Annotated in this window: 96 protein-coding genes, 1 tRNA gene and 2 pseudogenes (2 of these 99 cut by a window edge); 50 read left to right on the top strand and 49 right to left on the bottom strand. The window is 68.0% G+C overall.

All coding sequences use genetic code 11. From position 1 onward, the window contains the following. Positions 1-320 carry the end of a hypothetical protein gene (locus F0U63_RS35285; RefSeq protein WP_395836947.1) on the top strand. 811 nt of this gene lie to the left of the window's left edge, so only the last 320 of its 1,131 coding nucleotides appear in the window; its start codon lies off the left edge, out of view; its stop codon occupies positions 318-320. Further along, positions 317-985, top strand: coding sequence for a class I SAM-dependent methyltransferase (locus F0U63_RS35280; protein WP_395836945.1), 669 nt, complete (start codon positions 317-319; stop codon positions 983-985). The genes F0U63_RS35285 and F0U63_RS35280 overlap by 4 nt, the downstream gene beginning before the upstream one ends. On the opposite strand, the gene F0U63_RS35275 is transcribed toward F0U63_RS35280, so the two are convergent. Beyond that, the gene (locus F0U63_RS35275) at positions 958-1,806 is read right to left on the bottom strand and encodes a carbohydrate deacetylase (protein ID WP_395836943.1); all 849 of its coding nucleotides are present in this window, start codon (positions 1,804-1,806) and stop codon (positions 958-960) included. The two genes, F0U63_RS35280 and F0U63_RS35275, sit on opposite strands and share 28 nt — an antisense overlap. Before the next feature lie 6 nt (positions 1,807-1,812). Further along, on the bottom strand, positions 1,813-2,607 hold the full coding sequence (locus tag F0U63_RS35270; protein ID WP_395836941.1) for a glycosyltransferase family 2 protein: 795 nt from the start codon (positions 2,605-2,607) through the stop codon (positions 1,813-1,815). Positions 2,608-2,782: 175 nt separating this feature from the next. Here F0U63_RS35270 and F0U63_RS35265 point away from each other — a divergent pair, with 175 nt between their 5' ends. The 3 genes from F0U63_RS35265 to F0U63_RS35255 all read left to right on the top strand — a co-directional run bounded on the left by F0U63_RS35265 (position 2,783) and on the right by F0U63_RS35255 (position 6,941). Continuing rightward, the gene (locus F0U63_RS35265; RefSeq protein ID WP_395848476.1) at positions 2,783-3,700 is read left to right on the top strand and encodes a diguanylate cyclase; all 918 of its coding nucleotides are present in this window, start codon (positions 2,783-2,785) and stop codon (positions 3,698-3,700) included. 194 nt (positions 3,701-3,894) lie between these two features. Further along, positions 3,895-5,472: an ATP-binding protein gene (locus tag F0U63_RS35260; RefSeq protein ID WP_395848475.1), complete on the top strand. Its 1,578-nt coding sequence runs from the start codon at positions 3,895-3,897 to the stop codon at positions 5,470-5,472. Continuing rightward, positions 5,469-6,941, top strand: coding sequence for a sigma-54-dependent transcriptional regulator (locus F0U63_RS35255; RefSeq protein ID WP_395836939.1), 1,473 nt, complete (start codon positions 5,469-5,471; stop codon positions 6,939-6,941). The genes F0U63_RS35260 and F0U63_RS35255 overlap by 4 nt, the downstream gene beginning before the upstream one ends. A gap of 19 nt (positions 6,942-6,960) precedes the next feature. On the opposite strand, the gene F0U63_RS35250 is transcribed toward F0U63_RS35255, so the two are convergent. Further along, a complete protein-coding gene (locus tag F0U63_RS35250) occupies positions 6,961-8,292 on the bottom strand; it encodes a replication-associated recombination protein A (RefSeq protein ID WP_395836937.1) in 1,332 nt (443 codons plus the stop codon). Positions 8,293-8,525: 233 nt separating this feature from the next. Here F0U63_RS35250 and F0U63_RS35245 point away from each other — a divergent pair, with 233 nt between their 5' ends. The 9 genes from F0U63_RS35245 (at position 8,526) to F0U63_RS35205 (ending at position 18,681) form a co-directional block, all read left to right on the top strand. Further along, entirely contained in the window at positions 8,526-9,728 is a 1,203-nt protein-coding gene (locus F0U63_RS35245) for an ROK family transcriptional regulator (protein ID WP_395836935.1), read from the top strand. Beyond that, on the top strand, positions 9,725-11,212 hold the full coding sequence (locus F0U63_RS35240; protein ID WP_395836933.1) for a sugar ABC transporter ATP-binding protein: 1,488 nt from the start codon (positions 9,725-9,727) through the stop codon (positions 11,210-11,212). Before F0U63_RS35245 ends, F0U63_RS35240 begins: the two co-directional genes overlap by 4 nt. Further along, the gene (locus tag F0U63_RS35235; RefSeq protein ID WP_395836931.1) at positions 11,193-12,230 is read left to right on the top strand and encodes an ABC transporter permease; all 1,038 of its coding nucleotides are present in this window, start codon (positions 11,193-11,195) and stop codon (positions 12,228-12,230) included. The genes F0U63_RS35240 and F0U63_RS35235 overlap by 20 nt, the downstream gene beginning before the upstream one ends. Positions 12,231-12,305: 75 nt before the next feature. Then, on the top strand, positions 12,306-13,274 hold the full coding sequence (locus F0U63_RS35230) for a substrate-binding domain-containing protein (RefSeq protein ID WP_395836929.1): 969 nt from the start codon (positions 12,306-12,308) through the stop codon (positions 13,272-13,274). 71 nt (positions 13,275-13,345) lie between these two features. After that, the gene (locus F0U63_RS35225; RefSeq protein ID WP_395836927.1) at positions 13,346-14,368 is read left to right on the top strand and encodes a sugar phosphate isomerase/epimerase family protein; all 1,023 of its coding nucleotides are present in this window, start codon (positions 13,346-13,348) and stop codon (positions 14,366-14,368) included. Beyond that, on the top strand, positions 14,365-15,531 hold the full coding sequence (locus F0U63_RS35220) for a Gfo/Idh/MocA family protein (RefSeq protein WP_395836925.1): 1,167 nt from the start codon (positions 14,365-14,367) through the stop codon (positions 15,529-15,531). Before F0U63_RS35225 ends, F0U63_RS35220 begins: the two co-directional genes overlap by 4 nt. A 97-nt stretch (positions 15,532-15,628) precedes the next feature. Beyond that, positions 15,629-16,927: a lyase gene (locus F0U63_RS35215; RefSeq protein WP_395836923.1), complete on the top strand. Its 1,299-nt coding sequence runs from the start codon at positions 15,629-15,631 to the stop codon at positions 16,925-16,927. 129 nt (positions 16,928-17,056) lie between these two features. Beyond that, complete coding sequence (locus tag F0U63_RS35210; protein ID WP_395836921.1) at positions 17,057-17,902, top strand: NAD(+)/NADH kinase; 846 nt, start codon at positions 17,057-17,059, stop codon at positions 17,900-17,902. 8 nt (positions 17,903-17,910) lie between these two features. Then, positions 17,911-18,681: a YdcF family protein gene (locus F0U63_RS35205; protein ID WP_395836919.1), complete on the top strand. Its 771-nt coding sequence runs from the start codon at positions 17,911-17,913 to the stop codon at positions 18,679-18,681. 3 nt (positions 18,682-18,684) lie between these two features. Here F0U63_RS35205 and F0U63_RS35200 read toward each other — a convergent pair whose 3' ends face one another. From F0U63_RS35200 to F0U63_RS35185, 4 genes are all read right to left on the bottom strand, one after another. Continuing rightward, entirely contained in the window at positions 18,685-20,403 is a 1,719-nt protein-coding gene (locus tag F0U63_RS35200) for a bifunctional metallophosphatase/5'-nucleotidase (protein ID WP_395836917.1), read from the bottom strand. Positions 20,404-20,452: 49 nt separating this feature from the next. After that, entirely contained in the window at positions 20,453-21,199 is a 747-nt protein-coding gene (locus F0U63_RS35195) for an MBL fold metallo-hydrolase (protein ID WP_395836915.1), read from the bottom strand. A gap of 67 nt (positions 21,200-21,266) precedes the next feature. Next, positions 21,267-21,872, bottom strand: coding sequence for a TetR family transcriptional regulator (locus F0U63_RS35190; protein WP_395836913.1), 606 nt, complete (start codon positions 21,870-21,872; stop codon positions 21,267-21,269). A gap of 77 nt (positions 21,873-21,949) precedes the next feature. Continuing rightward, a complete protein-coding gene (locus F0U63_RS35185) occupies positions 21,950-22,882 on the bottom strand; it encodes a catalase family peroxidase (protein WP_395836911.1) in 933 nt (310 codons plus the stop codon). A gap of 122 nt (positions 22,883-23,004) precedes the next feature. Between F0U63_RS35185 and F0U63_RS35180 the strand changes: the two genes are divergently transcribed. Next, positions 23,005-23,646, top strand: a complete 642-nt coding sequence (locus tag F0U63_RS35180; RefSeq protein WP_395836909.1) for an NADPH-dependent F420 reductase — start codon at positions 23,005-23,007, stop codon at positions 23,644-23,646. A gap of 3 nt (positions 23,647-23,649) precedes the next feature. On the opposite strand, the gene F0U63_RS35175 is transcribed toward F0U63_RS35180, so the two are convergent. After that, positions 23,650-24,219 (bottom strand): adenine phosphoribosyltransferase, encoded by a 570-nt coding sequence (locus F0U63_RS35175; protein WP_395836907.1) that lies wholly within the window; start codon positions 24,217-24,219, stop codon positions 23,650-23,652. Continuing rightward, positions 24,216-25,205, bottom strand: coding sequence for a 2-hydroxyacid dehydrogenase (locus F0U63_RS35170; protein ID WP_395836905.1), 990 nt, complete (start codon positions 25,203-25,205; stop codon positions 24,216-24,218). The genes F0U63_RS35175 and F0U63_RS35170 overlap by 4 nt, the downstream gene beginning before the upstream one ends. 159 nt (positions 25,206-25,364) lie before the next feature. On the opposite strand from F0U63_RS35170, the gene F0U63_RS35165 reads away from it, so the two are divergent. The 4 genes from F0U63_RS35165 (at position 25,365) to F0U63_RS35150 (ending at position 32,593) form a co-directional block, all read left to right on the top strand. After that, complete coding sequence (locus tag F0U63_RS35165) at positions 25,365-28,664, top strand: SNF2-related protein (protein WP_395836903.1); 3,300 nt, start codon at positions 25,365-25,367, stop codon at positions 28,662-28,664. Positions 28,665-28,815: 151 nt separating this feature from the next. Beyond that, on the top strand, positions 28,816-30,555 hold the full coding sequence (recN, locus tag F0U63_RS35160) for a DNA repair protein RecN (protein WP_395836901.1): 1,740 nt from the start codon (positions 28,816-28,818) through the stop codon (positions 30,553-30,555). A 94-nt stretch (positions 30,556-30,649) separates the two neighbouring features. Next, on the top strand, positions 30,650-31,411 hold the full coding sequence (locus tag F0U63_RS35155) for a Stp1/IreP family PP2C-type Ser/Thr phosphatase (RefSeq protein WP_198316972.1): 762 nt from the start codon (positions 30,650-30,652) through the stop codon (positions 31,409-31,411). A 288-nt stretch (positions 31,412-31,699) separates the two neighbouring features. Beyond that, the gene (locus F0U63_RS35150; RefSeq protein ID WP_395848474.1) at positions 31,700-32,593 is read left to right on the top strand and encodes a M23 family metallopeptidase; all 894 of its coding nucleotides are present in this window, start codon (positions 31,700-31,702) and stop codon (positions 32,591-32,593) included. A 93-nt stretch (positions 32,594-32,686) separates the two neighbouring features. Here F0U63_RS35150 and F0U63_RS35145 read toward each other — a convergent pair whose 3' ends face one another. Together F0U63_RS35145 and rlmM are read right to left on the bottom strand one after the other, a co-directional pair. Further along, positions 32,687-33,376, bottom strand: coding sequence for a diguanylate cyclase domain-containing protein (locus F0U63_RS35145; protein WP_395836899.1), 690 nt, complete (start codon positions 33,374-33,376; stop codon positions 32,687-32,689). 33 nt (positions 33,377-33,409) lie between these two features. Continuing rightward, entirely contained in the window at positions 33,410-34,570 is a 1,161-nt protein-coding gene (gene rlmM / locus F0U63_RS35140; protein WP_395836897.1) for a 23S rRNA (cytidine(2498)-2'-O)-methyltransferase RlmM, read from the bottom strand. A gap of 173 nt (positions 34,571-34,743) precedes the next feature. Here rlmM and secA point away from each other — a divergent pair, with 173 nt between their 5' ends. The 6 genes from secA to F0U63_RS35110 all read left to right on the top strand — a co-directional run bounded on the left by secA (position 34,744) and on the right by F0U63_RS35110 (position 42,115). After that, positions 34,744-37,578, top strand: coding sequence for a preprotein translocase subunit SecA (secA, locus tag F0U63_RS35135; protein ID WP_395836895.1), 2,835 nt, complete (start codon positions 34,744-34,746; stop codon positions 37,576-37,578). A gap of 250 nt (positions 37,579-37,828) precedes the next feature. Continuing rightward, complete coding sequence (gene rpsB / locus F0U63_RS35130; protein WP_395836893.1) at positions 37,829-38,803, top strand: 30S ribosomal protein S2; 975 nt, start codon at positions 37,829-37,831, stop codon at positions 38,801-38,803. A gap of 152 nt (positions 38,804-38,955) precedes the next feature. Beyond that, positions 38,956-39,609, top strand: a complete 654-nt coding sequence (tsf, locus tag F0U63_RS35125; RefSeq protein WP_395836891.1) for a translation elongation factor Ts — start codon at positions 38,956-38,958, stop codon at positions 39,607-39,609. Positions 39,610-39,776: 167 nt separating this feature from the next. Beyond that, complete coding sequence (pyrH, locus tag F0U63_RS35120) at positions 39,777-40,529, top strand: UMP kinase (RefSeq protein WP_395836889.1); 753 nt, start codon at positions 39,777-39,779, stop codon at positions 40,527-40,529. A 34-nt stretch (positions 40,530-40,563) separates the two neighbouring features. Next, on the top strand, positions 40,564-41,118 hold the full coding sequence (gene frr, locus F0U63_RS35115; protein ID WP_002621582.1) for a ribosome recycling factor: 555 nt from the start codon (positions 40,564-40,566) through the stop codon (positions 41,116-41,118). 1 nt (position 41,119) lies between these two features. After that, positions 41,120-42,115, top strand: a complete 996-nt coding sequence (locus F0U63_RS35110) for a diguanylate cyclase domain-containing protein (protein WP_395836887.1) — start codon at positions 41,120-41,122, stop codon at positions 42,113-42,115. A 53-nt stretch (positions 42,116-42,168) separates the two neighbouring features. Here F0U63_RS35110 and cyaY read toward each other — a convergent pair whose 3' ends face one another. Together cyaY and F0U63_RS35100 are read right to left on the bottom strand one after the other, a co-directional pair. Then, a complete protein-coding gene (cyaY, locus tag F0U63_RS35105) occupies positions 42,169-42,501 on the bottom strand; it encodes an iron donor protein CyaY (protein ID WP_395836885.1) in 333 nt (110 codons plus the stop codon). A 5-nt stretch (positions 42,502-42,506) separates the two neighbouring features. Next, positions 42,507-43,016 (bottom strand): SixA phosphatase family protein, encoded by a 510-nt coding sequence (locus F0U63_RS35100; RefSeq protein WP_395836883.1) that lies wholly within the window; start codon positions 43,014-43,016, stop codon positions 42,507-42,509. Positions 43,017-43,240: 224 nt separating this feature from the next. Here F0U63_RS35100 and F0U63_RS35095 point away from each other — a divergent pair, with 224 nt between their 5' ends. Continuing rightward, positions 43,241-43,930, top strand: coding sequence for a hypothetical protein (locus F0U63_RS35095; RefSeq protein WP_395836881.1), 690 nt, complete (start codon positions 43,241-43,243; stop codon positions 43,928-43,930). A 33-nt stretch (positions 43,931-43,963) separates the two neighbouring features. On the opposite strand, the gene F0U63_RS35090 is transcribed toward F0U63_RS35095, so the two are convergent. The 4 genes from F0U63_RS35090 to F0U63_RS35075 form a co-directional block, all read right to left on the bottom strand. Next, complete coding sequence (locus F0U63_RS35090) at positions 43,964-47,752, bottom strand: FAD-dependent oxidoreductase (protein WP_395836879.1); 3,789 nt, start codon at positions 47,750-47,752, stop codon at positions 43,964-43,966. 243 nt (positions 47,753-47,995) lie between these two features. After that, positions 47,996-49,399 (bottom strand): hypothetical protein, encoded by a 1,404-nt coding sequence (locus F0U63_RS35085; RefSeq protein WP_395836877.1) that lies wholly within the window; start codon positions 49,397-49,399, stop codon positions 47,996-47,998. After that, a complete protein-coding gene (locus F0U63_RS35080) occupies positions 49,396-49,869 on the bottom strand; it encodes a hypothetical protein (RefSeq protein ID WP_395836875.1) in 474 nt (157 codons plus the stop codon). Before F0U63_RS35080 ends, F0U63_RS35085 begins: the two co-directional genes overlap by 4 nt. Beyond that, a complete protein-coding gene (locus tag F0U63_RS35075) occupies positions 49,866-52,106 on the bottom strand; it encodes a glycosyltransferase family 4 protein (protein ID WP_395836873.1) in 2,241 nt (746 codons plus the stop codon). The genes F0U63_RS35080 and F0U63_RS35075 overlap by 4 nt, the downstream gene beginning before the upstream one ends. Before the next feature lie 43 nt (positions 52,107-52,149). Between F0U63_RS35075 and F0U63_RS35070 the strand changes: the two genes are divergently transcribed. The 6 genes from F0U63_RS35070 to F0U63_RS35045 all read left to right on the top strand — a co-directional run bounded on the left by F0U63_RS35070 (position 52,150) and on the right by F0U63_RS35045 (position 59,286). Further along, the gene (locus F0U63_RS35070) at positions 52,150-53,241 is read left to right on the top strand and encodes a glycosyltransferase family 4 protein (RefSeq protein WP_395836871.1); all 1,092 of its coding nucleotides are present in this window, start codon (positions 52,150-52,152) and stop codon (positions 53,239-53,241) included. A 68-nt stretch (positions 53,242-53,309) separates the two neighbouring features. Then, entirely contained in the window at positions 53,310-55,136 is a 1,827-nt protein-coding gene (locus F0U63_RS35065; RefSeq protein ID WP_395836869.1) for a bifunctional metallophosphatase/5'-nucleotidase, read from the top strand. Between the two features lie 233 nt (positions 55,137-55,369). Then, positions 55,370-55,759: a hypothetical protein gene (locus F0U63_RS35060; protein WP_395836867.1), complete on the top strand. Its 390-nt coding sequence runs from the start codon at positions 55,370-55,372 to the stop codon at positions 55,757-55,759. Between the two features lie 65 nt (positions 55,760-55,824). Beyond that, entirely contained in the window at positions 55,825-57,030 is a 1,206-nt protein-coding gene (locus tag F0U63_RS35055) for a hypothetical protein (RefSeq protein WP_395836865.1), read from the top strand. A 715-nt stretch (positions 57,031-57,745) separates the two neighbouring features. Then, entirely contained in the window at positions 57,746-58,816 is a 1,071-nt protein-coding gene (locus tag F0U63_RS35050) for a hypothetical protein (RefSeq protein ID WP_395836863.1), read from the top strand. After that, positions 58,792-59,286, top strand: coding sequence for a restriction endonuclease (locus tag F0U63_RS35045; protein WP_395836861.1), 495 nt, complete (start codon positions 58,792-58,794; stop codon positions 59,284-59,286). Before F0U63_RS35050 ends, F0U63_RS35045 begins: the two co-directional genes overlap by 25 nt. A 470-nt stretch (positions 59,287-59,756) precedes the next feature. Here F0U63_RS35045 and F0U63_RS35040 read toward each other — a convergent pair. Continuing rightward, a pseudogene (locus F0U63_RS35040) lies at positions 59,757-60,155 on the bottom strand (DUF3362 domain-containing protein); the annotation flags it as partial. Positions 60,156-60,241: 86 nt separating this feature from the next. On the opposite strand from F0U63_RS35040, the gene F0U63_RS35035 reads away from it, so the two are divergent. Both F0U63_RS35035 and F0U63_RS35030 read left to right on the top strand, forming a co-directional pair. Further along, on the top strand, positions 60,242-61,381 hold the full coding sequence (locus tag F0U63_RS35035; RefSeq protein ID WP_395836859.1) for a hypothetical protein: 1,140 nt from the start codon (positions 60,242-60,244) through the stop codon (positions 61,379-61,381). 3 nt (positions 61,382-61,384) lie between these two features. Continuing rightward, positions 61,385-61,855, top strand: a complete 471-nt coding sequence (locus tag F0U63_RS35030; protein ID WP_395836857.1) for an Imm26 family immunity protein — start codon at positions 61,385-61,387, stop codon at positions 61,853-61,855. Positions 61,856-62,570: 715 nt separating this feature from the next. Here F0U63_RS35030 and F0U63_RS35025 read toward each other — a convergent pair. The 8 genes from F0U63_RS35025 to F0U63_RS34990 all read right to left on the bottom strand — a co-directional run bounded on the left by F0U63_RS35025 (position 62,571) and on the right by F0U63_RS34990 (position 71,451). Continuing rightward, a complete protein-coding gene (locus F0U63_RS35025) occupies positions 62,571-63,032 on the bottom strand; it encodes a hypothetical protein (RefSeq protein WP_395836855.1) in 462 nt (153 codons plus the stop codon). Positions 63,033-63,213: 181 nt separating this feature from the next. Beyond that, positions 63,214-64,749, bottom strand: coding sequence for an HNH endonuclease family protein (locus F0U63_RS35020; protein WP_395836853.1), 1,536 nt, complete (start codon positions 64,747-64,749; stop codon positions 63,214-63,216). Positions 64,750-65,391: 642 nt separating this feature from the next. Further along, on the bottom strand, positions 65,392-66,348 hold the full coding sequence (locus F0U63_RS35015; RefSeq protein ID WP_395836852.1) for a DUF2381 family protein: 957 nt from the start codon (positions 66,346-66,348) through the stop codon (positions 65,392-65,394). Positions 66,349-66,467: 119 nt separating this feature from the next. Next, positions 66,468-68,645 (bottom strand): serine/threonine protein kinase, encoded by a 2,178-nt coding sequence (locus tag F0U63_RS35010; protein WP_395836850.1) that lies wholly within the window; start codon positions 68,643-68,645, stop codon positions 66,468-66,470. 176 nt (positions 68,646-68,821) lie between these two features. Continuing rightward, a complete protein-coding gene (locus tag F0U63_RS35005; protein ID WP_395836848.1) occupies positions 68,822-69,214 on the bottom strand; it encodes a helix-turn-helix domain-containing protein in 393 nt (130 codons plus the stop codon). 43 nt (positions 69,215-69,257) lie between these two features. Continuing rightward, a complete protein-coding gene (locus tag F0U63_RS35000; RefSeq protein ID WP_395836846.1) occupies positions 69,258-69,677 on the bottom strand; it encodes a helix-turn-helix transcriptional regulator in 420 nt (139 codons plus the stop codon). A gap of 10 nt (positions 69,678-69,687) precedes the next feature. Beyond that, positions 69,688-70,890 (bottom strand): serine/threonine-protein kinase, encoded by a 1,203-nt coding sequence (locus F0U63_RS34995; protein ID WP_395836844.1) that lies wholly within the window; start codon positions 70,888-70,890, stop codon positions 69,688-69,690. A 153-nt stretch (positions 70,891-71,043) separates the two neighbouring features. Next, positions 71,044-71,451 carry a hypothetical protein gene (locus F0U63_RS34990; RefSeq protein ID WP_395836842.1) on the bottom strand — a complete coding sequence of 136 codons (408 nt, stop codon included), beginning with the start codon at positions 71,449-71,451 and terminating at the stop codon, positions 71,044-71,046. 908 nt (positions 71,452-72,359) lie between these two features. Between F0U63_RS34990 and F0U63_RS34985 the strand changes: the two genes are divergently transcribed. The 4 genes from F0U63_RS34985 to F0U63_RS34970 all read left to right on the top strand — a co-directional run bounded on the left by F0U63_RS34985 (position 72,360) and on the right by F0U63_RS34970 (position 78,017). Continuing rightward, the gene (locus F0U63_RS34985) at positions 72,360-72,533 is read left to right on the top strand and encodes a hypothetical protein (RefSeq protein ID WP_395836840.1); all 174 of its coding nucleotides are present in this window, start codon (positions 72,360-72,362) and stop codon (positions 72,531-72,533) included. A 1,501-nt stretch (positions 72,534-74,034) separates the two neighbouring features. Next, positions 74,035-75,981 carry a hypothetical protein gene (locus F0U63_RS34980; RefSeq protein ID WP_395836838.1) on the top strand — a complete coding sequence of 649 codons (1,947 nt, stop codon included), beginning with the start codon at positions 74,035-74,037 and terminating at the stop codon, positions 75,979-75,981. Further along, positions 75,978-76,823, top strand: a complete 846-nt coding sequence (locus tag F0U63_RS34975; protein WP_395836836.1) for a hypothetical protein — start codon at positions 75,978-75,980, stop codon at positions 76,821-76,823. The genes F0U63_RS34980 and F0U63_RS34975 overlap by 4 nt, the downstream gene beginning before the upstream one ends. 741 nt (positions 76,824-77,564) lie before the next feature. Then, a complete protein-coding gene (locus F0U63_RS34970; protein WP_395836834.1) occupies positions 77,565-78,017 on the top strand; it encodes a hypothetical protein in 453 nt (150 codons plus the stop codon). Here the strand turns inward: F0U63_RS34970 and F0U63_RS34965 are convergent. Beyond that, positions 77,995-79,104, bottom strand: a complete 1,110-nt coding sequence (locus F0U63_RS34965; protein ID WP_395836832.1) for a site-specific integrase — start codon at positions 79,102-79,104, stop codon at positions 77,995-77,997. The genes F0U63_RS34970 and F0U63_RS34965 overlap by 23 nt on opposite strands. 226 nt (positions 79,105-79,330) lie before the next feature. Between F0U63_RS34965 and F0U63_RS34960 the strand changes: the two are divergent. After that, positions 79,331-80,183: pseudogene (locus F0U63_RS34960) on the top strand (IS3 family transposase); the annotation flags it as partial. 157 nt (positions 80,184-80,340) lie between these two features. Here F0U63_RS34960 and F0U63_RS34955 read toward each other — a convergent pair. From F0U63_RS34955 to F0U63_RS34895, 13 genes are all read right to left on the bottom strand, one after another. Continuing rightward, the gene (locus tag F0U63_RS34955) at positions 80,341-80,919 is read right to left on the bottom strand and encodes a DUF4209 domain-containing protein (protein WP_395836830.1); all 579 of its coding nucleotides are present in this window, start codon (positions 80,917-80,919) and stop codon (positions 80,341-80,343) included. Positions 80,920-80,972: 53 nt separating this feature from the next. Next, complete coding sequence (locus F0U63_RS34950; protein WP_395836828.1) at positions 80,973-81,803, bottom strand: CCA tRNA nucleotidyltransferase; 831 nt, start codon at positions 81,801-81,803, stop codon at positions 80,973-80,975. A 20-nt stretch (positions 81,804-81,823) separates the two neighbouring features. Next, positions 81,824-82,522 carry a GrpB family protein gene (locus tag F0U63_RS34945; RefSeq protein ID WP_395836826.1) on the bottom strand — a complete coding sequence of 233 codons (699 nt, stop codon included), beginning with the start codon at positions 82,520-82,522 and terminating at the stop codon, positions 81,824-81,826. Continuing rightward, positions 82,519-83,397 carry a sulfotransferase family protein gene (locus F0U63_RS34940; protein ID WP_395836824.1) on the bottom strand — a complete coding sequence of 293 codons (879 nt, stop codon included), beginning with the start codon at positions 83,395-83,397 and terminating at the stop codon, positions 82,519-82,521. The genes F0U63_RS34945 and F0U63_RS34940 overlap by 4 nt, the downstream gene beginning before the upstream one ends. A 6-nt stretch (positions 83,398-83,403) precedes the next feature. Next, on the bottom strand, positions 83,404-84,108 hold the full coding sequence (locus F0U63_RS34935; RefSeq protein ID WP_395836822.1) for an SDR family oxidoreductase: 705 nt from the start codon (positions 84,106-84,108) through the stop codon (positions 83,404-83,406). 16 nt (positions 84,109-84,124) lie between these two features. Further along, positions 84,125-84,892 (bottom strand): hypothetical protein, encoded by a 768-nt coding sequence (locus F0U63_RS34930; RefSeq protein WP_395836820.1) that lies wholly within the window; start codon positions 84,890-84,892, stop codon positions 84,125-84,127. Positions 84,893-84,896: 4 nt separating this feature from the next. Further along, positions 84,897-86,171 (bottom strand): coproporphyrinogen-III oxidase family protein, encoded by a 1,275-nt coding sequence (locus tag F0U63_RS34925; RefSeq protein WP_395836818.1) that lies wholly within the window; start codon positions 86,169-86,171, stop codon positions 84,897-84,899. Between the two features lie 23 nt (positions 86,172-86,194). Further along, complete coding sequence (locus F0U63_RS34920) at positions 86,195-86,542, bottom strand: phosphopantetheine-binding protein (protein WP_395836816.1); 348 nt, start codon at positions 86,540-86,542, stop codon at positions 86,195-86,197. Continuing rightward, entirely contained in the window at positions 86,539-87,975 is a 1,437-nt protein-coding gene (locus F0U63_RS34915) for a class I adenylate-forming enzyme family protein (RefSeq protein ID WP_395836814.1), read from the bottom strand. Before F0U63_RS34915 ends, F0U63_RS34920 begins: the two co-directional genes overlap by 4 nt. 175 nt (positions 87,976-88,150) lie before the next feature. Continuing rightward, the gene (locus tag F0U63_RS34910) at positions 88,151-90,940 is read right to left on the bottom strand and encodes an Hsp70 family protein (RefSeq protein WP_395836812.1); all 2,790 of its coding nucleotides are present in this window, start codon (positions 90,938-90,940) and stop codon (positions 88,151-88,153) included. A gap of 19 nt (positions 90,941-90,959) precedes the next feature. After that, complete coding sequence (locus F0U63_RS34905; RefSeq protein WP_395836809.1) at positions 90,960-92,813, bottom strand: Hsp70 family protein; 1,854 nt, start codon at positions 92,811-92,813, stop codon at positions 90,960-90,962. 24 nt (positions 92,814-92,837) lie between these two features. Next, the gene (locus F0U63_RS34900; RefSeq protein WP_395836807.1) at positions 92,838-93,428 is read right to left on the bottom strand and encodes a DUF2760 domain-containing protein; all 591 of its coding nucleotides are present in this window, start codon (positions 93,426-93,428) and stop codon (positions 92,838-92,840) included. Between the two features lie 95 nt (positions 93,429-93,523). After that, positions 93,524-93,599, bottom strand: a tRNA-Ala gene (locus tag F0U63_RS34895). Positions 93,600-93,777: 178 nt separating this feature from the next. Here F0U63_RS34895 and F0U63_RS34890 point away from each other — a divergent pair. The 5 genes from F0U63_RS34890 to F0U63_RS34870 all read left to right on the top strand — a co-directional run bounded on the left by F0U63_RS34890 (position 93,778) and on the right by F0U63_RS34870 (position 100,052). Continuing rightward, complete coding sequence (locus F0U63_RS34890) at positions 93,778-96,117, top strand: tetratricopeptide repeat protein (protein ID WP_395836805.1); 2,340 nt, start codon at positions 93,778-93,780, stop codon at positions 96,115-96,117. Between the two features lie 206 nt (positions 96,118-96,323). Then, on the top strand, positions 96,324-97,208 hold the full coding sequence (gene cyoE / locus F0U63_RS34885) for a heme o synthase (RefSeq protein WP_395836802.1): 885 nt from the start codon (positions 96,324-96,326) through the stop codon (positions 97,206-97,208). Positions 97,209-97,215: 7 nt separating this feature from the next. Next, positions 97,216-98,223, top strand: coding sequence for an ABC transporter ATP-binding protein (locus F0U63_RS34880; RefSeq protein ID WP_395836799.1), 1,008 nt, complete (start codon positions 97,216-97,218; stop codon positions 98,221-98,223). Continuing rightward, the gene (locus F0U63_RS34875; RefSeq protein WP_395836797.1) at positions 98,220-99,110 is read left to right on the top strand and encodes an ABC transporter permease; all 891 of its coding nucleotides are present in this window, start codon (positions 98,220-98,222) and stop codon (positions 99,108-99,110) included. Before F0U63_RS34880 ends, F0U63_RS34875 begins: the two co-directional genes overlap by 4 nt. A gap of 114 nt (positions 99,111-99,224) precedes the next feature. Then, positions 99,225-100,052, top strand: coding sequence for a carboxypeptidase regulatory-like domain-containing protein (locus tag F0U63_RS34870; RefSeq protein WP_395836795.1), 828 nt, complete (start codon positions 99,225-99,227; stop codon positions 100,050-100,052). A 1-nt stretch (position 100,053) separates the two neighbouring features. Here F0U63_RS34870 and F0U63_RS34865 read toward each other — a convergent pair whose 3' ends face one another. From F0U63_RS34865 to F0U63_RS34855, 3 genes are read right to left on the bottom strand one after another with little or no spacing between them, the layout of a single operon-like run. Beyond that, a complete protein-coding gene (locus F0U63_RS34865; RefSeq protein ID WP_395836792.1) occupies positions 100,054-101,394 on the bottom strand; it encodes an ATP-binding protein in 1,341 nt (446 codons plus the stop codon). After that, on the bottom strand, positions 101,391-102,071 hold the full coding sequence (locus F0U63_RS34860) for a response regulator transcription factor (RefSeq protein ID WP_002621544.1): 681 nt from the start codon (positions 102,069-102,071) through the stop codon (positions 101,391-101,393). Before F0U63_RS34860 ends, F0U63_RS34865 begins: the two co-directional genes overlap by 4 nt. Before the next feature lie 25 nt (positions 102,072-102,096). Then, a complete protein-coding gene (locus F0U63_RS34855) occupies positions 102,097-102,600 on the bottom strand; it encodes a periplasmic heavy metal sensor (protein ID WP_395836790.1) in 504 nt (167 codons plus the stop codon). Between the two features lie 223 nt (positions 102,601-102,823). Here F0U63_RS34855 and F0U63_RS34850 point away from each other — a divergent pair, with 223 nt between their 5' ends. Together F0U63_RS34850 and F0U63_RS34845 are read left to right on the top strand one after the other, a co-directional pair. After that, a complete protein-coding gene (locus tag F0U63_RS34850) occupies positions 102,824-103,030 on the top strand; it encodes a cold-shock protein (RefSeq protein ID WP_395836787.1) in 207 nt (68 codons plus the stop codon). A gap of 137 nt (positions 103,031-103,167) precedes the next feature. Continuing rightward, positions 103,168-103,530 carry a cupin domain-containing protein gene (locus F0U63_RS34845; protein ID WP_395836785.1) on the top strand — a complete coding sequence of 121 codons (363 nt, stop codon included), beginning with the start codon at positions 103,168-103,170 and terminating at the stop codon, positions 103,528-103,530. A gap of 51 nt (positions 103,531-103,581) precedes the next feature. Here F0U63_RS34845 and F0U63_RS34840 read toward each other — a convergent pair whose 3' ends face one another. Continuing rightward, complete coding sequence (locus F0U63_RS34840; protein WP_395836783.1) at positions 103,582-104,535, bottom strand: LysR family transcriptional regulator; 954 nt, start codon at positions 104,533-104,535, stop codon at positions 103,582-103,584. Positions 104,536-104,608: 73 nt separating this feature from the next. On the opposite strand from F0U63_RS34840, the gene F0U63_RS34835 reads away from it, so the two are divergent. Continuing rightward, positions 104,609-105,610: an aldo/keto reductase gene (locus tag F0U63_RS34835; protein ID WP_395836781.1), complete on the top strand. Its 1,002-nt coding sequence runs from the start codon at positions 104,609-104,611 to the stop codon at positions 105,608-105,610. 363 nt (positions 105,611-105,973) lie between these two features. On the opposite strand, the gene F0U63_RS34830 is transcribed toward F0U63_RS34835, so the two are convergent. Then, entirely contained in the window at positions 105,974-106,204 is a 231-nt protein-coding gene (locus F0U63_RS34830) for a hypothetical protein (RefSeq protein WP_395836779.1), read from the bottom strand. Between the two features lie 348 nt (positions 106,205-106,552). Then, positions 106,553-107,353: a hypothetical protein gene (locus F0U63_RS34825; RefSeq protein ID WP_395836777.1), complete on the bottom strand. Its 801-nt coding sequence runs from the start codon at positions 107,351-107,353 to the stop codon at positions 106,553-106,555. Between the two features lie 683 nt (positions 107,354-108,036). Here F0U63_RS34825 and F0U63_RS34820 point away from each other — a divergent pair. Together F0U63_RS34820 and F0U63_RS34815 are read left to right on the top strand one after the other, a co-directional pair. Beyond that, on the top strand, positions 108,037-108,600 hold the full coding sequence (locus tag F0U63_RS34820; RefSeq protein ID WP_395836776.1) for a hypothetical protein: 564 nt from the start codon (positions 108,037-108,039) through the stop codon (positions 108,598-108,600). A 529-nt stretch (positions 108,601-109,129) separates the two neighbouring features. After that, positions 109,130-109,936, top strand: coding sequence for a hypothetical protein (locus tag F0U63_RS34815; protein ID WP_395836774.1), 807 nt, complete (start codon positions 109,130-109,132; stop codon positions 109,934-109,936). A 354-nt stretch (positions 109,937-110,290) separates the two neighbouring features. Here F0U63_RS34815 and F0U63_RS34810 read toward each other — a convergent pair whose 3' ends face one another. Next, positions 110,291-110,905 (bottom strand): hypothetical protein, encoded by a 615-nt coding sequence (locus tag F0U63_RS34810; RefSeq protein ID WP_395836772.1) that lies wholly within the window; start codon positions 110,903-110,905, stop codon positions 110,291-110,293. Between the two features lie 331 nt (positions 110,906-111,236). After that, positions 111,237-112,181, bottom strand: coding sequence for an NAD-dependent epimerase/dehydratase family protein (locus F0U63_RS34805; protein ID WP_395836770.1), 945 nt, complete (start codon positions 112,179-112,181; stop codon positions 111,237-111,239). 105 nt (positions 112,182-112,286) lie between these two features. Here F0U63_RS34805 and F0U63_RS34800 point away from each other — a divergent pair, with 105 nt between their 5' ends. Beyond that, positions 112,287-113,198, top strand: a complete 912-nt coding sequence (locus F0U63_RS34800) for an AraC family transcriptional regulator (RefSeq protein ID WP_395836768.1) — start codon at positions 112,287-112,289, stop codon at positions 113,196-113,198. Positions 113,199-113,337: 139 nt separating this feature from the next. Here the strand turns inward: F0U63_RS34800 and F0U63_RS34795 are convergent, their stop codons facing one another. Next, positions 113,338-114,922 carry the 3' portion of a xanthine dehydrogenase family protein molybdopterin-binding subunit gene (locus tag F0U63_RS34795; protein ID WP_395836766.1) on the bottom strand. It continues 563 nt past the right edge of the window, so the window shows 1,585 of its 2,148 coding nt (coding positions 564-2,148); its start codon lies off the right edge, out of view — the gene reads right to left on this strand; the stop codon is at positions 113,338-113,340.

Below are 114,922 nucleotides of genomic sequence, written 5' to 3'. Positions count from 1 at the left end.
AGTCCACCCCGGACTTCGTCCTGTGGATCTGCCTCCACGCGGCGCTGAGTCTGGGAGCGCTCGCCCTGGTGTGGCCCACCTTCAAGCGCCTGGGCTGGGGCTATGGCGCGTTCTGCGCCGTCATGGTCGGCATTCCCGTCGTGTCCACCAAGGATTTCATGGGCATGGGGCGCTACCTCCTGTCCGCCTTTCCCCTCTTCCTCACCGCCGCGGTGCTGCTGCGCGAGCGCCCCCGGCTGCGTCGGGGCATTCTCGTCGTGAGCTCGGTGTCGCTCCTGCTGCTCTCCACCGCCTTCGGCCTGAACTACTACTTCTCGTGAACGCCCCACTCACTCCCACCCTGTCCCTCTTCTCCCACCTGCCCCCGGGCGAGCGCTTCCACGTGCACGCCCGGGCCTTCTCGGCTCCCCTGGAGGCGGTGGCCGCCCGGGTCCCCCCCGGGGGCCGCGTCGCCGAGGTGGGCTGTGGCCATGGTCTGCTCTCCGGCCTGCTCGCCCTGGGCGATTCCCGGCGCCACGTGCATGGGGTCGATCCCGACCCACGGAAGATCGCCTGGGCGCGGAAGGGGCCGGGGACGCTGCCGAACGCGGTGTTCGAGGTCGGGAGCGTGGAGTCCCTGGCCGCCGGACAGGCGGGCGGGTTCGACGCGGTGGTGGTGTGTGACGTGCTGTACCTGCTGCCCCTGGAGCGCTGGCCGGACTTCCTTCGCGACGCGGCGCGGCTGCTGCGCCCGGGGGGGCGGCTGCTGGTGAAGGAAGCCGAGGGCGATGGCTCCTGGAAGCACCGCAAGTGCCTCGCGCAGGAGTGGGTGATGGTGAAGGTGCTCGGCCGCACGAAGGCGGGCGGCGCGCTGGTGCTCCAGCCGCGGCACGCGATGGATGCGCTGCTGCGCGACGTGGGCCTGCACCTGCTCGAGACGGTGGAGCTGGGCGCGGGCTACACGACGCCCCACATCCTCTACGTGGCGGAAGCCAGGGCGCCGTAGGTGGTCAGCTCCACCCCGGCGCGCTGGAGCCGGGCGCGCACGCGGGGGCTGGTGAGCGCGTCCAGCTCGGACTGCCAGCCATAGGTCCACTGAGGATCCTCCGGCACATGCGGGCGGCCCTCGCCTGGGTGGCAGCCCAGCTCGAAGTCCCCGGGTGGCAGGGCGTCGAGCAGCGACAGGAGCGCGGCCTCGTCGAGCTGGCCCGCCTCGAAGACGCCGCCCGCGCTCACCCGCCGCACGCCCGGTGGCGGCCTGGGCGCGCTCCGGGCCAGCAACGTGAGCAGCGACGTCTTCACCGCGGCTCCGGGCGCCCGTCTCCAGGCGAGCCGGGGCAGCCGGTCCGGCCAGCGCAGGGGCAGGCGCTCACGCCGCGCCAGCGCCTCCACGACGGGGCGCACGCCGGGCAGCAGGTGCAGGTGCTGGTGCATGTCGAGGTGATCCACCTCGGCGCCCAGCTCCCGGGCCCGGGCGAGCTGCGCGGCCAGCTCGCGCTCCAGCTCCTCGCGGCGCACCCGTCCGGTGAGCCACGCGCGCGCGAAGTCCGCCCAGCCCGAGCGCAGACGCCCGCCGGGCGCGAGCGTGGGGACGCAGGCGGGAGGCGAGACGGGGGCGAGCCGGGTGCACACGGCGAGGTGGACCCCCAGGGCGAGTCCCTGGGCTCGCGCCTGACGCACCGCCTCGGGGGCACTGGGGCCCATGACGAGCACGGTGGCGCTGGTGACGATGCCCTCGCGGTGGGCGCGCAGGATGCCCGCGTCCAGGGACGGGTGCAGCCCGAGGTCGTCCGCGTTGACGACGAGGCGTGTGGGCGCGTGCTTCACCGGGGCCTATCCGTGGCCGCGCGCCTTCTCGCGCGCCGGGCCGTGCAGGGGGGCCACCGTGGGGGGCAGCCGCACCGGACGCTGGGCCGCCTTGGGCCAGCGCGTCTCCGGGTAGAGCCGCGACAGCTCCCGCACCATCTTCAGGATGACCGCGGGCGAGGACAGCGTGGAGATGCCGCGCGTGCGCGGGAAATAATCCACGCCCATCTGGAATACCCGGAACCCTTGATGGATTGCCTTTACCACCAGCTCCGCGTCGATGAAGGAGCCCAGACTGTTGAGCTCCACCGACTCCAGGACCTTGCGATGCATCACCTTGAAGCTGAAGTTGATGTCCTTCACATGGACACCGAAGAGCGTGCGGATGAGCAGGTTGTAGGCGAACGAGTAGATGATGCGCTTGGGGCCCTCGCTCGTGCGATCGAAGCGGAAGGCGCAGATCATGTCCGCCTCGAGGTACTTCATCAGGTGCAGCGCCCGCTCCAGCTCCTTGAGATCGAAGGGCAGGTCGATGTCCGAGTACACCACGATGTCCTTGGTGGACGCGGACAGGCCGGTGCGCATGGCGCCGCCGAGCTTGAGGTTGACCGGGTGCGTGATGAAGCGGAACTGGGGAATGCGCGCGGCGAGCTGCTCGCAAATCTCCTGGGTCCTGTCCGTGGACGCGTCGTTGACGACGATGATTTCGAAATCATCGGTCAGCTGTGGAAGCACTTCCAGGGCGCGCATGACCGAGCGCTCGACGTAATCCTCCTCGTTCCAGGCGGGAAAGAAGAGGCTGATGCTGGGAGAAGGAGCCACGATGGAAGACCTCGACGGTGCACCCCGGTGAACGGCTCACGGGGGAGGCGGCTGCTATCAAACATCCCCGGCCGAGCGCAATCCAACGGTCGCGGAGTGACTGACGGACGTGCTAGCGTCACGGCTTTGGTTGGTTTCGAGGGGTGATGTGGGAGACAGGCGCCTCATACTGTTGGTGGACGAACAGCCCGCTCGGCAAGCACAACTCGCGGGTGCGCTGGAGCAGGACGGTTTCTCCATCCGGTTGGTCTCCGCTGGCGCGGAGGCCCAACGCCTCATCGACGAGGCTCGTCTGGTGCTGCTCGTGCTCGGGCCGGCCGGTGGGCCCGCGCGCGCTCTCCTGCAGCACCTGATGGGCCGGGACGATGACGGGCAGCGTCCGTCCATCATCGCGCTCATTCCCGCCGAGGAGAACGCGGCCGTGGTGGCCGTGCTGCGCCTGGGCGCCGAGGTGGTGCGCACGCCCGTGGATCCCGAGGAGTTGTCGGTCCGGGTGGAGCGCTGCCTCCAGGAGCGGCAGCGCATGGACGCGCTGCTCACGCGCGTGAACGCGCTCGAGCGCCTGTCCATCACCGACGGGCTCACCCAGGTGCACAACCACCGCTACTTCCAGGACCGCCTGCGCGAGGAGTTCCGGCGCGCCCAGCGCTACGACGATCCGCTCTCGCTCATCCTCATCGACCTGGATCACTTCAAGCGCTTCAACGACGACCACGGCCACCAGGTGGGCGACCTCGTGCTGCGCGACGTGGCGGCCTCGCTCCAGCGCAGCGTGCGCGAGACGGACCTGCTGGCGCGCTACGGCGGCGAGGAGTTCGCCATCCTCCTGCCGCGCACGCCCCTGGCCGGCGCGCTCACCGTGGCCGAGCGCGTCTGGCGGGAGCTGGGCGTGCTGCACACCGGCCCGGAGCGCACCCTGCGCGTCACCGCCTCCGTGGGCGTCGCCTCCTTCCCCCACCACGCCGTGGGCAACGCCGAGCAGCTGGTGCGCTCCGCCGACGAGTCCCTCTACCGCGCCAAACACGAGGGCCGTAACCGCATCTGCGTCCACTCGGCCCTCGCGTCCTCCCCCGAACGGCCCGCCTCCCCCTAGTCCCCTTGTCTGCTGGATGGGTCAAAAGGGGTGGGTCCCCATTGACCCGATTTTTCAGTCGGGGTATGATTATACCCAGGGTGTTCAGGAGCCCCGGGTGTTGAAGCACCCGGTATCAGGGCGGTTTGCGAGATAATGGATGTTGGCAGCGTCATTGCAAACGCTCGGGGTTCGGATTCGGGACGAGGTTGCCACTGGAACTGGCGCAGACACAGGGAGCGGTGCCACGCGGTCGGCTGTTGCTGGTGGACGACGAGGAATACATCCTGAAGTCCATCCGGCGTGTTCTCCGGCGCGGTGACTGGCAGATCGAGACGGCGTCGGACGCGGAAGAGGGTCTCAAGGCCCTCGAGCGTTTCACGCCCGAAGTGGTCATTTCTGACTTCCGCATGCCGGGCATGAATGGCGTGGAGTTCCTCAGCCGCGTGAAGGCGCAGGTCCCCCGCGCCCAGCGCATCATGCTCACGGGGCAGGCGGATCAACAGGCCATCGAGGAGGCCATCAACCGTTCGGAGATCTTCCGCTTCATCTCCAAGCCGTGGAACGACAGCCACCTGGTCCTCACGGTCAAGAGCGCCTTCGAGCAGTACGCGCTGCAGGCGGAGAACGAGCGGCTGTTGCGCGTGACGCAGCAGCAGAACGAGGAGCTGCGGCGGCTCAACGCGGAGCTGGAGACGCGCGTGACGCTGCGCACGCACCTGCTCAGCCAGGCCAAGCGGGAGTGGGAGCTGGCGTTCGACTCCATGGACACGCCGCTCGCCGTGGTGCGCGCGGACTATGGGGTGCGCCGCGCCAACCGCGCCTACACGGAGCTGGCGGGCGACCGGCTCAAGGAGCCGCTGAGCGAGGAAGGCTCCGAGCAGCTGTGCCACAAGCTGCTGTTCGATCGCGACTCGCCCTGCCCGGGCTGTCCCCTGCACGAGGCGCTGGAGAGCAATCGCGGCACGCGCGCGGAGATCCGCCCCCGTGGCCGCATCTACGCCATGGCCGCCTACCCGCTCACGGGCGAGGGGCGCGCGGTGTGTTCCTACCGGGACATCACCGACGAGCGCGAGATGACGCGCCGGTTCATCGAGACGGAGAAGATGGCGGCGGTGGGGCAGCTCGCCGGCGGCGTGGCGCACGAAATCAACAACCCGCTGGGTGGCATCCTCGCCTTCGCGCAGTTGATGAAGCGCGACGAGGGCCGCAGCAAGGAGGACCTCGAGTCGCTGGGCCTCATCGAGGAGAGCGCGCTGCGCTGCAAGCGCATCGTGGAGAGCCTCTTGAAGTTCAGCCGCCACAGCCGCACGGATGATCGGCGCACGTTCCAGCTCAACAAGTGCGCGGAGGACTCGGCGGTGCTCTTCGGGGCCCAGCTCAAGTCCTACCCCAAGGTGCGGTTGGACCTGCGCCTGGAGCCGCAGCTGCCCGAGCTGTTCGGAGACCCGGGCCAGCTGTCGCAGGTGATGCTCAACCTGCTGCAGAACGGCCTGCACGCGCTGCCCTCCACCGGCGGCAACCTGACGCTGGAGACGGGCAGGGAAGAGGATCGCTGCTTCTTCCGCGTCGCCGACACGGGCTGTGGCATCGAGGAGCGCTACCTCGCGCGCATCTTCGAGCCCTCCTTCACCACGAAGCCTCCGGGTCAGGGAACGGGCCTGGGCTTGTCGATCGCCTACCGTATCGTCGAGGACCACGGCGGCGTCTTCAAGGTCGATACCCAGATGGGCGAGGGTTCTCGCTTCACCGTCTACATCCCCATTCCGTTGCAGCTCGAGAGGTCGCCGTGAGCCCTCCCCCGTCCTCCCCCGCCCCCAAACGCGCCAAGATCCTGGTCGTGGACGACGATCCCATCGTCCTCAAGGCCGTCACCTCCATCCTCGTGCGCGAGGGCTACCAGGTCGTCTCCATCGACGACGCCGTCGAGGGATTGACGGCCGCGAAGGACCCCTCCATCGACGTGGCCGTGCTGGACATCAAGATGCCCAACCTGTCCGGCATGGACCTGTTGCGCGGCATCAAGGCGGTGCGGCCCGACGTGGAGGTCATCATGATGACCGCCTTCGCCACGGTGGAGACGGCCGTGGAGGCGGTGAAGGCCGGCGCCTACGACTACCTGACCAAGCCCTTCGAGAACATCGACGAAGTGAGCATGACGGTGGCCAAGGCGGCCGAGCGCAAGTCACTGCGCGACAGGGCCCGCGCGCTCGAGGAGGCGCTCAGCGCGCGCAACCAGTTCGAGGAGCTCATCGGCCAGTCCGCGCAGATGCGCGCCGTGTTCAAGCTGGTGGAGACGGTGAGCCACTCCACCGCCACGGTGCTCATCCAGGGTGAGAGCGGCACGGGCAAGGAGCTCGTGGCGCGCGCCATCCACTACCGCAGCGCGCGCAAGGACAAGCCCTTCGTGGCGGTCAACTGCTCGGCCCTCACGGACACGCTCCTGGAGAGCGAGCTGTTCGGCCACGTGAAGGGCAGCTTCACCGGTGCCACCTCCAACAAGAAGGGTCTGTTCGAGGCGGCCGACGGCGGCACCATCTTCCTCGACGAGATTGGCGACGTGCCCCCCGCCACCCAGGTGCGCCTGTTGCGCGTGCTGCAGGAGGGCGAGGTCAAGCGCGTGGGCGCCAACGAGCCGGTGAAGGTGGACGTGCGCGTCATCGCCGCCACGCACGTGGACCTCAGCCGCGCCAAGGAGCAGGGCAAGTTCCGCGAGGACCTGTTCTACCGGCTCAACGTCATCACCATCGACTTGCCGCCCCTGCGCGATCGTCCCGAGGACGTGCCGCTGCTCACCCACCACTTCCTCAAGGTGTACACCGCCAAGGTGGGCAAGCGCGTCACGGGCTTCACGCCCCGCGCCCTCGAGGCCCTCACCTGCAACCGGTGGACGGGCAACGTGCGCGAGCTGGAGAACGTCATCGAGCGCGCCGTGGTGCTCACCTCCAAGGAGGTGCTGGACACGGATGATCTGCCGCCGGGCTTCCAGGAGGCTCCCCAGGCCGGCGCCCAGGTGGAGGTGTTCAGCCTCGCGCACCTGCCCTACGCCCAGGCCAAGCGCCTGGCCATGCGCGCCTTCGAGCGGCGCTACCTCACCGCGCTCCTGGAGAAGCACACCCACAACGTCTCCAGCGCCGCGCGCGCCGCCGGGGTGGATCGCTCCAACTTCCGCCGCCTGCTCAAGCAGTACGAGGTGGCCGGCCGCACCATGAAGCGCTCCAAGGACGACGACGACGACGATACCCTCGACGCCGCGTCCTGAGTCCTGACGGGGGGGCCGCTCAGCCCTCCTCGCCCGGATCGCGCGAGCGGCTCGCCAGCAGACGTTGGATCTCCTCGTAGCGCTCGGCCATCTCCCGCTCGAAACCGTTGCGCGTGGGCGTGTAGAAGCGCCGGCCCTTGAGCGCCGAGGGCAGGTAGTCCTCCGGGACGTAGTTGCCCTCGAAGTTGTGCGGGTACTTGTAGCCCGCGCCGTAGCCCAGTGACTTCATCAGTTTGGTGGGCGCGTTGCGCAGGTGCGCGGGCACCGGCAGCGCGCCTCCTTCCGTGACGGCGGCGCGCACCGCGGCGTACGCGGAGATGACCGCGTTGGATTTGGGCGCGAGCGCCAGGTACGTCACCGCCTGGGTGAGGGGCAGGGTGCCCTCGGGCAGGCCCATCAGCTCGAAGGCGCGCAGCGCGTCCACCGCCACTCCGAGCGCACGCGGATCCGCGTTGCCCACGTCCTCCGAGGCGAAGATGACCATGCGCCGGAAGATGAAGACCGGATCCTCCCCCGCCTCCAGCATGCGCGTCATCCAGTAGAGCGCGGCGTCCACGTCCGAGCCCCGCATGGATTTGATGAAGGCGCTCACGACGTTGTAGTGCTCCTCGCCCGCCTTGTCGTAGAGCAGCGCCTTGTGTTGCAGGGCCTCCTCGGCGATGGCCTTGTCCACGCGGGTGCCCCCATGCGCGGCGGCGGCCTCCAGCGCCGTGAGCGCCTTGCGCGCATCTCCTCCCGACGCCTGCACGAGGAAGGTGAGCGCCTCATCGTCCACCTGCACCTTGCCCGCCAGGCCCTTGGGGGACTCCACCGCCCGGCGCAAGAGCGCCACGAGCTCCTCCTCCTCCAGCCCTCTCAGGGTGACGACGCGCGCGCGCGACAGGAGCGCCGCGTTCAGCTCGAAGGAGGGGTTCTCCGTGGTGGCCCCGATGAGGGTGACGGTCCCCTTCTCCACGTGCGGCAGCAGCGCGTCCTGCTGCCCCTTGTTGAAGCGGTGGATTTCATCCACGAAGAGCAGGGTGCGCTGGCGGCGCATCTTCCAGCGCTCCTGCGCTCGCGCCACCGTCTCGCGGATCTCCTTCACTCCGGAGAGCACCGCGGAGAGCGACTCGAAGGCGGCGCCGGTGGAGTGGGCAATGAGGTGGGCGAGCGTCGTCTTGCCCGTCCCAGGAGGGCCCCAGAGGATGATCGATGGCACCTGATCCTGCTGGATGGCCCGGCGCAGGAAGCGGCCTTCTCCCGTCAGGTGCTCCTGGCCGACGAACTCCTCCAGACGGGTGGGGCGCATCCGCTCGGCGAGGGGCGCCAGGGTGGCCTCGTCCTTGCGGCTGGCGTGCTCGAAGAGATCCATGGGGAAATACTGTTGTCCCCCTCCGACCCTGTCACGGAGCCGTTGTGCCGCCGCGACCGCCAGGCCGTCCTTCGAGAGGTGGTCTTTCTTCCGTTCAGTGAATCGATTCCGCACGAGGTGAATGGGTATAGACCCATTTCGGGTCGAAGTTTTGCGTTGTCGGGCCGAAGTTCTCCCCAGTAGTTTGCACTTCGGCTTTCGCGCAACGCCCTTCACCCCCGCTGAGACCCGACTTGAACCGCTGGAACGGCCTATCTCCTGGAGAGCTCGCCCTGCTGGACACGGTGTTCTGGTCCGGTGGCCTGTCTCGCGACGCGCTCGCCCGGCGCTCGGCCTTCTCCAAGACGCGAGCCAACGCGGTGGTGGCGGGTCTTCTGGAGCGGGGGCTGCTGGAGGAGAACGGCTTGCAGGCCTCGTCCGGTGGCCGCCGGGCCGAGACGCTGCGGCTGCATCGGGGGCTGGGCGTGCTGCTGGCGGCGGATCTCGGCGCGACCGGCCTGCGCGTGGGCGTGCTGACGCCGGACCTGGAGGTGCTGGCGCGGCACGTGGAATCCGCGGACGTGCGCAAGGGCCCCGAGGTCGTCCTCGCGCGCGTGCGGGCGCTGCTGCGTCAGTTGCTGGAGCAGGCCGGTCGCTCGGCCCACGACGTCATCGGCATCGGCATGGGCGTGCCGGGCCCCGTCAACTTCGAGTCCGGCCAGCTCGTCAACCCGCCGCTCATGCCCGAGTGGGATGGCTTCTCCCTCCGCGACGACATGAAGGCCGACTTCGCCGCGCCCCTCTTCGTGGACAACGACGTCAACATCATGGCGCTCGGGGAGCTGTGGCGGCTGCAGCGCTCGCTGCACAACTTCCTGGTCATCAAGGTGGGCACCGGCATCGGCTGCGGCATCGTGTGCCAGGGCCAGGTGTACCGGGGCTCCACCGGCTCGGCGGGAGATGTCGGCCACATCTGCGTGGACCCGTCCGGTCCGCGCTGCCACTGCGGCAACCTGGGTTGCGTGGAGGCGATGGCGGCGGGACCGGCGATCGCCCGCATGGCACGCGCGGCGGTGGAGGCGGGCGAGAGCGCGCTGCTCGCGGAGACCCTGGCGGCCACTGGCACCATCCGCCCCGAGGACGTGGCCCGCGCCAGCCGCGCGGGGGACGCGGCGGCCAACGCCATCGTGCAACGCGCGGGCGGGCTCATCGGCCAGATGCTCGCGTCGGCCGTGAACTTCTTCAACCCGTCGCACATCTTCTTCGGCGGTTCGATGATGCGCATCGGCCCGCTGTTCCTCGCGTCGCTGCGGCAGAGCATCTACCAGCGCTCGCTGGCGCTCTCCACGCGCCAGCTCGAGATCCAGCTCTCCCCCCTCGGGGAGCAGTCGGGACTCATCGGCGCCGCGGTGCTGGCCATGCAGGAGACCCTGCGCATGAAGGGAGCGGCGCGATGAGTCTCGCCATCGAGTTCCGTGATGTGGTGAAGGCGTTCGGCCCGGTGCGGGTGCTGCACGGGGTCAGCTTCGCGCTGCCACCGGGCCAGGTCGTCGGCCTGCTGGGCGAGAACGGCGCGGGCAAGTCCACGCTGATGAAGATCCTCTCCGGCTACGAGCGGGCCACCTCGGGCGAGGTGCTCGTCAATGGCGAGGCGGTCCACTTCACCGGCTCCCGCGAGGCCGAGGCCCGGGGCATCGTGTTGATCCACCAGGAGTTCAACCTCGCCGAGGATCTGACAATCGCGCAGAACATCTTCCTCGGTCACGAGAAGAAGCGCGGCTGGTTGTTGGACGACGCGGCGATGAACCGCGAGTCCGCGCGCGTGCTGGAGCAGGTGGGGCTGAGGGCCTCTCCCGAGACGCCGGTGCGCCAGTTGATCGTCGCGGAGAAGCAACTGGTGGAGATCGCCAAGGCGCTGGCCCGCAAGGCGCGGCTGCTCATCATGGACGAGCCCACGGCCACGCTGACGCCGGGCGAGACCGAGCGCCTGTTCGCGTTGATCGCCCAGCTCAAGGCCGATGGCGTCTCGCTGCTCTACATCTCGCACAAGCTGGACGAGGTGGAGCGCATTACGGATGAGGTGGTGGTGATGCGGGATGGCCGCTTCGTCGCCCGCTCGGCGACGCGCGACGTGACACGCCACCAGATGGCCAGCCTCATGGTGGGCCGCGAGGCCTCGGATCTCTACCCACCCAAGGCGCCTCCTCCCGCGGACGTTCCGCCCCGGCTGAGCGTGCGGGGACTCACGGTGCCGGGGTGGGCCCGGAACGTGAGCTTCGACGTGCGTCCCGGAGAAATCCTCGGGTTCGCGGGACTGGTCGGCGCCGGCCGCACCGAGCTGTTCGAGGGCCTTCTCGGCTTGAGGCCGCGCGAGGTGGAGCACGTCGAGCTCGATGGCCGCCGCGCCCACTGGCGCAACCCCCGGGATGCCGCTGGGGACGGGCTCACGTACCTCAGCGAGGATCGCAAGGGGAAGGGCCTGCACGTGCACTTCGGCCTGCGCGAGAACCTGACGATGATGGCGCTCTCGCGCTACGCCACGCCCTGGCTGCGGCCCGAGGCCGAGCGCCAGGCACTCGAGGACGCCGTGAAGCGCTTCGGCATCCGCACGGGCTCCCTGGACAACCGCGCCTCGGCCCTGTCCGGCGGCAACCAACAGAAGCTCGCGCTCGCCAAGGTGCTGCACCCCGACCCCAAGGTGGTGGTGCTCGACGAGCCCACGCGCGGCGTCGACGTGGGCGCCAAGCGCGACATCTACTTCCTGATCGAAGCGCTGGCCCGCGAGGGCCGGGCCGTGATCGTCATCTCCTCCGAGCTGATGGAGCTGATCGGACTGTGCCACCGCGTGGCGGTGATGCGCGGCGGCCAGCTCCGCACCACGCTCGAGGCCGACCAACTGACCGAAGAGGAACTCATCGCCCATGCCACCGGAACCCACTGATTCCCTTCGGCCGGGAGCCACCGCTCTGTCCGCCTCGGACGGGACGCCGCTCCACCGTGTCCGCGCCCTCCTGCATGGCTTCGGCCCTCTGCTCGGGCTCATCGTGCTGTGTATCGCCGGCACCGCGCTCAACGGCGACTTCGCCACGCTCGACAACGTGATGAACGTCCTCACGCGCACCGCCTTCATCGGCATCATCGCGGTGGGCATGTGCTTCGTCATCATCTCCGGAGGCATCGATCTCTCCGTGGGCTCGATGGCCGCGCTCATCGCCGGCGCTCAGATCCTCCTGATGAACCGCCTGGCCCCGTCGCTCGGCTCCCCCGTGTCCGTGATCGCGCTCGGCATCGGCTTCGCGATCCTGCTCGGCGCGCTGTTCGGCCTCGCGCACGGCCTGCTGATCACCCGGGGTGGCATCGAGCCGTTCATCGTGACGCTCGGCACGCTCGGCATCTTCCGGGCGTACCTCACGTACTTCGCCGACGGCGGTGCCATCACCCTGGACTCGGACCTGTCCGATGCCTACGGCCCCGTCTACTACGCCAGCTTCCTCCTCCCGGTTCCCGTGTGGGTGTTCCTCGCGGTCGCGCTCGGGGGAGGGCTCATCCTCAACCGCACGGCCTACGGCCGCTACGTGCAGGCCATCGGCTCCAACGAGCAGGTGGCGCGCTACGCCGCCGTGGACGTCAACAGCATCAAGGTGCTCACCTACATGCTGCTCGGCGTCTGCGTGGGTATCGCCACCGTCCTGTACGTGCCGCGCCTCGGCTCCTCCTCGCCCACCACCGGCCTGTTGTGGGAGCTGGAGGCGATCGCGGCGGTGATCGTCGGGGGCACCGCGCTCAAGGGCGGCTCGGGCACCATCACCGGCACCGTCGTGGGCGCGATCCTGCTGTCCGTCATCAGCAACATCCTCAACCTCACCAGCATCATCAGCGTGTACCTGAACTCGGCGGTTCAGGGCTTCGTGATCATCGGCGTGGCGTTCATGCAGCGCCGGCGCAAAGGCGCCTCGTGACGAAGTGAGTGGTGTCGTCCGGCAGCCGGGGGGCTGCCTTGTCGTTCTCCCTTACCCCACCAGGAGACAACCCGTATGAAGCCCATCTTCCGTAGACTCGCCCTCGGCCTATCCGCCATGGCCGCGCTCCTCACCGCGTCCGGAGCGCTCGCGCAGGACAAGCAGGTCAACCTCGGCGTGGCCATCCCAGCGGCCACCCACGGCTTCACCGGCGGCATCGTCTGGTGGGCCAACGAGGCCAAGAAGGAGTTGGAGAAGCAGCACCCGGGCCTGAAGATCACCGTGAAGACGGCGGCCAATGCCTCCGAGCAGGCCAATCAGCTCCAGGACCTGCTGACCGTCAACAAGATCAACACCCTGGTCGTCTTCCCCTTCGAATCCGCCTCGCTCACCCGGCCCGTGGCGCAGGTGAAAAGCAAGGGCGTCTACGTCACCGTGGTCGACCGGGGGCTGACCGACACCAGCGCGCAGGATGCCTACGTCGCCGGGGACAACACCGCCTTCGGCCGCATTCCGGCCGAGTACCTGGCCAAGCGCCTCAACGGCAAGGGCAACATCGTGGCGCTGCGTGGCATCGCGACCACGATCGACAACGAGCGCATGGACGCCTTCAACGCCGTGCTGAAGAACTACCCCGACATCAAGCTGCTCGACGCGCGCTACGCCAACTGGAACCGCGACGATGCCTTCAAGGTGATGCAGGACTACCTCACGCGCTTCAAGCAGATCGACGCCGTGTGGGCCGCCGATGACGACATGGCCGTCGGGGTGCTCAAGGCCATCGAGCAGGCCAAGCGCACCGACATCCAGGAGGTGTTCGGCGGCGCGGGCTCCAAGGGCATGGTCAAGACCATCCTCGAGGGCAAGAACAAGCTCGTCCAGGCCGACGTCTCCTACTCGCCCAAGTTCATCTACGAGGCCATCAAGCTGACCGCCGAGGCGCGCCTCAAGGGCGAGGCGCTGCCCCCCAAGACGATCATCCCCTCGGTGCTCATCACCAAGGAGAACGCCCAGCAGTTCTACTTCCCGAACTCGCCCTTCTAGGTGCCTTCCATCCCCGGCCCCTCCCACGCGGGTGGGGCCGCGGGGTGCCACTCCCTTCCCGGACTCCGACCATGCCAAGACCCGTCATGCTGTTCACCGGCCAGTGGGCCGACCTGCCTCTCTCCGAACTCGCTCCGCTGGCCCGGCGCATGGGCTACGACGGCCTGGAGCTGGCCTGCTCGGGCGATCACTTCAACGTGCGCGAGGCGCTCGCCTCCAAGACGTACGTGCGTGAGAAGCGGGCCCTGCTCGAGTCCCATGGACTGCAATGCCTGGCGATCAGCAACCACCTGGTCGGCCAGGCCGTGTGCGATCTGATCGACGAGCGGCACCAGTCCATCCTTCCCGATCACGTGTGGGGAGATGGTGAGCCGGAAGGGGTGCGCCAGCGCGCCGCCCAGGAGATGAAGGACACGGCGCGCGCCGCCGCCGCCTTCGGCGTGAAGACCGTCACGGGCTTCACGGGCTCGTCGGTGTGGCACGCCACCTATGCCTTCCCGCCCACCTCCCAGGCCTTCTGGGACAAGGGGTTCGCCGACTTCGCCCGCCGCTGGACGCCCATCCTCGACGGGTTCGAGGAGCACGATGTCCGCTTCGCGCTCGAGGTCCACCCGACGGAGATCGCCTTCGACATCGCCACCGCCCAGCGCGCGCTCGAGGCGGTGAAGGGCCACCGCCGCTTCGGCTTCAACTTCGACCCCAGCCACCTCGGCTACCAGGGCGTGGACTACGTGAAGTTCCTCCGCACGTTCGCGGGTCGCGTCTTCAACGTGCACATGAAGGACGTGTGGTGGGGCCGGGGCGACGGCACCGTCGGCGTGTTCGGTGGCCACACGAGCTTCGGCGATGCGCGCCGCTACTGGGACTTCCGCAGCGTGGGCCGGGGGCTGATCGACTTCGAGTCCATCATCGTCGCGCTCAACGACACCGGCTACGCGGGACCGTTGAGCGTGGAGTGGGAGGACAGCCGGATGGATCGCGTGCACGGGGCGACCGAGAGCGCCGCCTTCTGCAAGCGGCTCGACTTCCCCGCCGCGGCGGGAGCGTTCGACGCCGCGTTCGACAAGGACAAGCAGACCCGGGCGGCGAAATGAGCGCCTCGCACGATCGCAAGCTGCGCTACGCCATGGTCGGTGGTGGGCGTGACGCGTTCATCGGCGCGGTGCACCGGCGGGCCATGGCCTTGGACGGGCAGATGGAGCTGGTCGCCGGTGCGCTCTCGTCCGACCCGGACAAGGCGCGCGCTTCCGGCCGCGACCTGGGCCTCGCCGACGCGCGCAACCACGGCCGCTGGGAGGACCTGCTCGCCGATGAGCTGAAGCGTCCGGCGGACGAGCGCATCGACTTCGTTTCCATCGTCACGCCCAACCACGTGCACTACCCGGTGGCCAGGGCGTTCGCCGAGGCCGGCATCCACGTGGTGTGTGACAAGCCGCTCGTGCACACCAGCGCCCAGGCCGAGCAGCTCGTGCGCACGGTGGAGCGCACCGGCATCGTGTTCGGCGTCACCTACAACTACACCGGCTATCCCATGGTCCGCGAGGCGCGGGCACTGGTGCGTGGCGGTGTCCTGGGCGAGCTGCGCAAGGTGACCGTCGAGTACAACCAGGGCTGGCTCGCCACGCACCTCGAGGCCCAGGGCAACAAACAGGCCGGTTGGCGCACGGATCCCGAGAGGAGCGGGGTGGCGGGCGCCATCGGCGACATCGGCTCGCATGCCGAGAACCTGGCCGCCACCGTCACGGGGCTCGAGATCGAGGCGATCTGCGCGGACCTCGGCTCGCTCGTTCCCGGGCGCCGGCTCGATGACGATGGCAACCTGCTGCTGCGTTGGCGCGGGGGTGTGCGGGGCGTGTTGGTCGCCTCGCAGATCGCCGCCGGCTTCGAGAACGATCTGCGCCTGCGCGTGTTCGGCTCCGCGGGCTCACTCGAATGGCGGCAGGAGGAGCCCAACCAGTTGGTGCATGCACCGCTCGATGGACCCAGGCGCATCCTCACGCGGGGCTCGCCGTGGTTGAGCGAGTCGTCGCGCCGCGCCTGCCGCGTGCCCTCCGGTCATCCGGAGGCCTTCATCGAGGCGTTCGCCAACGTGTACCTGGGCGTCGCGGCGGACATCCGCGCCCGGCTCGCCGGAGTGCGCGCGGATCCGATCGCCGCGGACTATCCGCGCGTCACCGATGGCGCGCGCGGGGTGCGCTTCATCGAGAAGACGGTCGAGTCGGCCTCCAGCGATCGCAAGTGGACGCCCATGACGTAACGGGGGCATTGAGCAGGTTTGCTCGTATTGCGGGTCTGTTCACAATTCCGGTTTTTTGGGTTAAGCGCTTTTCAAGCCCTTGCTCCGGAGCGCTCGCATGCGTCGTCTGCTCTCGTCCCTCGTGATGATGTCCCTGCTGGGTTGTGGTGCGGGCCCCACTCCAGAAGAGGAGGCCGCGCTCGGAGCGGGGGAGGAGGGGCTCGCGGTGCCGGTGCTGGCGAGCCCTCCGCAGGCCACGGTGGACCAGGCCATCGCCGCGCCGCTGGGGTGGTTCGGCGTCAACTCCACGGGGGAACGCTACTGCTCCAACTGCAATGGCCAGTCCATCCTCCTCGCCATCGCGGCCTTCAAGGGGAACACGAGCGCCGATGCGAGGCTCCTGCAGCAGATGCGCTACGTCATCGGCGGCAACCGGGATCCGTTCGCCAACGGCGGCTACATGGCCCAGCACGAGCGGATGATGACGGGCATGTTCGCCATCGCCAAACGCACCCCACGCGTCTGGGAGCAGCTCACCGCCGCCGAGAAGACGAAGATCGATCTCATCATGAAGGCGACGCTGGTGGGCTCGGCCTATACCACCTCCGACACGAGCAACGCGGGCGCCGCCACCCCCACGGGCATCGATGGAGACACCAACCTCGATCGCGACTGGAACCCCAACTATCGCGAGGGCATGGTGGGCGCGATGCTCGTCTCCACGCTGTACCTGGGGGGCCGGACCGCGACGGACACGTTCCTCAACGGCTACAAGCACGCCGCCTTCGTGACGCAGCTCACCTCGGCGGGCCTTACCCGGCTCGCCTCGGTCTTCAACACGAATGTCGCCAATCCGAGCGCGGGGGCTCCCAGCGCCGCCACCATCGAGAGCGCCATCCGGAACTACCGCTACAAGGGACTGGCACTCGACCAGCTCTTCGACATCTACGTGCTGCTGGCGAACGACACGTTCAGCGCCACCGTGGATTGTGGCCTCAACGCGGGCGCCGGGGTGCTGCTGAGCACGGGCGAGCACTCGGGCTATCTGGTGGAGGGCTGTGCCCAGTTGGCCAACAAGGGCAAGGTGGGCCAGCTCAAGGAGTTCCACTCCAACGACGCCAACGGCGCGCGCAGCTCCATCACCTACGCCTATGACGGCTTCAAGCCGGACCTCACCAACCACGCGGTGCTGATGGCGTACGGGGCCATTCCCGTGGGCACCACCACCACCGCGGTGGTGAACCGCATCTCCGTGGGGGCGAAGGATCTGTTCTTCAAGGCCGCCCACGGCTACCGCAACTACGCCAAGGGCAAGGATTACGGCACCTTCAAGCTGCCGGCCTCGGGCACCGGCAACGGCTACGAGTTCAACCGTCCTCTCTGGGAGAACGTCATCGCTCCCGCGTACGGCCTCTGACGGGTCCGGCAGCGGCCACGGGGGGCTCCCTCCGGGACGGTCCGGCGCCTCGCCGGTGTCACGAGGTCATCGAAGCGGCCATTTCCTCCAACGCGACCCGGGGCGCTTGGTCTACAACCCGGACCCATCGTGCACACCCTGGTTCTGGTTGCGAAGAAGGACAAGCCCGAGGCGGCGGAACTCGCCCTGCGGATCCGTGAACGCTACCCCTCGCTGGAGGTGCTGGGGGACCGTCTCCTGGCCCACACGCTCGGCTGGCCGCGCATCGAGGACCGGGAGCTGGTGAGCCGGGCGGATCTCGTGGTGGTGCTCGGAGGAGATGGCACCCTCATCCACGCCGCGCGGCTGCTGGATGGGCGCCCCACGCCCATTCTCGGAGTGAACCTGGGCACACTGGGCTTCATGACGGAGATTCCCGCGGACGGCATCTTCCCCGCGCTGGACGCGGTGCTCGCGGGCCGCTTCAAGCTGGAGTCGCGCATGAAGCTGTGCTGCCGGCTGGTGCGCGACGGCAAGGTGCTGGTGCAGGACGAGGTCCTCAACGACGTGGTCATCAACAAGGGGGCGCTCGCGCGCGTGGCGGACCACGAGGTGTCCATCGAGGGAGTGCCCGTGGCCACGTACAAGGCGGACGGCGTCATCCTGGCCACGCCCACCGGCTCCACCGCCTACTCGCTGTCCGCGGGCGGGCCCATCGTCCACCCCTCGGTGGACTGCACGGTGCTCACGCCCATCTGCTCGCACGCCCTCACGCACCGCTCCACGCTCGTGCCCGCCGACCGCACCATCCGCATCACCCTGTGCAGCGAGACCGCCGACACCTTCCTCACGCTGGACGGGCAGACGGGCCACGGCCTGCAGTGTGGGGACAGCATCGAGGTGGTGCGCTCGCCCAACCGGGTGCAGCTCCTGCGCGACCCCGGCGTGGGCTACTTCTCCATCCTTCGCAAGAAGCTCCACTGGGGCGAGCGCTAGGCCCGGGCGTGTTCATCTTCCTGTCGAAGGTGTTGGATCTGTTCCTCGCGCCGCTCACCTGGGCGCTGTTGTTCATGGCGGTGGGGGTCGTGCTGCGCCGCAGGCGGGCGCGGCTGGCGGTGGGGCTGCAGGTGCTCGGGTGGCTCACGCTGTACGTCTTCTCCACCGAGGCCGTGGCCAACGCGCTCCAGCGCTGGGTGGAGGCGGGCGTGGTGTCCACGTACCAGCCGGACACCGTCTATGACGCCGTCATCGTGCTGGGCGGGGCGGTGGACGCGGATGCCACGGAGCGCTCGGGCTATCCCGAGTACAACCCCGCGCCGGAGCGCATCATGCGGGGCTTCGAGCTGCTGCGCGAGGGCAAGGCGCGCCTGGTGCTGCTGGCGGCGGGCACGCTGGACACGCGCCCGGAGGCGCCGGTGGAGGCGGATCTGCTCGCGCATCAGTTGATGATGTGGGGGATTGCCCCCGAGCGCATCGTGCGTGAGGCCAAGAGCCGCAACACGCGCGAGAACGCGGTGAACTCCGAGCGCATCATCCGCGAGCGGGGCTGGCACAAGCTGCTGCTGGTGACGAGCGCGGCGCACATGCCCCGGGCGCTGGGGACCTTCGAGGCGGTGGGGCTGCATCCGGACACGCTCGCGGTGGATGTGCGCTCGCATGCCTGGTATCCGCACGGCTTCTGGTGGCAGCCCCGGGCGTCCAACCTGTCCGCGGGGACGGACGCGCTGCGGGAGCTGTTCGGGCGGCTGGTGTACCGGCTGCGCGGGTGGGCGTAGCGGCTAGTGCGCCGCCCGGGCGCCGATCGGACAGGAGATGGGGATCTCCTCGTCCGTGGTCGCCACGTCATGGGCGCCCGCGCGCAGCCGCCGGATGCGGCCGTCCGTGCCGGGGACGATGGAGGGCGCGGACGCGAAGGCGGCGCGCAGCACTTCCTGGGTGGTGCGCCCCTGCTTGGGGGCGAGCTGGTACTTCGCGCCCTTGAACATGGTGTACCCGTCGCCGCCCCCGGAGAGGTACGAGTTGGTGGCGAGCGTGTACGTGCGCTTGGGATCGAGCGGCTCGCCATTCACGCTGACGCTCACGAGGCGCTCGCCCACGGGCCGGCAGACGTCGAAGGTGTAGTGGATGCCGGAGACCTGGGGAAAGCGCCCCGGATCCGCCTCCTCGGCGCTGCGGCTCACACCGTGCTCCAGCGCCTGGAGCAGCACCGCGCCCGTCACCTCGATGCTCACCACCGAGTCCGGGAAGGGGTGGATGGCCAGCACGTCCCGGCGGGTGAGGGGACCGGGCCGCAGCACCGAGTCCGAGCGGATGGCGCCGCCGTTGATGAGCGCCACCTGCGCGCCCGCGGCCTGGCGGTAGGCGTCCGCGATGAAGGAGCCCAGGTTGGTCTCGTGGTTGCGGTTGGCCTGCTCGTTCGCGTCGAGCGGCACGGAGGTGCGGCCCACGGGCTCGGACAGCTCGGCCGTCAGCGCGTCATACGGGTGCATGGCGGCGGTGAAGGCGGTGTCCTCGGGCACGTCCGGCGTCACCGGCAGCACGTCGAAGTCCATGCTGCGCAGCTTGCCGCTGCGCGTGCCCACGTGCAGCGTGACGCGTCCCAGCTCGCGCGCCTCGGAGGACATCTTCACGATGGGCGTGCCGTTGGACACCGCCTGCATCAGGATGTGCTCGTGGCCGCCGATGATGACGTCGATGGGCGCGCAGCGCGCGAGCGTCTTGTCCTCGGCCACGAACAGGTGCGTGAGCCCGACGATGACCTGGGCGCCCTGGGCCTTCATGAGCGGCACGACCTCGCGCGCCTTGGCGCAGGTGTCCGTGAAGTACACGTTCGGCCCGGGCTTGGAGCTGTACTTCGTCTTGCCCAGCAGCACCCCGAAGAGCCCCACCTTCACCCCGCCCACCTCGCGGATGACGAAGGGCGGCGTGTCCGCGAAGGGGCGCTTCGTCTCCTTGTCGATGACGTTGGCGCCCAGCCACGTGAAGTGTGACTCCTTGATGCGCTGGCGCAGCACGTCCGGCCCGAAGTCGAACTCGTGGTTGCCCAGCACCGCGTAGTCCAGGCCCAGGGCGTTCCACGCGTCGATCATCTGCTTGCCCTTGTGGACGGTGGATTCCACCGAGGGCCCCAGCGTGTCGCCGGCCATCAGGAACAGCGTGTGGGGCGATTCGGCGAGCACCTGCTTGCGCAGGGTGGACAGCCGCGCCAGTCCTCCGCGGCCCCCGAAGTCCACCGGGGTGAACTGATACACGTCGTTGACGTGCAGGAGGGTGACGGTGACGGTGGGCTCGTCCTCCAGCTCCGGCTCGGGGGACGGCGGCGTGCGTCCCAACAGGGAGGAACAGCCCGCGAGCAGCAGGGGGGCCAGGAGTAGGGCGGAGAGGCTCGGCGGGCGGAACGGAGAGGACATGGGAGTCTTGGCGGCGGCGAGAATCTCCCACGTCGGGCCCGCTTGTACATCCTTCTCGCGTGACCCGTCCGTGACGCGCCGCCACATGTGCGCCCTCCCTCTCGCACAGCGAGGTGGCGGGCGCGACGGACACGATTCACACCGTGTAGCGGCGTCCCTGCGCGAGCGGCTCGATGTTGCTCGCCGCCAGGTCGAAGCCATCCGGGTAGTGGATGAGCCGCATCTTCGCGCGCACCGCCTCGGGCAGGGCCGCCAGCCGGGCATAGGGTGTGTGGACACCGTGATTCGTCTCGTGCACCACGAGGTCCGCCTCGCCGAGCCAGGCGATCAACCCCTCGTCATAGGCGGTGTCCGCGCTGTAGCCGAGGCAGCGCCCGCCAGCGCGGATGCGCAGGGCCGTGGTGGGCACGTGGTGGTAGGTGCGGCGGCACTCGATGGAGAAAGGGCCGAAGCGCACGGCGTGCTCGGTGGAGAGCGGCAGGGGCTCGAAGTAGTCGTCGAGCCCATGGCGCTCGGGCTCGCCTCCGGGCGTGCGGATGAGATCCTCCATGCCGGCGGCGAGGTGGCCCTCCCACAGCCGGCGCGTCACGTCCGGATGGGCGAGCAGACGCAGCTTCCGCTTGAGCACGAAGAAGGAGAAGTAGCCGAGCCCTTCCACGCCCGAGCTGTGGTCGGCGTGCAGGTGGGTGAGCACGAGGCCCGACACGCGATCGGCGTCCAGCGCAACTCCCGAGGACAGGCTGGCCTCGCGCATCATCTTGCGGATGGGGTGGGGACAGTCCACGAGCAGCACCTGGCCCTCGGCTTCGACGGCCAGGCAGGAGGAGTAGTACAGGGCGGAGAAGGCATCACCGACGCCGAGGGTGACGAAGGACAGGCTCATCGAGGACTCCAGGGAGAGGATGGGGAACCGAGGCGCTGCCCGGGGCTCCGTGTGGGAAGGATGTGAATCATCGCCGCGCCTCCGGGCCGGCCGTGTCGAGCAGCCCCGCGGCCATGCGCTTCACCGTGCCCGCGGCCGAGCCCGGGGGAATCAGCCCCGGAGCGGCCGTCGAGAGCACGAAGTAGCCCTGGATCGCCGCGAAGAGTCCCGCCGCCACCGCCCGCGCCCGCTCCCGGCCGAGCACCTCGCCCACCAGCTCCTCCAGGTGCGCCAGGTCCGCGCGCACCACCTTGTCGTAGGCCTCGCGCACCTCGGGCTGGCGCAGCGCCTCCGCGCTGATGGTCACCCAGGCCGCCACCGCCTCCGGCTCCGCGTGGTCTCCCGTGGCGAGGAAGGACTCGATGAAGGCCTCTACCCGCGCCCGCGGCCCTCCCTTCGTCCGCGCCAGCCGCGCCTTCACCCGCTCCCGCCCCCGCTCCGCGAGCTGCTCCATCAGCGCCAGGAGCACCTCCTGCTTCTGGGCGAAGTGGTAGTGCACCAGACCCGGACTCAGCCCCGCCGCCTTCGCGATCTCCGCGATGGACGCGCGCTCGTAGCCGCGCTCGGCCATGACGCGCAGCAGCCCCTGGACGATCTGCCTCCGACGCTCCTCCGTGTTCGATGGGCGGGCCATGTCCGAACCCCCTGTTTCTAAGTTGGTCGAACAACCTATAAACAGGCAGGGGGTCCGGCGTCAACCGGGCCCGCGGGCTACTGTCCCAGGTCGGCCGGCTTGGGCTCGGCCTTGGTCTCCTGGGCGCGGCGGCGGTGGGACTCGCGGTACACCTGGGAGCGGAAGCGCAGGATGGGATCGTCGGACAGCTCGATGCCGGGGACGACGCCGGTCGGATCGAAGACGAACAGCTCGGACTCGCGCTGGTCCTCATAGGGGCGCTCGAGCACGAGCCGGCCGACGGTCACCAGCGGGCGGTCCTCGGGCCAGGCGCGGGTGGCGTCGTGGGTGGGGTCGCCCGGCTGGGCCAGCTGGAACTCGAGATCCCAGGACACGCGCTCGCGCGAGACGCGTTGCCGGATTTCATCGAGCAGGTACTGCTCGGGGCGCTGGGTGGCCTCGGCCTCGCTCAGGGAGGCGGGGCCGGCCAGGGGCACCCAGCGGTAGCGGAAGGTGCGGCGCTGGCCGTTCGCGTCCACCAGGTGGTAGGCGTGGATGCCGTTGAAGCGCTCGTGGGCGAAGCTGGGCGTGGGCTTGAGCTGGGCGACGCCCTTGATGCCGCGCAGCGCGCTCAGGTGCGTGGCGAGGTAGCCCAGCAGGCGCAGCGGGTTGGGCTTGCGCTTCTCGCCCTCGGGGCGCTGGGCGGTGGTGAGCTGCACGAACTCCTGGGGCGTGCGCACGAGGAAGACGGGGATGTTGGCGGCGGCCCATGTCGCGAAGCCGCCCGAGGGCAGGGTGAAGCGCACGGCGAGGCCCAGCACCCGGCCCCGGGTGGGCGACACGCGATCCCCGGCGTGGGGGTTGCCCGCGGCGTTCGACAGCCGCACGAGCGTGCGGATGGGCGGGCCCTGGAAGTGCTCCGCCGTCGTCAGGCCCCGGGCGTCGGGCGCGGGGGTGAACGTCGCATGGAACACCAGCCCGCGGGAGTGGGCGCGCCGGTAGCCCTTCTCGGCGCCGGTATAGGCCTCCATGGCATGAATCGCTTCTTGAACTGGCTCCGCCATCTCGCTCGTCCTTCTTTTTTCTGGGAGGTTTGACACGACGCGCCACCAGCGGCGTCGCGCGCTGATAACAGGGGCTCGCGGGAGGTGTCATGCGGATTGGAATCATCGGCAGTGGCAAGGTGGGCCGGGCCCTGGGCGCCTGGATGACCCGGGTGGGCTACGAGGTGGCCTTCACCTCGCGCACCCAGGCGCATGCGCTCGAGGCGGCGCGCGACGCGGGCCCGGGCGCGACGGCCCTGGAGCCGCGCGCGCTGGTGGAGGCGTGTGAGCTGCTCCTGCTGACGCTGCCCTTCACGCAGATCGTCCCCACGCTCGAGCCGCTGCGCGAGGCGCTCGCGGGGAAGATCCTCGTCGATGTCACCAACCCCATCACCGACAACCACCGGGCGCTGAGCATGGGGCACACGACGTCCGGCGCCGAGGAGATCTCTCGGCGCTTTCCGGAGGTGAGCGTGGTGAAGGCCTTCAACGCCGTCTTCGCGGAGGTGTACGCCGCCCAGCGCTCCCAGCTCGACGGCCGGCCCGTCACGGTGTTCTACGCGGGCGACGAGGACGCGGCGAAGCAGCGGGTGCGGGAGATCCTCGTGCGGCTGGGGTTCGACGCGGTGGACGCCGGACCCCTGATGAACTCGCGCTACCTCGAGCCCCTGTCGCTGCTCAACATCCACCTGGGGCGCGTGCTCGGCTGGGGCGCGCACATCGGCTTCTCGCTGCTGCGCGAGCCGCGATGAGCCTCAATAGGAGAGCAGGGAGCAGACCTTGTCGCGGCCCAGGCGCTCGCGTCCGGGCAGGAAGTCCAGCGAGATGAGGAAGCTGTAGCCCACCACTTCCGCGCCCAGCGCCGTCACCAGACGCTGCGTGGCCAGCGCGGTGCCGCCCGTGGCCAGCAAGTCATCCACGATGAGCACCCGGTCTCCCGGGACCACCGCGTCCTCGTGCAGTTGCAGGGCGTCCTCGCCGTACTCCAGCGCGTAGCGCTCGGTGCGGGTGCGCCAGGGCAGCTTTCCCGGCTTGCGCGCGGGGGCGAAGCCCGCGTGCAGGGTCAGGGCGATGGGCGAGCCGAACAGGAAGCCGCGCGACTCCACGGCCACCACCCGGTCGATGCGCTGGCCCCGGAAGGGCGCCGCCATGGCGTCCACCACGCGGTGGAACAGGTGGGGATCGGCGAGCACGGGCGTCACGTCCTTGAAGAGGATGCCCGGCTTGGGGAAGTCCGGCACGTCGCGCAGACGGTTCCTCACCTCGTCGAGGAGGGTGGCGTCATGACCGGCGGTGAAGGGGGAGGGCGGGGGCGTCGGACTCATGGGCGGTAGATCTCCGGGTTGACACAATTCGGGGGCGGGCGGCCCTCCAGCGCGGCGAGCAGGTTGTCCACCGCCATGGAGGCCATGCGGCCGCGGGTGGCGTGGCTCGCGCTGGCGATGTGGGGGGCGAGCAGCACCCGGGGCAGGTGCAGGAGGGGGCTGTCGAGTGGCAGGGGCTCGGGGTCCGTCACGTCCAGGGCGGCGCCGCCCAGGTGCCCGCTCCGGAGCGCGTCCACGAGCGCGGACTGATCCACCACGGGCCCCCGGGCGGTGTTCACCAGCAGGGCGCCGGGTTTCATGGCGGCCAGCTCCGCCCGTCCTAGCCAGTGGCGGGTTTCCGGGGAGAGGGGCACGTGCAGCGAGACGACATCCGCCTGGGCCAGCAGCGTGGCCTTGTCCACTCGCGTGAGACCCAGCTCCGCCTCCAGCTCCGGCCGGGCGCGGCGGTTGACGTACAGCAGCCGCATGCCGAAGCCCCGGGCGCGCCGGGCCACCGCCGCGCCAATGGCGCCCAGGCCCACGATGCCCAGCGTGGCCCCGTGGACGTCCGGGCCCAGCAGCAGGCCGGGCTCCCAGGTGCGCCACTGGCCCGCCCGCACGTAGGCATCCGCCTCCGCCACCCGCCGCGCCAGCCCCAGGAGCAGGGCGAAGGCGAAGTCCGCCGTCGTCTCGGTGAGCACCCCGGGGGTGTTGCCCACCGCGATGCGCCGGGCGGTGCAGGCGCCCACGTCGATGTTGTCGTGGCCCACCGCCACGTTGCTGACCACCCGCAGGTGGGGGGCCTGGGCGAGCAGGGCCTCGTCTATCCGGTCGGTCAAGAGGGTGATGAGCCCCTCGGCCTCCCGGGCTTCCGCCTGGAGGACCTCAGGTGGGGGGGGAAGGGGTTCCGGCCAGACGCGGGGTGAGGTATGCACGGCCAGTCGGGCGAGCGCCTCTCCTGGCAAGTGCCGGGTGACGAAGACGCGAGGGGGGGTGGGGCGTTTCATCTCGACCGACCATGCTCTCACAAGGAGTGGGCCGTGCGGTGGGTGAGCGATCGAACATCGTTTGGCCACCGGCCTTTATTTTTCCCACGACGCGAGACGTCCCGTCTGTGGTAATCGAATGGATTCCCCTCGCCCCGGGGGGAAGGGACTTGCCAGAACGTGCCTTCCATCGCCGACACACGAGAAGCACCGCCCGCTCTTGATGGCCAGTGGCTCCGGACCCTCAAGGCGGAGGTTCCGCCCCTCACCTTCAAGAAGGGCCGCGAGGTCGCGGAATCCCGCCGCGTCTTCGGACTCAACCGGGATGGTGGACGCATCCGGGCCCAGGTGGCGAGTTCCGCCTCGCCCGAGGTGCGCTACGAGGTCACCCTCGACGTGGGCGATGGCAAGCCCATCTCCAAGTGCACCTGCGAGGCCTGGAACGTCCAGGGGCCCCACTGCGAGCACGTGGTGGCCGCCGCCCTCATCTTCGCCGCCCGGCTGCGCGCCTCGATGATCGCCGCCGCCGCCACCGCGCCGGCCAACGCCGCGGCCCCGGCGGCCGCTGCCGCCGCGCCGGCCCCGGCCGCCGAGCCCTCCCCGGACGAGGACGAGGCCCCGGCTGACTCGGAGGAGCCCGTGCCCATGGAGGAGGGGCAGCCCGGGGACGCGGTGAGCCTCCCCGCGCTCGCGAAGGTGGAGAGCTGGCTGGGCCTGTCCTCCCAGCCAGACTACGAGTTCCTCTACCGACTCACGCCCACCAACGCGGGCCCCGGCGGGCGTCACTGGCTCATCGACGTGCGCCGCCAGGACGCGCAGATGAAGGGGCCGGTGCACATCAAGCGCATGCTCCAGGCCGGCATGCGCATCGCGCCTCCCGACGAGCGCGTCTTCATCCTGCTGGCCAAGCACGAGCAGCGCTACGACTCGCGCATCGTGCTGTCCGACGAGGACCTGTGCGAGCTGTTCGAGTTCCTGCGCCAGCGCCGCGTCATCTACCGCGGCACCGCGCTCATCTTCTCCAACGAGCCGGTCCGGCCGCAGATCCACCTCGAGTCGCGCCAGGACGGCGCCACCGCGCGCATCGAGCTGCTCATGCCGGATGGCACGAGCCTGTCGCTCAAGGACGCCATCCTGCTGGCGGGCATGCGCACCTACATCATCTCCGGGCAGAACCTGCTGCCGGTGGAGCCGGACCTGCCGCCGCGGCTGGTGCGCAAGTGGCTCCTGGAGCCCACCATGGCCTTCCCGGTGGGGCAGTTGGATCGGGTGCTCACGTTCTTCGCCGCCCACCTGCCGCGTTTCCAGATGGCGCTCAAGGCGGACGACATCGACGTGGACGAGTCCGTGGAGCCGCGCTTCCTGCTCACCCTGGAGGGCTCCTCCGAGCGCGTGAAGGTGCAGCTCGCCGCGCGCTACGGGCAGACCACCGTGGCGGTGTCCCCCACGGCCTCGCACCTGGGCTACGCGAGCGGCGTGGGCACCGAGGGCCGCAAGCTCTACCGGCGCCGCGAGGAGGAGGAGCGCGCCGCGGGCAAGCGCCTGCAGGACCTGGGGCTGCGCTACGATCCGCACACCCACGCGTACGACGCGAGCGGGGATGGGGCGATCGAGTTCTGGGCGCGGGGCCTCGCGTCGCTGCCGAGCAGCTGGGAGCGCTTCGGCGTGCAGGCGCCCAAGGTGCGGCTGCGTCCGAAGCTGCGGCCGCGCATCCGCGTGGGCATGAGCGGGGTGAGCTGGTTCGAGCTGGACGCCGAGTTCATCACCGATGATCAGGCGGTGGACCTGGGCGCGGTGCGCATGTGGCTCGACTCGGGCCGGCGCTTCGTGCCGCTCAAGGACGGCACCTACGCGGAGGCGGACCTCGCGGAGCTCAAGCGCGCCGCGGACCTCCTGGAGGAGGCGGGGGCGCTGCCGGGGCGCACGCGCACGCGCCTGCCGCTGCATCAGGCCGTCGCGTTGGATCTGCTCGCGGAGCTGGGTGACTACACCGAGGTGGAGACCAAGGCGCGCAAGGCGATGACCGAGCTGCGCGACACCAACGGCGTGCCCAAGGTGGCCCTGCCCGATGGGCTCAACGCCACGCTGCGCCACTACCAGGAGTCGGGCCTGTCCTGGCTGTGGTTCCTCCACCGCCACGGGCTGTCCGGCATCCTCGCGGACGACATGGGTCTCGGGAAGACGATCCAGTCGTTGAGCCTGTTGCGCAAGGTGGCCAACGAGGAGGGCCGCAAGCCATCGCTCGTGGTGGCGCCCACCAGCGTGCTGGCCAACTGGGAGCGCGAGGCCGAGCGCTTCACGCCGGGCCTCAAGGTCGTCGTGTGGCACGGGCAGGATCGCAAGGAGCGCGTGGAGGACCTGAAGGACGCGGACCTCGTGCTCACCTCCTACGCGCTCGTGCGGCGCGACCTGGAGGCGCTCAGCCAGGTGGGCTTCCGCTACATCATTCTGGACGAGGCGCAGAACATCAAGAACGCGGACAGTGCCACCGCCCAGGCCTGCAAGTCGCTGCCGAGCGACACGCGGCTGGCGCTCACGGGCACGCCGCTGGAGAACCGGCTGAGCGAGTTGTGGAGCCTCTTCGACTTCCTCATGCCGGGCTTCCTCGGCAGCGCCGAGGGCTTCAGCGACCGCTTCGAGCAGCCCATCCAGGTGGCCAACGACACCGCGGTGAGAGATCGGCTGCGCCGCCGCATCCAGCCCTTCATCCTGCGCCGGCTCAAGACGGAGGTCGCCAAGGACCTGCCGCCCAAGACGGAGAGCGTGGCGTGGTGCGAGATGGAGCCGGGCCAGGCGGCGCTCTACCGCGAGGTGCTCGAGGAGAGCCGCCGCAAGGTGAGCGAGTCCATCGAGAAGATGGGCTTCAAGCGCAGCCGCGTCTCCATCCTCGCGGCGCTCATGCGGCTGCGTCAGGTGTGCTGCGATCCGCGGCTGCTCAAGATGCCCCCGGGCACGCTCCTGCCCGCGAGCGCCAAGCTCGAGCGCTTCGGCCAGCTCGTGGACGACCTGGTCGCCGAGGGCCACCGCGCGCTCGTCTTCAGCCAGTTCACCGAGATGCTGGAGCTGCTCAAGGGCGAGGCGGATCGTCGCGGCCTGGGCTACCTGTACCTGGATGGCCGCACGAAGGATCGCATGGGCAAGGTGGACGAGTTCAACCGACCCGACGGCCCCCCGCTCTTCTTCATCAGCCTCAAGGCGGGTGGCACCGGCCTCAACCTCACGGCGGCCGACTACGTCATCCATTATGATCCGTGGTGGAACCCCGCCGTGGAGGACCAGGCGACGGACCGTACGCACCGCATCGGCCAGACGCGCGCCGTCATCAGCTACAAGCTGATTACCCGCGGCACGGTGGAGGAGAAGATCCTCAGCCTGCAGAAGCGCAAGAAGGAGCTGGCCGCGGGCGTGCTGGGCGCGGATGGCGACTTCGGCAAGATGTTGACCGAGCAGGATCTGGTCGACCTCTTCCAGCCGGAATAGCGCTCCCTGGGATCCCGGTACATGCGGGGTCCCACACTCCTTCGCGAGCGAGCGGGCGGGCGCCCGTGCTCCAGGCCGGAACGCTTGTGCAGTGTCAGAGGCCACTGCTAGGTTGTTCAGGTACGGGGTGTATCTGGCGAGGGAGTGCACCGTGCTGCTGGGCTTGCGGATTTCGAATGTGGCGGTGATCGAGGAGGTGGAGGTGGCGTTCGGAGCCGGGCTGACCGTGCTCACGGGCGAGACGGGGGCGGGTAAATCCATCCTGGTGGATTCGCTCGGGCTGCTGCTGGGAGGGCGGGCCGACGCGGACGCCATCCGCGCGGGGTGCGAGGAGGCGTCGGTGGAGGGGGTGTTCGAGCGCACGCCCATCCTGGCGACCCGGCTCGAGGAGTTGGGGCTGCCGGACCTGGGCGACGAGGTGTTGGTGCGCCGGGTGGTGGGCCGCAGTGGCCGGGCCAAGGCCTACATCAATGGCTCCATGGTGACGGTGGGCGTGCTGGCGCGCTTCATGCGGGGCGCGGTGGACATCGCTGGCCAGCACGAGCACGTGAGCCTCTTCGACGCGGGGCTGCACCGGGTGTTGCTGGACCGGTACGGGCAGCTCGAGGAGCCGCTCGCCACCTATATGTGTGACTACGAGGCCGTCGCGGACGTGGTGGCCCGCATGGAGGCGCTGGGTGGGGACGAGTCCCGGCTGCGCGAGCGCGCCGAGTTCCTGCGCTTCCAGTTGGATGAGATCTCCAAGCTGGATCCCGAGCCGGGAGAGGACACGCGGCTGGACGCCGAGCGCAAGCGCCTGGCGGGCTCGGAGAAGCTCAAGCGCCAGGGCGCCGAGGCGGAGCTGCTGCTCGGGGGAGAGGAGGCGAGCGCCGTGGAGACGGTGGGCCGCGCGCTGGGGCTGGTGAACGAGGCCGTCAAATGCGACGCCACGCTGGAGCCGGTGGCCCAGTCGCTGGGCACCGCCCTGGCGGAGCTGGAGGAGGCGCAGCGGCGGCTCAACCGCTACGTGGAGGGCCTCGAGTCGGATCCGGCCCGGTTGGGCGAGGTGGAGGATCGGCTGGATGCCATCAAGCGGCTGTGCCGCAAGCACGCCACGTCCCTGGAGGGCCTGTTGCAGAAGCGCGACGCCCTGGAGACGGAGCTGTCCACGCTGGACAACCGGCAGGAGGTGCTCGAGGAGCTCGCGCAGGAGCGCAAGACCGCCGAGGAGCGGGCGCGCCGCAGTGGCGAGGCCCTCTCGCGCGCGCGGGTCGCGTGCGCCGGAACGTTCGGCAGCCAGGTGCGCGAGGGCCTGGGGATGCTGGCGCTGGGCAAGGCCGCCTTCGAGGTCCGGGTGACGCCCGGCAACCAGCTCAAGGCCGAGGGCCTGGACGAGGTGGAGTTCTTCTTCAGCGCCAACCCGGGCGAGCCGGCGCGCTCGCTGGCCAAGGTGGCCTCGGGCGGCGAGGCCTCGCGCCTGCTCCTGGCCCTCAAGCGTGCACTGGCCGACAGTGACGGCTGTGGGTGCTACATCCTGGACGAGGCGGACGCGGGCGTGAGTGGCGCCATTGCGGACGTGGTGGGTCGGATGATCAAGGACGTGAGCGGGCACCGGCAGGTGCTGTGCATCACGCACCTGCCCCAGGTGGCGGCCTACGCGGACGCCCACCTGCTCATCCGCAAGGGGCTCAAGGGCGAGCGCACCGTCTCGGAGGTGGTGTCCCTGGAGGCGGGCGCCGAGCGGACCCAGGAGCTGGCGCGGATGATGTCCGGCGTCGAGGTGACGCGCGAGGCCCTGGGGGCGGCCGAGGCCCTGGTGCGCTCGGCCCACCGGGCCTCGGGCAGCACCCGGGCGCGGCGGGATCCTACCCCCGAGGGGGGGTCCCGGAGCCGGTTGCGCCGCAGCGCGTAGCAGACAGGCTACAACCGCTTCTTGCTTCCTCCATGAGCGCTCACATAGCATCCACGCCGTGTCCAGAACCGCAGGGCAGACCGCGGCTCCCCGCATGAAGGTCGTCTCGGCCGGCCTCACGGATGTGGGGCGTAAGCGCAATCACAATGAGGACAGCTTCCTGATCGACGACGAGCTACAGCTCTATGTCGTCGCGGATGGAATGGGTGGCCATGCCGGGGGCGGTACCGCCTCGCGCATCGCCGTCGAGACCATCGACAAGGAGCTGCGGCGGGCCCGGGAGAGCCGGGACAACCCGTTCGCCACCAGTGCCAACCTGCAGGACTCGCTCCTGCCGGATGCCTTGCGCACGGCGGTGGAGAGGGCCTGTCTGGCCATCTTCACCACCGCGCAGGAGGATCCGCGCCTGTCGGGGATGGGCACCACGGTCATCTCGCTCGTCGTGCGCGACAACCACGCGTTCTTCGCGCACGTGGGTGACAGCCGCGCCTACCTCGTCCGGGGTCCCCTCATCCAGCAGGTCTCCGAGGACCACTCCCTGGTCAACGAGCAGATCAAGGCCGGGATGATCACCCCCGAGGAGGCCAAGCACTCGCGCTACAAGAACATCATCACGCGCTCGGTGGGCTTCGAGGAGGAGGTCCAGGTGGACGTCATGGGCGTGGTGGCCGAGCCGGGTGACGTCTTCCTGCTGTGCTCGGATGGCCTCGCCAACATGGTCGAGGACCGGGAGCTGCACGAGGTGGTGCAGGCCACGCCGGAAATCGCCCAGGTGCCCCAGCGCCTCATCGAGCTGGCCAACGAGCGCGGCGGTGACGACAACATCACCGCCATCGTCGTGCAGATGTGTGTCTGATGGAGTTCTCCTCGCTCAGAGGGGCCTCCTGGAATCCTTCCACTCGGCTGTAAGTAAAAGTCGGAGCGAGGGTGTCTCGGCTTGACACTCCTCGAAACCGGGTGGTAGCTGCCCAAACGACCTCCGTGGCAGTGCGGCACGGGGTGGGCATGTATCGGTGGCGAGGGCGGGGCAGGTGGAACGCGCCAGGGGCGGGTCAGTCGAGGACCGTCTCGCGAGCGCACACCGAAGCGCTTTGGCGCATCGAGGGAGTTTGCATTGTCGAAGGCGAAAAAGTCCTACACGCTGATGGTGATCGCGGACCACAACGCACCGGTCCGGCGTTTCAACATCTCCCGGTCGCTCATGTGGCAGGTGGGCAGTGGGGCGCTGATGCTGGCGGGAGTGGCCCTGGGTGCTTCGCTCCACTACTTCCAGGTGGCCCGGGACGCGGCGGAAAACCGCATCCTCCGGGAGGAGAACCTCACGCTGCGCACCCAGCTCAAGTCGGTGCGCGAGCGCATCGAGCACATCGGCTCCACGCTGGACCGGGTGGAGCGCTTCGATCAGAAGCTGCGTGCCATCACCCTCTTGTCGGATCCCCAGCGCAACCTGGCCATGGGCCCGGTGGAGCGCGAGCCCGGAGTAGGCGCCCCCGTCGCGGAGACCCAGTTCACCGAGCTGACGGGCCTGGAGTCACCCAAGTCGCTGCCGGGCAAGTTGGATCGGCTGAGCGCCGAGGCCACGCGCCAGGAGCAGAGCCTCCAGGAGTTGCAGGCGTACTTCCAGGATCAGAAGTCGCTCCTGGCCTCCACCCCGTCCGTCTGGCCCACGCGCGGCTGGGTGACGAGTGACTTCGGCCAGCGGTTGGATCCGTACACCGCCGAGCGCGTGGGGCATGCGGGCATGGACATCGCGGCGCCGCACGGCAAGCCGGTGGATGCGCCCTCGGATGGCACGGTGGTGTTCGCGGGGCTCGAGGGCGGCTACGGCAACGTCATCGTCATCGACCACGGCTACGGCATCAAGACGCGCTTCGGCCACCTGTCCAAGGTCCTGGTGAAGGCGGGGGATCGGGTGAAGCGCGGCATGCAGATCGCGAACGTGGGCAACACCGGCCGCTCCACCGGGCCGCACCTGCACTACGAAGTGCGCGTCAACGGCATCCCGCAGAACCCGCGCAAGTTCATCCTCGAGGACTAGAGGACTCGGTTGTTCGCCGCGTCGCCCTTTCTGGGGCGCCGCGCCGTGAGCGGGGGGGGGGAGCCCAGGGGCTTCCGCCCCCTTCGCGTTTGCTCAGGCCGGGGCGGCGCCGGGCACGAAGCCGTCGAGCCGCAGCCGGCGCCGCTGGAGCTCCTCGGCCTGTCCCAGGCGCTCGAGGGTGTAGGCGCGCTCCAGCTCTCCCCAGACGAGGGGCCCGAGCACCTGCCAGTGGGTGGGCTGCTCGAGGGTGAGCTCCAGCCGGGCGAGGGTGAAGTCCGGCACCTCGGCGCCCGGGGGCAGCGCGGCGGCCACGTCCGCGGCGAGCCGGGCGCGCACGGCGTCACGGGGCGCCTCCGCGAGCGACAGCCCCGAGGTGGGCACGAGGAGCACGGCGAAGTTGTCCCCGTGCAGGCGCACCACCTTCGCCCCCGGAAAGCGCGCCTGGAGCGAGGCCACCACGGCGCGCAGCATCGCGTCGCCCGCGGGGAAGCCATGGCGGGCGTTGACGTGAATCATCCCCTTCACGTCGACGATGAGCGCGCCCAGCGTCCACCCCTCCTGGTGCGCGTGCGTGGAGAGATCGAACTCCTCGCGCAAGAGCGCGCCCTGGGTGAGGGCGAAGGGGTGGAGGGCGCCCGTCGCATCCGGCACGCCCCGGCGCGCGTGCTCCTCGTCGAGCAGCCGCTGGAGCGCGACCTTCACGGGCTCGGCGGTGCGCTGCACGAGCCGCGGGTAGAGGGCCACCAGCGCGGTGGCCAGGTCCTCGTCGATGGCGTAGGGCATGGGGAGTCTGGCTCTGGGGAAGAGGGGTGGCGCTCACTGGCCCCGGTGCGCGGTGACCGTCACCTCGTCCCGGTCATGGTAGAGCTGGCGCATGGTGAGCCCCTGCCAGCCGCCCTCCTCGGTGAGGATGTGGCGCACGCGCAAGAGCAGGGGATTCTTGTCCTTCATGGGCAGCTTGATGTTGGCCACCAGGTGCGTGGCCCAGTCGCGCCGGCCCCACTTGGCCAGCAGCTGCGCCACCTCGAGGGGGCGCCACGCCATGTCGCAGCACAACCAGTCGACGGGCTCCTCCGGGGTGTAGGCGAAGGCGCTCTCCTGCACGTGCTCCACCCGGGGGTGGTGGGCGAGCTCCGGCATCAACTTCGCCGGATCCACGGCGATCACCCGGGCGCCGCGTGCCACCAGCCGCTGCGTCCAGCCGCCGGGGGCCGCGCCCAGGTCCACGCACACCTCGCCCCGGCCGGGCTCGAAGGGGAGGTTGACCAGGGCCTCCTCCAGCTTCATCGCCGCGCGGGAGGGGGAGTCCGCGCCGCGGCGCATGCGCTGGCGGCCTCCGGGCGAGAGCGACAGGGCCTCGCGCGCGGGCACCTCGCCCATCATCACCGCCCCGGGTGCCACGCACAGCTCCACGAGTGTGGCTCCCGCCTCGCGCGCCCGCCACGTCTCCTCCAGGAGCCGATCCGCGGGCAGGCGGGCGCGGACGGCCTCCAGCAGGGCATCCGCCTCGTCGGCGAGCCGGTTGCCGGCGGGGCTGTCCGGGGTGAAGGACTGGAGGACGAGCATGCCCTTGGGCAGGGCGTCGAGGATGCGTTCGGCCAGGGCCCCGGCCGTCTGGTCGAGGCTCTGCCCGGAGGGGAGGGAGGTGAGCACGCGGATGCCGGTCCGCGCGAACACGGGCGGCTCGGCCGGGCGCGTCTCGCTCTCCACCAGGACCTCGCCCAGCATCCGGGGGGAGGCGCCCACCCAGGCGAGCTCCTCGAAGAGGTGGGATTCGAACCCCGCCCGGCAGGTCCACAACCACCGGCCCGGCTGGGCGGGGAGGGTGGTGGGAGGGGGGACGGGGGCCTTGACCCGGGGCGGCGAGGCGCCGGGGGGCGGCCGGGCGGCCGCGTTCCGGGCGGGAGGGGTGCCCTTCGAGGGCCGGGGGGCGGGGCGTCTGACGGGACGGCGGGGGTCTTTTCGACGAGAAGGCATTGCGTGGCCTCGGTTCCGCTTTACTGTGTCCCGCCGCTCGCGCGGCGGCCAATCTGATGGGATGACGGAGGAGAAACGCATGGTTTCCATCCAGCATCCCACCTATCTTTCAGGGATTTCCCTTCACTCGCCGTGTCCCATCGTGGACTCTCCGGCGGGAGAGTCACCATCGCATGATTGAATGGACGCTGAAGAAGATCATCGGGACCAAGAATGAGCGTGAGCTCAGGAAGACGGAGCCCAAGGTCCAACGCATCAACGCGTTGGAGAGCAAGATGCGGGACCTCAAGGACGAGGACTTTCCCGCGGCCACCGCGCGCATGAAACAGGAGGTGCAGAACGGCCGTCCACTGGACGACCTGCTCTGCGAGTCCTTCGCGCTGGTGCGCGAGGCCGCCCGCCGGGTGATTGGCCAGCGGCACTACGACGTGCAGCTCATCGGCGGCATGTTCCTGCACCAGGGCTGCATCGCGGAGATGCGCACGGGCGAGGGCAAGACGCTCACCGCCACCCTGCCCAGCTACCTCAACGCGCTGTCCAACCGCGGCGTGCACATCGTCACGGTGAACGACTATCTGGCCCGGCGTGACGCCGAGCAGATGGGCCGTATCCACCGCTTCCTGGGCATGACGACGGGCTGCATCCTGCACGAGCTCAACGACCGGCAGCGCCAGGAGGCGTACCGGGCGGACATCACCTACGGGCAGAACAACGAGTTCGGCTTCGACTACCTGCGCGACAACATGAAGTTCCGCCTGCAGGACTACGTCCAGCGCGAACTCAACTACGCGATCGTCGACGAGGTGGACTCCATCCTCATCGACGAGGCGCGCACCCCGCTCATCATCTCCGGCCCCACCGACGACACCACCGACAAGTACTACAAGGTCGACAAGGTGATTCCGGGGCTCGTGCCGGACCAGGACTACATCCTGGACGAGAAGCACAAGTCGGTGTCGCTCACGGACGCGGGCATCGAGAAGGTGCAGAAGCGCCTGAGCATCGCCAACCTCTACGATCCGGGCGAGATCGAGACGCTGCACCACGTGGACCAGGCGCTGCGCGCGCACACGCTCTACAAGCGCGACCGCGACTACGTGGTGCGTGACGGCGAGGTGATGATCGTCGACGAGTTCACCGGCCGCCTGATGAAGGGGCGCCGCTGGTCGGATGGCCTGCACCAGGCCGTCGAGGCCAAGGAAGGCGTGAACATCGAGAACGAGAACCAGACGCTGGCGACCATCTCGTTCCAGAACTACTTCCGCATGTACTCCAAGCTCTCGGGCATGACCGGCACCGCCGACACCGAGGCCGAGGAGTTCGCGAAGATCTACAACCTCGAGGTCCGCGTGGTGCCGACCAACCGGCCCATGGTGCGTCAGGACCTGGAGGACGTGGTCTACAAGACGGAGCGCGAGAAGTTCGAGGCGGTGTGCAAGGACATCGAGGAGCTGCACAAGAAGGGGCAGCCGGTGCTCGTGGGCACGGTGTCCATCGCCAAGAGCGAGGTGGTGGCCAGCTTCCTGAGCAAGCGCGGCATCCCCCACAACGTGCTCAACGCCAAGCAGCACGAGCGCGAGGCGGACATCATCGCGCAGGCGGGCCGCAAGGGCGCCATCACCATCTCCACCAACATGGCCGGCCGCGGCACGGACATCCTCCTGGGCGGCAACCCCGAGACGATGGCCAAGCACGAGGTGGGCGCCGAGCCCCAGCCTCCGCCGCCCAACCCCGACGGCTCGCCGGTGGACCTCACCGGCTACCAGCAGGCGCTCGCCGAGCACAAGCAGCGCTTCGACGAGGCGCTGGCGAAGTTCAAGGCGCAGACGTCCCGCGAGCGCGAGGAGGTCATGGCGGCTGGCGGTCTGTGCATCATCGGCACCGAGCGCCACGAGTCGCGCCGCATCGACAACCAGCTGCGCGGCCGCGCGGGCCGCCAGGGTGACCCGGGCACGAGCCGCTTCTACCTGTCGCTCGAGGACGACCTGATGCGCATCTTCGGCTCCGAGCGCATCTCGGGGCTGATGGAGCGCCTGGGCATGGAGGAGGGCGAGGTCATCGAGCACGTGTGGCTCAGCCGCGCCATCGAGAACGCCCAGCGGCGGGTGGAAGGCCACAACTTCGACATCCGCAAGAACCTGCTCGAGTACGACGACGTGATGAACCAGCAGCGGCGCACCATCTACAAGCTGCGCCGCAAGGTGCTGGCCGCCGGCGCCGGCATCCCGCTCGTGGAGTACGACGAGGACAAGAAGACGCGCGTCAAGCTGCGCACCGAGCAGACCGTGTCCTGGGCGGACTACAAGGAGATGATCCTCGACGCCGTCGAGGACGTCATCGTGTCGCTCACCGACACCTACTGCCCGTCCAAGAACCCGGCGTCGTGGGACCTGGAGGCGCTCGCGCGCGGCGTGAAGGACACGCTCAACCTGGAGATGTCCTTTGGCACCGCGGGCTCGCGCGAGGACATCCAGAACGACATCTACACGATGGCGGAGAAGGTCATCCGGGAGCGCGAGGAGGAGTTCGGCGAGGAGTTCCTGCGCTTCCTCCAGGTGCGCTACCTCGTCTCCATCGACACGCTCTGGAAGGATCACCTCCTGGCCATGGACCACCTGCGCCAGGGCATCGGCCTGCGCGGCTACGGCCAGAAGGACCCCAAGCAGGAGTACAAGAAGGAGGGCTACTCGGGCTTCATGCAGATGCTCGGCGCCATCAGCGCGCAGTTCGTCAGCCAGATGATGCGGGTGCAGGCGCGCGCCGCCACCGCCGCCGCCGAGGAGACCGCCCGGCTCGCCCGGCAGATGGCCCAGCGCCAGCGCCAGATGCACGAGGGCCGCGCGGACGCCGACGGCAAGCTCGCCGAGCCGGCCGCTCCCCGTCCCGCCGCGACGCGTCAAACCGCCGCCCCGGGCGGAGGCCCCAAGGTGGGGCGCAATGATCCGTGCCCCTGCGGCAGTGGCAAGAAGTACAAGAAGTGCCACGGCGCCAACGAGGCCAGCGTCTAGCGCTTGACGCCGCCCGGCCCCTCGCCCTCCGGGGGAGCCGGGTTCCCCACTTCCGCCCCTCCCGCCGTGCGCGTGAAGCTTGCATGGCCGGGAGGGGTTTTGTTAGAGAAGCCGCGCCCGACGCAGGCCCAGGCCCGTGGCGGGTTTTTCACCGCAGTCAACCCACTTCACACACGCGCGTCCCGGCCCTCGGTGCTCCCGTTGAGGAGGCAACGGCCGGACTTTCCCCGCGCGTGGAGGACGAACCGAGATGGAAACGCAAGACACGACGCAGCAGCAGGCCATGGCCGCCGCCAGCGGCATCACGATGCGGCAGCTCCTGGAGGCCGGTGTTCACTTCGGCCACCAGACGAAGCGCTGGAACCCCAAGATGAAGCCCTTCATCTTCGGCGCCCGCAACGGCATCTACATCATCGACCTGCAGAAGACGGTCAACATGGCCCGCGCGGCCTTCCGCTTCGTGGCGGACATCACCGCGCGCGGTGGCTCGGTGCTCTTCGTGGGCACCAAGAAGCAGGCCCAGGACGTCATCCAGGAGGAGGCGCGCCGCTCGGGCCAGTTCTTCGTCACCAGCCGCTGGCTGGGTGGCACGCTGACCAACTTCAAGACCATCAAGCAGGGCATCGATCGGCTCAAGACGCTGGAGAAGATGGCCGAGGACGGCACCTTCGAGCGCCTGCCCAAGAAGGAAGTGGCGGCCCTGGAGCGCGAGCGCGAGAAGCTCGAGAAGAACCTGGGCGGCGTGAAGGAGATGACCAAGCTGCCCAAGTGCATCTTCGTCATTGATCCGAAGAAGGAGCACATCGCCGTGCACGAGGCCAACCGCCTCGGCATCCCCGTCATCGGCGTGGTGGACACCAACTGCGACCCGGACGGCATCGACTTCGTCATCCCGGGCAACGACGACGCCATCCGCTCCATCAAGCTCTTCACCTCCAAGGTGGCCGAGTCCTGCATCGAGGGTGGCGCCCGCTACCGCGCCAGCGGCGCGGCGGAGCGTGACGAGGAGGAGGCCCGTGACGACCGCCGTGACCGCGACGACCGCGGTGGCGATCGCCGGGGCCCCCGCCGCAACGACCGGGGCGGTGAGCGCCGCGGTGGTGAGCGGGGCGACCGCGGCGGTGACCGCCGTGGGCCTCTCGTGGAGATGAAGGGTGGCGCTTCCGCCGCCGCCTCGTCGGGCGAGTCCGCCTCCGGCGAGGGTGGCGAGACCGCCGCCGAGTAATGCCGTCCGCGCCCCCGCACCGGGGCGCGTGGAGTCCAGCCGGACGGCGCCTGTTCGCCGCCCGGCTTTTCTGTTTTCAACCGCAGCACCCCTGACAACCTCAATCGCCCCTCCCGCCCCCCAGGCGTCCGGAGAGGCCCCTGGAGACGCACATGGCCGACGTCAGCGCCACGATGGTGAAGGAACTCCGCGAGAAGACCGGCGCGGGCTTGATGGATTGCAAGAAGGCGCTCGCCGAGACCGCGGGTGACTTCGTGAAGGCCGAGGAGTGGCTGCGCAAGAAGGGCATCGCCAAGGCCGGCAGCAAGGAGGGCCGCGTGGCGGCCGAGGGCCTCATCGGCTCCTACATCCACGGTGGCCGCATCGGCGTGCTCGTGGAGGTCAACTGCGAGACGGACTTCGTCGCCCGCAACCCCGACTTCCAGGATCTGGTGAAGGAAGTGGCCATGCACATCGCCGCGGCCAACCCCCAGTTCGTGCGCCGCGAGGAGGTCGCCACCGACAAGCTGGAGAAGGAGAAGGAGATCCAGCGCGAGCTGCTCAAGCAGCAGGGCAAGCCCGAGGCCATGTGGGACAAGATCCTCGTGGGCAAGGTGGAGAAGTACTACGAGCAGGTGTGCCTCGTGGACCAGCTCTGGGTGAAGGACGACAAGAAGAAGGTCGGCGAGATGATCACCGAGCGCGCCGCGAAGATTGGCGAGAAGATCGCCGTGCGCCGCTTCGTGCGCTTCGAGGTGGGTGCCGGCATCGAGAAGAAGAAGGACGACCTGGCGGCCGAAGTGGCCAAGACGCTCGGCCAAGCCTGAGCCCCTCGCCTCCGCGAGGAGGCGGACGAGGGCCGTGTCTCCCGGGTCGTTCCCGGGCGGCGCGGCCCTCTTCATTTGTGCGCCCGCCCCGCCCAATGGCTTTCTGGCGGACGCCCGGGGCACTCCGGCGTTGATGCGGCCGGGACGAGGGGATAGAAGCGGGGCCAATGTCCGCTCCAGCCTCGTCGCCTCGTTACAAGCGCATCCTGCTCAAGCTGTCTGGCGAAGCCCTGATGGGTGAAGGGAAGTACGGTATCCACCCGCCCACGCTCACGCGCATCGCCTCGGAGTTGAAGGAGGTGGTGCAGGCCGGCGTGGAGATGGCCGTGGTCATCGGCGGAGGCAACATCTTCCGCGGCGTGGCCGGCTCCACCGAGGGCATGGACCGCGCGAGCGCCGACTACATGGGCATGCTCGCCACCTGCATCAACTCCATGGCGCTGCAGGACGCGCTGGAGAAGCAGGGCTGCCACACGCGCGTGCTCTCGGCCATCAAGATGGAGCAGATCGCCGAGCCCTACATCCGCCGGCGCGCCGTGCGCCACCTGGAGAAGGGCCGCATCGTCATCTTCGCCGCCGGTACCGGCAACCCCTACTTCACCACCGACACCGCCGCGTCCCTGCGCGCCATGGAGATCAACGCCGAGGTCATCCTCAAGGCCACCAAGGTGGACGGCGTCTACAACGCCGACCCCAAGAAGGATCCCGCGGCGCGCCGCTACCGGACGCTCACGTACATGGACGTCCTCCAGCAGAACCTGAACGTGATGGACTCCACCGCCATCTCGCTCTGCATGGACAACAAGCTGCCCATCATCGTGTTCGACCTGACCCAGCGCGGCAACATCGCCAAGGCGACCCTGGGGCAGCTCGGGGAGATTGGCACGCTGGTGGGAGTGGGCGAGACCGCCTGGGCCTGAGGCAGTACGGACGCTTCGCTAAGGAGACCTGCACATGGCAGACGTCGTGACCGACCTGAAGAGCCGTATCGACAAGACGCTCGATGATCTCAAGAAGGAGCTCACCAAGGTGCGCACCGGCCGCGCCAGCCCCAACCTGCTGGACGGCATCCGGGTGGACTACTACGGCACCCCCACGCCCCTGTCCGGCGTGGCCAACATCACCTCGCCCGAGCCCCGGCTCATCATCATCAAGCCCTGGGAGAAGAGCGTCCTCAAGGACATTGAAAAGGCCATCCGCGAGGCCAACCTCGGCATCAACCCGATGAACGACGGCGAGGTCATCCGCCTGCCCTTCCCCCCGCTCACCGAGGAGCGGCGCAAGGAGATCGCCAAGCAGGTGAAGACCAAGGGCGAGGATCACAAGGTCGCCATCCGCAACATCCGCCGCGACGCCAACGAGGCGCTCAAGGCGCAGCTCAAGGACAAGAAGATCACCGAGGACGACTCCAAGCGCCTGACGGACAAGGTGCAGAAGGAGACGGACGACGGCGTGAAGAAGGTCGACGAGATCATCTCCAAGAAGGAGAAGGAAGTGATGGAGGTCTGAGATGGCGCTTGTCCTCGTCGCGGAGCCCTCGGTCGCGGTGGCCGGGGCGCTGCGCCGCTTCCTGGAGGGCGCCGGCCACGAGGTCTTGGTGGCCAGCGCGGTCCAGGAGGCCCTGGAGCGGGTGCGCGAGCTGGCGCCCGTCCTCGTGCTGTCGTCCGTCACGGAGAGCTTCGACGGCGAGGGCCTCTGCCGGCAGGTGAAGGAGGAGCTGCCGGGCACGCCGGTGCTGCTGCTCTACCTGCCGGAGGAGGAGAGCCCCGAGACGCGCTCGGCCTCCGCCGGAGCCGAGGCGTGCCTGGTGGGGCCCCTCAAGCGCGCCACCGTGGTGTCGTGTGTGAGCTTGATGATCCAGCTCGCCAAGGCGCGCGAGGCGGTGTCGGTGGTGCGCACCGAGATGCAGCTGTTGCAGCACCAGGGCAGTCGCCGCGAGGCGACGGCGCCGCTGTCGGACCTGGAGTTCTTCAAGCGGCTGCTCTTCATGGAAGTCAAACGCAGCCGCCGCTACCGCTACCCCATCGCCTACCTGCTCCTGGAGCCGGATCGCTACGCGGAGAAGCTCGCGTCGCTGCCGCCCCCGGTGCGCACGTCCGCGCTGGCGGAGATGCTCCGGCGCATCAGCGACGGCCTGCGGGACATCGACGTGGCGGTGCCCTTCGCCGAGGGGCGCTTCATCATCTTCCTGCCCTATACGCCCTATGAAGGGGCCCTGGTGGTGGCGGAGCGGTTGCTCCAGCGCGTCAAGCAGGTGGAGTCCGTCCCGGGTCTCACGGCGTCACTGGGGCTCGCGGTGTTCGAGCCGTCGGCGGCCAAGGGCCAGGCCCAGGTGAGCTTCGGCAGCCTGATGAAGGAGGCGGGCGAGGCCCTGCGCCGCGCGCAGGCGAGCGGCGGAGATCGCGTCGAGGGGCGTCCGGTGGCCTCGGAGCCCGCCGCGCCAGCGGCCTCGGAACCCACCGAGACCGTGGCCCTGGATGCGGCCTCGGAGACGCCTCCGGAGTAGGGTGCCCCTCTCTCTCTCCCACGGGTGGGGGAGGGGGCCCTCGGTGCTCCCCGTCAGGCGCGGTAGGTGAGCGGCTCGCCGGAGATGTCCTGGACGACGTCGGCCACGAAGCGGAACAGCTCGAGCCCCTTGCCCTTGTCGTCCAGCCAGAGGCCCCGGGTGGGCTCGTAGGTGAAGTGGATGCCCTGCCCGCGGCCGGCGACCCAGATCTGCCGCACCGCGCGCTGGGTGTTGACGATGCACTTCTCGCGCGAGGCACTGGTGAGCGTCACCATGTCGCCCGTGCTCTCGGCCTCCAGCACGTCGGGATCAATCCCGTCCGCGGCGGCGAGGATGCGCTTGAACGCCCCCGCCACGAGCTGGTTGTAGGTGGCTTCGTCCAGCATCGGCGCTACTGGAGGACGTCGATGAGCTGCTGGCCCGGCGAGGCGAAGAAGAGCAGCTTCGCGGGAGCGGGAGCGGCGCCGGGCTCGGTGACGTCCGGGCGCTCGATGGCGATGACGGTGCCGGGGCTCACCTGCTTGGGGAAGGACTGCATCCCGAGCAGGTGGGTGGCCAGGGCGCCCATGGAGGGCTGATGGCCCACGAGGATGATGTTCTCGCCCGCGTGCTCGTCGATGACGGGCGTCACGGCTCCCACCGGCATGTCCGGCAGGAGGCAGCGGTGCACCCTCAGCGGCCCCTCGTGCTTGAGGGAGGTGGAGAGCATTTGCGCCGTCTGTACCGTGCGCACCAGTGGGCTCGTGAGCACGAGCGAGACTGTACCGATGCGCTCCGCCAGCGACGCGAAATGCGCGGCCGTGTTGGCTCGGGCCTTGGCAGTGAGCGCGCGAGCCTCGTCGCCGAGTCCCTCGGGGGCCTCCGCGTCCGCCTCTCCGTGCCTTACCAGGAAGATCCTCAAGGTGCCTCCACCGCTACCTGAACGAACCGCGGTTCGTACACGACCGCGAATGGGTTGGTCAAAGGTAATGCGGCGATTGTTGGATGTTGGGGCCTTGCCCGCTGGCCAGCAGGCAGCCAGCGCACCTCCGGCCGGTCCGACTCCAGCCCCGCGGCGGCCGGGGGAGCCCCTATACTGCGCCCTTTTCCCCGATGGGGTAGGTACGCCCCCCAGGAGGCCCCTGGATGCGCAAGGTGTTGTGGGTGGTGTTCGCCGCTGGGCTGTTGTCCGGATGCAAGAAGGAGGAGCCCGCCGCCACGGCCGGGCCGAGGCAGCAGGCGGAGGCCGGCCCGGAGCAGGCGCCGGGCTCGGGCGCCGACCCCTTCGATGACAGCAAGCCCTATGTCCTGACCCGGGAGAAGCTGGACGCCTATGTGAGCTACCAGCGCACGGTGCAGTCGGCCTACGCCGCCGTGGCCCGGGAACTCCAGGCCGCCCGCGCCCGCTTCCAGGAGGCTCCCGGCACCCCCGCCCGGGGCCAGGGCCGCCTGTCCGAGTCCATGAAGGCCATCGAGAGCAAGGCGGAGCTCGAGGACAAGGCGCGCCGCGACGTGGGCTTGAGCGAGCAGGACGTCAACCGCATCGGCTCGCTGGTGATGGACGTCATCACCCAGCGGCACATGGCGGCCATGTTGGATCTGTCCGGCGAGCTCCAGAAGCTCGAGCAGATGCAGGCCCGGCTCAAGCCCGAGCAGGCCGCGGAGCTGGCGCCGCAGATCGACGCCATGCGCCTGCGCCTGCAGGAGACGGAGAAGCTCGCCTCGGTGCGCAAGGTCCACGGCGACGCCAACGTGGACCTGGTGCTCACCCGGGAGCAGGACCTGATGAACAACTACCAGGACATGCTCCGCTCGTTCGGGGGCAGGGCCCAGTAGGCGCCCACCCCCCCGTGGTGCCTACATGAGGGCCTACACGCGGCGCAGGCCCGGCACCTTCTTGAGCAGCTGCGCCAGGTACAGGTCCGACATCTTCTCCAGGACCGTGTTGCCGCGCAGGCGCTGGTTGAGGTTGGCGAAGTCCACCTCGTCCAGGCGCTGATCCTGGTTGAAGCAGGAGAACACCCACGTCTCCTTGCCCGTCTTGGGATCCACGTGCCGCTGCAGGCACTGCGCGCAGATCTCCTTCATCATGCACTGCATGGGCGAGTTGATGGAGCCGATCGCCTCGTGCTCGGGCTTGAGGTAGGGCTGGAGCACCCCGTGCCGGGCCTCCTGCACCGCGCGCATCATCCGGTCCGAGCCGATGGCGATGATGCGATCCACCTGGCTGAAGGAGACCAGGGGCTGGGTGCTCAGCTCGCCCTTGGCGTAGGCGAGCATCGCCTGCACCACGTTGCCCCGGAAGGACGAGTCCTGGGGACGCCGCGGCTCGATGATGTCACCCGCGTCCACCGACCACACCACCTGGTCCGTGGAGGCTTCGATCTCCTCGTGCTTGAAGACGTCCGCGCGCTGACGGAAGCCGGCGAAGTACACCACCTTGCACCCGGCCGCGCGCAGCGAGCGCGCGATGGAGAAGAGCACCGCGTTGCCGAGGCCGCCGCCCACCAGCAGCACCGTCTCGTTGTGCGGAATCTCCGTGGGCGCGCCCGTGGGACCCATCACCACCACCGGCTCGCCCGGCTTGAGCGCCGCGCACAGCCGGGACGAGGAGCCCATCTCCAGCACGATGGTGCCCATGAGCCCCTTCTCCTTGTCCACCCACGCGCCCGTGAGCGCCAGGCCCTCCATGGTGAGCCGGACTCCGTCCACCACCGTCGCCGTGCGCTCGAAGTTCTGCAGCCGGTAGAACTGGCCGGGCTCGAAGTGCTGCGCGGCGAAGGGCGCCTTGACCACCACCTCCACGATGGTGGGCGTGAGCCGGTTGACCGTCACCACGCGCGCGAGCAGCGCCTCGTCCAGCTTGCCGAAGTGCGCCGCCAGCTTCTCGTCGCGCCGCGCCTGCGCCAGCTCGTCGTTGAAGTCCAGCGCCGCCACTTCCTTCGCGTACAGCCGCGCCACCTCGGGGTAGCCGTCCTTCGCGCTCGCCATGGCCTTCACCACGTTGCCCGCGTAGGTGGGGTGGTTGTCACCGAAGTAGGAGATGAAGTGGCCGTCCTTGCGGTACGAGGTGAAGAAGCCCGTCTTCACGCCGATGTCCTCCACGGGCTGCACCTCGGAGAGGGAGAAGCCCTCGGGGGACTCGGCCAGCTCGTAGCTGCGGAAGTACTCCTTGTTCTCGTCCAGCTCGAAGGTGCCCGGGTACTCCTTCTCGTAGGTGACGTTGGGCGCCGTGCCGGCCGCCACGCACACCGTGCGCGCGGGCATCTCGAAGAACTCGCCGCTGCCGCGCAGCTTGCCCTCCTTGGTCACCATGCGCTCGAAGCGCAGCGCCCGCACCGCGCCCTTCTCGTCCGCCAGCGCCTCCACCGGGCTCATGCGCTCGATGAAGCGGATGCCCTCCTCGAGCGCCTTGGACACCTCCTCGTGGTTGAGGCGGTAGGCGGGCGACTCGGTGAGGCCGCGGCGGTACACCAGGCTCACGCCACCCCAGCCGCGCACCAGCCGGATGAAGTCCGGCGCCCGGCCCTCGGCCTTCGCGCCCTCGCGCTCGGCGCGCACCGCCCGGCCATGCTCCAGGAAGGTGAGGTAGGTCGCCTTCTCCTCGGGATCCAGCCGCGCGAGCACCGCCTCCTCGCCCAGCTCCGCCACGAGCTCCTCGTGCCGGTTGAGCGTCTTCTCCACCTGCACCGGGTAGTACGCCATCAGCTCCGTGGCGGTGTCGATGCCGGTCAGGCCACCGCCGATGACGATGGCCGGCAGGCGCACCTGGAGGTTGGTGAGCGAGTCGCGCTTGAAGGCACCCGTGAGCTGCAGCGCCATGAGGAAGTCGCTCGCCTTGCGGATGCCCCGGATGAGGTTGTTCTTCATCCCGATGATGGTGGGCTTGCCCGCGCCCGCGGCGATCGCCAGGTGATCAAACCCCATCTTCCACGCGTCCTCGATGGTCAGCGTGCCACCGAAGCGGATGCCGCCGTAGATGCGCAGGTTCTCGCGCCGCTCGAGCGTCAGGTGGAGCAGGGTGAGGAAGTTCTTGTCCCAGCGCACGGTGATGCCGTACTCGGACACGCCGCCGAAGCCCTCCTGGATGCGCTCGTCCAGCTCGCGGGTGATGGCGCGCCAGTCGTGGATGGGCATGAGCTTCTTGCCGTTGCGGCCCACCAGCTCGTCCGGGAAGGGCTCGATCTTCAGGCCGTCGATGCCCACCACGCCAAAGCCCTCGTTCACCAGGTAGTGCGAGAGCGTGTAGCCCGCGGGGCCCATGCCCACCACGAGCACGTTGCGGCCCACGTACGGCAGCGCGTACGGACGGCGCACGTTGAGCGGATTCCAGCGCGTGAGCAGGCCGTAGATTTCGAAGCCCCAGGGCAGCGCCAGCACCTCGGTGAGCGTGCCCGTCTCCGCCAGGGGGATGTTCACCGGCTCCTGCTTCTGGAAGACGCAGGCCTTCATGCAGTCGTTGCAGATGCGGTGGCCGGTGCCCGGACACATCGGGTTGTCCAGCATCACCATGGCCAGCGCGCCCACCGACAGGCCCTCGCGCTTGAGCGCGTGCGCCTCGGAGATGCGCTCGTCCAGCGGACAGCCGGTGAGCGGAATGCCCAGCGGGTTCTTCTTGTACGTGTGGCCCTCGGCCACCGGATCCTTCGCCACGAAGCCCGTGGAGCACGAGTCCTTCTTGCGCTCGTGGCAGATGACGCAGTAGTCCACCTCGCCCATCACCTCGCGCTGGGTGCCGCGCGGGTCCGTCAGCTTGAAGCCGTCACGGTAGCGCAGGTGGTGCTCCGAGCCCTGTGTGGCCTCGGGCATGTTCGGGTCCGGCCGCTCGAGCTGCACGAGCTGATCGAACACCAGCGGCTTGGGCACCCGGTGCGTGGGCCACTTGTGGAACAGCTCCTTCATCTCCGGGTGCAGCGCGCGTGCGTACGTCCAGCGGTCCGCCAGCGACAGGAGGTTGCGCACCGACTGCAGCTCCGCCTCGTCCGAGCCCTGCTGCACCAGGCTGGAGCCGAACGCCTCCTTGCCCTCGGGCGCCGACAGCAGCGCGGCGCGCAGGCCCGTCCACCGGGTGCGCAGCGTCTCGGACTGCTCGGGCGTGAGGGGCGGCAGGTTGCCGGAGGCGCCGGAGAACAGCCGCTCCAGATCCATCAACGTGAGCAGCGACTCGGCCAGCGCGCGCTCCACGTCGTCGCTCGCGAGCGCCTCGGGGAAGGCCAGCGACAGCATCAGCCGCATGCGCGCGTCCAGCGACGGGTACTCGGCGAGCGTGGGGCGATCCGTGGCGCCCTTCTTGAACACGCGGCGGGTGATGAACTCGCGCTTGAAGTCGAACAGGGGCAGCTCGCTCTTGAGCGAGCGCGCCAGCCGGTCCGCCTCGGCCTCGACGCCGAAGAGCTTGGAGACGAAGGCGCCCACGTGGCGCGCCACGCGGATGAGCAGCTCGGACTCAGCGGGGCCCTCGAGGCCCTTGCCGCCCGCCTTGCGGTAGGCCTCGAAGCTCTGGAAGAGCTCGGGCTCGTCCTTGGCCAGCTGGGCGTCGAAGTGATCGGACAGGCGGCGCAGCCCGCGCGGACGGTAGAGATCCTCGAAGCTGAAGCCGGCGATACCGAGGGTCAGCGTGGGGCCGTCGTTGGAAGGAAGAGCGTTCAAGGATTGCATGTCACGGGCCGTCTAAGGAGAGAGGGCAACCAGAGTGGAACGGCTGCTGGATCTGCTCCTATTTCGCGACTTACCGCCTGGAAAGCAAGCGGGACCGCCAGCCGGGCGGGAGGGCGTGCCTCGCCCCTTCTCCTCCTCGGCCCCGCCGCGGACACCCACACCGTCCCCTGGCTCGGCGGGAGCCGGGCGAGCACGGGTAGCACCCGCAGTGGAATCCCCGCGGGAGGGGACGGGAGCGCGTGCTCAGGTGGCGGTGGGGGGAGTGGCCTCGGCCGGGGTCTGTGTCGCGAGGGGCGGAGCGGGGGCGTTCCAGGCGGCGAGTGCGCAGCAGAGGGCGGCGACGATGAAGTAGTAGTAGTTGCAGAACGCCTGCTTGCTGAAGGCGAAGAAGACCATGATCAGCAGGCCCACCGCCAACGCGAAGCCCGCGGGGGTGCGAGGCGCTCGCCAGAGGGCGAGGCCGATCACGGGCAGCACCGCGACGAAGCCCAGCAGGGGCGGCGGCCGCACGCCCATGTGTTGGTTCCACCAGGCCAGATAGCTGAGCGACTCGACGCGGAAGGGCTGGCGCAACTGGAAGGTGATCATGTCCTGGTAGAAGGCCACGGGATCGAGCACGGCGAAGGGCAGGGTGATCACGGCGGCGACGGCCACGGCCTTGAGCACGGTGCGCACCGTGGCGCGCCAGGGCGAGGGGCCCGGGTGCAGCAGGACGACGAGCGGGGCGGCGAGGATCAGGTAGTGCTTGCTGGCGAAGAGCAGGCCCAGCGCCACGGGCAGTAGCCGGGGGGCGCGGCAGGCACTCCAGACGGTCAACGCCATGAGGAACGCGATATGGGCCTCGGTCCAGCCCTGCTCGAGCACGAAGAAGGTCCGCGGGGTGAAGAGGAAGACCGCCGCGGCGATCGCGGGCAGGCGTCCCGGCTGGCACTGGCCCATCAACACCGCGGCCAGCCCCATCGCCACCAGGTTGGCCCAGCGGTAGTCCCCGCCGAGCACATACCCGATTCCGGCGATCAGCAGGCTGAGGGGCGGATAGGTGAAGCCCACCTGGACCCGGCCATTCGCCAGCAGCCCCGGCTCGTAGAACAGGTCGTGTCCATAGATGTCCGGCATGGTGATGGCGTAGGGATTCACTCCCCGGCCCAGGGCCTGGAGCGCCTCGACGTGCCAGGCGAAGACGTCGATGTGCGGCCGGGGCGAGGCGCGAAGGATCCAGTAGCCCAGCGCCAGATGGACGCCCACGAGCAGCGGCAGCCGCCAGCGGCCCAGCCACGAGTCATTTCCCAGCCCCGCTCCCGCGAGCACCGCCGCGGCCGCGATCCCCATGAGAAAGGGCTGGAAGCCCTCCCTTCCGGGTCTCAGGTACATGGCGGGCGAGGTCGTGCAGAGCTGGGCGAATTGCCAGATGAGACCCGCGCCCAGCACCAGGACGGCCAGGCGCTCGGCCTGCCGGGAGGCGTCCTCGCGCCGGAGCGTGGGCAGGACCAGGGCGAGCGTCGAGGTCACCACCGCCACCGTGAGCCACGTCACCGACTGCGGGTGGAGGTTTCCGTTGGACACCTGGATGGCGTAGCCGAGCCCCACGGCCGCGATGGCGACCAGGGGCGCGAAGAGGGACCGATCGTTGGGCGTGGGGGTGTTCATCCCCGCCCTGGCGTCTTGGCGGCGCGGCGCTTCGAGGGCGGCGTCGGAGTGGGCGCTGGAGTCGGCTCCGGAGGAGGCATCTGGGCGGCGCGCAGGGCCTCCACCTCGGCGCGCAGCCGCACCACCTCGGCGGAAAGCTGGGCGTAGGAGTCGCGCACATGCCCGTTGAAGGCGCGCTGGCGGCCGAGCGTCTCGTTGATGAACACCTGGCACGTCTGGCGGAAGGCCCACTTGGCCACCAGCACGAGCTGGCCCGCGCCGCCCCGGTGGGTGTGCGGGGGCAGCGGGCGGGTGGGGTCCGAGTGCTCCGCCAGCGCCTGGAGGTTGAAGGCGAGGGGATCCACCCGGGGCTCCACGCCGGAGGGGGGCACGTCCACGGGCTCGGAGGACGGCAGGCCCCGCGTGCGCAGGCGCTCCTCGATGCGCGCGATCAGCTCGCGCGCGGGGATGTCTCGTCCCAGCAGTTTCATCGGCTCTTCTCCCTCAGGATGCGCTCCATCTCTTCGCGGTAGGCGTCCACCACCTGGGGCCACGTGTGGCGCTCGGCGTATGTCCGGGCCTTCTGGCTCAACCGGCCACGCTGCTCGCCCACCTCGCGCAGCCCCGAGATGAAGGACTCCAGATCCGTGTAGACGCGGCCCGCGCCACTGCGCTCCACCTGGCCCACCAGCACCTCCGAGTGCCCGTTGACCAGCACCGGCGTGCCCGAGGCAAAGGCCTCCAGCGTGAGCAGCGACAGGCTCTCGAAGCGTGAGGGCACCGTCACCGCCAGGGCCCCGGCCAGCGCGTCGTACTTCTCCTGCTCGCTCAGGCGGCCCACCGCGTGCACGCCCTCGCCGCGCAGCTCCATGTGCGCCTCGCCCGCGAGCACCAGGTCCGGCGCGTCGTGGAAGCGCGCGCGCAGCTCCCGGTAGTGCGACAGCAGCTCGGGGATGCCCTTGCCGGCCTCCAGCCGCCCCAGATAGAGCAGATAGGGATTGTGCAGGCCGTGCCGCTCCCGGAAGCGCTCGGGATTCACGTCCGGAGGCACCTCCACCCCCACGCCCACCACCCGCGCGCGGGCATGGCCCGGCCAGGCGCGGCCGATGAGCGCCACCTCCTCGGGCGTGTTGCACAACAGGGCGCGCGGGCGCTCGAAGACGTCCGCGTAGGCGCCGAAGCGCAGGGGGGGCTCGTCATGCGCCGTGGGCACGAGCACCGCCCGGTCCGCCACCAGCGGCAGCCCCCATACCGTGGGCGCGTAGAGGTAGGTGAAGAAGACGAAGCCGTCGTAGTCGGCGCCGTGCGCGTCCAGGTGCTCGAGCAGCCCGGGCACCACCGGCCCCTGCTCGGCCACCCAGTGCTCCTCGCGCAGCCGCTCGTTGCTCCGATCGAAGACCTGCCGGGACAGGGCGTTGAAGGGCCGGATGTGGCGCACGCGCGTCACCGGGAAGCGGAGGATCCTCACGCCGCCCTCGGCCCGCTCCTCGCCCGGCGCAAAGGCGTTCTCCCAGGTGAGGTGGTTCTTCGCGCACGTGGTGAGCACCGTCACGTCCCAGTGCGGCGCGAGCTGCTCCACCACCTGCTGCGCGTGGCGCTCGGCGCCTCCCGTCACCTCGCCGTAGCGCTGCACCACGAAGCCCACGCGGGGCTTCTTCCTCGTGCTCCGGGCGTGCCTGGGGGCCTTGGGTGGAAGGGGCAGGGCACGCGCGAGGGCTTCCTGGCTCGCGTCGGCGGAGAAGTGCTTCAACCGGCGCGCCTGGCCCGCGAGCAGCCGCTCACGCAGGGCCTTGTCCTCGCACACCTCGACCACCAGCTCGGAGAGGAAGGCGAAGCGCTTCTCGTCGAAGGCGATGCCCGCGCCCCCGAGCGTCTCCGGCACGGCCGCCGCGGCGTAGGCCAGCACGGGCACCTCGGCCGCCATGGCCTCGATGAGCGGGACGCCGAAGCCCTCGTGCTCGCTCATGGACACGAAGACATCCGCCGAGCGGTACGCCGCCACGAGCTGGGCATGGTCGAGCCGTCCGAGGAATTGCACCCCGGACAGTTCCCGGGCCGTGCGCTGGAGCGAGCGGAAGTAGCGGCTGCCCGGCTCATAGCCGCCCACCAGCAGCAGGCGCGCCTGGGGCCGCACCTCGAGCACCTGAGCATGCAGCGCGAGCAGATCCTCGAAGCGCTTGTGAGGAGCCACGCGGCTCACCGAGAGCAGGACGGGGCCGGGGCCCGCGAGCCGCCGCAGCATCTCCGCGTCCGCGCCTGCCCGGGCGAAGCGGGAGGGCTCGACGAAGAGGGGCACGGTGTGCACGTTCCGGTAGCCGGCCTCGCGCAGCTCGGCGCTGTTGTAGTCCGACACACCGAGGGCCACGTCCACGAAGGGGGCCATGGCGGCGAGCTGGGCCCGTCCGGTGCGCAGCGCCTCGGCCAGGGGGGTGCCCGCGTAGGTGTTGGCGGGGCTGATGTTGTGGAAGACGACGCCGCGGCGGCAGGGCAGGTGCAGGAGCTGGCCGCTCAGCGGCGAGGCGATGCCGTGGTGGTAGAGGACGAGATCCTCCGGCCCCGGGCGCAGCGCCGCGGCGGGGTGCGCGAGGGAGCCCAGGCCCTGGCCGACCTCGGCCGCGTACAGCTCGCCCGCGTGGCCGAGCCGGCGCAGCAGCAGTTGCAGGTGCAGGGCCGCCTGTCCGGTGGCATCGCCCGCCACGAAGCTCGGAATCAGCTGATGGACCGCCATAGGGGGCCCCTGCCTATCACAGCGCCGTGTTATGAGGCGCCCCGTGTCCATTGGTCCTGTCGCTTTCGACGCGAGTCTGTGGGACGAGCCCATCACGGGCATCGGTCTGTATACCCACTGTCTGGCCGAGGGCCTCGAGTCCCGAGGCGTGCGGTTGCAGCGGCTGGGGGCCCGGGTGTCGGGTGATGAACCGCGAGGGACGCTGGGGCGCACCGCCTACGTCCTGGGCCGGCTGCCCGAGGCCCTGCGCCAGTCGGGGGCGCGGCTCTACCACGCGCTGGGCAACTTCAACCTGCCCCTGGTGCGCACCCCCGGCACCCCCTACGTCGTCACCGTGCATGACCTGATTCCGCTGTTGATGCCGGAGACGGTATCGCGGGCCTACCACTGGCAGTTCCGCGTGTGGCTCGCCCGGAGCGTCCAGGTCGCGGACCGGATCCTCTGCGTGAGTGAGTGCACGCGCGACGATCTGCTCGCGCGCCACCCGGAGGCGGAGGGCCGGGTGGCGGTGGTGTACAACGGCGTGGACCATGTGGACCGGCACGTGCCGGACGCCGCCGCGCTGGACTTCCTGCGCGCCCAGGCGCTGCCCTCGCGCTTCGTGCTGTACGCGGGCTCGCTGGACGTGCGCAAGAACGTGGGCCTGGTGCTGGACGCGCTCGAGCGGCTGAAGGCCCGGGGCCGTGCGGTGCCCCTGGTGCTGGTGGGGCAGCGCTGGTTCGGCTCGGGCGCGGTGGAGGGGCGGGTGGAGCGGCTGCGCGCCCAGGGCCATGACATCCGCGCGCTGGGCTACCAGCCGGAGTCCGTCTTCTACGAGCTGATGCGGCGGGCCTCGGTGTTCGTCTTCCCGTCGAGGTACGAGGGCTTCGGCCTGCCGCCGCTGGAGGCGATGCGGCTGGGCACTCCCGCCATCGTGTCCACGACGGGCGCCACGCCCGAGGTGTGTGGGAGCGCCGCGCCCGCGGTGCGGCCGGACGACGCGGAAGGGCTGGCGGAGGTGGTGGATCGGCTGCTGCGCTCGGAGGAGGAGCGGCGGCACTGGGCACAGGCCGGGGCGCGTCACGCGGCCGAGTTCACCTGGGCCCGCTGCGCGGAGCAGACACTCGCCGCGTACACCCATGTCCTGGCCAGGTAGCCCGCCGTCGCCCGGGGGCCCGCGGCGGGTTGCCAGGGGGAAGGCGCTGGGCTCAACTCGGCGCCCTCATGTCTCCCTCCCGACTGTTCCTCACGTGCGTCGCCCTCGCGGCCGCGGGTTGCGCGAGCGCCCCGCGATCCCTCTCCTCCACCGCGTCCACCCCGGACGCGCGCCCCGCCGAGCCCGTGCGGCTCACGCTGGTGGGCACCAATGACTTCCACGGCTGGTTGATGCCCCATGACACCACCCTGCGCAGCGGGCTGGTGCTGGAAGAGGGCGGGGCGGCGGCCTTCGCCGGCTACCTGGCCCGGCTGCGCGCCGACAACCCCGGGGGCGTGCTGCTCGTGGACGCGGGCGATCTCTTCCAGGGCACGCTCGCCTCCAACCTCACCGAGGGGGCCTCCGTCATCGACGCCTACAACCAGCTGGGCTACGCCGCCGCCGCGCTCGGCAACCACGAGTTCGACTACGGGCCCGTGGGTCCCAAGGCGGTGCCGGGGCCGGGCGAGGATGCCTTCGGCGCGATCACCGCGCGCATCCAGCAGGCGCGCTTCCCCCTGCTCACCGCCAACGTGTTCGACGGCGACTCGGGCAAGCCGCCCGCGTGGCTCGGCAACGACGGCACCCGGCTGGTGACGCTCCAGGGCGTGAAGGTGGGCCTCGTGGGTCTCACCACGCCGTCCACCGCGCGCATCGGCAACCCCGCTCAGCTGGGCTCGTTGCGCTTTGGTGACATGCGGCCCGCCACGCTCGAGGCCGTCCAGCGGCTGCGCGCCCAGGGCGCCGAGGTGCTGGTGGCCATCGCGCACGCGGGTGGCAAGTGCTCGGACCTGTCCAATCCCCACGACACCTCGAGCTGCGATCGCTCGGATGGAGAAATCTACGAGCTCGTCGAATCCCTGCCCCCGGGCACCCTGGACGCCGTCTTCGCCGGCCACACCCACCAGGCCATGGGCCACTTCTTCAACGGCGTGCCCGTGCTCTCCACCCAGGGCCAGGGCCGCTCCTTCGGCGTGCTGGAGCTGTTCGTGGACCCGGTGAGCCACAAGGTGCTGCCCGAGCGCACCCGGCTCCAGGCCGCGATCCCCGTGTGTGTCCGGGTGGAAGAGCAGAGCGGGAGCTGCGATGCGCGCAAGCTCAAGGACCTGGGGGCGGACGCGAAGCTCGTGCCTCCCACCTTCCTCGGGGGCGCGGTGGTGCCGGATCCGAAGGTGGAGGCGGTCGTGGCCCCGGCGCTCGCCCGGGTGGAGGAGGAGCAGCGCCGTCCCCTGGGCTTCACCGTCGCCACGCCCCTGGGGCGCAACTACGAGGAGGAGAGCGCGCTCGGCGACGTCATCACCGATGGGATGCGGGAGATGGAGAAGGCGGACGTGGCGCTCGTCAACTCCGGCGGCCTGCGCGCCAACGTCAAGGCCGGCCCCATGACGTACGGAGATCTCTATGCGGTGTTGCCGTTCGACAACACCGTGGCCATCGTCACGCTCTCCGCGGACGAGCTGCGTCGTCTGCTGACGGCTGCCTATGGCGCGAGCACCAGCATGTTCCAGGTCTCCGGTCTCAAGGTGACGCTCGCGCGTTGCGCCGGGCCCCAGCGCTTCCGCGACGCCACGCTGCCGGATGGACGGCCGCTGGACGCCAGGCGCATGTACCGGGTCGTCCTGCCGGACTTCCTCGCTCGCGGCGCGGGGGGCCTGGGTGTGGTGCTGTCCCAGGTGCCGCCCGAGCGCATCGATCTGGGCGCCGGCCGCGAGCTGACCCTGCGCGAGGCGCTCGCGGCGTGGTGGAAGAGCCGGGGCACGCCGGTGACGGCACCTGCTACAGGCCGCATCAGCTACGTGGATGAGGGAGTCCCGTGCGCCGCGCGCCCGGCCTCCGAGCGCCCCGAACGACCATGAAAAAAGTGGCGCCTCCTGGTCGCTGGCCGCACCATCGGCCGGTGATCGGGAGGAGGGTTCCCGGCCGAGTCCCCGCAAGTATCCGAGATCTGGGCGGATCGCCGCGCGGGCCGAAAAATCGGCTTGGGATCAGTTTTCAACTACCCTTTTCCTCCTTAGTCTAGTGAAGGCGCGCCGTGATCCGAGGAGCCTCTCAGGCTCCCATCAGGGCCCGCCGGCTGGGGAGGAAACACATGCTCTACAAAGTGACCCCGATGATGCCGCCGCCGGGCTCCAAGGAGACGAAGGCGCGCGAGGCGGGTCAGCCGCGCAAGCGCCGCAAGTCGGCCATCTTCGATGCCGAGGGCCATGAGGTCCTCATCTCGTTGATGTGCCTCAAGTGCCGCTCGCTCAAGCCGCTCGCGCAGTTCGGTCTGCGCAAGATGGCGGATGGAGCCATCCGCAATCAGCCCTGGTGCCGCACCTGCCGCTCGGGCGCGGGCAAGCCCAAGGAGAAGGCCGGCGAGAACGTCGCGGCGCTCGAGCAGCCGTCCGCGGTGGCCGCCACCCTCCAGGTGGTTCCCGCCCCCGAGGCCGCCGTCGAGGACGACGAGTCGTCCATCGCCATCGCTTCCCAGGGTTGAGTCCGCTTCACCCCTCCATGCCGCCGCGAGGCTTCCGACGCGTCTACCAGGCGGGAACGCCGGACGTGAACGGCCGCTTCATGGGCGGCACGGAGATCATGCACCTGGTGGCGCACGCGGGACGGCTCTACGCGGCGACGTCCACCCTGTGGGATCAGCCCGGGGATGATCCAGCGGTGGGCGCGCAAGTGCTCGTGCTGGACCGTCCGGACGCGGGCTGGCGGGTGGAGTACGAGTTCGCCGCGCGCCACTGGCGGATGAGCCTGGTGTCCGTCACCTTCACGGTGGATGGGCGGGGGCGCGCGCTGCCGTCACCCGTGAGCATGCTGTTGGCGGCGCCCTCGGACGGGCAGGGACACGCGACGATCCACGCGCGTGACGAGGCGTCGGGCGTGTGGACGGAGATGTCCCTGGCCCGGAGCAGTGGGCGGGCCTCGAGCGTGCGGTGCGTGGGGATGCACCGGGACCGGATCACCGGCATCGAGCGCGTCTTCGCGGGAACGCTGCCCGGAGGGCTCTACAGCGGCGTCTATGACGCGGACGTGCCCGGGCGTATCCGGTGGAGCGAGGCCCCCGAGCTGTTGGGCTACAAGGCGCGTCCCATGGCCTTCGCCGAGTGTGATGGGGTGCTGCACGTGGCGATCAAACCCCACCTCTACCGGCTGGTGGATGGCGAGCAGCCCCGGTGGGAAACGGTCTACACGCTCCCGGGCGAGGTCACGCGCATCAGCAGTGGGCTGCGGGGGCTGACGACGATTCCGCACCCCTCGGGCCACGGCGAGTCCCTGCTGGCCGCGCTGGAGGGAGAGAACGCGCGCATCGTGCGGATCGACCCCGGCGACGGCTACCGCGAGACGGTGGATCTGGACGTCCTGGAGTTCCTCGGCGAGCAGGGGGGCCGGCGTCCGGGCTATGCCATCGTGGCCTATGACGACATGACGCCCGTGCCGCTTCCCGGCCAGCGGGGGAAGGCGCTGCTCATGGGGCTCGAGGCGACCCACAGCACCGAGCACGCCACCCATCCCAAGGACGGCTGGGAGCCCGAGGGCCGCTACCTCATCCGCCATCCGGACCGGCGCTACGAGCTGCGGAAGATCATCGATCCGACGCTCGATCCAATGCCGCCCCTGGTGTCCACGCGGACCATCCGGGTGTCTCCCTTCGATGGGGAGACGATCTACTTTGGCGGGTACGATCCGAACTCCGTGCCCGCCCACAACACGGGCTGGGTGTTCTGCGCGCCTCTGGAGACCGTGCTGTCGGGCGGCTGAACGGCTTCGGTTTACCCCGGCAATTTTTCGGGTAACGTTTCCCCCATAAAGGCTTCGAGGGCTTGCCGAGCATATTCCTTGAGGCGAGCCATGCTCGCGGCATCATCGAAATCAATTGTCTTTGCCATGTCACGAAACAGAGAGAGCACGGCCTTGCACTCAGCAGGACGGCGAGTTGCCGGTGATTTGCGACCCGCGTCGCTTTCAACCAGCTTGAGAACGAGGGTTGCGTCCTCGTGGAATTCTTCTCTTACTTTCGCATCCCCCCTGTGCTGCGAGCCCCCTCTAGTCCTACTCGGTGACTTGCCTAGGGCATTCGGCGACCCTCCGAGGTAAGTCTCTCTGAGTGGGTACGAATTGAACAAGTAGTACTAGCAGGCTGCTGAAAAAGGGTCGGACCCCCTGCTGTGCCCCCAACATTTGGGGGTCGGTCCCGATGCATTATCCATCTGGTAGTGGGTCGTCTGGGGGTCGAAGGACTTTTTCAGCAGCCTGCTAGGTTCCATCCCGCCCATACGCCGAGGGGAGAGCTTGCGCGACTGCCTCTTCAGGTATGCTCAGAGGCATGACACGCACTCCTGAGTTCCTGGGCTTCATCACATATGACTATGACGAGCCAGTGGTTTCGCCAAAGAACCCCCTCTTCCAGTGGTCAGCAGTCTGATCTGCGCAGGACAATTAGCGCGGGAATAAGATTTATCCGCAGAGAATGACAATGGACGACATCAGAAATAGTGACCTTTTAGAAACCACAGACAGCCTTGGGCCGAACACGCTTGGACTGGAAGAATTCTCAGGCAAGTCAACCGCCGCATTAATCAAATTGGCAAAGGAGCACAGCTCTCCTGATGGCGCAGTGAAAATAAATTTTCAACTAGCAAACATCGGCAACACAAATGACCCTGCAAACATCGCCTACGACTATCTTGAGGCATTATGGATCGGAGAGAGACTATCCAAGCATTGCAAGAAGGTAACCAGCGAAACAAAGAGCTTGAGCTATTACGAAGTTTATGTCGTGTTTTCAATGTGGCCTTCGAATTTTGAAGAATGGGCCCGCGAACTGGTTCAATTGACAATAGACCTTGAACTCTGGGGTGAAGACTGCCCGGACGGATATGAAATTTACGACCCCATCACAAAGGCAGAGGGCAGCTCAGAAGTCGAGGACGACATTTTCAACGGCAGTTCTAAAATCTGCCTCCCAGAGTTGGCGGATTGTTTCATTGCGAATTTCATACACGGGACCCTCTACCATGAGGAGGAGGCGTATTGGAACGAGAGATTTCCCACTTGGCGCCATGGATTTTGGAAGTCGGCCCTGAGTAGGGAGATTGAGTATGATCTATACACTTCCACGAACTCTCAGGGCGTGTGGATCGCCATGTCCGACAAGGACAAGATAGAAGATTTGCTATCGCAATATGGCGGATTCAGTGAGGCGGGCCGCAAGCTTTACTTGGCTGAGTATCTCCGACTCAACGACGAATCGCCTTTTCTGGTGAGCGTCCGCAACTCAGTTTACGCGCCAGTTCAACAGGTGGAGAGCGCGCTTGAATGCTGGGAAAAATGTCTACAGGACAAAGAGCGCAAGTCCAAGGCAAATAATGACCAGTATTCTAGTGCTTGGCAGGACTTCTCATGGAGAATGACTGAGCATGGTCAAGCAGTGGTGGTCAGTCACGACAACGTTCAGTTTGTGGCGTTTGCGGTTCAGCGGATTCTCTACGGCCAGAGCAACTGCAAGACACTCTTGCGAAATTGGAGAACTCCGCGGACAGACTGAGGCAACTTGTTGGCCTTCCACCATCCTCTCTGTGCAATTGGGACTCCATTAACGAGGAGGACTTTGAGGAACTCTGTTATGACGTGCTCAGGCGAACGGGTATTTTCGATGAGCGGACGATTCGAAAGCACGGAAAGACCCGCTCAAGAGATGGGGGAAGAGATATCGAAATCTGGAGTCGCTCTCGCATAGGAAAGCCTGGTGTCAAGTGGATTTTTCAGTGCAAATATTTGTCGACCTCCCGCTCGTTGGGCGCGGGTCGTATCGATATGTCGGATGTTGTAGAGCAATATGGTGCAGGGGGATTCGGCGTGATGACAAATTCCGTTATTGATTCCACTCTCTATGACAGGATGGACGCGATAGCTGCCAGAAGGGGCCTGGAGTTGATGTCTTGGTCCAAGCTTGAGTTGGAGAGATTTATCACACCTAGACGAGACTTGCTTCGTCGCTATTTCAAGCATGATTAAGAGTCCATTTGCCAGGAGTCTGCTCTGTCTTCCTGCCACGGCCGGAACGCTCGCTCCACATCCCGGCATGGAGGGGGTAAGGCTCTGAGCGCTATCCGATCTCCGGGAAGTGCTCGGTGAGTGTCAACGTGGTTGTACGCTGCTCCACAAGCCCACGCTCCTTGCCGCCCCCCTACTGGGTAGGCCACTTGGGCCGGCGTGTGCCTGAAGAGGGCTGCAATGCCTCTCCACCGGCTCGGCGCACAACCCTCGCGGCCCCCCTCAGCGGCCTTCTCGCCCCCTCCGCTCCATCACCCACCCTCAACAGGGCTCCCATCCCGCCTATACGCCTCCGGATTTGGTCCAAATTTGGTCCGACAAGAACCGATTTGGTCCCCAGATGCGAGCCGTGCCTCCTTCTAGGAGTGGGTTCGACTCAAGGCGGCGGGCAACCTCTATTGGCGGCGGCGGGAATCGAACCCGCCGTCAGATTACCGGGCGCGTCGGTCCTGCCGCTCGCACGCCTCGGCCTGCTTGCGGCGCGAGGCCTCGGCGCTCGTCTCCGGCGGCACCAGCGCATGGGGGCCCCGGCCAATCAAATCCTCCCGGCCCGCTTGAATCAACGCCTCGCGCGCCAGCGGCCACTGCTCCGGGTTCCAGTAGAGCAAGAGCGCCTTCTGCAGCTTCTTCTCGCGCAGGCCTCGCGCCGTGTACACCGGCTCCATCTTCAACGGATCCAACCCCGAGTAGTACATGGCCGTGGCCACCGACATGGGCGTGGGGATGAAGTCCTGCACCTGGCGCGGCCTCTTCCCGTTCTGCTTGAGCCACAACGCCAGCTCCACCATGTCCTTCAACTCCGAGCCCGGGTGCCCGCTGATGAAGTAGGAGAGCGCCCGGGGGGAAGACCCACCCCTGAGATACTGGTAGTGTCAAGTGGGGTCCTTCCGATGGAACCACATCCTGGAGTCGTTGCATGCCATACCGGTTGGCGCTGCTGACATGCCTGTTGCTCGTGGGGTGTGGCGGCGCCACGCAAGCAGTCCGCCCCGCCACCGTCCAGAAGAGGTTCTGCGTCTACCTACCGCACCAGGGTGCCGCAGCAGCATTGGATGAAGGTGACGGCGATCAGACCGCCACGCTCGCGCTGGAAATGCACGGGGTGGGCTCACCGGCGGTGCCGCTCACCCCACCGCCGCCCCCGCCGCTACAAGGACTCGCTGGCGAGGAGCTGGGCAGTGGCATACCCCGCGGCGCTCTCCGGCTGGTGCCACAAGGGGGTATCACTACCGCAGAGGCGGGAACCGGCGCCGTGGCGGGAGAGGCGCTCGTGACGGGGGGCGCGGCCCTCGCCGCCGCTGGTAGTGTGATCCTGGTCTGCTTGACCGTCACGGCGGCTGTGAACGGGACGGAGACCCCCATCGACATCGCGGACGAGTTCTACGGGACGCACTTCGGCGATGCTTTGGGATGGCTGCAGGGCCAGTATACGGCCAGGGACACCGGGCCTGCTCGAGCCATTGAGTTCCATATCTCCATCGACCGCGTCGCTGACGGCACCGTGACGGTGGAGACCTATGCGCCCGAGCCCCAAGCCGACCCCGCGCCCACCTCCCGTATTGGGCCCACGGCCTGGCCAGATTCGCGACGCGGCAAGAAAATCAAAGGGAAACGCGGCCGTCTGTACGTGACCTACAGGAAAATCAATAAGACGACCAACCGCTACTACTCAGGGCGAACCAGCATGGTCGTCGACCTCAACGCGCCCCTCGAAGTCCAAGCAACTCTGGCCGTCAGGCTCCGGAACATGAATCATCACATCGACGAGAACGGGGAACCGCGAGTTGTTCAGTCCAATCCCGCGCAGCTTGACGAGTTCGACGTTGGAACCGCCATCGACTACGGACGGAGGTATGACGATCCAGCCTACTGGCGGATTCGCGGAAGAGAGCAGCAGATGATTGATTTCCACGGGGGTGCCCAATCCGATACGGGCAAACCCTATCGGACCGAGAATGCCGTCCGAGCTGTGGCGAAAGACAACCCGAGCGGCCGACGGTTCCACGATGCCGCCACCACACGTTGGGGTCAGCTCCACCCCTACACAGGACACTAGGAAATGAGGTCAAAATATAAGCCAGGCTCGTTCTTGAGGATTCCCCTCGCCGATGGCTCATTCGGCTATGCGAGGACGCTCGAACCACCGTTCGATGCCTTTTACGAGTACAGAGCCGCAGAGCCGGACGCGGATCTGGACCGAATCGCGTCCAAGCCAATCCTCTTCAGGATTGTCGTTAGCCTCCCCTATTCGGAATCATGGAAGCTCATTGGGTGGAGAAAGCTTGAAGAGCATTTTTCTCAACCCATCGTCCAATACAGGCAAGCAGTGGGCCCCTTCGGCCGCTGCACGATTTTCGACAATCTTGGAATGGTGCGGCAGGCGGAGCCTCACGAGTGTCTCGGACTCGAGCCCTCGGCTGTCTGGGACCCGCATTCCGTCGAGGAGCGCCTGCTGGACGCATTCATGGGGCGGCCCAACGAGGCGTTGGAGCACATGAAAGCAGAGCTGCGAAACAGGATACCGAAGTGAACGCAGTGGCCCTGCTCGGACTGGTTGCGCGCCTCCTCGTCAGGAGCGGGTTCGACTCAAGGCCGGCGGGCAACCTCTATTGGAGGCGGCGGGAATCGAAGCCGCCAAGGGTGGAACCGCCCCCACTCGGGACCAGAGGCACACTCCCGTTTTCCCTCTGAAAATGAGGTGCCCACCTGTCCGGGCGAGTCCATGCGCGTCCGTCCGATTTGGTCCTTTTTTGGTCCCCTTGGACCCCTCGCCGGGCGATAAGCGGCGAGCCCTCCCGCCTTGAACCTGTCTTCTAGCGCCAATGCGCTAGCCTACTACCGCTGGGTCCTGGTGGCCTCCATCCCGGCTCAAGGTGCCCACCGTTGCTGCCTTGCTCTGAGACCCGCATGGATGGGCACGAGTTTCGGCTACCACGTGCTGCGGGAATCTCCGGCTTAGGCGCTCGGTTGCTGGGCCTGGGGGTTTCTCCACGGAGAAATACCCGCCGTCCTGGTGCCCTCTAACCTAGGGCCTGTTCCGGTAGGACTCATTTCTGGCAAGTCGCTCCTGTTAGCGAGCACGCTGGATGAGAGAGAAGTGGGCCTGGGTGAGCGCGCAGGATGAAGGAGAGGTCCATGGTCGTGGCCAGCTTTACAGGCCGCGTGGGCAGATTCAGGTGCTCCAAAATCGTGTGCACCACCACCGGAGGGCCACGCCAACGCTAGACACGAGCGGCAGCTGAAGGCTATTCGCTCGATGGATCTGTTAGGCCGACTTGCACTACACTCGTGATGTTTTCCCACTTGCCTTCGTACTGCTTCAGGTCCTTGCTGACGTGTGTTTCGTAGTTCTTACCGACCGTGAGCGTCCGCTCCCCACCTCGTCCTGGGTTGGAGGGAGACAAGTGAGGCTCTAGCGCAGAATGCGGAATCACAAGGTAGCGGCTCTGATTCTCCCCGTTCAACAAGACAACTACAAGAACATCGAATCCAGCATCAAATTTTCCGTTCACAGCGGTGTCATGTGGCCAGTTGATCGCCTTGACCTGCACACGAATTGGCACATTTCCTGGGTTGACCACGGCGATGTCCCAGCCAGGCTGAGTCTTTCCGTGCGCAAGATATGCCTCTACTCCGCGCTTCAGTATCTCGCCAAGGACAAGATGCTCACCTGCACCGCCAGAGAACGCTTGCTTTCGTTTAGTCATGATTGAACCTGATGCCACGCAAAGAGCCTGTTCCGGGAGGAGGCTGCTTCACATCCTCGCCCGAGGAGTAACCTGCCAGAAATGAGCCCTACCGGAACAGGCCTTTAACGCTTTGGGTGGAAACTGCTGTCACACTACGCAGGAACTCCTCCTCGGAGGCGCTCCAAGTGAGCAAGTAATACTAGGTCTTGATTCCAGTGTTACAGTAGGGGTGCGCTACCTGCGCGTTCGCGGCATCGGAACTTCCACCTTCAACGCGACGCTTTTTGTGATCAATAGAAATTGCCTGCGATGGAACGAAACCGCCACAAATAGCGCATCGAAGGGCTGCCTTGAAACACTCTTGAATAATGACGCCGGACTTTACATCCGAAGAGAATTGGGCCCCGGAGCTAGACGAGTAGGCTATCTCACCTGGCTGAATAAAAGAGTAATGGGGGGCACTCGCTAGACGAGCCAACACCTCTCCGGCATCAACAGTGTCAGAAAAAGCATTTAGAAGGTACTGATAGAAATCCAAGAGGTGCTTTTTCCCGCTCCCCTTGGTCCCATACTTGCGTACCACTTGGTTTATAAGTGGTTTGTTCTTAAGCAGAAATTCCTCAAATGGACGTCGTACGGCGATGAATGCTGGCAGCTTCTTGTGAAGCTCCAGATCCATGATCAGCTTGGTCACAACCAAAAGCAGAATTGGCTGTTGCTTTCCGGTCCAGCTGTAAAAGTAGATGGCCGGGTGCAGACCAAGAGATGAGGGTTCTTTACTGGATAGTAGCCTGGCAACCCGTCTACAGCGCTTTAGATATTCGATAGTTTTGCTGCCATCTATGTCATCTGAGCTTTCTGCTCCCGCACAGAGATTGACGAAATCAAACACCATGGTCAACCCTGTTGATGAGTAGACTCTCCCGCCGATCGGCAATTCAATATTCTTGATTGGATATTGAAGAGCCGGAGTGAAAAGCAACTCGTACACTTCTTGGGCCAAGTCCTGAACTTCAGCCTGAACACGTTCTGAAAATCCCGACCAATATTTATGCCCGGTTCCACGACGAATGATGGAACGTGCCGCTATAGCATTGGGCTTGCGTCGCGACTTAATTAGCAGCATTTCCTCCTGAGAGATTAGCGATGCCTGCTGATTGATTCGGAGGAAAGATTCCTCTGCCTTCTCAGCATCGCCGCGAACCCACTGCAATTGCAGCGCAAGCCCCCCGAGGCGCCTGGCGCGAGCAACTGTTTCTGGTGGATATTTGTCCGGATCTTTGATTGCGTTTTGATGATCCCGGTAGGCGCCTAGTCGCTCCTCAACAATCTTGCGTGTTTGCTCTGCGGCTTTCTCTTGTTCCTCGGGAAGCTGATAGTCAAAAAACTTCCGAGACCTCTCGCCATCGCCGTAATCGTCTTGAACCCATGCGATTAGCGCACTCAACCGATGCGAGCCGTCAATGACGAAGAGCAGGTCGCCATTCTTCCACAAAATTATAGCGGGAATCAGATCCCCATTCAGAAAGCTTGAGATCAATTCGACAATCTTCTTAGGTTCCCAGTCTGATGTTTCGCGCTGGAAGTCCGGCTTTCGAAGGGCACCAAAGGTGAAGGCACCGATTTCGAGATCGGTGATCTTCATTGTGGTCGACATGAGTGAGTCGTCAGTGTCCCGCGCGATTCGAAAATCCGAGCGCGGAATCAGTGCATCCAAATCAGCTTTGAGGCTCACCTATGCTCTCCGTGGGATTGAAGATGCGTCGACTAGCGACGCTCCCCTATCCTACCACCGCCACCTCCGATACTCCACCCAAACCGCAGCCGGGCCCTGGCGCCCTCTACCGGCCCGAGCTGGACCCCCGGTGGCCTTCCACCGACCCGAGGTGCCCACCATGCGGCCCTGGCGCCCTCTACCGGCCCGAGCTGGACCCCCGGTGGCCTCCACCGGCCCGAGGTACGGCCGTGGCTGCCCGAGGTACGGCCGTGGCTGCCGAGCTGCCCTGGCGGCCTCCTCCGGCCCGAGCTTCACCTGCTGGGCTCTAGTGGAGTGTCCGACAAGTTTTTCAACATAGTGGGCGGACACCGCTTTTCCGACCCGGTAGCAGCCCGTCGGATGGCGCCTCCGGGTAGGGCGTTGAGCCCCCAACGACTATGTTGAATTACTTCGCGGACAGTCCACTAGCGCTCCTCGCTCAAGATCAACTGCTGGGTTTGTCCCGCTTGCTCCCTCTCCGGGCGAGCCGCCCGAGCTGAAATCCCAAACCCGTCGAGTACAGAAAGCGACTGGCAGCTAGGTCAAGCCGTCGGGTCTGGTGAGTTGCTAGAAACCCATTGGGTGGGCTGGTTTTTCCTCGGGCCGGATGAGGCGGCGGCACTACTCGAGCGCTGCACCTCTCTTTACAGGTGGGAACGTGACGTTCCCGATGGTGACGGTGCGGGGCCCCTGCGCTTCCCACAGCTTGAGGGTGCAGGGGCAAGCGAGTTGCCCCGGCTCTCTCTCAGCACCCACCACGACAAAGCCAAAGGCGCCAGGAACAATGGCAAACTCTTGCCACGCTGAAAGCTCCACCTCCGTGCCCGTCGAGTCCTTCAACATAGCCCCTGCCACAGTCCAAGGCTCGGCGCCAGGGTGTGCAAGTCGAAGCCTTACCGCCATGCTTCCCGGGTGGGTTTCGCCTTTGGGCTGGCTGTAGCTCCGGGCCCCTTCAGTCTTGAGTGCGTTTGCGGGGTGGTGCTTCAAACCGTCCCAAATGTCTTTTGATTTAACCTCTTTTTCACGCTCCAGCCATGCGGCGCCCATGAGTCCGCCGGGCTCCTTGCGCTCGGCCAGAAGCCGCGCCTTGTCCTCCTGGCATTGGCGCGCTTCGGCCTGTGCTTCGTCTTTCTCCTTCTTGAGCACGTCCGCCGGGCGCGGCTGGCGGAACACCTCCACGCGCCGCGCACTCCTTGCCGCATGGCTCACGAGCCAGAAGGTTGCGCTTGCCGGGGCCGCGTCATCCGCGAAGCGTACCGTTACCCTTACTCTCTCCCCTGGCAAATAATCTCCCCTGGGAATAACGTGGAGAGTCAGACCCTCTTTGCCTTGGGCCCAATCCGCAAGGCGGCCCTCTGGCTGAAACTCCACCCCTCCCGACGCCACGCGAGAGTCAAAGACAAATGCTGTCGGCTCGTCCGGGCTGACACACACCTCGGACGCCTGCCCCGTGGGGTCTGCCGACACGTCAATACGGGGCGTAGCCGCACAGCGGGGGATGGGGGGCGCCTCGGCAGCCTGTGCGGCGCCAGCGAGGAGGGCGAGCGCCAGGAGGGCGCCAAGGGACGGGGGCAGCACGGAAATTCAACCTCCAGAATTCAAGCGGCCCGCGTCAGGCAGCCGGCGGAGCCCTGTTAAACTCAACGGCGGGGTGGCGCCATATTGCACACCGAACCAGCTCTACCGGGCGGCACTGGCTAAAAAAGGTAGCCCTTTGGGAACACCCAAAAACGAGAGAACGTTTTCACGTTGCCGGGCCTGCTCTCGGGTGCGGGGCACGACCCCAGCCCTTCGGGGCAAGTCGAGCCATCAGGATAAGCGGATGGGGCGTCCCGGCCAATGACCAGACAAACAGGGTAGGCGTCTCCGCCTGGAATCTGCGCTTGGGTGAAGGTGCCATAAAAACGGCTATCCCCTAACTGCAACGTCCCGTAAAGCAAAGCACCCCGAGGCAGCTTGCCCATGCCATCCCCGCCCAGCACCACGGAAGCGGATCCCTCCCGCAGAGGGGCCGTCTCTCCTGGCTCGCCCTCATACCCTTGCAGCACGACGGTTTCCCCAGAGAGAATGCCCAGCCTTCCGTGTGCCTCCTTCCAACCGGCTGGGCATTCGACGGGCGCGGGCGTGGGGCGCACCTGTTCCGTGCTGCCCGTGCATCCCCCCTCAAGCAGCGCACAAGCAGCACCCACGGCGGCGGCATTCCTCAAGGGGGGAAGCCTGCCCGCGCGCTGCGTCTGCTTCTTGGGCGCGTCGTCTTGCTTTTTCGTCGTGTCTGGCTTGCTAGGCATGGCGGTAGGAGGAGGCGCGGGGGGTTGGGCCCTCACGGGCGCCGCGCCCTTGTTAGCTTCGGCTGGGTTGCCCGACTGCGCCACTTCACGAACCGGCGCGGCCTGAGTCGCCACCTCGCCCCGGGCGGACGCGCTAGGTGGGGGTGCAGCCCTATCGGCCCGGGAGACAGCTGCGGCGCTCGGTGCTGGCGCGGGCTTGAGCAGCGACCCCACGGCGCCCACCGCGAGCGCCACCACCGCGAGCCCCGCCACCAGCACGAGGGCAGGCCGCTTGAGCATGCCCACGAAGAGCGGCCCCACGGGGACAGGGCCCGCGACTCCGAGCCAGCGGCGTCCCCTCCGGGCGCGCCCCGGCTCGGCTCCGTCAGCCACTCCCCCCGCAGCAGGTGCGTGTGCCGCGGCTGTCTCTGCTTCCTGCGAGGCTCTCGGGTCTGCTCCCACGGTAGGCACCTTGGAGGGGGCCGAGACTGGCGCCTCCGGGTTGTCCATGGGCAGGGGCAACTCGTCCAGCGGGGGTGCCGCTGCCTCCTCCGGTGCCTCCGGTGCCGCTGCCTCCTCCACTGGCCACCAGCCGCGCCGGGGCTTGTGGGCTATCCATTGCTGTACCTCCTTCGGTCTCTCGTTGGGCTCTCCGCCCGCGCCCGGGTCGCCCGCCGTCGTCGCGTCATTCGGTGACTGAGGGTCTATCAACGGCAAGTCCCAGCTTGCTTCCCCCTCGGCGGCGGCTAGCAGCGCTTCCAGTGCTGCACACAATTCGTCATCATCCTGGAAGCGCGCCTGCGGGTTCTTCTCCAACATGCGCATGCACAGGCGGCTTGCCTCCTCGGGTACACGCGGGTTTATCAGGTGGGGCTCCCTGGGTGTATTCAGACGGATCCGGTCATTCAGCCCTAGTTCCAGCCGACCGCCGAAAGGCAACACATCCGTCAGCAGCCAATACAGGATGACTCCCTTTGCCCATAGCTCGTCAGAAAGTGTGTATGTGTAGAAATCTCCTTCTGTCTCGCCTCTCAGAAACTTGACTATCTCGGGGCTTCTGTATTCGGGTGTCCCGGGCGGCACTCGGCCCGGCCCCGTCTCGGTGGGGGTCCCATTCACGGAGCCGAAGCCGAAGTCAATCACGACAGGCTCGCCGTCGTCGGCTCGGATGATGATATTCAACTCCTTCAAGTCCCGGTGAAGCACGCCACGGCGATGTACCTCTCGCATGGCTTGCGCAATCTTCAAGAACTTGCTCAGCGCTACCCGGATCGAGGGGTTGAAGCGCTGAGCCCACTTGTCCATTGTCAACCCGGGGGCGTAATCCATGACAATGTATGGATAGCCTATGTCCGGATCCGGCCACCGTTCACACCCGCGAAAGCCCACGACGTTTGGAATTTCGCGGTTTAGCGTCTGGAGGCGGACCATGATGGTCACTTCCCGCCGGTTCCAGCCAGTCCATGCCAACTCCGAAAGGAATTTGATGGCGAAGAAACGCCCGCCGCGCTCGGCCTTATAGACATAGCCCGAGCCGCCCTCACCCAGCTTCTGGATGATGGTGTAATCGCCTACCCGGGCGCCGTTTTTTGGAAGATGGATGACCATGCCGCGAGCCTCCGAAGGCCCGCGACTCTAGCAGAACCCGACGGGCGCGGTTGGGTCGTCGTGGCGCAAGCTCGCCTGGCTGGAAGCTGGGGCCGGGGCGGTAGCAGTCCTCTCCAAGGCACGTCCGTGCCGAGTGCGAACGCGAGCCGCCCACGCCCCGGCCCCAACACTTTGGCTCACTTCTCTGGTTCGGAGTCGAGCACTTGCACGGAGTCGAGTAGCTTGGCGAAGCCCGAGAGGAGCTTGATCTTTGCGTCAGGCCACGTCTTCAAGGTACGCACCAGCCTGCGCAGCTCGGGGCTCAAGTCGCCCTCGGGCGGAGGGTCTTCCATCTTCTTGGCCACTTCCTTGGGACTGATGCCTAGCAGCACGTCCGCCGAGATGCTGAGCGCCACCGCGATTTTCCGTAGCGTGGGAACGGCGGGCATCATGTGGCCGCGCTCTATCCTCCCGTAAACGGCGGGCGAAATCCCGGCGTTCTTGGCGATGGCGGCTTGATTCATCTGCAACCGCTCCCGGGCGGTGCGGGCAACGTCCCCAAGGCTTTTCATCAGGTGTTCATGCATCATGTGTCATGCCCTTTGGGCTCCGGTGTGGTTGGCCTGACAGGCCCTAACGGCGCTCATATTTCTTGAGGAAGGTGCTGGCAACATGGCCGATGGCGCGAATTTGTTCCGGCGTCAGCTTCTTGAGGTAGCGGAACAGGCGCCGCAACGCGGGGGGGTCCTCTGACATAGAAATGGGCTCCTCCAAGGTATCCGCAGGCGGAGGCCCCGCCGCTTCTTCCCACGCGGGGGAGACGTCGAGCCCCAGCAATTTATTGGCATCCGCTCGGAGGGCACGGCACAGGCGCCGGAAGGTGGGCAAGCTCGGGAGCATTCCCCCCCGCTCAATGCGGCCATACACTTCCGTGGCGATGTTGACCCGATCCGCAACGTCCGCCTGTGTCATGTTCGCGCGCAACCGGGCTTCACGCGCGGCGGCTCCCAAGAACCTTGCCAGCTTTATCTGTGTGGGGTGAGTTTCGGGCATGGTGGGTTGCTCACCCGCTCTTTTCTTCGTCTCGCAAGTCTTCCAGGTCGGGCAGCACTCCGTATTCCATCGGCTGGGCCGCCAGCAGCTTGCGTTCAGTAGCCATCCGCACGGTGATTGCAACCTCGTCCATCACTTGCTGTCGCCCGTAATTGACTGCGCCTATCTCGCGGAGGTAGCCGCGCAAGTCGTCGCGGAAGTCGGCGGCTGTCCGGTAACGCTGAGCAGGGTCCAATGCGAGGGCTCGAACCAGGAGCGCCCGGAGCGGCTCAAAAACAACCCCCGTCGCACGCAACACCTCTTCCGTCCCAAACCGCAGCACGCGATTGGCCAGCACTTCCAAACTTATCCATGTGGAGTGCTCGGTACGGATGCCCGCCGGGAAGCGCGAAGCGGGGCGGTCGGGGAGAAGCCCGAGCGGGTCAAGCGGATACTTCGCCGTCAGCATTTCCAGTAGTACCAGTCCCAAGGAGAAGATATCCGCCCGGCCGTCGAGTTCTTTGGCGGTGAGTGGGTCTGACTTCCTCTGAGTGGCGGCGAAAATGGCGCGGAGGAGTTCCGGGGCGATATAAGCCGGGTCGCCTCTCAACAAGTCGCGCGGCGTGGGCATGCGCCCGGCCAGCTCGGAGTAGGCCGCCCCGAAGTTGCACAGCTTGACGCGCCCATCCACGGTCAGGCGAATGCGCATGGGGCCCACGGCACGGTGGACGATGTGTAGCGGCGTTCCGCTGTCATCCTCGCATTCATGAGCATAGGCCAGGGCGTCGGCCACTTCAGCGGCGATATGGACCGCGAACGGAATGGGCAGCAGGCGTTCCACTGTCGCCGCCAAGTCCAAGAGGGTGAAAAGGAAAGAGCCTTTCGAGTGTTCCATGACCACAAACGGGGTGCCGTTGTTCACGACGAAATCAAACACCCGCGCGATTTTGGGATGATGCAGAAATCCCGCGAGGCGTACCTCTTCCGTGGCTCGTGCTCGCGCTTCGCGTCCGGTGACAGCACCGACCTTTTTAAGTATGACCTTGCGGCGCTCCTTCTTCGTCAGGTGCCGACGGCTTGCGATCAATAGCGTGTCAAAGTCAGGGTGAAGCAACAGGGGGGCTTCTACGTCGTAGCGGTATTCACCCGACTCGAAAGAGAAGCGGAAATCGTTGTAACGGTCCTCGCCCTGGCGTGTAGCAGCACGCCGAGGGCTGTTCTTTGACGTTGGCACGAGGAAACTCCTGGCTTGGGATGGTTTTGGAGTGAGAGTTATTGAGCGGGTTTGAAGGACGGGAGGAAGATGACGCGCAGCCAGTCGTCGGCCATCCGGCGCGTAGACGCCGCCCACCTCGAACTCACCCGACCGCAGCGCGCCGCCTTGCACCTACACCGGGCCGATGCACTGGGCAGGTGTGCCGGTGAGGGCGTAGGAAAGGAACCCATCGGACCCCATGACGTTCAGGTGTTGGTAGCGCAGCAGGCGTGAATCCAGCTCGGAGCGTTTGACGGAGGCGGCGCCGTCGATGACCTCCCGCAGCAGCATGTCCGCGACGAGTCGCGGGCCGTAGGTGCGGGAGGTGGGCGAGTACAGGCCGAAGGTGATGCGCAGCCGCGTTGCGTCCTCTGGCGTCACCTCCCGGCCCGGCGGCAGAGTGTCCGCCGGTAGTCCGGCATCCAGCAGCAGCGCGCCGAAGTCGTCCAGGTCCGCGAGCACGTCCCGAGTGGCGCGGAACACCTCGGGACGTGGGCCGCTGGCGCATGCGGCGGGACACAGCAGCAGCACGGCCAGCAAGGCAGGCGGGAGGGGAAAGAGCCGGGGGCGAGCACGGGCAACACGAGCCCCAATCCGGCGCGCATGGGGGGGCGTTCGGCATGGACACCTCGCGGGTTGTGACAACGAGAGGAAGACTAGACTGGCTGTGAACCTCGGTGGGTAGACTGCTAGGTAACATGCGGGACCAGCCAGGGGAAGGGCCGTCCGACTGCGTGAGTCAACAGGGCGGCCCCCACTTGAGCGAGCGGGAGAGGTGCGCCCCGTGCGAGCCTCCCAGCACCGGAGCGTCGGCTGCCGTCCTTGGCGTCTTGCCCCCCGAGATGCCCGCCGTGCTCCTGGCAGCCTCCACCGTGCCCGAGGTTCGGGTGTCGGCCCCTGGCACTGCTGCCGGCCCCTGGTGCCCTCCACCGTGCAGCGGCGGACGCAAGCAGCCGAGCCTCAGGCGCGGTGGAGCCGCTAGCGCAGCGGCAGCAGCCGAAGCTCGGGCCCTGTGGCGCGCACCAGGGGCGCGGCAGCGCCACCAGGGCGCCAGGGCACGGCGCGGGCGCGGTGCTTGCCACCAAGGGCGCGAAGCGCGGGCGCGGTGGAAAACGCCAGCAGCGGCGCGGCAGCGGCACCAGGGCGCGGCGGTTCCTCCAGCGACGCGGCAGCCGAGCCTCGGGCGCAGTGGAGGCCACCGGGGTGCGGCGCGATGCTCGGGCGCGGTGGAGCGCCAGCAACGCGGCAGCGGCACTAGGGCACGGCAGCTGAAGCTTGGGCGCGGCGCGAACCTTGGGCACGGCGGAAGGCGCCACCAGCGTACCAGCAGCCGAATCTCGGTCCGGGTGGAGGGCGCCACCAGCGTACCAGCAGCCGAAGCTCGGGCCGGTGGAGGGCGCCACCAGCGTACCAGCAGCCGAAGCTCGGGCCGGTGGAGGGCGCCAGCGGTGCGGCAGCAGACACAGCGCGACCCCCGGGCCAATGGAGGCCCACCAGCGCACCAGCAGCCGAGCCTCGGACGCGGTGGCCACCAGGGCGCGAAGCTCGAGCGCGGTGGAGGGCGCCAGCAGCGGCGGCAGCGGCACCAGGGCGCGGTGGATGCCACCCGGGCACGGCGGTAGACCCAGCGCAGCGGTGGACAGGGCGCGGCGCGATCCTCGGACCGGTGGAGACAACCAGGGCGCGAAGCTTGGGCGCGGTGGAGCGCACCACCAGGGCACGGCAGCCGAACCTCGGGCGCGGTGGAGGCCACCAGGGCGCGGTGGAGGGCGCCAGCGACGCGGCCAAGGGCACCAGGGCACGGCGCGAACCTTGGGCTGGTGGAGCACACTAGGGCGCGGCGCAAGCCTTGGGCACGCGGCGAGCCTCGGGCATGGTGGAGACCACCAGCGCAGCAACAGCCGAATCTCGGGTGCGGTGGATGCGCGTGCCAGCGCATCGGCAGCGGCACCAGGGCACGGCAGCCGTAGCTCGGACGCGGCAGCGACACCAGGGCGCGGCGCAAACCTCGGGCCGATGGAGCACCCGCCAGCGGCGCAAACCTCGGGCGCGGTGCTGGCCACCAGGGCGCGGCGGCTCCACCAGTGACGCGGCAGCCGAAGCTCGGGCGCGGCGGACGGCAGGAGCGGCGCAAACCTCGGGTCGGTGGAGGGGACCAGGGCGCCAGGGCACGGTGCGCGAACCTCGGGCGCGGTCCTGGCTACCCGGGCGCGGCGGCAGACCCAGCGCAGCGGTGGACAGGGCGCGGCGCGAACCTCGGGCCGGTGGAGGCCACCCGGGCGCGGTGGAAGGCACGAGCGCACCGGCAGTCGAAGCTCGGACCAGGGCGGCAGCCGAAGCTCGGGCGCGGTGGAGGCACCAGGGGGCCGCCGAAACTCGGGCCGATGGAACACGCCAGGACGCGGCGGACAGCCACCAGGCAGCAGCCGAGCCTCGGACCCATGGAGGCAGCCGAAGTTCGGGCCGGTGGAGCGCATCAGCGGCGCGGGGGATGGCCGCCAGGGCGCGGCAGCCGAAGCTCGGGCATGGTGGAGGGCGCCAGGGCGCGACACCAGAGGGCGGCGCGAACCTTGGGCACGGTGGAAGGTGCCACCAGCGCACTAGGGCACGGCGCGAACCTCGGGCGCGGTGCGCGGTGAAGGGCGCTAGCGGAGCGGCAGCAGACACGGCGCGAACCTCGGGCCGGTGGAGGGCACTAGCAACGCGGGCCGGTGGAGCCAGTAGCGACGCGGCAGCCGAACTTCGGGCGCGGTAGATCCAGTAGCGGCGCGGCAGCAGCCACGGCGCGAACCTCGAGCGCGGCGGGAAGCTCGGGCGCGGCAGCGGCACCAGGGCGCGGCAGCCGAAGCTCGGGCACGGTGGAAGGCGCCAGCAGCGCGGCAGCCGAGCCTCGGGCTAGCAGCGGGCATCAGCGGCACTAGTACTACCCGGTCACTTTGAGCGTTCTCCGAGGAGAATTCCCTCTTGGCGGTGTGAGGTCACACTAGGGAAGTGACCGAGCAGTAACTAAGGGCTGGAGGTTGGCGCAGGGCAAAGGGGCAGAGGGTGGTTCCCGAGGGGAGCCCAGACCCTTGACCACCCCGAGAGCAGGTGGCAGCATGTTGGCCCTTGTCTGGGGGAAACATGAACACCTACGGCGTGTTTGTTCTTGGTTGCCTTGTCGTCGTAGCGGGCGCAGCAGAGGCGGGTGACCTTGACGGACCACCGCAACCCACGACGAAGATCAAACACGTGCTCATCGTTGCTCCCACACAATACGAGCCGAGCGAACGAGCAGAGCTTTTCAGCGTACTCTCCGAGCAAACACCGAAAGATATTTGGAAGCGACAGAAGGTTTCTCGCGGCGATACTGTCTACGAACTCATCGACCGCAAATACCAGCTTGACGTCACAGACAAATCAGATCGGCAGGAAGCGCGTGCCGTCTACAAGTCCATCGCCGAGGCCAATCAACTCGACGACAAAGGATTCATCCTCGAAGGGCAGGAACTTTCACTTCCCCCGCTTCCGGCAAAGAGGCTAGTACACAGCCCGAAGGGGTTAACAACTTCAAGTGACCCATCCGACAAACCAAATTCGGTGGAGATTCCGGCTCAGGTAATCAACCTGAAGGATGGGGAGGTATACGTCACAGACCTGAACGTCTGCCCGTTGGCCCACGCCTCCGACGTCTGCCGAAGGCCCGACGGCAAGCCGCTTATTCAGTCCTATTCGGGATCGTCCCCGTCGACATGGCTTCTCTCGGGTGACGAAGACCAACTGACCGCAGCGGCTGGGGTTCTCCAAAGCGAGGAGCGCGCCTATTACCTGGGCCCTACGGTCGAATCAATTCTACTCGAACTGCCAGGAACGAGCGGGCCTGGGGCGGCCGTGTCGACGCCTGTGTCTCCCCTTCCGCCGCCGCTGACGCCAAATCAAACCATCGTGTCGCTGAATCCGATGGCGCACGACGAACTCTACCTGCTAGACTTCTATGGAAATGACACTGCTTGCGCACATGGCAACAAGGTGCACGACGTGGCGCAGCAAGTCCTCCAGGACATCGGAGCGCCCCAGTTCGCATCCCAAATAAATCCGGTCGAGCTAGCTTTTTATCCCTTCAATCCAGACGCTTTGGACCGCCTCGACCGATTCATCCGGAAGTATCGCCAGGAGGTCCGTGTCAGTTTGGAAGGCTACCGGAACCTTCTAGTCAAGCAGTATCGACACAACACGAACAAGCATATCGTGCCGATTCTGTATTTGGTTGCTTTGTACGATGAATTGCTTGAGCGCAACCCGAGTGCCATTATCTCGTCGTCGTTCTTCACGACGGCGGACCCATTCAAAGTCTTCCCGAACTCGTTCAAGCCCGGAGGTGGGGCTTTGTTGTTCAGCGCAGCGCTCAACACACCCGGCGATGTCGAGGACACGCCCTACGAGCCGCAAAAGACCTTTTGGCAATTGCGGCATGACTACGGTGTCGTCCTTGTGGGCGGTACAGACACGAATGGAAAGGCGTTCGGGATGTCCTCAAGTAAGGGCGCGGGGCTGTCGTGTCTCGCTCGCGGAGCCGGTTATAGAGGTCGTTGTGTCACTGAAGACGAACGCGGCGCGAGTTTTGCGACCCCAGCAGTCGCGTCAATGCTGTTGGTCGCGCGCTCCTTTTGGCGGCTCAACAATGAGCCCGTCTCAGGGGTGGCGGCAAAACGGAGACTGCTCCTTGCATCGCGGCCGTACCTTCAGTTCAAGCAGTCCGCTGCAATGGGCAGCCCCCAGCCCGACAAACTCTTCCTGAAAGGAGGATCCTATGCATTTTCGAAGGGACAGTCGGCCGTCGTGCTGCCACTCCTCAGAGGGTCGGTCACCTACCAATTGGCCGACGGCGAAGACAACATGCGCCGGTTTAAGCGAGGCGAAATCTCCGGCATAGACTTCCAGTCCGATTCGGACTTCCTCTTCTTCGACGACATCCAGCGTTGGGTGCCAGCGAAGATTGTGTCGCTCAATCTGTCGTTTCAGCAAAACGGCGTGACCGTCCCATTTGATCGCGCCGCCTACCCAAACCTGGAGGGTCTTGTCGCGCCATGAAGACGAACGTATGGATGCTCGCCGCTATCGCGGTGCTTGGACTGAATCTCGGATGCAAGACAGCGTACAACAAGATTACCGTCGAGAAACTCAAGGACGTAGTCGGCACCGATTATGACTCGTATCGCTGGTTCAGTTACCCGACCGACAATTTTGGTGTAGGGACGGCATACGCATCGAAGGAGCGCTTCGATAAGCAGGTGTCAATCTGCGACTCGGCGAATTGCTTTGGTGTGAGTCCGGCCTCCTTCGATGAATGGCTCGCGCTGAAAGGATTCGCGGGTGTTGGCAAGAATGGACCGACCATTACGCTCAGCGAGGAGGAGAAGACGAAGCTTAGTGCCGAACTGGATGGTCCGAAGGTTGCGCAATTGCTGAACCTCGGTGCGAACGTCAATTACACCAAAGGTGTCACCACCGAGGTCCGGCTGGGACGTGCATATCCTCGGCGTCTGCTTCTGCAGCCAACGCTCGACTACATCAGTAAGCTCGACTCTTCGCAGTTGGTGAAGAAGGCGTTCGACGCGGGAACGCTAATTTTGATCGCAAACGACCTCGTGATGGAGGGTCTGAGCGTCAATCTCTGTGTCGACAAGAGCATTAATCCGGATCTGACTGCAAAGCTCGACAACAGCGTAGGCAAGATTATTGGCGCAAATGCTGCCGTCGCGATGAAGGTCGAGACGGCAACGACGGGTTGTTACACGCTCGCGGCACAGCAGCCCATCGTGGTTGCCGCTCTCGCCGTCGAGCAGCCAGCGGCTGGTGAGCTTTCGACAAACCCAAACGACGAGTGGCAAGGGTGGACTCGGCATAAACTGCTCGACATCAAACTCAACTGAAGGTCCGACTTTGCGCGTGAGCACCTCGGGCGGCTTGGTAACGCGGTCGCCCGAATGGTTATCCGATTTCAGCAACGCATGAAAAGGATGAGGGCACTAGGGGTGCAGTGTGGGAGGCAGCCGCACTCCGGGCGGGTGGATCACGCCAGCGGCGCGGCGGCACCTCGGGCCCGTGGATGCCACCCGGGCGCGTTGGACGGCCACCAAGGCAGCAGCCAAGCCTCACGCCGGTGGAGCACGTCAGGGCGCGGTAACCGACACGGCGCGAGTCTCGGGCGCGGTGGAGGCAGCCCGCGCACTGGCAGCCAAAGCTCGGGCTGGTGGAGCCCACCAGGGCGCGGCAACGGACACGGCGCGAGTCTCGGGCGCGGTGGAACAGCGGCAGCGGCACCAGGGCGCGGCAGCCGAAGCTCGGGCCGGTGGAGGGCGCCACCAGGACGGCAGCCGAAGCTCGGGCGCGGAGCAGACACGGCGCGCGCCTCGGGCCAGTAAAGGGACGCCAGGGCGCGGCGTGAGTCTCGGGCGTGGTAGCACCGGGGCGCAGTAGCCACCGGGGCGCGGGGGGGAGCCAGCGCACCGGCAGCCGAAGCTCGGGCGCGTGGAGGCCACAGGGCGGCAGCCGAAGCTCAGGCCGCGCCAACCATGGCCAACCTGCCCGCACCTATCCGCAAGTTGCCCAACCTGGACTGCACGCCCGAAACGCTTTGACCGTGCTTGTGAGGGCGCGGGAAAATATAGGGCATGAAGTCGCAAGGCATCACGCCGCAGTCTGATTCGGCGGCCATTCAGGACGAAAACCAGCCAACCCTAACGCCTGCACCGGACAGCGGATCCGAGCCCCAACTGCTGCGGGAGATTTACGCGGAGTTGTGCAAGCTGCGCGCGATGGTCGGAGACATGCAGAACCGGATCGCCAACGCGGCCCCGGTTCAAGCCGCCCGCGCCATCTCGATTGATGCCGCGCAGGCCCTACTCGGCTGCGGGCGCTCTCGGATTTTCGAGCTGTTGCGCTCGGGGGCGCTGCGCCGTGCTCCCAAGGTGGGCAAGGTCGCCATGATCACCCTGGACAGCCTCGAAGCCCTTCAAGAGTGTTTCAGCCGCGAGCCTGCACCCAAGCGCAAGCGGCAACCCGCCCAGCAGACTACCGGGCGGGCTGAGAAGGACGCGATCCTCAAGCTGATTCGGCAAGCCTGACCGGCAGGTCTGTCGGATCCTCGGGATGCTCCAGATTGATCGGAATCTTGATCATCGGGGGCACCTTCACGTTGTCATAAAACCGCTTGGTTGTGTTTGCGGAGTGGTGCCCGACGACTGCGGCAATCGCAGTCAGCGGCAGCCCTCCCGCCTTGGGCCGTACCTCCTGCCCGCACTCCGATGCCCAGGTAACGAAGCTGTGCCGGTACTCCCCGAAATGCACCGGCTCGATCCCGAGGGTCTTGCAGGCACGAGCCACAACCCGGCGGATGTGGCTATCAACCGGCGCGGCACCGCGAGCCTGTAGCCGCCGCACAGCCGCCAACGTCTGACGGTCGATGCTTTGACGGTGGACGTTCCCGCTTTTGTGAATGAACGTCACCGTAGCGGCGATCTCGCCTTGGTCCTCGAAGACGGCAACCTTGCCCTCTCCCTTGGCTATCCGCTCTATCTCGGTGCCGTGCATCCCGGTTTTCGCATGGATGCACAGCACATCTCGCACACACTGCACGTCGGTCGTGCGCCGCGTCGCCTCCTGCCCGAAGTTCGTAAACTCCCACGCGCTGATCGCCCGATAAAGCCGCTCGGTGGTCTCGATGCTGTAACCCTTTTCCCGCACTGCCTTCTTGGGACGGGTAGCGGGCACCTTGAGGGAGACGGTCGGATCTTCGGCCAGGGCAAGGGTGCCCTGCTCCCGCAGCCAAGAGGCAAAGGACTTGAGCGCGGTAATGCGGTTCTTCCTGCCCGCCTTGTGCCGGGCCAACTCCCGCAGAAGCTCTTGGAGGGTGACGGTTCGCAAGTCCCGGCCCGCCAGAGCTTCGGCCCACGTCGCCAGGTAGAAGCCAACATTCCCCACGTAGCGCGCAGTAGTGCCCGCGCGCCTCATGGAGTCCAGGAAGCGGCCCACGGTCTCCGCGTTGACGTAGACGGCGGACTCCTGCTGTTGCTGCCGCGCTTCCCGCTTGGTGCTGTAGCCCTCGGGGTCGCGCATGAACAGCGCAAGCTCGGCCTCTGCTTCCGTCTCGCTGCTGGCGTCGAGGTGGATGGTGTAGGCCCGTCCCTCAACCATCTTGCGCAGTACGAACACTGGGCGGCCGTCCTTCCCGTCGAAGGTCCGCCCTCCCTTCCACTTCCCTGTCCAAACTCTGTTGTTTCCCAAGTCGCGGGCTCCGTTTTGGTCCGAATTTGGACCCCAGGTGCCCTGATTTGGTCCCCAAACGCAAGCCACGCCCTCCTGCCAGGAGAGGGGCGCGGCTCAGAGCGGCGGGTTCCTTCCAGTGGAGGCGGCGGGAATCGAACCCGCGCCGGGCGGTGCGAAACTCCCAGCAGAATCGCGCCCTTACCTCGCAACCGCCCGGAATGCTTGGGAATCAGGCTACTACGCCTGGCAAGGGCGCCCGGAGTCCGTGCGGCAGGTGTCGGACCGGGCACTGGCCAAGGAGGTAACCCAAGTGCACCACGACAGTCGCCGCACGTACGGCAGTCCGCGAGTGCACGCGGAGCTGCGAGCCCGCGGCCAGCGAGTGAGCCGCAAGCGTGTGGTGCGGCTCATGCGCGAGCAAGGACTGGCTGCTCGCAGGCGACGGCGCTACGTGGCCACGACGGACTCGCGTCACCATCAGCCCGTGGCGCCTAATGTCCTCGCGCGGGACCTCTCTCCCGCTCAACCCAACACCACCTGGGCGATAGACATCACCTATGTGGGCACGCGCGAGGGGTGGCTGTACCTGGCGGTGGTGCTCGACCTGTTCTCGCGCAAGGTGGTGGGCTGGTCGATGAGCGAGACCATCGACCGGCATCTGGTGCTCGCGGCGCTGGACATGGCGCTCAAGGGCCGGTAACCGCCACGAGGACTGGTGCATCACTCGGACCGGGGGCCAGTACGCCAGCGAGGACTACCAGCGAGCCCTGACGGCACGAGGCATTGAGTGCAGTATGTAGCGCAAAGGCAACTGCTGGGACAATGCCGTGGTGGAAAGCTTCTTCAGCACCCTGAAGCAAGAGCTCGTCTACACCACGGACTTCACCACGCGCGAGCAAGCCCGGTTGGCACTCTTCGAGTACATCGAGGTCTTCTACAACCGGCAGAGGCGGCACTTGACCCTGGGCTATGTCAGTCCAGTGAACTTCGAGCTTGCGGCCTTCCCGCAGAAGTTGGCAGCATAACCCCACTGTCCACGTCAGCGGATCAAGCCCACTCTGGATCGGGATGTGTAGTTGTCGCTGAGCACGAACTGCGCGACATGGCGGAGAAGATCGTCAACTGCTTCGTGCAAATCACGAAGCAGCGGGACTGACGGCCATCACGTCGAGCCCACCAACGTCACTCCGTCTCAGTGCCTGCTCTCGATGCGAGCCAAACAACATAGGCCAACTGGTAGAGGAGCGCGAGAGCGATCCCGGCGGACTCTGCCGTGCAGTGCTGAGGACCTGCCAGTCCATGAGCAATCTCATTCCGGAGATTCAGTCCCGTCTGTGAGTTCAGCACCGAATCGAGATGCTCCCACAGGTCGCTCCCAAGATACTCCTTAACGGATCGCCCATCCGGAAGCGTTAGGCGCATCAGCTTTCCAAACGGAACATCGTCGGTCCGAGATGTTCCGTCACCAACGTCCGCCTTGAATTCCGTTGTGTCTACTCCAAGCCTGCGGAAATGTCGGCGTAGGATGTCCTCAATCCGCAGGACTAGAATGTGCGTGGCGGAAATGAAGTCCTGCGCGATGAGACGCTCGCACCCCCGCCGAATGAAGAGAAGCGAGTCTTCATCCAATGCGAGCGGGAAGAGCGGAACGATGAGGTGCTCTTCTGTCAGCCCGGTGGCTTCCGCTGCGCGCGCCACAGTAGTACTGACAGCAGCACCGAATAGACTGGCCTGCAACATCGCGCGACTTTCGACGTCCAAGTCTAAGTTCGTTTGCGGAGACTCACTCTCGCCCACTACCTTCCCAGGGCTAATCACCGTCCGCCTGGCCATTGCCAGCAGAGGTGTTTGCAAAAGAGAGCGTCGAGGATCAAGCGGGACTTCTCCTGGCGGGCACAGGCGTAGAGGCGGCGTTTGAACTCGTCGAGGTGTTCGAAGCCGGGGCCGAGGTGGTTGGGAATCCACTGGCGCAGCCGTCCGTCCATGCCCTGGATGTCGTGATCGGCGTAGCGCTCCAGGTGTTCCAGCACATTGGGCGCGGGGGTGTAGCCCCGGCAGAGAAACTGGAGGATGCGGAAGGTCGTGCGGTAGCTGGTGTCGAGCACGCGCCGGTGCGTGATGAGGCGCAGCCGCCGGGCGTGCAGATCCTCGAGCCCACAGTCGAGTGGATCCAACAGGACGCGCTCGCGGCAGTCGTAGAAGAAGGCGTTGATGGAGAAGTCGCGCGTGAGGGCGTCCTCGCGCACGTCTTCCCGGGCGACGAAGGTGGTCGTCCACATCTCGTCGTTCTGGATGTCCTTCCAACTGCGCAGGATGTTGAGGTCCACGCCGCCCGCCTCGTTGCCCCAGCGCAACGTGCCGAATCGCTCCAGGCGCAGCAGCACCGGATCGATGTCCGGATGGGCCTCGCGCAGTAGCCGGTGCACCTCCTCAAGGGGCCGATCCAGCGAGAGATCGATGTCCCGCCCGGGTTGTCCGAGCAGCCAGTCCCGGGGCGCTCCGCCCACGATGAACACGCGCAGCCCCGCGTCCAGGAACAGCCCCACCAGGTCGCCCACGCGCACCTCGCGCTTCGCGTCCCGGTAGATCGTCCGCCGCAGGGCCTCGTCCACCCGGTTCGAATCAACGGGAAGGGTGGGAAACATGTGCGTCCGCTCCAATCCGCTCAAGACCCCGAGTCCTCGCGCGCCTCGGCCCAGGCGTTGGCCCGGGCGGTGAGCTGCTGGAGCAGGTGGCTCTTGAGCACGCTGTACTCGAGCCAGCTCTGTCCGGGTTCGGAGGCGAGCTGGTGCTTGAGGCGCTCGTACTCCTCGCGCTCCTCTGAATGTTCGCGCAGGTAGTCGCGCAGGCGTAGCAGGTTCGTGAACCAGACGGCCCGGGCATCGCACAGGTGGATGACGAGGGCCCCGTCTTCGTTCTGCCGCCAGAACCAGGAGAAGCCGGGATCGATGGGGCTGGGGCCATGGGAGTGGTAGCCGAGCGAGTCGAGGACTTCGCCATACCGGGGCGCATCGAGCGGAGGCCGCACCGCGACCGCGAGGTCGATGATGTTCTTGCCCGACAGGCCCGGGATGGCGGTGCTGCCGACATGCTGGATGTCCACCACGGGCTCGTCCTTCAGCGCCTGGAGGAGCCGCGTCCGCTCCTGCTCGAAGCGCTGGGGCCAGGAAGAGTCATACGCGCGCAGGCTCAGGCGTGGCTCGGGAGGCCGGAGTCGCGCGTAGCGCAGGACGAGCTGTTCGAGGGGCTCGCCCCCGATGTCCTCCACGCCCAGGCGTTCCTTCAGCCGGCGAACGAGCCGCCGCATCCGCAGGGCTCCCTCCATCTGGCTGGGGCTGGCTGTCGTGTCGTCCGAGTGCTTCATGTGCTCACGCCGCCCGGGGGGCGGTACCAGGCGGACAGCGGACGGCCGAGGAGTGCTTCCAGCCGTTCCCCATCGGGCCGGAGTTCTTCCCGGAGCCGGGCCTCGAGTTCCAGCGGAAGCGGTGCGCCCCGTGGGCCGTGGTGGAGGTGCTTCGCCGTCTTGCGCTCGAGCTTCTCGAGGACCTCGGGCGAGGCCGCGCGCATCTGCCGCAGCACCAGGGGACGGATGCGTTGCGCGGCCCGCACGGGCTCGAACTCCAGGGGCACGTCCGGATCCACCCCCAGGAAGTCGAGCAGCCCGCGCATCGCCCGCGTCGGATCGCTCATCAGCTCCTCGAAGAGGAGGACGTGGACGCGCTGCTCGCCGAAGACGCGCAGGAAGCGCTCCACGGCCTCGGAGAAGCGGGCCAGGGCGCGGTACTGCAAGCCCTCGGGGAAGTACACCCGGGCGGGCAGCCGCTGGCCCTGGGCCCGTGCCGCTTCCGCCTCCAGGGCTCGTGCGAAGTCCTCCAGCTCCTCGTTGCCCGTGCGCAGGAAGAGCGCGTGCAGCGACTGCATCATCTCCAGGGGATCGCGCAGCATGATGAGGATGCGCGCCTCGGGTGACCAGGCGTGGATCTCCCCGGCGGCCCGCTTCGACATCCAATAGAAGACGGAGCCCTCGCCGATGACCCGGGACTCGCCCGCTCCGGCGAAGAGCCGCAGGTAGGCGGCCTCGTCGGAGATGGCGAGGGGATGGGGCGTGAGATCCGAGCCGAAGAAGAGGGGCTCCTTGAGCAGCGACAGGAAGATGTCCGGGTGCTGCTTGAGGTACGTGTACACGGTGGTGGTCGCGCACCGGGGCGCCCCGACGATGAAGAAGTTCGGCTTGCGCATGCACCTCTACCAGGGGAAGTCCTGCCGGTCCTTGAAGAAGCCCCCCCGGGGCCCGTTGTCCGGCAGCGTGGCGAGCCAGGTGATGGTGTCCGCGCCCTCCTCGACGGAGCGATCCGCGTGCATGCCCCCCATGTGGGTGCGTACCCAGCCCGGAGTCATCGCGTTGATGAGGATGTTGGTGTCCTGGAGCTCGTCGGCGAAGACGCGGGTCATCGCGTTCATGGCCACCTTGGACAGACGGTAGGCGAGCCGGCCCGCGGTCATCTTCGAGAAGGAGCCCAGGCCGCTGGACACGTTGACGATGCGTCCGTAGTGGTTCTGGCGCATGAGCGGCACGAAGAGCTGCGTGAGGTGCATGGCGCCGTAGAGGTTGGTCTCCAGGGTGGGCCGGACGACTTCATCGAGGCTCACCTCGAGGGCGGGTGTGTTGCCGTCCAGGGAGATGCCCGCGTTGTTGACGAGCACGTCCAGCCGTCCGAACTCCCGGGTGATGAACTCGGAGATGCGCACGCGGTCCGGCGCGGAGTCCACGTCGAGGGATTGAAAGCCCACGTGCAGGCCCTCCGCCGCCAGGGTGGAGACGGCTTCCTTTCCCTTGTCCTCCCGGCGCGCCGTCAAGATGACCCGGAGGCCGAGCTTCGCGAGTTGCCGACAGGCTTCCAGTCCGATGCCACGGTTCGCGCCCGTGACCAGCGCCACTCGTCGTTCCACGTTCCTGGCTCCCATCTCAAACATCGTATTCAGGGAACATCTCGAAGAGCAGCCGCTCACGGGACCGCACGAAACGCTTCAGTTCGGGGGTGTAGTGGTCCTGCCAGCGCGACGCCTCGTCCCGGCTTCCCCCTTCGGGGAACACCTTGGGCTCCTCCAGGATGAACGCAATCCGCTCGCGTGGCATCCCGAGGCCGAGCAGGAAGTCATGGAGTTGATGATTGAGGCGCTCGGCGCGCAGGAAGTGCAAGGGAAAGAGGGATTGTTGATAACGGCGGTTCACCAACGCCTCCTCGTCCAAAGAGGCGAAGACAGCGCGCGGTTCATGACAATAGAAGCGGATGAACTGTTCGGTATGCCAGCCGGGCCGGAAGGGATCGGCGAGACGGTCATTGCGAAAACCCGTCTCCCGGCCCTGGTGGCAATTGAGGAAGAGGGTGTTGGCCATCCGGACGAACTCGTCGAAGGACAGCTCGGGGTAGTGGGGATGGAGCGCCTTCATGGCGTCGGCGCCGCAGTAGGCGTCCGGGTGCCGCTTCCACCAGCCGAAGTAGTACTGCGACACGTAGCGGTCATAGGGGTTGCGGACCGTGGTGAGCAGGGGCTTGCCGAGGTGGGCCGCGGGGATGTCGCCGCACGTGCCGTGCTTGTGGGTGTTGAGGAAGCCTCCCCCCAGGCCGGGACGCTCCGGCGAGCCCAGGTAGAGCCGCTCCAGCACGTGGGTGACGAAGGTGCCCCCCGTCTTCGGCGGGTGGATGTAGACGAGATCGTCGGTGATGATCATCGGTTCAGGCCAGGGACTCGATGCGGGCGGCGAGTCTGCGCCCCACGTAGTCGCCCCAGAGGATGCCCTTGCGGGTGAGTGACAGCGTGTGCTCCCGGAGCGTCACGAAGCCATGCTTCTCCAACTCCTCCACGACGGGGGCACACCAGCGCGCCAGATCGAAGCCATGGCGTTGCTGGAAGGCGGCCAGGTCCAGGTGGATGAGCTTCATGCCCAGCACCACCTCGCGCGTCATCAGCTCGCGCGCCGAGAGCCGGTAGCCCCGGGTGAGGGGCAGCTCTCCGGCCTCCAGCGTCTGGAGGTAGCGGGGCAGGTCGCTCGTGTTCTGCATCACGTGGGCGTCGAGCGAGCCGAAGGCCGACACGCCGAAGCCGTAGGTGTCCGTGCCGAGCCACCGCGAGCTGATGTGCCGCTGCCGGAAGGCGCCGCCCCGCGTGAAGGTGAAGAAGTTCACCGGCTGGTAGTCATGCCGCTCGAACTGCTCCAGGGCGTGGGTGATGAAGCGCAGCTCCTCGTCGTCCGTGGGCAGGGTGAGCGTCTTGCGCTTGATGTCGGCGTAATAGTCGGTATTGGCGTGCAGCTCGGTCTTGTAGACGGTGAGGGAGTGCACGTCGGCGGCGAGTGCGCGCTCGATGGTGTAGGCCCACGTCCGTTCGGTCTCCCCCGCGAGGCCGCTCATCAGGTCCACGTTGACGATGGCGCCGGTGGCCTTGGCGAGCGCGATGGCCGTGAAGGCGTGCTGCTCGGTGTCGTGGCGCCCCGTGCGCCGGAGGATGTCGTCGCAGAAGGACTGGATGCCCAGGCTGATGCGGTTGACGCCGAGCGCCTGGAGGTGCTCCGCCTTGGACGGGGTGAGCGTCACCGGCTCGGCCTCGAGGGTGATCTCCGGCTCCTCCAGCGACAGGTGTTCGCGGAGGCTGTCCATCAACCGGCTCAGGTTCTCCCGGGAGAGCAGCGTGGGCGTGCCGCCACCGAAGTACACGCTGGTGGTGGGCCGCTCCTCGAGGTGGAAGCGCCGGGAGACCAGGGCGATCTCCCGGCACAGCGCGCTCACGTACGCGTCGATCTCCGACTTGCGGTGCTCCGCCAGCGTGGTGGTCTTGTAGTGGCAGTACGCGCAGCGCTGGATGCAGTAGGGCAGATGCACGTAGACGTTGAGCGGCCGCGGGTTCAGCAGTCCCTGGAGGCCCTCCGGGCGCCAGTAGCGGGCGGGCGGATAGTGGGTGACGAATCCCCGGCGTGTCAGCTCGTCTGGCGCGGGTCTCTCCCCGGTGCTCATGGTGCTGTCCTTCTCGGCGGACTTCAGGGGGGAAGGCTCGTGTCGGCCCGCATGAGCTGGCCGTGGATGTGCGCGGCCAGCACGGTGAGGTTGGCGAAGACCTCCGGGCGGATGTCCTGGTCGGCGAACTCGAAGCCGTAGCGCTTCTCGATGAGGTTCATGAACTCGAAGAGGACCATCGAGTCGAGTGCCAGGCCGTCCTCGTGGAGTGACACCGTCGCGTCGATCCGCGACTCGTCGAGGCGGACGTCCAGCTCCCGGGCGATCATCTTCTTGAGCTGCTCGATGATCGGGGTGAGTGCCGTCACGGTGACGGTGGAGGTGGAGGGACGGGGTTGCTCGCGGGGAGGGAGCGATGCGCGCGTGCTCATGGGCGGAATCCTTGTTGAAGCGCGGAGGGGGACGTCATGGCCAGCGCGCGCAGGGCCTGACGATCCACCTTGCCGCTGGGCAGCAGGGGCAGGGCGCAGAGGAGCCGGATTTCATCCGGGAGCGCGTAGCCGGGCATCAGGTCGAGGCAGGTGGCGCGCACCCGCGCGGGCTCGAGGTGCTGTCCCTCGCGGGGAACGCAGAAGACGATGAGGCGCCGGCCCCGCAGGCCCTGGGAGCCGAGGACCGCGACGGCCCGTTCCACGCCGCACACCCGCTCCACGGCGCTCTCGATGTCGGTGAGCATGAGCAGGCGCCCATCCCGTTTGACGCCGAGATCCGTCCGGCCCAGCACCTCGAGCGTTCCCTCCTCGTGGAGCAGGCAGAGATCGCGTGTGCGGTACCAGCCGTCCTCGACGAAGGGCTCGCCGCGCCAGGGGTGGCCGTCCCCGTCGAGATAACCCTGGAAGGCGAAGGGGTGTTGGCACCAGAGCTCGCCGGCGGTGCCCGGTGGCTCTCCCTCGCCCTCCTCCGAGTCCTTCGGGGGGCGGAGCTGGATCCGCACGTCAGGCAGGGCCCGGCCCACGGACGTGGCCCGTGGTTCCTCCCCGGCTTCCGGATCGACGGCGGTGATGGCGCCCAGCTCGGTGCAGCCATAGAGATTGACGATCCGCTGGAAGAGGGCGCGCGCGGAGGCGAACAGCTCCGGCGTCATCCGGTCTCCGGCGATGACGGCCTGGCGGTAGTGGACGGGCGTGGTGCGTCGCCGCAGCACCATGGCGCACAGGTGCGGGGTGAGGAACGTCACCGTCGGGTGCGTGCGCTGCTCGCGCTCGAGGAAGCGGGGCAGGTTGGCGCCCTCCAGCAGATCGAGGTTCGCCCCCACGGCGAGCGCGGGCAGCACGGCGGCGCCCAGGCCGAACATGTGGGCCAGGGGAACCGGCACGCAGATGCGATCGTCTTCTCGCAGGCGCAGCCGCTCGATGCAGTTGAGCGCGTTGCCGAGCAGTCCCTCGTGGGTGTGGACCACGAGCTTGGGGGCACCCAGGCTGCCCGAGGTGCGCACGAAGAGCCGCTCGGGCGTGCTGGCTTCACCGGCGGGCGGCGCGTGGGCGTCCGCGATGGAGGAGATCTCCAGCAGGTGCTCGGGCCGGGGGATGCCATCGGGCTCCACCGGGGAGGTGTCCTGTATCCGCAGGCGCAGGGAGCAGAAGCGGGGCGGGGGGAGCTCCGCTCGCGCGGACGGGGGCAGGAGGGCGAAGCTCGTGCCGCCGCGCAACAGGGCCAGCAGTGTGAGCAGCCCTGGCACGGAGGTGGTGCATTCGAGCACCACGGGCGTGTTCCGGGTCACTCCCGAGTGCGAGAGGAAGGCCTCCCACTGGGCGAGCCGTGCCTCGAGTTCCGCGTACGGCACGCGGAAGCGGCCATCGGTCAACGCATTCCCCCGGAGGGCTCCGACGGCGATCGCTTCACGGAGCAATCGAGCGATGCTGACGGACTCAGGGGGGGACATGCGCTCGGGGGGGAGACTGGGGGCGTATCGCCTGGGAAATCTATAAACCCCCCTGGGCGAACTCAACAGGGCCGTCCGAGGCGCTTCACCCGAGGGACTACAAGCGCAGACCGGCGGGCAGGGTATCGCCCAGGGCGCGGGCCTCGTCGGCGGCCTCCAGGGCCACCACCTCGGTCACCATGCGCACCCAGGTGTCGGCGGCCTTGGCGGCCCGCAGGGCCTCGGCGGTTTTCGCCCGCAGGTCGGGGGAGATGTCGCGCATGCGGTCTCCGGTGAAGCGCGCGAGCTGGGCGGCGGCGAACGGGGCGCCGTCGATGCGCGGCAGGCCCAGCTCCAGCAGCAGGGTCAGCCAGGCCTCGGCCACCTCCACCGCCACCACCTTGTGGCCGCTGCCGTAGAGCGGCACGCGCGCGCCCAGCCGGCCGAGCGCCCAGGGCCAGGGCCCACCGCCCTTGTTCTCCGCCTTCAGCCGCGCCGCCATCCACCCGCCCAGCTCCGCCTTGTCCGTGGGCTCCAGGTGCTCGAGCGACGCCGCGGTGCGCACCATCTCGTCCAGGCCCTCGGGCTGGATGCCCTTGGCCTTGCCGGGGGGCGCGGGGGCATCCAGGGGGATCTTCCGGGCCAGGTGCGGCTTGAGGTAGTCGTACAGCTTGCGCTGCTGCGCCTCGCTGAGGCCGCCGGCGATGCGCCGCCACATCACCCAGAACTCCACCCAGACGGACTTCTCGGTGTGGTGCTGCACGAGTGGCTCGAACAGGGAGAACGTCTGCTCGGCGCGCCAGTGGTCCAGGGGGTAGCCGAAGCCCGGGCGCAGCGTGTAGCCGGTGAGGCTGTAGAAGACGCGCTCGTGGTCCGCGGTGCGGCGGCGCTTGGAGGCGCCCGCGAAGAGCGAGCTCCACAGCTCGCGCAGCACGGGCACGCGCCAGGTGTCCCGGGGGCCGAGCACCTTTTCCAGCGTGCGCGACAGCTGCTTGATGTCCTTGGGCCCGATGGGCAGCGGCTTGTTGCCGTAGAGCCGGTCGACGTTGTCCTTGGCCTCGGCGAAGCGCGCCGGCATGGACTCGGTGACGGTGAGCTCGCGCTCGCCCCCGGTGCCCCGCAGCTCGAACTCCAGGCGCCAGCGCTCGTCGGCCACGTTGGACACGGCGAACAGCTCCAGCGTGCCAATTTCCGTGAGCCCCGAGCGCAGGTGCACGGGCACCAGGGCCGCCTTGCCCGCGGCGCCCTTGAGCACCGTGTGGATGGGGGGCAGGGGCTTGAGCTCGTCCTTGAGCGCTTCGGTGAGCGCCACCACGTCGCCCGGCTTGTCGATGCGGTCGCTCGTGGTGGAGTAGAGGGTGAACTGCACCGGCTGGCCGAGCGTGAGCGAGAAGGCGCGCTCGCCGATGTCGGCGTGCTGGCCCTCCTCGAAGCCGCGGGGGATGAGGCAGAGCACTGGCTGCTCCGCGCTGTCCGCCGGGCGTTGCAGGGCCACGTAGTACGCGCGCGCCGCGCCTCCGCCGATGCGCAGGCCGTGCCCGCGCCGCACGAGGCCGTAGTACGCCGCGCCCCGAGCCACGGCCAGCTCCAGCGACTCGTGCCGCAACAGCCGGATGCGCGGCGCGCCGGGCCACCAGGCGCTCACCGCTTCCACCAGCCGCTCGGCCAGCCGCGGCGAGTTGAAGACACCGCCGTTGAGCAGGATGGCGTCCGGGCGGGGCAGGGCGCCTTCAGAAGGAGCGGACTCGCCCAGCGCGGAGAAGCCCGCGGCGGCGTGCTGCGCGAGGAAGGCCGCCAGGTGCCGGGTGATGGCGGCGTCCTGGGCGTAGGGCAGGCCCAGCTCCTGGAGCGCCATGCGCGAGGCGCGCCGGGGTCGCTCCTGGGCGCCCACCGTGGGGAAGAAGCCCTCCAGCACGAGCGCCTCGGCCTCCTCGCGCGTGAGGTCCGTGGACAGCGAGCCGCCGAGCAGCTTGCTGCCCCCGGCGACGAGGGACACGCCATGGCGCTCGGGGGGAGTGGTGCCGAGCAGGGACTCCTTGGCGGTGCGCGCGGCCTGGAGTGCCTGGGTCCACTGGGTGGCGGACAGGCGCCGGTTGCCGTCCGGGAAGAGCTTCTCCTCCAGCCGGCGGGCGAGCGCGGCGTCCATGTTGTCGCCGCCGAGCATGAGGTGCTCGCCCACCGCGAGCCGCCGCAGCATGGGGCCCTCGGGGGACACGCCCGCGTGCACGAGGGTGAAGTCGGTGGTGCCGCCGCCCACGTCCACCACGAGCACCAGCCGCACCTCCTCGAGGGACTTCGCCAGATCCTTCCGGTGGCGCGCGGTGTAGTCGTAGAAGGCCGCCTGGGGCTCCTCGAGGAGGGTGAATTTCTCCAGGCCCGCGCGGCGCGCGGCGCTCACGGTGAGGGCACGCGCCGCCTCGTCGAAGGAGGCGGGCACGGTGATGACCACCTCCTGCTGGGCGAGGGGCTTGTCCGGGTGGGCGTGGTTCCACGCGTGGGCGATGTGGGAGAGCAGCAGGGCGCTGGCCTCCACGGGGGACAGCTTCGCCACGTCGGCGGGAGCGCCCCAGGGGAGGATGGGCGCCGAGCGATCCACGCCCGGGTGACACAGCCAGCTCTTGGCGGAGGTGACCACGCGGCCCGGCACCCGGGCGCCCTGCCAGCGGGCGAACTCGCCCACGACCTGGGTGCCGCCGTCGCCCCAGGGCAGCCGTAGCGCGCCCTCGGCGAGCTCGTGTCCGGCGGGCACGTAGACACAGGAGGGCAGCAGGGGCCGGGCGCTCACCTCGCCCTGACGCACCAGTTGGGGGACGGGGAAGTCCTCCACGGGGGCGGTGGGGCCCTGGGTGGGGTCCACCGAGGCGACGGCGCAGTGGGTGGTTCCGAGGTCGATGCCGACGATGTGCATGGGCGTGGGGAAGGGGCTTCTATTCCTTCATGCGGACGTTGAGCTCCAGTTTCCAGCGGCCGGGGCCGTTCTTCTCCAGGCAGCGCAGCTCCAGCGTGCCCACCTCGGTGACGGCGGCCTGGAGGTTGACGGGGGTCAGGTCGCCGAAGGGCGCGGGCGTGCCGGGGAGCGTCGTCTCCACGGGGGCCAGCTCCTCGAACTCGCCGTTGCCCTCCACGTCGTCCACGAAGGTGCCCACCTTGTCGTCGCGCCGCACGGACGAGGCGAAGAAGCGGAAGCTCGTGGGCTCCCCGGTGACGAGGCCGAACTCCTGGGGAGGCACGTCGGCCTGAGTACCTTCCTCCATGCCGAAGGGGGCCACGCACAGCGCCTTCACGGGCGGCTCCATGCCGGGCACGGCGGGCATGGCGGTCTCCACGCCCACGTAGTAGGCGCGCGCGGTGCCGCCGCGGATGCGCAGGCCATGGCCCTCGCGCACCCAGCCGTAGTAGGCGGCGCCCCGGGCCACGGCGAGGTCCAGGTCCGCGCCCTCGAGCTCCCGGGCGGGCGGGCCCCCGTCGGCGGCGAGCCACGCGTTGAGCACCTCCATCACCCGGGCCTTGAGGGGGCCGGCCTTGAAGACGCCGCCGTTGAAGAGCACGGCGGTGGGGTGGATGAAGGCCTTGCCGCCCACGTTGACGGGCGAGTCCGGGGAGCTGGCGAGCGCCTGGGCCTGCCGGGTGAGGAAGGCGGCCAGGTGGCGCGTCACCGCCGCGTCCTGCGCGTACGGCAGCGCCATCTGCGCGAGGCCAGTGCGCCGGGCCACCCGGGGCAGCTCGGTGACGGGGGAGGGCGGGAAGAAGCCCTCGGTGAGGACGCGATCGAGCTCCTCCCGGGTCAGCTCCGTGCGGATGGTGCCGCCCATGAGCGAGGAGCCCCGGCTGGCGATGGCGATGGGCGCGTGGGTGAAGGCCGCGTTGCCGTAGAGGGACTCCTTGGCCATGCGGCAGCCATGGGTGAGGGCGTTGAACTGCCAGGCATCCAGCTTCTTGCCCTCGGCGGTGAGGCGCTGCTGGAGCGTGTGCGCGAGCGCCAGGTCCATGTTGTCGCCGCCCAGGAGGATGTGGTCTCCCACGGCCACGCGCGTGAGCTCCACCTCACCCGCGCGGTCGCGCACGGTGATGAGCGAGAAGTCCGTGGTGCCACCGCCCACGTCCACCACGAGGATGACCTCGCCCACCTTCATGTTCTTGCGGAAGGACTCGCCCTGGGCTTCCAGCCAGGCGTAGAGCGCCGCCTGGGGCTCCTCCAGGAGCAGGACGTTCTCCAGCCCCGCGGCCCGGGCGGCCTCGAGCGTCAAGTCGCGCGCGGCGGCGTCGAACGAGGCCGGCACGGTGAGGATGACGTCCTGGGCGGCCATGGCGTTGCCCGCTTCCTCGCGCGAGCGGGCGAAGGTGTGATCCCACGCCTCGCGCAGGTGGCGCAGGTAGCGCGTGGCGGCCTCCACCGGGGAGACGCGCTGCACCTCCTCGGGGGCCTGCCAGGGCAGCAGCGCGCCGCGCCGGTCCACGCCGGGGTGGCTCAGCCAGCTCTTGGCCGAGGAGACCAGGCGCGTGGGCACCTTGGCGCCATGGGCACGGGCGAACTCACCCACGAGCGCGGGGGCGTTGGGGTTCCACGGCAGCGCGAGGCTGCCTGGGGGGAACTCCTGGGCCCCGGGCAGGTAGAGGAAGGAGGGCAGGAGGGTGCGCGCCTCCACGGTCCCCGGGGCGGTGAGCTGGGGGATGGGCAGCATGGACTGCGCGGGACCCCGGGCCTGGCCGCCCTCGAGGTTGAGGTAGGAGACCGCGGAGTGCGTGGTGCCGAGATCGATTCCAATCGCGTAGCGGGACATAAGAAGAGGGCCCCTTCGGGAAGGTCAGGACAGCTCGACTTCGGCGGGCGCGAGCACCCGTGGATCCAAGGCCGGACTGGTGGAGGGGAACGTCACGGAGGTGATGACCCAGCCCTTGTGCTTGAGCGAGCCGGAGTAGGGCGGCTGGCCGGCCACGTTGCCGGTGAGGCGGATGCGCTGGGCGTCGAAGCCGGCGGGCACCTGCACCGTGTCGCCCTCGTTCTGGGGGAGCACGGGCTCCAGGGCGAGGTATTGGCGCAGCACCTTGCGGCACCCCTCGTGGACGATGCGCGCGGCGGCGCCCACGTCCTCATCCGGGAAGGCGGCCACGTCCTCCTGGAGGAAGTCGACGAGGCGGCCCTCGCGCTGGAGCATGGCCAGGAACTGGAGCGCCGAGGCGTGCTCCCGCTCGGGGGGCGGAGCGGCGGGCGGCGGGGTGGGCTTCGCGGGTGTCGGCTCGGGGATGGGCGTGCCCGCCGGCAGCTTGCCGGCCCGGTCGGCCTCGCGCACGGGCAACACGGCCTGGGCGAACGAGCGATCGAGCCAGATTCGCCAGAAGCACACGAGGGCGAGCCACAGACGGGCGAAGAACGAGAGCGTGGGCTGGTCGGTCATCGGCCCCGGATAACAGACCCGGCGCGCTTTTCAATTCACTGGAGGCGCAAAACAAAAGGGCTCCCCTGTTTCCAGGGGAGCCCTTCGGGACTGCATGGTGGAGGTGGACGGGATCGAACCGACGACCTTCGCATTGCGAACGCGACGCTCTCCCAACTGAGCTACACCCCCATGACACTCCAGTCTCTCAACACCGTTGGGCGGCTGCGGTTTCCCGCCGTCGAGAAGACGAACGGGCATGTACAGGACCCCAACCAGGGTGTCAAGCCGGGAATGTTCGGGCCTTCTTGGGCGATTGACGCACGGCAACTTGGGGTGTCATAAGAACCCCCTCAAGGCACCTCCTTTAATGTCCACATCCCCATCAAAGACGTTGAGCCCGGCCGAGCTCGCGAAGCTGGAGCATGCCTTCGCGTCCGACCCTTCTTCCGAAGCCTACAAGCCCCTCGCCGAGGCGTATCTCGCCTCTGGCCGTTTCATGGAGGCGATGGTCGTCTGCAAGAAAGGGGTGAAGGCACACCCCAATCGAGCCGATCCCCGCCTCCTCCTCGCTCGCGTCTACCAGGACCAGGGCAAGGACAAGAAAGCCCTCGAAGAGGTGCTGGGCGCGCTGCAGGCGCATCCTTCCGACAAGGCGACGCTGCGTATGGCGGGCGCCCTGCAAATCAAGACCGGTGAAGCCGACGCCGGCAAGGCCAACCTGCTCAAGGCCTACGAGGCGGATCCCGCGGATCCGGACACGTTGGCGGTGATGCAGCAGTACAAGGTGCAGCCGCCCGCGGCCGCCGCGCCCGTGGCCGCCGCTCCGGCCCCCGCGCCCACGCCCGCTCCCGTGGCGGCTCCGGCCGTCCAGGCCGCGCCCGCCCCGGCCGCCACGCCCGCTCCGGTGGCCGCCGCCCCGGCCGCGCCCGCTCCGGCCGCCGAGCCGGCTCCTCGCGCCAAGGCCCCCGCCGCGCAGGCCGCGCGTCCGGCGGCTGCCCGCCGTCCCGCCGTGGTCGTCGAGGACGATGACGTCGATGACGATGACGACGCGCCCCGCGGCAAGTCGCGCAAGAAGAGCGGCTCCAACACGAGCAAGTTCATCACCATCGGTCTGCTCGTCGCGGTGCCCATCATCCTGGGCGGCTACTTCGTCCAGGGCCGCATGGCCGCCCAGCGCAACCGGGAGATCAAGAAGCAGCTCGACGCCGCCACCCAGGAGCTCAAGCACGACTCCTTCGCCTCCTACAAGAAGGCGTGCGAGGCGGCGGACAAGGCGATCGAGGTCGCTCCCGACTCGACGGCCGCCCACGGCTATCTCGCCTACGCCTACGCCATCCGCTGGGGTGAGCACGGCGGCGGGGACGACGCGCGCAGCAAGGCCGAGGAGCACCTGGCGGCCGCCCAGAAGAGCGGGGAAGTCAGCTCGCACCTGTACGCCGCCGCCGCCCTGATCAAGACGTACGGGGGCAAGGGCAAGGAGGCCCTCGTCGAGCTCGAGAAGCAGGTGAAGAGCTTCGACGAGCAGGGCAAGCGCAGCTCGCTGCTGTACCTGACGCTCGGCCTCATCCAGATGAACGCGGGTGACATGGAGCACGCCAAGGACAACCTGGAGAAGGCCCAGGGCCTGTCTCCGGACGACCCGCGCATCTACGCCGCGCTCGGCGCGGTGTACCGCCGGCTCGGCCAGGACGGCACCGCCTGGAAGAACTACGACTTCGCCCTGCGCTACGAGAAGGACCACCCCGAGTCCCTGCTCGGCAAGTCCCTGCTGATGCTCGAGCAGGACGAGCCGAACTTCGGCCTGGCCGCGGTCATGCTCAAGAAGCTGCTGGAGGTGGATCCGCCTCCTTCGCCGCGCCAGCTCGCGGCGGCCAACGTGGCGCGCGCGCTGCTCATCTCCCGCGTCTCCACCGCCATGGAGAAGATGAAGCCCGACGAGCAGGCCAAGCTCTCCGCGGACACCGGCGTGCCCACCGACAAGGAGAAGGCGCGTCAGGAGCTGACCAAGGCCGAGGACACCGGCTTCGCGCTCGACCGCAACAGCCCCGAGCTCTTCCTCATCAAGGGCCGCCGGCTGCTCTCCGAGAATCAGTACGACCAGGCCGCCGCGGAGATCCGCAAGGCCGTCAAGATGGACGGCACGCGCGCCCAGCTCTACGTGGAGCTGGCCAAGGCCCTCATGGGCAAGCCGGGCGGCGAGAAGGAGGCCTCCGAGGCGCTCGTCACCGCGCTCAAGACCATGGGTGACAGCCCCAAGCTGCTCACCATGCTGGGCAACGCCTACCGCCGCCAGGGCAAGCTGGACGACGCGCTCAAGACGTATGAGCGCTCGGTGAAGGACGCCAACGCGAAGAACCCCGAGGCGCGTCTGGCCATCGGCGCCATCTACCGCGAGCGCTCCGAGTGGACCAAGGCCCAGGAGTCGCTGGAGAAGGCCAGCACCGAGTTCATCGGCCAGCCGGACAAGGCGGCCGCCGCGCTGCTCGAGCTGGCGCGCGTCTTCGAGGGCAAGGGCGACACCGCCAAGGCCGACGAGACGTACCAGAAGGCGCTCAACGCGGACGAGAACTACGCCCCGGCCTACTACTTCTACGCGGCGTTCCTCTCCAAGGACAAGAAGCAGGCCCCCAAGGCCAAGGCGCTGGCGCAGGAGTACGTCAAGCGCGAGCCCAAGGGCGAGTACGTGGCGCAGGCCCAGGCGCTGTGAGCCGGGCTCGTCCCACCGACAAGAAAAAGTAGTCACCAGACATGTGGGCGGGCGCGGGGATGGCATGAATCCCGCGCCCGTTTGCTTGATGTGGCCACCTCCTTGTGTGTAAGGGAGGGCGGCCTTCATCTCATCTTGGGCGGAGTCCGCTCCGCCTCCAGCCGCGCCAGCCGCCCTGCGTGCCTGACGCGCCTCGGGGAGTCCGCGTGATTGCGCGTGCCGTGAGTTCGCCGAGCCTCGCCTCGGATCTGATGTCCCTCACCAAGCCGAGGCTGTCGGGCCTGGTGCTCGCCACGGCCGCGGGCGGCATGTGGCTGGCTCCCGGAGAGCTGACGGTGTCGCGCATCCTGGTGACGCTGCTGGCCACCGCGGGCACCGTGGGCGCGGCCAACGCGCTCAACTGCTACTGGGAGCGCCACAGCGACCGCTTCATGGCGCGCACGAGCAACCGCCCCCTGCCCTCCGGGCGCATGGAGCCCCACGTCGCGCTCGCCTTCGGGGTGGGGCTCGCCGCGGTGTGTCTGCCGGCGCTCGCGCTGGGGGCCAACCCGCTCACCGCGCTGCTCGGCCTGGTGGCGCTGCTCAGCTACGTGCTCGTGTACACGCCGCTCAAGGCCCACTCCTCCATCGCCATGCTGGTGGGCGCGGTGCCCGGCGCGCTCCCCCCGCTCATGGGCTGGACGGCCGTCACGGGGCAGATCGACGCGGGCGGCTACGTCCTCTTCTCCATCCTCTTCCTCTGGCAGATCCCCCACTTCATCGCCATCGCCCTGTTCCGCCAGGACGAGTACGCGGCGGCCGGGCTCACGTGCGTCCCCATCGAGCGGGGCGAGGACTCCAGCCGCTTGCAGATCGTCCTCTACCTCGTGGCGCTGGTGCCCATGAGCCTCTTGCCCTTCCAGCTCGGCATCGCCGGGGGGTGGTACCTCGGTGCCGCGGTACTGCTGGGCCTGTCCTTCCTCGGCCTGGGCGCCGCGGGGCTCTTCCGGCGCCTGGGAAGGGCCTGGGCCCGTCAGACGTTCCTGTTCAGCCTGCTGTACCTGACCGGCCTTTTCGCCGCGATGATGCTCGACAGCGGGGGACATGGTTGATTCGAGGATGACTCCGGCCCCTTTGGCCCCTCCGGTCACGGCGCTCGCGTCCGTGCCCCTGCTTCAACTCGACGGTCTCACCCGGCGCTTCAAGTCGCGCGTGGCGCTCGATGGTTTGAGCCTCTCGGTGCGCGCGGGGGAGATCGTCGGCCTGCTCGGCCCCAATGGGGCGGGCAAGTCCACCACCTTCCAGGTGCTCGCCGGACTGCTGGCCCCCGACGCGGGCCGCGTCCTCTTCGAGGGCCGGCCCCTGTCGCTGCATGATCCCGCGCTGCGCCAGCGCCTGGGCATCATCTTCCAGCGCGGCAGCCTGGATGATCTGATGAGCGCGCGGGAGAACCTCCTGCTCGGCGCCCGGCTGTATGGGCTGACGGGTGAGCACGCCCACGCGCGCGTGGAGCAGATGCTCCGGCTCATCGGTCTGGACGCGCGCGGGGACGAGCGCGTGGGCACCTGGTCGGGAGGGATGCGGCGGCGGCTCGAGCTGGCGCGGGCGCTCGTGCACCAGCCCCGTGTGCTCCTCATGGACGAGCCCACCCAGGGGCTCGACGAGGCGTCCTTCCGCTCCTTCTGGGCCCACCTGTGCGCGCTGCGCGACACCGAGGGCCTCACGGTGCTGCTCACCACTCACCGCGCCGACGAGGCGCAGCTGTGTGATCGCCTGGCGGTCCTGGACGCGGGGCGCCTGGTGGCCATGGACACGCCCGCGGCCCTGACCGCGCGGGTGGGGGGAGATCTCCTCATCCTCGAGGGCCGGGAGCCCGAGGCGCTCGCGGCCGAGGTGCGTGAGCGCCTGGGGCTGGACGCGCGCGTGGTGGAGGGGCACGTGCAGGTGGAGGCCGAGCGGGGCCATGCCCTGGTGCCGCGCCTGGTGGAGGCCTTTCCCGCGGGCCGGCTCGCGGCGGTGTCGCTGCGCCGGCCCACGCTCGCGGATGTCTTTCTTCAACTCACGGGCCGCACCCTGGGGGCGGATCAGCCCGCCGCCGAGCCCTCCACGAGGAAAAGCCGTCGATGAACGCTCACGCCTCCTCCCTCTCCGACACCTCCGTGTCCTCCGAGCCCCGGCTCGAGCGGGTGGCGCCGGTTGCTCCCGCGCGGGCCGCCCGTGCGCCGGGCGCGCTCGCGCTCCAGTGGGCCACGGTGCGCGTGCTGCTCTCGCGTGACGTGGTGCGCTTCTTCCGTCAGCCCAGCCGCGTGGTGGGCGCGCTCGCCCAGCCCATCCTCTTCTGGTTCGTCATCGGCGCGGGCTTCTCCGGCTCCTTCCGCGTGGAGGGGGCACAGGGCCTGGACTACCAGCGCTTCTCCTTCCCGGGCGTGGTCGCCATGGTGCTGCTCTTCAGCGCCATCTTCGCCACCATCTCCGTCATCGAGGACCGGCGCGAGGGCTTCCTCCAGTCCGTGCTGGCGGGGCCCGGCTCGCGCCTGTCGGTGGTGCTGGGCAAGGCGCTGGGCTCCTCGGCCATCGCGCTGTTGCAGGCCTCGCTCTTCCTGCTCTTCGCGCCGCTGGCCGGCGTGTCGGCCGCCACCGTGAACGTGCCCTTGCTGCTCTCGGTGATGGGGCTGTCCGCCCTGGCCCTCACCTGCATGGGCATCGCGCTCGCGTGGTGGGTGCGCTCCACCGCCGGCTACCACGCCGTCATGAGCGTGGTGCTGCTGCCCATGTGGGTGCTCTCCGGCTCGCTCTTTCCGCTGAAGGGCGCCGGGCCCGTGCTGGCGTGGGTGATGCGCCTCAACCCCCTGCGCTTCGCCGTCGAGGGACTGCGGCGCGCGCTCTACGGCGCCGAGGCCTCGCTCGCCCTGGGCTCGCCGTCTTCCGGCGCCGGGCTCGAACTGCCCGTGCTGTTCGTCTTCGCCGCCGTCTTCACCGCCCTGGCCGCTTTCAGCATCAGCCGCCGGGAATGACCCGTAAACCCGTTCTCGCGTTGACTTCCTGGTCCGCTCTTCTTACGACAGGTGGCGCCCTTCACGGGTCCACCGCGCGGCCCGGCGGAAGTGGGCGCCATGAGGAGTGATGACATGAAGTTGCGTACGCTGGGGATCGCGCTGCTGGGCACCGTGGGACTCACGGCCCTGTCCGCCTGCAAGCAGGAGAGCCCCCCCGCACTCGTCCCGGCGGAGCCGTCCACGCGGACCCAGGACGCGGCGGAGGCAACTCCCACCGACGAGTCGCCCGAGGCCGAGCCCCTGACGGGCGGCGGCACCATCCAGGGCACCGTCACCTTCAAGGGCACTCCGCCCGCGTCCGCGCCCATCACCCCCAGCCAGGATCCGGCCTGCCAGGGCATGTCGCTGGTGGACCAGTCCCTCCAGGTGAAGGCGGGCAAGCTGGAGAACGTGCTCGTGCGCGTGCGCGGGTTGATGCCCCGCTCGCCCCGGACGCGGCCCGCCGTCGTGGACCAGAAGCAGTGCGGCTACACCCCCCGGGTGCAGGGCGTCGCCTCGGGGCAGCCCATCCTCATCAAGAACAGCGACGGCACGCTGCACAACGCGCGGGCGCTCTCGGGCACGAAGTCCATCTTCAACGTGGCCCAGCCGCCCAACGGCAAACCCGTGCAGCGCACGCTGCCGGTCGAGGCCGAGGTGGTGCGCCTCAAGTGCGACATCCACCCGTGGATGGTGTCCTGGGTGGTGGTCAATCCCAACCCGTACTTCGCCACCTCCAACGCGGACGGGGCCTACTCCATCGAGCACCTGCCCGCGGGCACCTACACGCTCGAGGCCTGGCACGAGGTGCTCGGCACCAAGACGGCCGAGGTGACGGTGAAGGAGGGGGAGACCGCGGCGCTCTCCTTCGAGTTCTCCACCGAGGACGCCAAGGGCAGCGCGTCGGGCTCGGTGAAGTAGCTCACCCCGCCGGGCGGCCGCCGCGCTCCAGGGTGAAACCCACGCGCGCGCCGCCCTCGGGCCGGTTCTCCGCGAAGGCCTCTCCGCCGTGGGCCCGGGCGATGCGCCGCACCAGGGCGAGCCCCAGGCCCAGCGAGCCCGCCTCGCGCCGCTCTCCGCCCGCGCTGCCCCGGTAGAAGGGCTCGAAGACGCGCGCCTCTTCTCCCGGTGGCAGTCCCGGCCCCCGGTCCTCCACGCAGAAGGCGAGCCGCCCCTCGCGCTCCACCAGCCGCAGCGCCTCCACGCCCTGGCCGTGTCCGCGCGCGTTGTCGAGCAGGTTGGTCAGCGCGCGCCCCAGCAGCGTGGCGTCGCCCACCAGTTTCGTGTCGGGCACCTCCACCGAGAGCAGCCCGGCGGACAGGCCCGTGCGCTCCAGCGCCCGCTGCGCCAGATCCTTCCCCTCCAGGGCGTGGGGGCTGAGCTGGCCGAAGTCCAGGCGGGAGCTGGCGAGCAGCTCGCCCACCAGCGCATCCAACTCCACGATCTCCCGCTCCATCTGGTCCGCGGTGCGCTCGGGCCCTCCGGCGTCGCGCATCAGCTCCACGAGCACGCGCAGGTGCGCGAGCGGCGTGCGCAGCTCGTGGGACACGGTGGCCAGCAGCTCGCGCTGGTCCGCCATCTGCCGTTCGATGCGCGCGGCCATCTCGTTGAAGGCCGAGGCCAGCAGCTGCATCTCCCCGGTGGCGTGGCGGCCCAGGTCCACCCGCGTCTCCAGCCGGCCCTCGCCCAGCTCCTGCACGGCGCGCGCGAGCATGTCCAGGGGCCGCGCCAGCCGCCGCGCCACCCAGCCCGAGGCCAGCCACATCGTGAGTCCGCTCACGGCCCAGAACAGGGTGCCGCGCCAGGGCGTGCGGCTCCGGGTGCGCCCGGAGCAGACGTGGGCGGTGCCGAGCCGCACGCCTCCGTTCTCCACCGAGAGGATGACGTTGGCGGACCCCAGACACGGCTCTCCGGCGCGCACCAGGCTCCTGCCCGAGGCGTCGAGCAGCTCGATGTCGAGCAGCAGATCCCTGGACACCTCGCGCACGAGGGCATCTCGCCGCTCGGGCTCGTCCCAGACGTCGGCGAGCCGGTGGATGGCGAAGGTGCGCACGCGCTCGAGCTCCTGGCGCCAGGAGTTGCCCCCCACCAGGTTCATCACCGAGCCCACCACCACGGCGGTGACGAGGATGGAGATGCCGAACCAGAGGAAGAGCCGCCGGCGCAGCCGGGCCCGGACATAGACGCCGAGCCGGGTCATCGGGCGGGGGGGCCAGCCGCCGGGCGAGTCCCAGGGCCCGTGCCGATGCCCGCGCCGTCTCACGGACCCTCCCGGGCGAAGAGGTAGCCCACGCCCCGGACGGTCTTGATGAGCTTCGCGCCGTCCTCGCCCAGCTTCTGGCGCAGGTGGGAGATGTGCACGTCCACGGTGCGCTCGCCCACGAGCGTGTCGCTGCGGCCGGCCTCGCCGAGCAGCGCGTCGCGGGGGATGACGCGCCCGGCGCGCCGCACGAGCGCCACGAGCAGATCGAACTCGAGCCCGGTGAGCTCCACGCGCCGGCCATTGACGCGGGCCTCGCGGGCGGGGACGTCGAGCGAGACGCCGTGGGCCTCGAGCTTCTCGGCCATGGCGGAGGGCTGGGCGCGGCGCAGCACGGCGCGCAGGCGCGCGAGCAGCTCGCGGGGGCTGAAGGGCTTGGCGAGGTAGTCGTCCGCGCCGAGCTCCAGGCCCACGACGCGGTCCGTCTCGTCGCCGCGCGCGGTGAGCATGAGGATGGGCACGGTGCTGCGCGAGCGGATGCGCCGGCACACCTCGAGTCCATCCATGCCCGGCATCATCACGTCCAGCAGCACGGCGTCGAAGGCCTGGGAGTCCAGGGCGGCCAGACCGCGGCCTCCGTCGGGGGCATGGGTCACCTTGATGCCTTGCTGCCCGAGGTACTGCTCGAGCAGTTCATACATCCGGGTGTCATCGTCGATGAGGAGGACGCGGGTGGACATGGGCGGGGCGGACTCTACCAAGGCTTCACCCCGCCCAGGCGCCGCGCCAACCGCAGCGGCCGGCCCGGAAGGCGTGGGCGCGGGGGTGGCGGTGGTGGGCGTAGCCCCAGCCGCGCTCGAGCAGGTCCGCCAGCTCGCGCCGCTGGCGCGGATCGAGCGCCTCGTGGACCTTGGCGAGCGAGGCGTGGATCGTCTTGCGCAGCTCCTCGACGAGCGCGTCCTGCTTCGCGTCCTGCTCACGCAGGGCGGCCCCATCGAACTGCTCTCCGCGCAGGGCCTGGGCCCAGGCGGAGCGGGTGTCGCCCCAGAGGCCGCGCAGCTTCTCGGCGGCCTCGGTCACGTCCTCGGCGGCCTGGACGAGGATCTTCTCCTGGCCGGGGGAGGTGTCGAGCCGCTCGAAGACGTGGCGCAGCCGGCCGCGCGGGCTCCAGGGGCCCACGCCGCCGCGCCAGGATGCGTAGCGCCGGGCGCGGCGCAAGGTGAAGAGGGCACCCGCGAGGCAGGCGGCTCCAAAGATGTATCCGAACATGGTGTTGCTCCTTCCGTGAGCGACCGGCCCAGCAAGAGCCCGGCGTCATCGGTCAGTCAGGAAGGTAGGAGGCGGATGTGAAGCGCTCACCCGGCGAGCGATGAAGAAGTGTGAAGACCGGGGAGGAATGGGGGAGGGCTCCGAACCGTTCCATCCGCAGTACCACCCTCGCGTTGAGGGTGGTGGATTGCCGTTACGCAGGCGCAGAAAGTCAGGGAAGTCCATGGCAACTGGTACCGTGAAGTGGTTCAACGACGCGAAGGGCTTTGGTTTCATCGCACCGGATGCGGGGGGGGATGACGTTTTCTGCCACCACACCGCCATCAACACGCAGGGCTTCCGCTCGCTGGCCGAAGGTCAGAAGGTGGAGTACGACGTGACGCGTGGCCCCAAGGGCTTGCAGGCGCAGAATGTCCGCCCGCTGAGCTGAGCAGCACTCTCGAGCCGTGAACCACACGCCCGCTCCTCCCTTCGGTGGGGGAGCGGGCGTGGTGTTTTGGGGGGTTCGCTTCTCCGTTGGCTTCCTTAGCTTGTCCGGAAGAAGTCAAACGACAGGGGAGAGCCGAGATGGGTGACACCAGTGTGAAGAAGGTCGATTCCCACCACTCGCCGACGGGGCAGATGGGGCAGAAGTACCTGGCGGAGGGGATTCGGGTGGCGATGCGGCTGTGGGAGAACGAGCAGCCCACGGAGGCCAAGCCCCCGAGCGTGCGCGACTACGAGACGGTGGGCTACGTCATCAAGGGCCGTGCGGAGCTCCACCTGGAGGGCCAGGTGCTGGTGCTCAACCCCGGGGACTCGTGGCTCGTGCCGAAGGGGGCCAGCCACACGTACAAGATTCTGGAGACCTTCACGGCGGTGGAGGCCACGAGCCCGCCGGCCTCGGTGCACGGCCGCGACGAGAAGGACAAGGGTCAGGTCAAGGCGTGAGGGGAGGGGGCGTGGGCCGTGCGGTGGGCCCACGCTCCGGTCACGTCGCGTTCATCCTCGGCCGCTCGTCGTCGGCCGGGGTGCTTCCTCGGGGCCGTGTATTGTCTTCACCACGCGGACCACCAGGTCCCGCATGAAGCGGATGGCGTCGTCGTCGTCGACCGTGTTGCGCCAGAGCAGCTCCGTCGGCGCGCCTCCCAGGTCCAGGGGCAGGGGGGTGGTACGGAGGTTCGGCCGCAGCGAGGTGATTTCTCGCGCGACCACGGCGGGCAACGTGGCGAGCAGGGCGCTGCCCTCCACGAGCGCCCCGACGCTGTGGAACATCGGGACCGAGACCCGGACACGCCGCTGGACGCCGAGCGCGTCCTCGACAATCCCTCGCAGATCTCCGTTGTACGAGACGATGACGTGCTCGTGCGCGAGGTAGCTCTCCCGCGTCAGTCGCTTGCCCACGCGGGCGTGCCGCGGATCGTAGAGACAGACGAAACTGCCCCAGAACAACGACAGACGTCGCGTGTCGGCTGGCAGCTCGTCGGCCACCGTCACCGCGAAGTCCACCGCCGAGGAACCCAGGGCCTCGGCGATGGTGCGGAACTGCACGGGAATCACGACGAGCCGCATGCGTGGCGCCTCCTCGTCGAGCGCGCGCAGCAGCGGCGGAAGGAGCCAGGTTTCGTTCGCGTCCGAAAGGCCGATCCGCACGGTGCGCTCGCTCGTCTTCGGGTCGAAGGCCGCCGGGGAGACGGTGGCCTCGACGAGGGCCTGGAGGAGCGGCCGGGCCGAGGTGAACAGGCGCTGGCCGCGCGTTGTGAGGGCGAGTCCGCGTCCCGCGCGGACGAAGAGCGGTGCCCCGACCGTCGAGGAGAGGCGTCTGAGCGCCGCGCTCACGGCGGGCTGCGTGAGGTAGAGGCGGCTGGCGGCCTCGGTGACGCTGCCCGCCTCCGCCACCACGACGAAGACGCGGAGCAGGTTGAGGTCCAGGTCCTTCTCATAGATGCCGTGCATGATTGGGATACATCCTATTGATTTGATTTAAGTGTGTCGATCCTTAGTCTTGAGCGCAGAAGGAGACACACGGATGAGCACGCACGAGACGAAGCAGACGAAGCGCACGGTGAAGCTGGGCTCCACGGGTCCCGAGGTCTTCCCGCTGGGACTGGGCTGCATGGGGATGTCGGGCACGTACGGGAAGACCGATGACGCCGAGAGCATCCGGACGATCCAGGCCGCGATCGAGCGAGGGGTGACGCTGCTCGACACGGGGGACTTCTACGGCATGGGCCACAACGAGCTGCTCGTGGGGCGGGCCATCGAGGGGCGCCGGGACAAGGTGCAGCTCTCGGTGAAGTTCGGAGCGCTCCGCGGGCCGGATGGGAGCTTCAACGGCAACGACACGCGCCCCGTCGCGGTGAAGAACTTCATTGCCTACAGCCTGAAGCGGCTGGGGGTGGAGGTCATCGACATCTATCGCCCCGCGCGGCTGGATCCCTCCGTTCCGATCGAGGACACCATCGGGGCGATCGCGGACCTGGTGAAGGCGGGCTACGTGCGCCACATCGGGCTGTCGGAGGTGGGTGTCGAGACGATCCGCCGGGCCCACAAGGTCCACCCCATCGTCGACTTGCAGATCGAGTACGCCATCGGCACCCGGGGCCCCGAGGCGGAGATCTTCCCCGTGCTCGCGGAGCTCGGCATCAGCGCGACGCTCTACGGGGTCTTCTCGCGAGGACTGCTCACGGGCAGCAAGCCGACGGAAGCGGGAGACTGGCGCGCCCATCAGCCTCGCTTCGCTGGCGAGAACGGGGCGAAGAACGAGGACTCGGTGAAGGCCCTCCAGCGCTTCGCGCATGAGCGTCGCATGACGCCGGGGCAGGTGGCACTCGCCTGGGTGCTGGCGCGGCAGCCGGCATTCGTTCCCGTGGTGGGAGCGAAGACCCGCGCGCAGCTCGAGGACGTGCTCGGTGCCCTGGCGCGCCCGCTGTCGAAGGAGGACCTCGCGGCGCTCGAGTCGGTGGTGAAGATCTCCGGCGACCGCTACGACCCGGCCCAGATGAAGCACCTGGACAGCGAGCGCCGGTAGCGCGCTCCCTGTCGTCGGCGCCGGTGTCCCTCAAGGCAGGAGGGACTCCGCCTACCGGGCCTTGAGCATAGGAAGGACAGGCGCCCTCTTGGGGGTAGCGGGCGGGAGCAGAGGGGAGAGAGGGAGGCTGACGGGGAGCCCATGAGCCGCACGCCGGGCGGGCGCAGAAGCGATTGAGTTCCATCCCTCCAATGCCCACTGCCGGCCGCGCATACCAGCCTTGAAGACGGAAGCTGGCAACCTGGAGGGAGTCTGCGCGCGTCATTGGTGACGAAGAGGCCTCGAATCGAAGGACCGATCGAGGCGAGAACCGAACCTGGGAGCAATGACAGTCCGCCGGGCGGTAGTCACTGCTCTCCGGGTTCAGGTACCGCCAGGGTGGCTTATGTCCATGCAGGTGTTGAAAAAGGAGTAGCACAACTGAATGCTATAGTCCCGAATCCAGTCTTCCGGCTCCTGGTTCGCCTGATCGATACAGTAATAGAGCTCCTCGTAGCAGGGATCTTGATCTTGCTCCGCCATGGCCGGCGCGGCCCCCAGCGCCACCCCCGCGAGAGTGGAAATCACGAGCCACAACCCCGTCTTCTTGCTCATTACCCTCATCCTTTTACCCCCTGTCCATCAGGGAGCTTGGTGAAACTACCACGAACCTCTGGACAGACAATGACCGCGAGTTCAGCGCACACCTCCCGAGGGCTCGTACCCGGGAGACGCGCCTCTGGTCCCCAGGTCTTCGGAAGGGGCCCCGGACAGCCCTCCGAGGACGAGCGCCCGGGGACTTCCGCCCCTCGTCACTGCTTCGTGAACGTCAAGTCATCGAGCTTGAGCGCGTCACCAAAACGCAGCCGCCTGCAAATCGTCTGACACCCTTCCCGGCCAATGTCGGATGGGCGAGCAGGGACGAGCGAACCCGGTTGCCGGGCGCCAGGGGCCCCGCGCTCCTTACTGCCCGAGCGATGAGGGCGGCTGCTTCGCGCTGAAGGCGGGCGAGTAGCACTTGCCCTGGTGCTCATAGAGCACGTCCGGGCACGGGGCCTTCAACTCGTGAGGCAACCAGCAGGCACCGACCAACTCGACCTCGGCGTAGCGATGGCACGGAGGGCGCTTCTGTCCCTTGAAGGGCTCGCGCGGCAGCGGACGGGCGAGTACGGATTGCCCCGCGTCCGCGGTGTCCACGAGCCCGCCATGGGTGGGCATGTCCGGATTTTCGCCCGCTGCGGGCTCCTCGTGGCTCCCAGAGGCGGACGGGGCGCTCGCCAAAGGCTCCGGGGTGCTTGGGGGTTGGGACACCGAGGGCAGACGCACCAGCGCGAAGAGAAGGGCGCACACCATGGCGGCGCTCGCCATGCCCCACCCCAGGCTCCACCGGAGGCGGGGCTCGTGGGGGTCGGACACGGCGCGGGCCATGCGCCGCACTTCCTCGAGCACACTCTCCACCGTGAGTAGCAGCGACTCCGCCGACTGCCTGTCCAGGGCCCTGGCCCAGTCGGTGTGCTCCACTTCCATGGCGGAGTAGCCCCGTGAGGCCCAGGAGCCGAAGAGTACCCGCCAGTCCTTGCGCGCTGCCGCGTCCTCCTTGGCGGCGTGCTTGCGCACCAGGGCCGTGGCCCCGCTCGTCTCGTGCGTGGCCAGGTAGAGCTCCTCCTGGCTGTCATGGGACTGCTGCACCTGCTCCTGAATCACGTACGGCCCCAACCGCTCCGGTTCCTCCCCGCTCGCTTCGGACTTCTTCTCCTCGTCCATGCGTACCCCTCCGCCCTGACCTTCCCGCCTGCTGGTGGCCAGGAGCCACGGTGTTCGCATGGACCGCGCCTGACATCCAGGAGGTACTCGGTTCGTCAGGTGGGGGCCTACTCCTGGGGAAGGTGTCCGGCGAAGTCTCTGAGAAGGCGTCTCCACACCCTTCCTGGACCTCCTTCCTCAGCCTACGAATCGTCTGACACCCTTCCTGACCCTCCTCCCCGTACCATCCCAGAGAGAGCTCAACACGCTCTCAGCGGCCAGCCCATCCCGATTCCCCCCGCGTGCCTTCCGCCAGGCCGGATGCACCGTGCGCGCCAACTCGCAAGTCCGCGGAAGCATTTGAAGGGGGTGGATTCAACCCTCCACGCCGAGTCTCGTTCTGGTTCGGGTCTCTCGTTTCAAATCCTTGGACACCTCCGGCGAGACACCTCCGGCGACCTCCGGCGGGGACAATGGCGGAGGAGCGATGGTGCCAACCTGGACGGCTTCGTCCACTCCCGTCGAACCATGGACGAATTCATCCAGACAGCCGCCCATTGGCCATGAGCAACGCCCGGAATGCAATCATCCAGCTTTACGGCAAATGCCTTCAAACAAAGTTTTGATTTGAAATTGAATCACTGGCAGTGCTAGTGAGACAGTGGCTTCGGCCAACCCCTGTACAATCCAATCAGGAGAAGTCCATGACGAGGAACGTGAAGCGTTTCCTGGCTGCCTCGCTGCTGTCCCTCACGCCGTCGATCGCGTTCGCCGGGCAGGTTGAGGCCGGCCTCTTCCTGGACCTCCTCTCCCAGCGTGACGAGTACGTCACCCTCCGGGAGGAGGTGGTCCAGGTTCCCGTGCTGCGCAACGCGCCAGTGGCGTCCGTCGCCCCCGCCCTGGAGAACTTCCTGGTCCTCAACCAGACCGGCGCCAATATCTCCCTGGGCCTCCAGGTGTTGACGGGGACGCTCAACGGCGTGTTCAACCCCTACCCTGTGCCCACCGCCACCTATGGCGGGTTCCAGGTCAGCGCCCCCGCCCCCACGCCGCTGGTGGCCCAGCAGTACTACTGGACGGTCGATCCGGCGAACCCGGCCGGCGCGAAGACGTGTGTCTGGCGGGTGGAGGTCAGCGACGTAGGCGGTTCCTGCTCGGCGCAGGTTTTCTCCGGCACCTACGGCGGCGCAGTCTGTACGCTCGACGCGGTCAACTCCTTCATCGACCCGACGACGTGCCAGGCGCAGATCATCACCAGCATTCAGTAAGCTGAGCCGTGCACCGTCTGGGGTGGCTGCGCGGACAGCCACCCCAGGTCTGGCGTACACCCAGGCCCGTCAGGTGCAAGGAGTGCCTTCCTGGGGCAAGTCTCCGGCGTGCAAGGTGCGGCCGGATGGAGCGCAAGAGCGATGACGGGCCCGGAGGTCCGTCAGCTCATCGCGCTCATGCGCGACGAGGACCGGTTAGATGCAATCCTTCGCGCCCCCCGGCGCGAACCATGTACTGCCCCGGAGGCAGCTCGCCCACGTTGGTGCCGAGGAACTCCGGGCAGTCGCGGCCCTGCCCCTGGCAGATGCCGATGCTCTGCTCACTCCAGGGCTGGACCCCCGCGCGCATCTCCGACAGGAAAGGACCCAGCAGGCTCGGAAGGACCCCCGTGATTCCGGGCGATTACAAGAAAGCGCGGGATCTCTTGGGGAGCGGGAAACTTCCGCCGGCGATTATCGACAATTGGAAATACGAAGCCTTCGGGGGTGCAGGAGTTGGAGAGCCCGAAGCCATGCCGGGGTCACGTCCATGAGCGTCGGTTCCACCAGCAGCTCCAGCGGGTCAAGTAGCTCCAGCCGCAGCTCTTCTTCCTCTTCCTCCCGTGAGTCGTCCGGGTCGTCCCGCAGCGGGTCAGGGAGCAAGATCTCCCAGGAGAAGTCGCAGGCGAAGGACAAGTCCCAGGCGAAGGAGAAGTCTCCGGCCAAGGACAAGGCCCTGATCAAGGAGAAGGCCCTGGCGTTGTCCAGGCAGGTCGCCGCGCGAAGGGCGGACGTCGTTCGGGAGAAGTTGACCCGCAGCGGCTTCGACACCGCGTCCGTGGCCGGTCCCCGGAAGCAGTTCGTGAACAATGGCGGCACGCAGCGCAACCCCGGGCTCGACGCCATCAACGCGCTGAACCTTCAAGGGGGCGAGCCCCACTCGTGTGTGAGGACCACGCGCTCCAATCTCCAGCGTGCGGGACTGAAGGGGCTGCCTGCCAGCACGAACGCTGACGGCAACAACCCGCGCGGCATGATGGTCCAGATGCTCCAGAGCGGGCACTGGAAGTCCGTGAACATCCCCGAGTCCACGGTGCAGACCATCAACAGCCCCTACGGGAGCGTGCAGGCGCACGTCCTCTCCGGAGATGCGTATCTCGCGGCCGCCGCCAACGGGCAGATTCCCGAGGGCTCGGTGGTGTTCCAGACGAAGAAGGGCTGGGATTACGGCGTGGAGTCCAAGGGCAGTGACGTGGGCATCGTGCGCAATGGCGCCATCTTCAACTACCAGGCGAACCGGGGCATGTCTGTTTATGGGAACAACGTGAGCGAGGTCGTCGTGATGCATCCCCAGTAGAACCGACACGCCGGGGGAGCGATGGATGACGCTCACCCACCGTCCCCCCTGCTGGGTGGGCCGCTGGGGCCAGCGTGTGCCCGGGGAGGGCTGCAGCGCCTCTCCACTTGGCCGTGAGCTTTCGCATCGATTCACGGTTGGAGTGGCTCGAAGTCGAGGTGGGAGAGACCGTCCACGAGCGTATAGGCGGAATGGGGGCGATGAGGAGGGAGAGGGCAGGAGCCGAGGGGGGAGAGGAGGGCTGCGGACGGGTGCCATGAGGGCTGTGCGCTGGGCAAGCACGGCGAGCAGGGCTGAGCCATCCGAGGGCGAGGGCCCCATGCCGCCGAGCGGGCCCTCACCCTCCGAGTGCTCCTAGTTCTTGCCCTCGGGAGGCATCTGCGCACCGCCGCTGGCGCCCTCGGGAGGCGTTCCGCCCCAGCCGGCCTCGACCATCGTCTTCCACTTCCACTTGCCGTCCCGCTTCACGAGCAGGGAGGTGTTGCGGCCGGTGACCTTCTGCTTGCCCTGGGTCATCGTGAAGTCGTCGATGACACTCACCAGCGAGTCCGAGAGGACGCTGAGGGTGTGCTTGTGGGTCACCTTCATGTCCTTCGGCATGTTCTCGAACATGGGCTTCATCATCGCGACATACGCCTCGCGAGTGTACTCCCCGCTCTCGGGCACACCCTTCAGGTCATCGGTGACCATGTAGATGGGAAAGTCGTACGTCGCGAGCGACGCCTCGAAGTCACCCTTCTTCTCGAGCTCCTCCTGCTGCTTGAAGAACTCCATGACCTCCTTCTTCGTCTGTTTCTCGTTGGTGGGCTTGCGAGCCCCCGCGCCCATCGCCTTCAGGTCCATCGCGGGCGCCTGCTCGGCCGTGGCGGCGGGCTTCTGAGCCGCGGGCTTCTGCTCCTTGTCCTGAGCCCAGGCAGCGGAGCCAGAGATCGCAACGGCCGTGACGCACACCAGAATCGTACGCTTCATGAATGCCCCCTTGTGTGGTGGGCGGCGGTGACTACTGGACCGCGCATGAAGCCGTCAATACCGCGGTGTGGAGGCCGTGCGAGGACATGACAATCAGAGGAGCTTCATGGACTGGGCCGCGAAGCTCTCGCTGCCCGATTGGGAGAGATGGTCCTTGAGAGCATAGGAAGGACAGGAGCGCTATGGGCTTGCCCCGGTTACGTGGCTCTCCCGCACTTTATGTGCTCCACCCGCTACGAGCAGGCAAGATTCTCTCGTACGGTTGGCCGAATGCCCGGGGGATGCACACAAACTGCGGGAGAGCCACAAAACCGGGGCAGGCCCACCTTGCTCAACGTGCGTTGCCCGCGCGCAGCCACGCGATGTAGTCCTCGGCCGCGCGCTGGGTGCCATAGGCGGGTTGGTAGCCGGTGTCTTGCTGAAGGCGGCTGATGTCGAGGTAGTTGTGAGGGGGCGGCCTGCCGGTGGGGAGCTCGAGCTGGGCGTCGGGAACGACAGTCTTGATCGCGGCGACGACCTCGGCATTCGTCGTCGCACGGCCGGACGCGACGTTGTACGTGCGGTAGTTCAGACGCTCTGCGAGTTGAAGGAGCGCGATGGCGCGGCCGGTGTCCTTGACGTAGCAGAGGTCCAGCGCGTTTCCCGCGTAGGCGGGAACGACGAGCCGGGACAGATCCGGCTTCGTGCCACGGACCGCCGCGTGGATGAGCGCGGGCGCGGGGAAGAACGGATCGTCGTGACCGCCTGGGCCCCAGGTGCCAGAGATCCGGTAGTTGATGAGCTCGATGCCGGTGGCGCCAGACAGGTGTTCGTTGAGCAGTTCGCCGATCTTCTTGAACGTTGGGATCAGGTGTGGAGCCGACATCGGCAGCGGCATGTCTTCACGGAGAGCGCCTTCGCTCGCGACACCGGAGTAGACGCCGATCGTACTTGCGACGCCCACGCGCTTGACGCCCCAGTTCTGGGCGGCCTGCACGATGTTCAGCAGGCCGCCGAGCGCCTTACGGGTAGCGTCGACGGGCGGCTCGGACGCCGGAGGCCAGGGCATGGAGCCCGCGAGATGCACGATGCCGGTGACTTCGTGGTGAGTGCCGACGTCGAGCAGCGACGCCAGATCGGTGACGTCCCCCTGTGCCACCGCCACGGGCAGATCGGCGAGTTGAGCCGGGAGTTCCCCGGTTCGGCGCTGGAAGAGGATGCACTTCTCGCCCATCTCGTGCAGCGCACGAACGGTGTGTGAGCCGATGAAACCTGAACCTCCGGTAACCAAGATCATGTGTCACTCCTTCGTAGAGGGGGGTCTTCAGCACCCAGAAGATAGGAGTCAGCGGCAGGACGTACTACAATAGGAAGTCCGCTTTTCATTTGCAGGAGTCCGGCCTTGATCGATCCGCTTGCCGAGGTAGTCACGCTGCTCCAGCCGGGCGCTCCGTTCTCGAAGCTCGTCGGCGGTGCAGGTCGGTGGAGCGTTCGCCGCGTGGAAGCCGGGGGGCCCTTCTACTGCGCGATCCTTGAGGGCGCGAGCCGCCTCGCGGTCGACGGACACGAACCGGTGATCCTCGAGAAGGGTGACTTTGTTCTGATTCCCTCGGCGTTCAACTTCACGGTGTCGAGCCTCGATCCGCCGAAGGGCAAGAGCGATACCGCGCACGTCGTATTGCCCGATGGTGAGGTCAGGCACGGCAATCCCAGCGGCCCGCCCGACGTTCGAATGCTGGTGGGCTACTGTGTCTTCGGTTCCCCGGATGCTGGCTTGCTGGTCTCGCTCCTCCCACGGCTCGTGCATGTTCGAGGGGAGCGACGGCTCTCCACCCTCGTGCAGCTCGTGAGAGAGGAGTCCCTCGAACGGCGGCCCGCCCGTGATGTCATCCTGGCTCGCCTCCTCGAGGTTCTTCTCATCGAAGCCCTTCGCTCCACGGCAGGGACCGCGGCGTCGCCGGGTCTCCTGCGCGGCCTCGCCGACGAGCGCCTCTCGGCCGCGATACGACGAATGCACGAGCGCCCGGCCCACGCGTGGACGGTCGCGCAGTTGGCGAAAGAGGCGGCGCTCTCTCGTTCGGTGTTCTTCGAGCGCTTCAACCGCGCGGTGGGCGTTGCCCCGATGGAGTATCTGCTCGGCTGGCGCATGGCCCTGGCGAGGGACATCCTGCGGCGGAAGGAAATCACTGTCGCCGAGGTCGCGGAGCAAGTCGGCTACAGCTCCGCGAGCACGTTCAGCGTTGCGTTCACCCGCTACGTCGGGTTGCCGCCGACGCAGTACGTGCGGCAGCACGTCGAATCAGCACGCCCGTGACGATGGATCGCTCACTTTCGGAGTCGTGCCCTGATGTCGACGTAGGCCGCTTCGATGAGCCCGGCGGCAGACACCTTGGCCGCCGAACTCGCCGTGCCACCTTTTCTGGCCTTTTCTGGGCGGGAGGCGCCTGGGGGGCCTACAGCAGGTCCTCGATCCGGATCGGCATCTTGCGCACGCGCTTGCCGGTCGCGTGGTAGATGGCGTTGGCGATCGCACCGGACGCACCGGCCATCGCCACCTCGCCCAGCCCCTTGACGCCAGTCGTATTGGTCAGCGGGTCGGGCTTGTCGATGAAGGTGACGTCGATGTCGCCCACGTCGGCGTTCACCGGTACGACGTAGTCGGCGAGGTCGCAGTTCAGCCAGCCGCCAAAGCGCGGGTCGACCTCGGTCTCCTCGCGCAGCGTCGCGCCAATCGCCCAGACGACGCCGCCCAGCACCTGGCTCGTCGCGGTCCTCGGGCTCACGACCCGCCCACAGTCGGCGACGCTGACGACCCGCGGCACACGCACCCGCCGCGTGCGCGGCTCGACGTGGACCTCGACGAAGTGGGCGATGTAGCTGAACGCCGTGAACGACGGATATTGCGGTCCCCACACCCCGAAGCCGCCCTGCCTGAGCACTTCCAGCACGTTGGGATCCTGCCCGGGCCCGACTTGCGACGCCTCGATCTCCAGGTACGGGCGACGCACCTTGAGGAGCCGCTGGTGCAGGTTGCCGGAGAGCGCGCGACCCGCGAACAGTGCGTCCGCCGCCTCGCGCATCTTCGCCGCGGCGGTGGCGGCGGCGGGGACGGCGCTCGCCGTGCCCGACGAGCCGGCGGTGGGGTGCTGCGGCGCGGCAGTGGTGTCGCCAATCAAGATCTCCAGCCGGTTGGGATCCAGGTCGAGCTCGCGCAGCAGCACCGCGGCGATCGCGGTGCGCATCCCCTGACCCATTTCGTGGCCCGAGGCGGCGTAGCGCGTCCTGCCGTCGGCGTAGACGCGCAAGGTCACCAGCGAAGGCGTCGTCATGGACTTATAGGCACCGCAGCCGATTCCCCAGCCGACCTGTGTTCCGTCGGGCAACGTCATCGACCCCGGCGCTGCGGTCCGCCGCTCCCAGCCGAAGCGTCGCGCCCCCTCGCGGATGCAGTCGTTCAGGAACCGCGACGACAGCGGCTTGCCATTGAGCGGGTCGGTCGTCGCGTCATGCCGCAGACGGAACGCGACCGGGTCCTTGCCGAGCTTGTAGGCGAGTTCGTCGACCGCGCTCTCGAACGCGAAGTGGGAGGGCTGAGGGAACGGCGTGCGCATGTAGCCCGGAGCCTGCGTGTCGATGCGGATGTTGCTGGCGGTGCCGAGATAGTGGGCGATGCCGTACATCTGCACCGTCGCCTCGTGGTACAGGGGGGGGAAGTCGCCCGTGCGCGACTGCTGGTGGTCGGCGTCGTACTGGACCGCGACCATCTTGCCCGCGTCCGCGCCAAGCTTGACGTGATGGCGGCTTTTCGGCCGGAAGCACGCGTTGTGGAAGATCTGCGCGCGCGGCATGACCAGCTTCACCGGGCGCCCGAGCAGCATCGCGGCGTGCGCGACGAGCGTGGTCTGGCGCTGAAACGCGCCCTTCTGCCCGAAGCTGCCGCCGACCGAGGGACTCTTCACTTCGATCAGTGAGCGGTCCAGCCGAAGCATGAGCGCGAGTACGGTCTTCACCGGGCCCGAGGACTGTGTCCCTTCCCAC

Origin of the sequence: Cystobacter fuscus (assembly GCF_044360685.1) — a bacterium.
GTDB classification, from domain to species: domain Bacteria; phylum Myxococcota; class Myxococcia; order Myxococcales; family Myxococcaceae; genus Cystobacter; species Cystobacter fuscus_C.
This window is presented reverse-complemented; position numbering and strand designations above follow the sequence as displayed.

Bases quoted from the DNA above. Each gene is read 5' to 3' on its own strand.
- F0U63_RS34860 (WP_002621544.1), bottom strand. From the start codon at position 102,071: ATGTCCACCCGCGTCCTCCTCATCGACGATGACACCCGGATGTATGAA.
- F0U63_RS34925 (WP_395836818.1), bottom strand. From the start codon at position 86,171: ATGAGCACCGGGGAGAGACCCGCGCCAGACGAGCTGACACGCCGGGGA.
- F0U63_RS34840 (WP_395836783.1), bottom strand. From the start codon at position 104,535: ATGCACGGCATCTATGAGAAGGACCTGGACCTCAACCTGCTCCGCGTC.
- F0U63_RS35175 (WP_395836907.1), bottom strand. From the start codon at position 24,219: ATGAGTCCGACGCCCCCGCCCTCCCCCTTCACCGCCGGTCATGACGCC.
- F0U63_RS35150 (WP_395848474.1), top strand. From the start codon at position 31,700: ATGGTGATCGCGGACCACAACGCACCGGTCCGGCGTTTCAACATCTCC.
- F0U63_RS35170 (WP_395836905.1), bottom strand. From the start codon at position 25,205: ATGAAACGCCCCACCCCCCCTCGCGTCTTCGTCACCCGGCACTTGCCA.
- F0U63_RS35075 (WP_395836873.1), bottom strand. From the start codon at position 52,106: ATGGCGGTCCATCAGCTGATTCCGAGCTTCGTGGCGGGCGATGCCACC.
- F0U63_RS35225 (WP_395836927.1), top strand. From the start codon at position 13,346: ATGCCAAGACCCGTCATGCTGTTCACCGGCCAGTGGGCCGACCTGCCT.
- F0U63_RS35030 (WP_395836857.1), top strand. From the start codon at position 61,385: ATGAGGTCAAAATATAAGCCAGGCTCGTTCTTGAGGATTCCCCTCGCC.
- F0U63_RS35230 (WP_395836929.1), top strand. From the start codon at position 12,306: ATGAAGCCCATCTTCCGTAGACTCGCCCTCGGCCTATCCGCCATGGCC.
- F0U63_RS35145 (WP_395836899.1), bottom strand. From the start codon at position 33,376: ATGCCCTACGCCATCGACGAGGACCTGGCCACCGCGCTGGTGGCCCTC.
- F0U63_RS35000 (WP_395836846.1), bottom strand. From the start codon at position 69,677: ATGCCCGAAACTCACCCCACACAGATAAAGCTGGCAAGGTTCTTGGGA.
- F0U63_RS34945 (WP_395836826.1), bottom strand. From the start codon at position 82,522: ATGAAGCACTCGGACGACACGACAGCCAGCCCCAGCCAGATGGAGGGA.
- F0U63_RS34825 (WP_395836777.1), bottom strand. From the start codon at position 107,353: ATGGACGAGGAGAAGAAGTCCGAAGCGAGCGGGGAGGAACCGGAGCGG.
- F0U63_RS34930 (WP_395836820.1), bottom strand. From the start codon at position 84,892: ATGATCATCACCGACGATCTCGTCTACATCCACCCGCCGAAGACGGGG.
- tsf (WP_395836891.1), top strand. From the start codon at position 38,956: ATGGCCGACGTCAGCGCCACGATGGTGAAGGAACTCCGCGAGAAGACC.
- F0U63_RS34815 (WP_395836774.1), top strand. From the start codon at position 109,130: ATGAGCGTCGGTTCCACCAGCAGCTCCAGCGGGTCAAGTAGCTCCAGC.
- F0U63_RS34850 (WP_395836787.1), top strand. From the start codon at position 102,824: ATGGCAACTGGTACCGTGAAGTGGTTCAACGACGCGAAGGGCTTTGGT.
- F0U63_RS35185 (WP_395836911.1), bottom strand. From the start codon at position 22,882: ATGGAGGCCTATACCGGCGCCGAGAAGGGCTACCGGCGCGCCCACTCC.
- F0U63_RS34890 (WP_395836805.1), top strand. From the start codon at position 93,778: ATGTCCACATCCCCATCAAAGACGTTGAGCCCGGCCGAGCTCGCGAAG.
- F0U63_RS34855 (WP_395836790.1), bottom strand. From the start codon at position 102,600: ATGTTCGGATACATCTTTGGAGCCGCCTGCCTCGCGGGTGCCCTCTTC.
- F0U63_RS35220 (WP_395836925.1), top strand. From the start codon at position 14,365: ATGAGCGCCTCGCACGATCGCAAGCTGCGCTACGCCATGGTCGGTGGT.
- F0U63_RS34905 (WP_395836809.1), bottom strand. From the start codon at position 92,813: ATGTCCCGCTACGCGATTGGAATCGATCTCGGCACCACGCACTCCGCG.
- F0U63_RS34980 (WP_395836838.1), top strand. From the start codon at position 74,035: ATGAACACCTACGGCGTGTTTGTTCTTGGTTGCCTTGTCGTCGTAGCG.
- F0U63_RS35095 (WP_395836881.1), top strand. From the start codon at position 43,241: ATGCGCAAGGTGTTGTGGGTGGTGTTCGCCGCTGGGCTGTTGTCCGGA.
- F0U63_RS35240 (WP_395836933.1), top strand. From the start codon at position 9,725: ATGAGTCTCGCCATCGAGTTCCGTGATGTGGTGAAGGCGTTCGGCCCG.
- F0U63_RS35235 (WP_395836931.1), top strand. From the start codon at position 11,193: ATGCCACCGGAACCCACTGATTCCCTTCGGCCGGGAGCCACCGCTCTG.
- F0U63_RS34910 (WP_395836812.1), bottom strand. From the start codon at position 90,940: ATGCACATCGTCGGCATCGACCTCGGAACCACCCACTGCGCCGTCGCC.
- F0U63_RS35065 (WP_395836869.1), top strand. From the start codon at position 53,310: ATGTCTCCCTCCCGACTGTTCCTCACGTGCGTCGCCCTCGCGGCCGCG.
- pyrH (WP_395836889.1), top strand. From the start codon at position 39,777: ATGTCCGCTCCAGCCTCGTCGCCTCGTTACAAGCGCATCCTGCTCAAG.
- F0U63_RS35025 (WP_395836855.1), bottom strand. From the start codon at position 63,032: ATGACTAAACGAAAGCAAGCGTTCTCTGGCGGTGCAGGTGAGCATCTT.
- F0U63_RS34810 (WP_395836772.1), bottom strand. From the start codon at position 110,905: ATGAAGCGTACGATTCTGGTGTGCGTCACGGCCGTTGCGATCTCTGGC.
- F0U63_RS34875 (WP_395836797.1), top strand. From the start codon at position 98,220: ATGAACGCTCACGCCTCCTCCCTCTCCGACACCTCCGTGTCCTCCGAG.
- F0U63_RS34900 (WP_395836807.1), bottom strand. From the start codon at position 93,428: ATGACCGACCAGCCCACGCTCTCGTTCTTCGCCCGTCTGTGGCTCGCC.
- F0U63_RS34880 (WP_395836799.1), top strand. From the start codon at position 97,216: ATGACTCCGGCCCCTTTGGCCCCTCCGGTCACGGCGCTCGCGTCCGTG.
- F0U63_RS35110 (WP_395836887.1), top strand. From the start codon at position 41,120: ATGGCGCTTGTCCTCGTCGCGGAGCCCTCGGTCGCGGTGGCCGGGGCG.
- F0U63_RS35060 (WP_395836867.1), top strand. From the start codon at position 55,370: ATGCTCTACAAAGTGACCCCGATGATGCCGCCGCCGGGCTCCAAGGAG.
- F0U63_RS35085 (WP_395836877.1), bottom strand. From the start codon at position 49,399: ATGAACACCCCCACGCCCAACGATCGGTCCCTCTTCGCGCCCCTGGTC.
- F0U63_RS35090 (WP_395836879.1), bottom strand. From the start codon at position 47,752: ATGCAATCCTTGAACGCTCTTCCTTCCAACGACGGCCCCACGCTGACC.
- F0U63_RS35180 (WP_395836909.1), top strand. From the start codon at position 23,005: ATGCGGATTGGAATCATCGGCAGTGGCAAGGTGGGCCGGGCCCTGGGC.
- F0U63_RS35035 (WP_395836859.1), top strand. From the start codon at position 60,242: ATGCCATACCGGTTGGCGCTGCTGACATGCCTGTTGCTCGTGGGGTGT.
- F0U63_RS34975 (WP_395836836.1), top strand. From the start codon at position 75,978: ATGAAGACGAACGTATGGATGCTCGCCGCTATCGCGGTGCTTGGACTG.
- F0U63_RS35250 (WP_395836937.1), bottom strand. From the start codon at position 8,292: ATGGATCTCTTCGAGCACGCCAGCCGCAAGGACGAGGCCACCCTGGCG.
- secA (WP_395836895.1), top strand. From the start codon at position 34,744: ATGATTGAATGGACGCTGAAGAAGATCATCGGGACCAAGAATGAGCGT.
- F0U63_RS35005 (WP_395836848.1), bottom strand. From the start codon at position 69,214: ATGATGCATGAACACCTGATGAAAAGCCTTGGGGACGTTGCCCGCACC.
- F0U63_RS34970 (WP_395836834.1), top strand. From the start codon at position 77,565: ATGAAGTCGCAAGGCATCACGCCGCAGTCTGATTCGGCGGCCATTCAG.
- F0U63_RS35155 (WP_198316972.1), top strand. From the start codon at position 30,650: ATGAAGGTCGTCTCGGCCGGCCTCACGGATGTGGGGCGTAAGCGCAAT.
- F0U63_RS34830 (WP_395836779.1), bottom strand. From the start codon at position 106,204: ATGAGCAAGAAGACGGGGTTGTGGCTCGTGATTTCCACTCTCGCGGGG.
- F0U63_RS35190 (WP_395836913.1), bottom strand. From the start codon at position 21,872: ATGGCCCGCCCATCGAACACGGAGGAGCGTCGGAGGCAGATCGTCCAG.
- F0U63_RS35050 (WP_395836863.1), top strand. From the start codon at position 57,746: ATGGACGACATCAGAAATAGTGACCTTTTAGAAACCACAGACAGCCTT.
- rlmM (WP_395836897.1), bottom strand. From the start codon at position 34,570: ATGCCTTCTCGTCGAAAAGACCCCCGCCGTCCCGTCAGACGCCCCGCC.
- frr (WP_002621582.1), top strand. From the start codon at position 40,564: ATGGCAGACGTCGTGACCGACCTGAAGAGCCGTATCGACAAGACGCTC.
- F0U63_RS34940 (WP_395836824.1), bottom strand. From the start codon at position 83,397: ATGCGCAAGCCGAACTTCTTCATCGTCGGGGCGCCCCGGTGCGCGACC.
- F0U63_RS34820 (WP_395836776.1), top strand. From the start codon at position 108,037: ATGACGAGGAACGTGAAGCGTTTCCTGGCTGCCTCGCTGCTGTCCCTC.
- F0U63_RS35195 (WP_395836915.1), bottom strand. From the start codon at position 21,199: ATGAGCCTGTCCTTCGTCACCCTCGGCGTCGGTGATGCCTTCTCCGCC.
- F0U63_RS35200 (WP_395836917.1), bottom strand. From the start codon at position 20,403: ATGTGGCGGCGCGTCACGGACGGGTCACGCGAGAAGGATGTACAAGCG.
- F0U63_RS34870 (WP_395836795.1), top strand. From the start codon at position 99,225: ATGAAGTTGCGTACGCTGGGGATCGCGCTGCTGGGCACCGTGGGACTC.
- F0U63_RS35080 (WP_395836875.1), bottom strand. From the start codon at position 49,869: ATGAAACTGCTGGGACGAGACATCCCCGCGCGCGAGCTGATCGCGCGC.
- F0U63_RS34845 (WP_395836785.1), top strand. From the start codon at position 103,168: ATGGGTGACACCAGTGTGAAGAAGGTCGATTCCCACCACTCGCCGACG.
- F0U63_RS34950 (WP_395836828.1), bottom strand. From the start codon at position 81,803: ATGTTTCCCACCCTTCCCGTTGATTCGAACCGGGTGGACGAGGCCCTG.
- F0U63_RS35010 (WP_395836850.1), bottom strand. From the start codon at position 68,645: ATGGTCATCCATCTTCCAAAAAACGGCGCCCGGGTAGGCGATTACACC.
- cyaY (WP_395836885.1), bottom strand. From the start codon at position 42,501: ATGCTGGACGAAGCCACCTACAACCAGCTCGTGGCGGGGGCGTTCAAG.
- F0U63_RS35215 (WP_395836923.1), top strand. From the start codon at position 15,629: ATGCGTCGTCTGCTCTCGTCCCTCGTGATGATGTCCCTGCTGGGTTGT.
- F0U63_RS34805 (WP_395836770.1), bottom strand. From the start codon at position 112,181: ATGATCTTGGTTACCGGAGGTTCAGGTTTCATCGGCTCACACACCGTT.
- F0U63_RS34835 (WP_395836781.1), top strand. From the start codon at position 104,609: ATGAGCACGCACGAGACGAAGCAGACGAAGCGCACGGTGAAGCTGGGC.
- F0U63_RS34920 (WP_395836816.1), bottom strand. From the start codon at position 86,542: ATGAGCACGCGCGCATCGCTCCCTCCCCGCGAGCAACCCCGTCCCTCC.
- rpsB (WP_395836893.1), top strand. From the start codon at position 37,829: ATGGAAACGCAAGACACGACGCAGCAGCAGGCCATGGCCGCCGCCAGC.